Annotated in this window: 98 protein-coding genes and 1 riboswitch (1 of these 99 running past the window's edge); of the genes, 49 read left to right on the top strand and 49 right to left on the bottom strand. The window is 64.9% G+C overall.

What is annotated here, in order from left to right; genetic code table 11:
- On the bottom strand, window positions 1–54 hold the 5' end (the start) of the coding sequence (locus ACU8YE_RS12295) for an N-acetyltransferase family protein (protein WP_446928823.1). It extends 396 nt beyond the left edge of the window; only the first 54 of its 450 coding nucleotides appear in the window; it begins with the start codon at window positions 52–54; its stop codon lies off the left edge, out of view.
- Entirely contained in the window at window positions 51–548 is a 498-nt protein-coding gene (locus ACU8YE_RS12290; RefSeq protein ID WP_232040047.1) for a carboxymuconolactone decarboxylase family protein, read from the bottom strand. Before ACU8YE_RS12290 ends, ACU8YE_RS12295 begins: the two co-directional genes overlap by 4 nt.
- A 77-nt stretch (window positions 549–625) precedes the next feature.
- On the opposite strand from ACU8YE_RS12290, the gene ACU8YE_RS12285 reads away from it, so the two are divergent.
- From ACU8YE_RS12285 to ACU8YE_RS12275, 3 genes are all read left to right on the top strand, one after another.
- The gene (locus ACU8YE_RS12285) at window positions 626–1,144 is read left to right on the top strand and encodes a MarR family transcriptional regulator (RefSeq protein WP_440077481.1); all 519 of its coding nucleotides are present in this window, start codon (window positions 626–628) and stop codon (window positions 1,142–1,144) included.
- 103 nt (window positions 1,145–1,247) lie between these two features.
- Window positions 1,248–1,916 carry a PadR family transcriptional regulator gene (locus ACU8YE_RS12280; protein WP_316869517.1) on the top strand — a complete coding sequence of 223 codons (669 nt, stop codon included), beginning with the start codon at window positions 1,248–1,250 and terminating at the stop codon, window positions 1,914–1,916.
- Between the two features lie 92 nt (window positions 1,917–2,008).
- The gene (locus ACU8YE_RS12275) at window positions 2,009–2,830 is read left to right on the top strand and encodes a siderophore-interacting protein (RefSeq protein WP_446928822.1); all 822 of its coding nucleotides are present in this window, start codon (window positions 2,009–2,011) and stop codon (window positions 2,828–2,830) included.
- Between the two features lie 13 nt (window positions 2,831–2,843).
- Here the strand turns inward: ACU8YE_RS12275 and ACU8YE_RS12270 are convergent, their stop codons facing one another.
- Window positions 2,844–3,095 (bottom strand): hypothetical protein, encoded by a 252-nt coding sequence (locus ACU8YE_RS12270; RefSeq protein ID WP_232040051.1) that lies wholly within the window; start codon window positions 3,093–3,095, stop codon window positions 2,844–2,846.
- 215 nt (window positions 3,096–3,310) lie between these two features.
- Between ACU8YE_RS12270 and ACU8YE_RS12265 the strand changes: the two genes are divergently transcribed.
- Window positions 3,311–4,900: a methyl-accepting chemotaxis protein gene (locus ACU8YE_RS12265; protein ID WP_232040052.1), complete on the top strand. Its 1,590-nt coding sequence runs from the start codon at window positions 3,311–3,313 to the stop codon at window positions 4,898–4,900.
- A 21-nt stretch (window positions 4,901–4,921) separates the two neighbouring features.
- Here the strand turns inward: ACU8YE_RS12265 and ACU8YE_RS12260 are convergent, their stop codons facing one another.
- Entirely contained in the window at window positions 4,922–8,473 is a 3,552-nt protein-coding gene (locus tag ACU8YE_RS12260; protein ID WP_446928821.1) for an EAL domain-containing protein, read from the bottom strand.
- Between the two features lie 688 nt (window positions 8,474–9,161).
- Between ACU8YE_RS12260 and ACU8YE_RS12255 the strand changes: the two genes are divergently transcribed.
- The 4 genes from ACU8YE_RS12255 (at window position 9,162) to ACU8YE_RS12240 (ending at window position 12,111) form a co-directional block, all read left to right on the top strand.
- On the top strand, window positions 9,162–9,470 hold the full coding sequence (locus ACU8YE_RS12255) for a FeoA family protein (protein WP_232040054.1): 309 nt from the start codon (window positions 9,162–9,164) through the stop codon (window positions 9,468–9,470).
- A gap of 46 nt (window positions 9,471–9,516) precedes the next feature.
- The gene (gene feoB / locus ACU8YE_RS12250; RefSeq protein WP_446928820.1) at window positions 9,517–11,382 is read left to right on the top strand and encodes a ferrous iron transport protein B; all 1,866 of its coding nucleotides are present in this window, start codon (window positions 9,517–9,519) and stop codon (window positions 11,380–11,382) included.
- The gene (locus ACU8YE_RS12245; RefSeq protein WP_316898615.1) at window positions 11,379–11,699 is read left to right on the top strand and encodes a DUF6587 family protein; all 321 of its coding nucleotides are present in this window, start codon (window positions 11,379–11,381) and stop codon (window positions 11,697–11,699) included. Before feoB ends, ACU8YE_RS12245 begins: the two co-directional genes overlap by 4 nt.
- A gap of 106 nt (window positions 11,700–11,805) precedes the next feature.
- Entirely contained in the window at window positions 11,806–12,111 is a 306-nt protein-coding gene (locus tag ACU8YE_RS12240) for a hypothetical protein (RefSeq protein WP_004627974.1), read from the top strand.
- Between the two features lie 9 nt (window positions 12,112–12,120).
- On the opposite strand, the gene ACU8YE_RS12235 is transcribed toward ACU8YE_RS12240, so the two are convergent.
- The 3 genes from ACU8YE_RS12235 to ACU8YE_RS12225 all read right to left on the bottom strand — a co-directional run bounded on the left by ACU8YE_RS12235 (window position 12,121) and on the right by ACU8YE_RS12225 (window position 14,465).
- On the bottom strand, window positions 12,121–12,372 hold the full coding sequence (locus ACU8YE_RS12235; protein WP_322017875.1) for a hypothetical protein: 252 nt from the start codon (window positions 12,370–12,372) through the stop codon (window positions 12,121–12,123).
- Window positions 12,373–12,468: 96 nt separating this feature from the next.
- On the bottom strand, window positions 12,469–12,924 hold the full coding sequence (gene fur / locus ACU8YE_RS12230; RefSeq protein WP_232040058.1) for a ferric iron uptake transcriptional regulator: 456 nt from the start codon (window positions 12,922–12,924) through the stop codon (window positions 12,469–12,471).
- A gap of 662 nt (window positions 12,925–13,586) precedes the next feature.
- Complete coding sequence (locus ACU8YE_RS12225; RefSeq protein ID WP_446928819.1) at window positions 13,587–14,465, bottom strand: alpha/beta fold hydrolase; 879 nt, start codon at window positions 14,463–14,465, stop codon at window positions 13,587–13,589.
- A 123-nt stretch (window positions 14,466–14,588) separates the two neighbouring features.
- On the opposite strand from ACU8YE_RS12225, the gene ACU8YE_RS12220 reads away from it, so the two are divergent.
- The gene (locus ACU8YE_RS12220; protein ID WP_260801301.1) at window positions 14,589–15,440 is read left to right on the top strand and encodes a LysR substrate-binding domain-containing protein; all 852 of its coding nucleotides are present in this window, start codon (window positions 14,589–14,591) and stop codon (window positions 15,438–15,440) included.
- 62 nt (window positions 15,441–15,502) lie between these two features.
- Here ACU8YE_RS12220 and ACU8YE_RS12215 read toward each other — a convergent pair whose 3' ends face one another.
- Window positions 15,503–15,991, bottom strand: coding sequence for a nucleoside deaminase (locus ACU8YE_RS12215; protein ID WP_260801300.1), 489 nt, complete (start codon window positions 15,989–15,991; stop codon window positions 15,503–15,505).
- A gap of 94 nt (window positions 15,992–16,085) precedes the next feature.
- Here ACU8YE_RS12215 and ACU8YE_RS12210 point away from each other — a divergent pair, with 94 nt between their 5' ends.
- On the top strand, window positions 16,086–16,973 hold the full coding sequence (locus ACU8YE_RS12210; RefSeq protein ID WP_316869509.1) for a LysR family transcriptional regulator: 888 nt from the start codon (window positions 16,086–16,088) through the stop codon (window positions 16,971–16,973).
- Between the two features lie 77 nt (window positions 16,974–17,050).
- Here ACU8YE_RS12210 and ahpF read toward each other — a convergent pair whose 3' ends face one another.
- A complete protein-coding gene (ahpF, locus tag ACU8YE_RS12205) occupies window positions 17,051–18,625 on the bottom strand; it encodes an alkyl hydroperoxide reductase subunit F (protein WP_446928818.1) in 1,575 nt (524 codons plus the stop codon).
- Window positions 18,626–18,749: 124 nt separating this feature from the next.
- The gene (gene ahpC, locus ACU8YE_RS12200; protein WP_446928817.1) at window positions 18,750–19,313 is read right to left on the bottom strand and encodes an alkyl hydroperoxide reductase subunit C; all 564 of its coding nucleotides are present in this window, start codon (window positions 19,311–19,313) and stop codon (window positions 18,750–18,752) included.
- Window positions 19,314–19,715: 402 nt separating this feature from the next.
- Between ahpC and glgA the strand changes: the two genes are divergently transcribed.
- From glgA to ACU8YE_RS12140, 12 genes are all read left to right on the top strand, one after another.
- Window positions 19,716–21,347: a glycogen synthase GlgA gene (glgA, locus tag ACU8YE_RS12195; protein ID WP_446928816.1), complete on the top strand. Its 1,632-nt coding sequence runs from the start codon at window positions 19,716–19,718 to the stop codon at window positions 21,345–21,347.
- A 32-nt stretch (window positions 21,348–21,379) separates the two neighbouring features.
- Window positions 21,380–24,970, top strand: a complete 3,591-nt coding sequence (locus ACU8YE_RS12190; RefSeq protein WP_446928815.1) for a maltotransferase domain-containing protein — start codon at window positions 21,380–21,382, stop codon at window positions 24,968–24,970.
- The gene (gene treS, locus ACU8YE_RS12185) at window positions 24,967–28,461 is read left to right on the top strand and encodes a maltose alpha-D-glucosyltransferase (protein ID WP_446928814.1); all 3,495 of its coding nucleotides are present in this window, start codon (window positions 24,967–24,969) and stop codon (window positions 28,459–28,461) included. The genes ACU8YE_RS12190 and treS overlap by 4 nt, the downstream gene beginning before the upstream one ends.
- Window positions 28,458–30,764, top strand: coding sequence for a 1,4-alpha-glucan branching protein GlgB (glgB, locus tag ACU8YE_RS12180; RefSeq protein WP_446928813.1), 2,307 nt, complete (start codon window positions 28,458–28,460; stop codon window positions 30,762–30,764). Before treS ends, glgB begins: the two co-directional genes overlap by 4 nt.
- An 879-nt stretch (window positions 30,765–31,643) precedes the next feature.
- Window positions 31,644–33,932, top strand: a complete 2,289-nt coding sequence (gene glgX / locus ACU8YE_RS12175; RefSeq protein WP_446928812.1) for a glycogen debranching protein GlgX — start codon at window positions 31,644–31,646, stop codon at window positions 33,930–33,932.
- Window positions 33,929–35,770, top strand: coding sequence for a malto-oligosyltrehalose trehalohydrolase (treZ, locus tag ACU8YE_RS12170; RefSeq protein ID WP_446928811.1), 1,842 nt, complete (start codon window positions 33,929–33,931; stop codon window positions 35,768–35,770). The genes glgX and treZ overlap by 4 nt, the downstream gene beginning before the upstream one ends.
- Window positions 35,771–35,800: 30 nt before the next feature.
- A complete protein-coding gene (gene malQ, locus ACU8YE_RS12165) occupies window positions 35,801–38,083 on the top strand; it encodes a 4-alpha-glucanotransferase (protein ID WP_446928810.1) in 2,283 nt (760 codons plus the stop codon).
- Window positions 38,080–40,902 carry a malto-oligosyltrehalose synthase gene (gene treY / locus ACU8YE_RS12160; protein WP_446928809.1) on the top strand — a complete coding sequence of 941 codons (2,823 nt, stop codon included), beginning with the start codon at window positions 38,080–38,082 and terminating at the stop codon, window positions 40,900–40,902. The genes malQ and treY overlap by 4 nt, the downstream gene beginning before the upstream one ends.
- Before the next feature lie 133 nt (window positions 40,903–41,035).
- Window positions 41,036–42,283 carry an MFS transporter gene (locus ACU8YE_RS12155; RefSeq protein ID WP_232040071.1) on the top strand — a complete coding sequence of 416 codons (1,248 nt, stop codon included), beginning with the start codon at window positions 41,036–41,038 and terminating at the stop codon, window positions 42,281–42,283.
- A gap of 55 nt (window positions 42,284–42,338) precedes the next feature.
- Window positions 42,339–43,253, top strand: a complete 915-nt coding sequence (locus tag ACU8YE_RS12150) for an amidohydrolase family protein (protein ID WP_316869494.1) — start codon at window positions 42,339–42,341, stop codon at window positions 43,251–43,253.
- A gap of 118 nt (window positions 43,254–43,371) precedes the next feature.
- Window positions 43,372–44,124, top strand: a complete 753-nt coding sequence (locus tag ACU8YE_RS12145; RefSeq protein WP_446928808.1) for a class I SAM-dependent methyltransferase — start codon at window positions 43,372–43,374, stop codon at window positions 44,122–44,124.
- Window positions 44,125–44,357: 233 nt separating this feature from the next.
- Complete coding sequence (locus ACU8YE_RS12140) at window positions 44,358–45,743, top strand: sensor histidine kinase (RefSeq protein ID WP_414561588.1); 1,386 nt, start codon at window positions 44,358–44,360, stop codon at window positions 45,741–45,743.
- 19 nt (window positions 45,744–45,762) lie between these two features.
- Here the strand turns inward: ACU8YE_RS12140 and ACU8YE_RS12135 are convergent, their stop codons facing one another.
- Complete coding sequence (locus tag ACU8YE_RS12135; protein ID WP_232040077.1) at window positions 45,763–46,269, bottom strand: acyl-CoA thioesterase; 507 nt, start codon at window positions 46,267–46,269, stop codon at window positions 45,763–45,765.
- A 132-nt stretch (window positions 46,270–46,401) separates the two neighbouring features.
- The gene (locus ACU8YE_RS12130) at window positions 46,402–48,051 is read right to left on the bottom strand and encodes a GGDEF domain-containing protein (RefSeq protein ID WP_316869490.1); all 1,650 of its coding nucleotides are present in this window, start codon (window positions 48,049–48,051) and stop codon (window positions 46,402–46,404) included.
- A gap of 544 nt (window positions 48,052–48,595) precedes the next feature.
- Between ACU8YE_RS12130 and ACU8YE_RS12125 the strand changes: the two genes are divergently transcribed.
- Window positions 48,596–50,077, top strand: a complete 1,482-nt coding sequence (locus ACU8YE_RS12125; RefSeq protein WP_092975103.1) for an AMP nucleosidase — start codon at window positions 48,596–48,598, stop codon at window positions 50,075–50,077.
- Between the two features lie 6 nt (window positions 50,078–50,083).
- On the opposite strand, the gene ACU8YE_RS12120 is transcribed toward ACU8YE_RS12125, so the two are convergent.
- On the bottom strand, window positions 50,084–51,001 hold the full coding sequence (locus ACU8YE_RS12120; protein WP_232040083.1) for a LysR family transcriptional regulator: 918 nt from the start codon (window positions 50,999–51,001) through the stop codon (window positions 50,084–50,086).
- Window positions 51,002–51,208: 207 nt separating this feature from the next.
- Here ACU8YE_RS12120 and ACU8YE_RS12115 point away from each other — a divergent pair, with 207 nt between their 5' ends.
- On the top strand, window positions 51,209–52,702 hold the full coding sequence (locus ACU8YE_RS12115) for a M20/M25/M40 family metallo-hydrolase (protein WP_446928807.1): 1,494 nt from the start codon (window positions 51,209–51,211) through the stop codon (window positions 52,700–52,702).
- A 13-nt stretch (window positions 52,703–52,715) separates the two neighbouring features.
- On the opposite strand, the gene ACU8YE_RS12110 is transcribed toward ACU8YE_RS12115, so the two are convergent.
- From ACU8YE_RS12110 to ACU8YE_RS12060, 11 genes are all read right to left on the bottom strand, one after another.
- Window positions 52,716–54,242 carry a carotenoid oxygenase family protein gene (locus ACU8YE_RS12110; protein WP_446928806.1) on the bottom strand — a complete coding sequence of 509 codons (1,527 nt, stop codon included), beginning with the start codon at window positions 54,240–54,242 and terminating at the stop codon, window positions 52,716–52,718.
- A 19-nt stretch (window positions 54,243–54,261) separates the two neighbouring features.
- Window positions 54,262–54,702, bottom strand: coding sequence for a DUF2141 domain-containing protein (locus ACU8YE_RS12105; protein WP_446928805.1), 441 nt, complete (start codon window positions 54,700–54,702; stop codon window positions 54,262–54,264).
- 221 nt (window positions 54,703–54,923) lie between these two features.
- Window positions 54,924–55,145, bottom strand: a complete 222-nt coding sequence (locus tag ACU8YE_RS12100) for a hypothetical protein (protein WP_232040090.1) — start codon at window positions 55,143–55,145, stop codon at window positions 54,924–54,926.
- Window positions 55,146–55,243: 98 nt separating this feature from the next.
- Window positions 55,244–56,035 (bottom strand): phytanoyl-CoA dioxygenase family protein, encoded by a 792-nt coding sequence (locus ACU8YE_RS12095; protein WP_322017890.1) that lies wholly within the window; start codon window positions 56,033–56,035, stop codon window positions 55,244–55,246.
- Window positions 56,036–56,160: 125 nt separating this feature from the next.
- Window positions 56,161–57,330 carry a glycosyl transferase family 90 gene (locus ACU8YE_RS12090; RefSeq protein WP_433867724.1) on the bottom strand — a complete coding sequence of 390 codons (1,170 nt, stop codon included), beginning with the start codon at window positions 57,328–57,330 and terminating at the stop codon, window positions 56,161–56,163.
- Window positions 57,331–57,558: 228 nt separating this feature from the next.
- Window positions 57,559–57,885: a copper-binding protein gene (locus ACU8YE_RS12085; protein WP_232040093.1), complete on the bottom strand. Its 327-nt coding sequence runs from the start codon at window positions 57,883–57,885 to the stop codon at window positions 57,559–57,561.
- 38 nt (window positions 57,886–57,923) lie between these two features.
- Window positions 57,924–58,412, bottom strand: coding sequence for a cupredoxin domain-containing protein (locus tag ACU8YE_RS12080; RefSeq protein WP_232040094.1), 489 nt, complete (start codon window positions 58,410–58,412; stop codon window positions 57,924–57,926).
- 42 nt (window positions 58,413–58,454) lie between these two features.
- Window positions 58,455–59,753 carry a multicopper oxidase domain-containing protein gene (locus ACU8YE_RS12075; protein WP_433867723.1) on the bottom strand — a complete coding sequence of 433 codons (1,299 nt, stop codon included), beginning with the start codon at window positions 59,751–59,753 and terminating at the stop codon, window positions 58,455–58,457.
- 2 nt (window positions 59,754–59,755) lie between these two features.
- Complete coding sequence (locus ACU8YE_RS12070; protein WP_446928804.1) at window positions 59,756–61,165, bottom strand: TolC family protein; 1,410 nt, start codon at window positions 61,163–61,165, stop codon at window positions 59,756–59,758.
- 8 nt (window positions 61,166–61,173) lie between these two features.
- Window positions 61,174–61,515: a hypothetical protein gene (locus ACU8YE_RS12065; RefSeq protein WP_260801276.1), complete on the bottom strand. Its 342-nt coding sequence runs from the start codon at window positions 61,513–61,515 to the stop codon at window positions 61,174–61,176.
- A 96-nt stretch (window positions 61,516–61,611) separates the two neighbouring features.
- The gene (locus ACU8YE_RS12060) at window positions 61,612–62,007 is read right to left on the bottom strand and encodes a DUF2946 family protein (RefSeq protein WP_446928803.1); all 396 of its coding nucleotides are present in this window, start codon (window positions 62,005–62,007) and stop codon (window positions 61,612–61,614) included.
- Window positions 62,008–62,179: 172 nt separating this feature from the next.
- On the opposite strand from ACU8YE_RS12060, the gene ACU8YE_RS12055 reads away from it, so the two are divergent.
- Window positions 62,180–62,683, top strand: a complete 504-nt coding sequence (locus ACU8YE_RS12055; RefSeq protein WP_232040103.1) for an acyl-CoA thioesterase — start codon at window positions 62,180–62,182, stop codon at window positions 62,681–62,683.
- Between the two features lie 141 nt (window positions 62,684–62,824).
- On the opposite strand, the gene ACU8YE_RS12050 is transcribed toward ACU8YE_RS12055, so the two are convergent.
- The 3 genes from ACU8YE_RS12050 to ACU8YE_RS12040 all read right to left on the bottom strand — a co-directional run bounded on the left by ACU8YE_RS12050 (window position 62,825) and on the right by ACU8YE_RS12040 (window position 65,454).
- Window positions 62,825–63,634 carry an alpha/beta fold hydrolase gene (locus ACU8YE_RS12050; RefSeq protein WP_446928802.1) on the bottom strand — a complete coding sequence of 270 codons (810 nt, stop codon included), beginning with the start codon at window positions 63,632–63,634 and terminating at the stop codon, window positions 62,825–62,827.
- Window positions 63,635–63,785: 151 nt separating this feature from the next.
- A complete protein-coding gene (locus ACU8YE_RS12045) occupies window positions 63,786–64,568 on the bottom strand; it encodes a sulfite exporter TauE/SafE family protein (RefSeq protein ID WP_446928801.1) in 783 nt (260 codons plus the stop codon).
- Window positions 64,569–64,677: 109 nt separating this feature from the next.
- Window positions 64,678–65,454 (bottom strand): NAD(P)H-dependent oxidoreductase, encoded by a 777-nt coding sequence (locus ACU8YE_RS12040; RefSeq protein WP_232040109.1) that lies wholly within the window; start codon window positions 65,452–65,454, stop codon window positions 64,678–64,680.
- 86 nt (window positions 65,455–65,540) lie between these two features.
- Between ACU8YE_RS12040 and ACU8YE_RS12035 the strand changes: the two genes are divergently transcribed.
- Complete coding sequence (locus ACU8YE_RS12035; RefSeq protein WP_414561579.1) at window positions 65,541–66,434, top strand: LysR family transcriptional regulator; 894 nt, start codon at window positions 65,541–65,543, stop codon at window positions 66,432–66,434.
- A gap of 18 nt (window positions 66,435–66,452) precedes the next feature.
- On the opposite strand, the gene ACU8YE_RS12030 is transcribed toward ACU8YE_RS12035, so the two are convergent.
- Together ACU8YE_RS12030 and ACU8YE_RS12025 are read right to left on the bottom strand one after the other, a co-directional pair.
- A complete protein-coding gene (locus ACU8YE_RS12030; protein WP_024978243.1) occupies window positions 66,453–67,091 on the bottom strand; it encodes a LysE family translocator in 639 nt (212 codons plus the stop codon).
- A 126-nt stretch (window positions 67,092–67,217) separates the two neighbouring features.
- A complete protein-coding gene (locus ACU8YE_RS12025) occupies window positions 67,218–67,673 on the bottom strand; it encodes a hypothetical protein (RefSeq protein WP_232040114.1) in 456 nt (151 codons plus the stop codon).
- Between the two features lie 320 nt (window positions 67,674–67,993).
- Window positions 67,994–68,074, top strand: a riboswitch (cyclic di-GMP riboswitch).
- Window positions 68,075–68,136: 62 nt separating this feature from the next.
- Between ACU8YE_RS12025 and ACU8YE_RS12020 the strand changes: the two genes are divergently transcribed.
- Together ACU8YE_RS12020 and ACU8YE_RS12015 are read left to right on the top strand one after the other, a co-directional pair.
- On the top strand, window positions 68,137–68,991 hold the full coding sequence (locus tag ACU8YE_RS12020; protein ID WP_232040116.1) for a spherulation-specific family 4 protein: 855 nt from the start codon (window positions 68,137–68,139) through the stop codon (window positions 68,989–68,991).
- A gap of 120 nt (window positions 68,992–69,111) precedes the next feature.
- Complete coding sequence (locus ACU8YE_RS12015) at window positions 69,112–70,194, top strand: calcium:proton antiporter (protein ID WP_232040118.1); 1,083 nt, start codon at window positions 69,112–69,114, stop codon at window positions 70,192–70,194.
- A 78-nt stretch (window positions 70,195–70,272) separates the two neighbouring features.
- On the opposite strand, the gene ACU8YE_RS12010 is transcribed toward ACU8YE_RS12015, so the two are convergent.
- Together ACU8YE_RS12010 and ACU8YE_RS12005 are read right to left on the bottom strand one after the other, a co-directional pair.
- On the bottom strand, window positions 70,273–71,649 hold the full coding sequence (locus ACU8YE_RS12010) for an FAD-containing oxidoreductase (protein ID WP_446928800.1): 1,377 nt from the start codon (window positions 71,647–71,649) through the stop codon (window positions 70,273–70,275).
- Between the two features lie 185 nt (window positions 71,650–71,834).
- Window positions 71,835–72,269 carry a hypothetical protein gene (locus ACU8YE_RS12005; protein WP_232040120.1) on the bottom strand — a complete coding sequence of 145 codons (435 nt, stop codon included), beginning with the start codon at window positions 72,267–72,269 and terminating at the stop codon, window positions 71,835–71,837.
- 208 nt (window positions 72,270–72,477) lie between these two features.
- On the opposite strand from ACU8YE_RS12005, the gene ACU8YE_RS12000 reads away from it, so the two are divergent.
- A complete protein-coding gene (locus tag ACU8YE_RS12000) occupies window positions 72,478–72,987 on the top strand; it encodes a DUF1697 domain-containing protein (protein ID WP_260801267.1) in 510 nt (169 codons plus the stop codon).
- A 16-nt stretch (window positions 72,988–73,003) separates the two neighbouring features.
- On the opposite strand, the gene ACU8YE_RS11995 is transcribed toward ACU8YE_RS12000, so the two are convergent.
- Window positions 73,004–73,864, bottom strand: coding sequence for a c-type cytochrome (locus ACU8YE_RS11995; protein WP_414561577.1), 861 nt, complete (start codon window positions 73,862–73,864; stop codon window positions 73,004–73,006).
- A gap of 79 nt (window positions 73,865–73,943) precedes the next feature.
- The gene (locus ACU8YE_RS11990; protein ID WP_446928799.1) at window positions 73,944–75,281 is read right to left on the bottom strand and encodes an aminotransferase-like domain-containing protein; all 1,338 of its coding nucleotides are present in this window, start codon (window positions 75,279–75,281) and stop codon (window positions 73,944–73,946) included.
- 85 nt (window positions 75,282–75,366) lie between these two features.
- Between ACU8YE_RS11990 and ACU8YE_RS11985 the strand changes: the two genes are divergently transcribed.
- Together ACU8YE_RS11985 and ACU8YE_RS11980 are read left to right on the top strand one after the other, a co-directional pair.
- The gene (locus tag ACU8YE_RS11985; protein WP_446928798.1) at window positions 75,367–75,969 is read left to right on the top strand and encodes a DJ-1/PfpI family protein; all 603 of its coding nucleotides are present in this window, start codon (window positions 75,367–75,369) and stop codon (window positions 75,967–75,969) included.
- Window positions 75,970–76,043: 74 nt separating this feature from the next.
- Window positions 76,044–76,499 carry a lysozyme inhibitor LprI family protein gene (locus ACU8YE_RS11980; RefSeq protein WP_446928797.1) on the top strand — a complete coding sequence of 152 codons (456 nt, stop codon included), beginning with the start codon at window positions 76,044–76,046 and terminating at the stop codon, window positions 76,497–76,499.
- A 5-nt stretch (window positions 76,500–76,504) separates the two neighbouring features.
- Here the strand turns inward: ACU8YE_RS11980 and ACU8YE_RS11975 are convergent, their stop codons facing one another.
- The gene (locus tag ACU8YE_RS11975; protein ID WP_446928796.1) at window positions 76,505–77,296 is read right to left on the bottom strand and encodes a 5'-methylthioadenosine/adenosylhomocysteine nucleosidase; all 792 of its coding nucleotides are present in this window, start codon (window positions 77,294–77,296) and stop codon (window positions 76,505–76,507) included.
- An 85-nt stretch (window positions 77,297–77,381) separates the two neighbouring features.
- Window positions 77,382–78,068: a DJ-1/PfpI family protein gene (locus tag ACU8YE_RS11970; RefSeq protein WP_446928795.1), complete on the bottom strand. Its 687-nt coding sequence runs from the start codon at window positions 78,066–78,068 to the stop codon at window positions 77,382–77,384.
- Between the two features lie 99 nt (window positions 78,069–78,167).
- On the opposite strand from ACU8YE_RS11970, the gene ACU8YE_RS11965 reads away from it, so the two are divergent.
- The 3 genes from ACU8YE_RS11965 to ACU8YE_RS11955 all read left to right on the top strand — a co-directional run bounded on the left by ACU8YE_RS11965 (window position 78,168) and on the right by ACU8YE_RS11955 (window position 80,364).
- Window positions 78,168–79,103 carry a GlxA family transcriptional regulator gene (locus tag ACU8YE_RS11965; RefSeq protein WP_446928794.1) on the top strand — a complete coding sequence of 312 codons (936 nt, stop codon included), beginning with the start codon at window positions 78,168–78,170 and terminating at the stop codon, window positions 79,101–79,103.
- A 142-nt stretch (window positions 79,104–79,245) separates the two neighbouring features.
- The gene (locus tag ACU8YE_RS11960; RefSeq protein WP_260801259.1) at window positions 79,246–79,404 is read left to right on the top strand and encodes a hypothetical protein; all 159 of its coding nucleotides are present in this window, start codon (window positions 79,246–79,248) and stop codon (window positions 79,402–79,404) included.
- Window positions 79,405–79,491: 87 nt separating this feature from the next.
- Window positions 79,492–80,364, top strand: a complete 873-nt coding sequence (locus tag ACU8YE_RS11955) for a DUF72 domain-containing protein (protein ID WP_446928793.1) — start codon at window positions 79,492–79,494, stop codon at window positions 80,362–80,364.
- 29 nt (window positions 80,365–80,393) lie between these two features.
- Here the strand turns inward: ACU8YE_RS11955 and ACU8YE_RS11950 are convergent, their stop codons facing one another.
- Window positions 80,394–80,879 carry a winged helix-turn-helix transcriptional regulator gene (locus ACU8YE_RS11950; protein ID WP_446928792.1) on the bottom strand — a complete coding sequence of 162 codons (486 nt, stop codon included), beginning with the start codon at window positions 80,877–80,879 and terminating at the stop codon, window positions 80,394–80,396.
- Between the two features lie 117 nt (window positions 80,880–80,996).
- Between ACU8YE_RS11950 and ACU8YE_RS11945 the strand changes: the two genes are divergently transcribed.
- On the top strand, window positions 80,997–81,911 hold the full coding sequence (locus tag ACU8YE_RS11945; RefSeq protein ID WP_446928791.1) for an alpha/beta fold hydrolase: 915 nt from the start codon (window positions 80,997–80,999) through the stop codon (window positions 81,909–81,911).
- Window positions 81,912–81,989: 78 nt separating this feature from the next.
- Here the strand turns inward: ACU8YE_RS11945 and ACU8YE_RS11940 are convergent, their stop codons facing one another.
- Both ACU8YE_RS11940 and ACU8YE_RS11935 read right to left on the bottom strand, forming a co-directional pair.
- A complete protein-coding gene (locus ACU8YE_RS11940; RefSeq protein WP_446928901.1) occupies window positions 81,990–83,324 on the bottom strand; it encodes a sensor histidine kinase in 1,335 nt (444 codons plus the stop codon).
- An 8-nt stretch (window positions 83,325–83,332) separates the two neighbouring features.
- The gene (locus ACU8YE_RS11935; protein ID WP_343618749.1) at window positions 83,333–84,076 is read right to left on the bottom strand and encodes a response regulator; all 744 of its coding nucleotides are present in this window, start codon (window positions 84,074–84,076) and stop codon (window positions 83,333–83,335) included.
- Between the two features lie 208 nt (window positions 84,077–84,284).
- On the opposite strand from ACU8YE_RS11935, the gene ACU8YE_RS11930 reads away from it, so the two are divergent.
- The 3 genes from ACU8YE_RS11930 to ACU8YE_RS11920 all read left to right on the top strand — a co-directional run bounded on the left by ACU8YE_RS11930 (window position 84,285) and on the right by ACU8YE_RS11920 (window position 87,311).
- A complete protein-coding gene (locus ACU8YE_RS11930; protein ID WP_446928790.1) occupies window positions 84,285–86,054 on the top strand; it encodes a cytochrome c biogenesis protein DipZ in 1,770 nt (589 codons plus the stop codon).
- A gap of 205 nt (window positions 86,055–86,259) precedes the next feature.
- Complete coding sequence (locus ACU8YE_RS11925; protein WP_260801246.1) at window positions 86,260–86,676, top strand: organic hydroperoxide resistance protein; 417 nt, start codon at window positions 86,260–86,262, stop codon at window positions 86,674–86,676.
- A gap of 80 nt (window positions 86,677–86,756) precedes the next feature.
- Window positions 86,757–87,311: a thioredoxin family protein gene (locus ACU8YE_RS11920; RefSeq protein WP_414561548.1), complete on the top strand. Its 555-nt coding sequence runs from the start codon at window positions 86,757–86,759 to the stop codon at window positions 87,309–87,311.
- Between the two features lie 34 nt (window positions 87,312–87,345).
- Here the strand turns inward: ACU8YE_RS11920 and ACU8YE_RS11915 are convergent, their stop codons facing one another.
- Window positions 87,346–88,149, bottom strand: coding sequence for an enoyl-CoA hydratase (locus ACU8YE_RS11915; protein ID WP_446928789.1), 804 nt, complete (start codon window positions 88,147–88,149; stop codon window positions 87,346–87,348).
- Between the two features lie 323 nt (window positions 88,150–88,472).
- Between ACU8YE_RS11915 and ACU8YE_RS11910 the strand changes: the two genes are divergently transcribed.
- Entirely contained in the window at window positions 88,473–89,399 is a 927-nt protein-coding gene (locus ACU8YE_RS11910) for an MASE4 domain-containing protein (protein ID WP_322017912.1), read from the top strand.
- 56 nt (window positions 89,400–89,455) lie between these two features.
- On the opposite strand, the gene ACU8YE_RS11905 is transcribed toward ACU8YE_RS11910, so the two are convergent.
- Window positions 89,456–90,244: a hypothetical protein gene (locus ACU8YE_RS11905; protein WP_446928788.1), complete on the bottom strand. Its 789-nt coding sequence runs from the start codon at window positions 90,242–90,244 to the stop codon at window positions 89,456–89,458.
- Window positions 90,245–90,307: 63 nt separating this feature from the next.
- Complete coding sequence (locus ACU8YE_RS11900; RefSeq protein WP_446928787.1) at window positions 90,308–91,567, bottom strand: glycosyl hydrolase family 28 protein; 1,260 nt, start codon at window positions 91,565–91,567, stop codon at window positions 90,308–90,310.
- Window positions 91,568–91,928: 361 nt separating this feature from the next.
- Between ACU8YE_RS11900 and ACU8YE_RS11895 the strand changes: the two genes are divergently transcribed.
- The 5 genes from ACU8YE_RS11895 to ACU8YE_RS11875 all read left to right on the top strand — a co-directional run bounded on the left by ACU8YE_RS11895 (window position 91,929) and on the right by ACU8YE_RS11875 (window position 95,642).
- A complete protein-coding gene (locus ACU8YE_RS11895) occupies window positions 91,929–92,471 on the top strand; it encodes a hypothetical protein (RefSeq protein ID WP_446928786.1) in 543 nt (180 codons plus the stop codon).
- A gap of 138 nt (window positions 92,472–92,609) precedes the next feature.
- A complete protein-coding gene (locus ACU8YE_RS11890) occupies window positions 92,610–93,761 on the top strand; it encodes an ABC transporter substrate-binding protein (RefSeq protein ID WP_446928785.1) in 1,152 nt (383 codons plus the stop codon).
- 140 nt (window positions 93,762–93,901) lie between these two features.
- Window positions 93,902–94,366 carry a GNAT family N-acetyltransferase gene (locus ACU8YE_RS11885; RefSeq protein ID WP_232040163.1) on the top strand — a complete coding sequence of 155 codons (465 nt, stop codon included), beginning with the start codon at window positions 93,902–93,904 and terminating at the stop codon, window positions 94,364–94,366.
- A gap of 55 nt (window positions 94,367–94,421) precedes the next feature.
- Window positions 94,422–94,883: an MEKHLA domain-containing protein gene (locus ACU8YE_RS11880; protein WP_446928784.1), complete on the top strand. Its 462-nt coding sequence runs from the start codon at window positions 94,422–94,424 to the stop codon at window positions 94,881–94,883.
- A 159-nt stretch (window positions 94,884–95,042) separates the two neighbouring features.
- A complete protein-coding gene (locus tag ACU8YE_RS11875; RefSeq protein ID WP_446928783.1) occupies window positions 95,043–95,642 on the top strand; it encodes a hypothetical protein in 600 nt (199 codons plus the stop codon).
- A gap of 15 nt (window positions 95,643–95,657) precedes the next feature.
- Here ACU8YE_RS11875 and ACU8YE_RS11870 read toward each other — a convergent pair whose 3' ends face one another.
- Window positions 95,658–97,829, bottom strand: coding sequence for a PTS sugar transporter subunit IIC/EAL domain-containing protein (locus tag ACU8YE_RS11870; RefSeq protein WP_446928782.1), 2,172 nt, complete (start codon window positions 97,827–97,829; stop codon window positions 95,658–95,660).
- Between the two features lie 288 nt (window positions 97,830–98,117).
- On the opposite strand from ACU8YE_RS11870, the gene ACU8YE_RS11865 reads away from it, so the two are divergent.
- Window positions 98,118–99,188, top strand: coding sequence for an FUSC family protein (locus ACU8YE_RS11865; protein ID WP_446928781.1), 1,071 nt, complete (start codon window positions 98,118–98,120; stop codon window positions 99,186–99,188).
- A gap of 82 nt (window positions 99,189–99,270) precedes the next feature.
- On the opposite strand, the gene ACU8YE_RS11860 is transcribed toward ACU8YE_RS11865, so the two are convergent.
- From ACU8YE_RS11860 to ACU8YE_RS11850, 3 genes are read right to left on the bottom strand one after another with little or no spacing between them, the layout of a single operon-like run.
- A complete protein-coding gene (locus ACU8YE_RS11860; protein WP_446928780.1) occupies window positions 99,271–101,472 on the bottom strand; it encodes a LamG-like jellyroll fold domain-containing protein in 2,202 nt (733 codons plus the stop codon).
- Between the two features lie 55 nt (window positions 101,473–101,527).
- Window positions 101,528–101,776 carry a hypothetical protein gene (locus tag ACU8YE_RS11855; protein ID WP_446928779.1) on the bottom strand — a complete coding sequence of 83 codons (249 nt, stop codon included), beginning with the start codon at window positions 101,774–101,776 and terminating at the stop codon, window positions 101,528–101,530.
- On the bottom strand, window positions 101,773–102,318 hold the full coding sequence (locus ACU8YE_RS11850; protein ID WP_446928778.1) for a hypothetical protein: 546 nt from the start codon (window positions 102,316–102,318) through the stop codon (window positions 101,773–101,775). Before ACU8YE_RS11850 ends, ACU8YE_RS11855 begins: the two co-directional genes overlap by 4 nt.
- A 392-nt stretch (window positions 102,319–102,710) precedes the next feature.
- On the opposite strand from ACU8YE_RS11850, the gene ACU8YE_RS11845 reads away from it, so the two are divergent.
- On the top strand, window positions 102,711–104,501 hold the full coding sequence (locus ACU8YE_RS11845) for a rhamnogalacturonan lyase B N-terminal domain-containing protein (RefSeq protein ID WP_446928777.1): 1,791 nt from the start codon (window positions 102,711–102,713) through the stop codon (window positions 104,499–104,501).
- Between the two features lie 55 nt (window positions 104,502–104,556).
- Here ACU8YE_RS11845 and ACU8YE_RS11840 read toward each other — a convergent pair whose 3' ends face one another.
- Window positions 104,557–106,407, bottom strand: a complete 1,851-nt coding sequence (locus tag ACU8YE_RS11840; RefSeq protein ID WP_446928776.1) for an HrpF/NolX family T3SS translocon protein — start codon at window positions 106,405–106,407, stop codon at window positions 104,557–104,559.
- Between the two features lie 710 nt (window positions 106,408–107,117).
- On the opposite strand from ACU8YE_RS11840, the gene ACU8YE_RS11835 reads away from it, so the two are divergent.
- Window positions 107,118–108,470, top strand: coding sequence for a YopJ family acetyltransferase (locus tag ACU8YE_RS11835; RefSeq protein WP_446928775.1), 1,353 nt, complete (start codon window positions 107,118–107,120; stop codon window positions 108,468–108,470).
- 353 nt (window positions 108,471–108,823) lie between these two features.
- Here ACU8YE_RS11835 and ACU8YE_RS11830 read toward each other — a convergent pair whose 3' ends face one another.
- Together ACU8YE_RS11830 and ACU8YE_RS11825 are read right to left on the bottom strand one after the other, a co-directional pair.
- The gene (locus tag ACU8YE_RS11830; protein WP_316869432.1) at window positions 108,824–109,564 is read right to left on the bottom strand and encodes a response regulator transcription factor; all 741 of its coding nucleotides are present in this window, start codon (window positions 109,562–109,564) and stop codon (window positions 108,824–108,826) included.
- A gap of 207 nt (window positions 109,565–109,771) precedes the next feature.
- On the bottom strand, window positions 109,772–110,818 hold the full coding sequence (locus ACU8YE_RS11825) for a zinc-dependent alcohol dehydrogenase family protein (RefSeq protein WP_232040182.1): 1,047 nt from the start codon (window positions 110,816–110,818) through the stop codon (window positions 109,772–109,774).
- Between the two features lie 133 nt (window positions 110,819–110,951).
- On the opposite strand from ACU8YE_RS11825, the gene ACU8YE_RS11820 reads away from it, so the two are divergent.
- A complete protein-coding gene (locus ACU8YE_RS11820; protein WP_316881556.1) occupies window positions 110,952–111,416 on the top strand; it encodes an Lrp/AsnC family transcriptional regulator in 465 nt (154 codons plus the stop codon).
- A gap of 161 nt (window positions 111,417–111,577) precedes the next feature.
- On the opposite strand, the gene ACU8YE_RS11815 is transcribed toward ACU8YE_RS11820, so the two are convergent.
- Window positions 111,578–112,597, bottom strand: coding sequence for a response regulator transcription factor (locus tag ACU8YE_RS11815; RefSeq protein ID WP_316869726.1), 1,020 nt, complete (start codon window positions 112,595–112,597; stop codon window positions 111,578–111,580).
- A 344-nt stretch (window positions 112,598–112,941) separates the two neighbouring features.
- Here ACU8YE_RS11815 and ACU8YE_RS11810 point away from each other — a divergent pair, with 344 nt between their 5' ends.
- Window positions 112,942–113,415, top strand: coding sequence for a helix-turn-helix domain-containing protein (locus ACU8YE_RS11810; protein ID WP_260801229.1), 474 nt, complete (start codon window positions 112,942–112,944; stop codon window positions 113,413–113,415).
- Window positions 113,416–113,933: the final 518 nt, after the last annotated feature.

The following is a 113,933-nucleotide window of genomic DNA, read 5'->3' as shown; positions in this document are numbered from 1 at the left end:
GCACGCACGCAACGCGGCTTCGTCTTCGATGGGGCGGATGGTGTCCATGGTCATGCTTCCTCTGCGGCCACGGCGGCCGGCACCTGCGGCGCAAAGCGCATCGCGACGGCAATACGGTTCCACGCCTGGATGTTGGCGACGGCGGCCGTGAGGAACGCGACTTCCGTCCTGGAGAAATGCTGGAGCACGGCGTCGTATTCGTGATCTTCCACGCCGTGGTCGGCGGCGCGGGCCAGGGTGGTCAGCGCTTCCGTCCAGGCCAGCGCGGCACGCTCGCGAGGCGTGAAAACCGCCGGCGTGTCGCGCCAGACCGCCACCAGATCGAGCTTGGCCGGCGCCACGCGCAGCTTGCGCGCCAGGTTCAGGTGGAACTGCACGCAGAACGCGCATCCGTTGATTTGCGACGCACGCAGCTTGACGAGCTCGGTCAGCGGCTTTTCCAGCCCTGAGGCATCGACTGCCTTGCCAAGCGCCTGCAACGCCGGGGCCACGCCGACGGCGGTGTCGACAAATTCCGAGTAATCCATGCGAGGGGAGAGATCTTCCATGTCTGGCTCCTGTTAAAGGCCCGGGTTGGAGGAATGGTAATATCAGTGCTCGAACATCATATTCGAACTCTGACATCATGAGCAAGCGCACCCCTACCGCCGGCAAGGAAAGCGACCCGCCCCGCACCTCGCCCTCCATCCCCGAGCCCGGACAGGGCAAGCGCGGCGAAGAAGGCTATCTTGGCTATCTGCTGCGCCAGGCCAGCGCCGCGCACCGGCTCCGCATGGAGCGGGCCATGGCCGACGTGGGTGTCACGCTGCCGCAATTCCTGGTGCTCACGATGCTCCGGGCCTACCCGGGCATCTCGAATGCCGACCTCGCCCGGTTGACCATGCTCACACCCCAGACGGTGAGCGTGATCGTCACCAACCTGGAGCGCAGCGGCGCCATCACCCGCCGGCCCCACGCCGTGCACGGCCGAATCCAGCACATCGACGTCACAACGGAGGGCTCTGCCCTGCTTGCAGCGTGCCGAGAACGCTCCGGCGGCATCGAGCAGGACTTGCTGGAAGGGTTCTCGGCCAAGGAAGAAGAGATCGTGCGGCGTTGGCTTGTACACGTCGCAACACTCGGCAGCGACAAACCCGCCCCCTGATTCGCACGTCATTTTTCTCCGCTGTCCTTGACTTCTGGACGGCTGCCACTATCATCCGATGTATCTTACGATATATCTGATGATGTTCTTCAGGAGAATGACAATGCGCGGTTGGTTCGGACATCACCACAAAATGTGGATTGCAAAACACTTCATGATGGGCCGCCACGGTCACGGCGGACACGGCTTCGGGCGTGGCATGGGCGGTTTTGGCGGCCCCGGCGGCTACGGTGAAGGCGATGACGACGGTGGTAGCCCGTGGCGCGGCCGCCGGCTCAGTTCGGCCGACTTGCAGCTCGTGTTGCTGGCGCTGCTCAAGGGCACGCCCCGCCACGGCTATGAATTGATCAAGGCAGTGGAAGAGCATTCGCTCGGCTTCTACACGCCAAGCCCGGGCATGGTGTATCCGGCGCTGTCGTACCTGGAAGACCACGGCTTTGCTTCCGTTACCGCCGAGGGCAACAAGAAGCGCTACGGCATCACGCCCGAAGGCGAAACGTGGCTGGCCGAGCGCCAGCACAGTGCCGATGCCATCCTCGCGCAACTGCGCGCCATGGGCGAGCGTGTGAAGCGCATGAACGAGGCCATGGCCTTCGACCGCGAAACCGACAACGCCGCCGAGTGGACGGACACGGGGCACGACCCGCTGCGCACCGCGCGCTGGCGTCTGAAGTTCGCGCTCATGGAAAAACGCTTCGCCTCGCGCGAAGAACAGCAACGCGTGGCAGACATCCTGCTACGCGCCCTCAAGGAAATCACCGGCGAGCGGTAAGCGGCAAGCAGCAGCATCTGTTCAGCCGCCCCGGGGGATGTTTCGTCGCCCGGGCACCGCGTCGGTCCAGTCGGTTCATTTCGCAGCCATCTATGTTTGCTTTCAATCGCACACAAGGTCTCATGTCGCAGCTGCTCAGTTCTGTCAAACCCGCCACACGCCGCATGCGTGTGCGCGCTATCCATACCCTGTCGCCGCGCATGCGCCGCGTGGTGTTTACCGGCGTAGCCGCTACGGATCTCGCCGATCTGGCCAGCGCTGCGCCCGGCGCGGCCATCAAGCTGATGTTTCCGCACGATGCCGCAGGCAGCGATCGCACGCTTGGGCGCGCTTACACCATCCGCCGCTATCACCCTGCCCGCGGCGAACTGGAAATCGATTTTGTCGTGCACGACGAAACGCCCGCCACGCAGCATGGCCCGGCGGCACGCTGGCTCGAACACGCCGCCCCGGGCGATGAAGTGGAATTTGCGGGCCCTAAGCGCGGCTTCCGCGCCGACCCCGCTGCACCGTGGACGCTGCTCATCGGCGATGAAACGGCGTTGCCCGCCATCTTCGCAATTCTGGAAACATTGCCCGAGCACGCGCAGGTGCTGACCTACATCGCCATCGGGGACGCTCGCGCCAGACTGCCCCTGGAAGGCGCCTTGGCAAGCCACCCGCGCAGCCGCAACATCCATTGGGTAGAGAGCGATACGGCGCACGCCGGCGCAATGATGGTCGGCGCACTCAGCGCCCAGTCCATGCCGACCGGCACGCCGCAGGTGTTCCTGGCCGGCGAGGCGTCCTTGCTCAAACAAGTCCGCACGCTGCTCGAAGGCGCCTGGGCCGTCCCGCGCGACGCCATCGACGCCAAGGGCTACTGGACGGCAGGGCTCTCGCGCGAAGAACGCAAGGCGGCCGAGGCGCGTTGATCTTCGAGTCGCTTCAAGTGGCGACTTCGGCACTGGGCGCGCCACCCCGCACCCAATCGCGCAGCAGGCGCTGTCCGTAAAGCAGCGCCGCGTCCATCGCTTCGCGCGGCGAGCCAAACGTACATCCGGGCCGCACCGGTTGCGAGCCCGACAACGATTGCCCTTCCGCGCCGCGGAACACCACCTCGACACGCGCCTCCCAGCCCCGCCCACCGGCGGGAACCACACGCGGGACGATTTCAACGTCTCCACAGATCTTGTGCACCTTGTTCCTCCATCTGCAGCGCCTGAACGGCGCATTGCCAGCAAGGTAGCAACGGCCATGCCCATCTGGGCACCGCCTTGTGATTTGATCGAGATCAACTGCCGGCGCCCGCATCACCTTTAGCCCGTCGCGGGCGTGCCGATGCAAAGGAGGAAAGCGCGTTTCTCGCGCGCCCCTCCTTCCGTCCATCTGCGCCCACGAAGCGCGGCACAACCATGCGCAAGAATCTGCCGGTCACCCAAGCCGAAACCGCCCTCAACCCGACGGACTACCTCATCTCCCGGACCGACCTCAAAGGCCGCATCGTCTTCGCCAATCCGGCGTTCGTGCGCGTCAGCGGCTATTCGCAGGAAGAACTGGTCGGTGCGCCGCACAACCTCGTGCGCCACCCGGACATGCCCGAAGCCGCGTTCGCCGACTTGTGGGCCACGCTGCAAGCCGGCAAGCCGTGGCGCGGGTTCGTCAAGAACCGCCGCAAGGATGGCGGTTTCTATTGGGTGCTGGCCAACGTGACGCCGGTGTTTCAGAACAATGCGGTGGTCGGTTATACGTCCGTGCGTTCGATGGCCACGCCTGCGCAGATCGCGCGCGCGCAACGCGCCTACACCGCCATCAACGAGGGCGATAGGTCGTACACCGTGCGCGCCGGCCGCATTCTTCGCACAGGCTGGCGGCGCGCCGCGAATCTGTTCCAGCGCGACAGCCTGCGCTTCAAAGTGATCGGTCTGCAAACACTGATTGCGTCGGCCATCCTGATCGGTACGCTGTGGGCGCACATCGCTCTGGAAGCCGCCGATCTGCATGGCGCAGCGTGGCTCGTGTTCAGCCGCGACTGGCTGTGGCTCACCGGCGTCGGTTGCGCGGGGCTGGCGACGATGTCGGGCGTGTTGCTTGCGCGAACCCTCATCCGCCCGCTGGAAGAAGCCGCCATGCTGGCCACGCGCCTGGCAGCCGGCGATCTGACCACCGTGGTTGAAGCCCGTTCCAGCGACGAACTGGGCGAAGTCATGCGCGCCATGGCCACCATGCGCGCGAGTCTGTCGTCCATCGTGCGCGATATCCAGGACGGCGCCGCCAACGTCGCACACAGCACGCTGCAGATTTCTGCCGGCAACCATGACCTCTCTGCCCGCACCGAGCAGCAGGCTGCCGCACTGGAAGAAACCGCTTCGAGCATGGAAGAACTGACATCGATGGTCGCGCAGAATGCGGACCACGCCCGCGCCGCCAGCGCGCTTGCCGAGGAAGCCTCCACGATCGCGGCCGACGGCGGCCAGGTCGTGCAGCGCGTCGTGCACACCATGGACGCCATCCGCGCAGACAGCCAGCGCGTGACCGAGATCATCGCCACCATCGAGAGCATCGCGTTCCAGACCAACATCCTTGCGCTCAACGCGGCTGTGGAAGCCGCCCGCGCAGGTGAAGAAGGCCGCGGCTTTGCGGTCGTCGCCGGCGAGGTACGCAGCCTCGCGCAACGCAGCGCGCAGGCCGCAGCACAGAGCAAGGAGATCATCCGCGCCTCCGACCAATCCGTGCGCGACGGCGTTGACCTCGTCCACAAGGCCGGCGCCACCATGACGCAGATCGTGCAGTCGGTGCAGACCGTCACGCAGCTCATGTCGGAAATCTCGGCCAGCTCGCGCGAGCAGAGCAGCGGTATTGCGCAGATCAACGCGTCGGTGTCGCAGCTCGATGGGGTCACGCAGCAGAACGCCACGCTGGTGGAAGAGGCCGCGGCGGCCACCTCGGTGCTGGCGCGCCAATCGGAAGATCTGAAGCACGCCGTCGCGGTGTTCCGCGCCTAGCGCCGCAGCAGGAGCAGCGCCTTACAGCGTGAAGCGCGTGTCGCTTTCTAGCAGTGCCGTCACCGCCTCGGGCAACAGTGGCTCGCTGAAGTAATAGCCCTGCAGCACGTCGCATTGGTGCGACGTCAGGAAGGCAGACTGCGCGGCATCTTCCACGCCTTCTGCGCACACTTTCACGCCCAGGTTGTGGGCAAGCACCACGACGGTCGTGCAGATGGCGGCATCGTTGGAATCGCGGTCGATGTCCTTGACGAACGCGCGATCGATCTTGATGAGGTCGATTGGCAAGCGCTTCAGATAGGCCAGGCTCGAATAGCCTGTGCCGAAGTCGTCGATGGCAATGCGCACCCCAAGCTGCCGAATGGCAGTGAGGTCTTCGATGGTGCGCTCGGTGCCCTCCATCAGCATTGACTCGGTCACTTCCAGTTCAAGGAAGCCCGAGCCGAGGCCGTATTGGCGCTGGAGCTTGAGCAACGTCGGCAGCACGGTGCCGCGCTTGAACTGCAACGGCGATACGTTCACCGCCAGCGTCAGGTCATCGGCCAGGCCGCGCTTGTGCCACTCAGCGTGCTGCTGCACGGCCTCGGTCAGGACCCAATTGCCGATCTCGACAATCAGCCCGCTCTCTTCGGCCACCGGAATGAACGCGGCCGGCGGCAGCAACCCGCGCGTCGGATGAACCCAGCGGATCAGCGCTTCGAGCCCGCACACGCGGCCCGTCTTTGTGTCGATCTGGGGCTGATACAGCAAGCGGAACTGGCCTTGTTCCAGCGCTGCGCGAATCTGGTGTTCCAGGTTCAGCCGGTACGACACGCCGATATCCATCTCGGGCGCGAAGAATTCCAGGCGATTACGGCCGTTCTGCTTGGCGTAGTACATCGCCATCTCTGCATGGCGGATCAGGCTATCGGCGTCTGTACCGTGCGCCGGGTATTCGGCCACGCCAATGCTTGCCGTCACGAACACCTCGTGCCCTTCCACACGCACCGGCTCGGCAAACAGGTCGAAGCCGAAATCGACACCGCGCGAACCCGCGTGCGAGATCACCAGTGCAAATACGTCACCGCCAAAGCGCGCCACAGTGTCCACCGTATCGGCCGCATCGCGCAGGCGCTCGGCCACACGGCGCAGCACCTCGTCGCCCAGCAGGTGGCCAAGGCTATCGTTGACGACCTTGAAACGATCAATATTGACGAGCGCCACATAGAAGCGGCTGCGCTGGCGTGCGGCCATCTCCACCGACTGCTGCACACGGTCGGCCAGCAGCGTGCGGTTGGGCAGGCCCGTGAGCGAATCGATGGTGGCGTGCTGCGCCAGGCGCGTGCGCGTCATCTCCTGCTCGGTCACGTCGTCCTGAATGCCGACGTAATGCGTGACCGCGCCTTTGGCATCGCGCACGGGCGAGAGCAGGAAGTTGTTCAGGAACGCGTGGCCGTCCTTGCGGAAGTTGCGCAGCAGCACACGGATCTCGCTTTCGTCGCGCAGGGCGGCACGCACTTCATTGAGCGCTGGCTGCCCCGGCTCGGACGAGTGCAGGAAGCGCGCATTGCGGCCCAGCACTTCTTCTGCGCGATAGCCCGTCATGCGCTCAAAGCCCGGGTTCACATACACGATAGGAAGGTCGGGTTGCTGCGCGTCGGCCACGGTAATGCCGGACGGCACTGACTCGACCACGCGACGCAGCAACCGCAGTTGCTCGTCGGAATCGCGCCGCTCTGTGATGTCCTGCATGGTGCCGAACAGGGCGACAACCTCGTCGCGATCATTGCGCTCGATGTTGCCGCGCGAAAGCACCCAGCGGTGCTCGCCGTCACGGCGGATCATCTCCAGGTCCAGCGCGTACGGTTCACCTTCGGTCACGGCGCGGCTGGCGGCCTCACGCAGGCGGTTATAGCTGTCGGCGGTAAAGAACTGCGCCTGCTGCGCAAAGGCCGGAGGCGCGCCCAGCGGCATGCCCGTCAACACATACATGCCCGATGACCACGTTGTCGAGTCGCGCAGCACGTCCCAGCGCCAACTACCCAGGAGCGCAATCTGCTCGGCTACCCTCAAGTTCGCTTCGCTGCTGCGCAGCTCTTGTTCAATCGCCGAGCGCTGCGAAATGTCGGTCACCCCACCGACCACGCGCACGGCGCGGCCGTTCTGATCTCGATACAGGCTCGCGCGAATTTCCACCGTGCGCGTGGCACGGTTGGCATCGATCACGCGGCAGATGTGCTGCCAGCTGTCGCGGTCCGAATTCAGTACGGCGCGCAGTTCCTTGGCGAAGGCATCGACGTCGTCCGGGTGGACGAATTGGTGGAAGGTGAGCGTGCGCGAGGTACCCCCGCCTGCGCCGTCGTCGTCGCCGGGGCTCAGCAGCGCATCACTGCCAAGCAGCCGATGCAGGCTGGCGTTGGCCCAGGACTCGCCGGTGGCGATATCCCAGTCGAAGATCCAGTCGTTAGTGGCACGCGCCACGCGCTGAAAGCGTTCGGTCAGGCGGTGAACGGTGGCGTCGTGGCGCTGGATGGCGGCGCGCATTTCGTTGAAGGTACGTTCCAGCAGCGAGAGTTCATCGCGCGAGGTGCCGTGCTCAGGCACGCGGGCAGAAAAATCGCCCGTTGCGTAGTGGCGTGCCGCATCCACGAGCGCATCGATGCGGGGCATCACCATCCGTCGCAGGGCCATCTGGATCAGCGCCAGCAGCATCACGACCATCAGCAGGATGGCGCCGCCGCCAGCCAGCGTCACGTTGCGCTGCTGGCGAACGATATCGGTGGCATCCACACCGCGCACAATGCGCAAATGCCCGCCGGCCGCGTGCGGCACCACCATGGCGGCGTAGGCACGGCGCACGCCGTCGGTGTCGTCCACCAGCAGCGGCTCGCCCGGCTGCTCCCCTGCTGCAGCCAGCAGCGGCCCCCGAACCACCGCCGGCACTTGCGCTGCACGCAACGTGCCCTGCGTCGACAGCACGTTGCCGTCGGCATCCACCAGATAGACCGGCGCTTGCGGCATGCCGTCCACGGCTGCCGCAATCAACGCGCTCTGTCGCACGGCTGCATATGCCACGCCGCGGATCGCGCCGTCGCTGCCTGTCATCGGCCGCGCTGAAATCAACACGGCCTGGCTGGAGGCGCGCCCCGTCACGAACGTCGACAAGGAAGGCCGGCCCGTCGCCAAGATCTCGTTGAGGTACGGCCGGTCCGACAGATCGACGCCAAGCTTCGCCGTGTCGGGCGTACATACCAGCTTGCGGTGCGCATCGATGATGCCGAGGTTCGCGAGTTCGCTCTGGTTATGGAAGACGCGGTTGACGAAGCTGCTGCACTCTTGCTGCTCCATGCGCAGTGCCGAATCGTCGGCAAGCAGCACCGAGAGAAGCGTATTGGCGTTGGAGAGCACCATGCCGACCCGCGCTGCGGCGGCCTCGGTTTCGTGGGTCAGGTGCTGAGCAAGGTGATCGTTGAGCCGGTCACGGTAAAGCGCCACACCGGCAATCGCCACGACGATGGCCGGCAAGGCGGCCACCGCGGCCAGGGCAAGCAAGCGGCCGCGCAGCGTGGTGGGAAAGAAAGCGTGCTTCGGCACTTGAATGACCGGTAGAGCCTTATGTGGAGAGCGAATGCACTCTGCGGTTGCACGATGCGCGGCTCAAGGACCATCCCCTCGGCGCACGATGCAGTTGCGGCATCGTGCCGGCGGACGGCTGACGCAGTGCGCAAGCATTTTGCTTGCAATTCCTATCGCACGCAACTTGTGGATAGTCTGTAGGTGACCGTGCCGCAAATCGGCGTGGCAGGCGGCATGACAGGTGGTAGCGGTGGTGGCAAAGCGGTGCCCCAACCCCCGTTGCCGCGATGCCGCTCAACAGCAAGGCGAGCTCGCAGTCACGGTGCCGGCAGCGTCTGGCGCGGGACGTCTGTGCGCGGCAAGCGCCCATAGAAAAAGCCACCGGATAGCGGTATCCGGTGGCTTCAAGAATACGCTTTGAACGGGGAAGTTCAGCGCAGTTGAAGGATAGGCAATACCCCCCGTTCAGGCCAATACCCAGGATAGGGTAATTTGGGAAAAACCCTGCATGGCAGCGGGTTTCACCACCCTGCGCCTTTCGCGTGTGCTTTCTGCACAACGCCTGACTCCGTAACAACCCGTCCTCCGAAATATCCATCCCAGCGACCGGGTGCCGCAGCCCGTCACACGGGATGTTGCGTTATAATGAAAACGATTCGCATTTAGCCTCCCTGCTTGTACCACGCTACGTTAACGATCACGCACGATGCGGCTTTCCGAGCTTTCCCGCCGGGCGACGGCGGTGGTGGATCACGTTGAAGATCGTGAACCCGCCGATCCCATCAGCCAACGCCTGCGCGAACTCGGGTTCGTGACGGGCGAAGAGGTGCGCGTAGTGGCTGTCGGCCCGTTTGGCGGCGATCCGCTGGTCGTGCAGGTGGGCTTCACCCGCTTTGCACTGCGTCGCCAGGAGGCTGCCCGCGTGCGCCTGCGCGCCCAATCGGCAACGCAACCCGCTGCCGTCATCGCCGCTCCCGAGACGGCCCCGCCCGCCAAGGTGCGCGAGGCGGCATAGCCAGCCTCCCATTGCCGCCGCCTTCCGGCTCCGCTTATCCGGCTTCATGCAGATGCACGCTTCTTCCTCCTCCGCCTCCCCCCCCGCATTGCGCGTTGCCCTAGTCGGCAACCCCAACTGCGGCAAGACCGCGCTGTTCAACCTGTTAACAGGCAGCCGCCAGAAGGTTGCCAACTATGCGGGCGTGACGGTCGAGCGCAAGGAAGGCCGCTTTACCGCGCCGTCGGGCCGGCATGTGCAGATTCTCGACCTGCCGGGTGCCTACAGCCTGATCGCCACCAGCCCCGACGAAGCCATCACGCGCGATATCTGCCTTGGCACGTTCCGTGGCGAGTCGCGCCCCGATTTGCTGATCTGCGTGGTCGACGCCACCAACCTGCGGCTGCACCTGCGCTTCGTGCTGGAGCTGCAACGCCTGGGCTTGCCGATGGTGCTGGCGCTGAACATGGTCGACGCGGCCGAGCGGCGCGGCATCCGCATCGACCGTGCCAAGCTGGAGGCCGCCCTGGGCGTGCCGGTGGTGCAAACCGTGGCCATCAAACGCAACGGCGCGGCCGACCTTGTCGCCCATATCGATCACGAAAAGCTGCCGGCCGTGCCGGTTGGGCTGCCTGCGGACGCCGATCCGCACGTCGAAGTGAAGCGCTTGCTCGACGCCGCCGTGACCATGCCGCGCAGCACGGCCGAGCTGGACGACCGGCTCGACCGCATCGTGCTGCACCCGGTACTGGGCCTGATGCTGCTGGCCGTGCTGATGTTCTTGATGTTCCAGGCGGTGTTCTCGTGGGCGCAGCCGCTCATGGACGGCATCCAGGGCGCCGTGGAAGCCGTGGGCGTGTGGGTCGGCAACGTCATGCCCGACGGCATGCTCAAAAGCCTGTTGGTGAACGGCATCATCGCCGGCACGGGCAGCGTGCTGGTGTTCCTGCCCCAGATCCTGATCCTGTTCCTCTTCATCCTGTCGCTGGAAGAGTCAGGCTATCTGCCACGCGCAGCCTTCCTGCTCGACCGGTTGATGGCGGGCGCGGGGCTGTCAGGGCGCTCGTTCATTCCGCTGCTGTCCAGTTTTGCGTGCGCGATTCCCGGCGTGATGGCCACGCGCACGATCCAGGACCCGCGCGACCGGCTGGTGACGATTCTGGTTGCACCGCTGATGACCTGCTCGGCGCGGCTGCCCGTGTATGCGCTGCTGATCGGCGCGTTCATCCCGGTGCGGCAGGTGTGGGGCCTGTTCAATCTGCAGGGGCTGGTGCTGTTCGGGCTGTACATGGCGGGTATCGTGTCGGCGCTGGTTGTGGCGTACGTACTCAAGTACCTGAAGCGCGATCGCAACGAACACCCGCTCATTCTCGAGTTGCCTTCGTACCGCCTGCCCAGCGTGCGCAACCTGATCGTCGGCCTGATCGAACGTGCGCGCATTTTCCTGCGCCGCATCGGCACGGTCATCCTCAAGATGATGGTGCTGCTGTGGTTCCTCTCGACATTCCCGGCGCCGCCGGCCAACGCCACGCTGCCGGCCATCGATTACAGCTTTGCCGGGATGATCGGCCGTGCGCTTGAGGTCGTGTTCGCGCCGATCGGCTTCACATGGCAGATGTGTATTGCCCTGATTCCCGGCATGGCTGCACGTGAAGTCGCCGTGGGCGCGTTGGCAACGGTGTACTCGCTGTCGGCCACGCATGAAGATGCGGCTGCGCAGCTGGCGCCGATCATCTCGCAGCAATGGTCGCTGGCCACGGCATTGGCCTTCCTGGCTTGGTACGTCTACGCGCCGCAGTGCATCTCGACGCTGGCCACCATCCGCCGCGAGACCAACTCGTGGAAGGTCATGGCGGGCACCGCCGGCTACCTCTTCGCGCTGGCCTACCTGGCCGCTTTCGCTACCTACCAGATCGCACGGGTGCTGACATGAGCGTGTATCACGTTGTCGAAACCGGCGTTGTCGCCACGGTGGTGGCGCTGAGCGCGTTGTCGCTGACCGGCCGCTATGCACCCGCGATGCGCGCCCGCACGGCGGCGCGCGTGGCAGGCTGGTGTGATCGACCATCGCGGCCGGGCTGGATGCGCGCCTTCGGACAGCGCTTGCTCACGCCGGGCGAGGCGCCTTCCTGCCACTCCGATCCGCTGTCGGGCAGCGCATGCGGCAGCGGTTGCAGCGGCTGCGCCTCGGGTGAATCGTCATCCGCCGCGCCGGTTGAACAGCCGATCCACTTCGTGCGGCGCAAATAACGGCCGACGCAATGCCACAACACCGACGGGCTCGCATCACGCGGGCCCGTTTTGTTTTTGCGCAGCGCGGGCGTAGACTGGTCCAAACCTGAACGGGGGACGCGTCATGACCGAAGAGCTGCTGGTCCAGTTGATTGCGGAAGTCGAGAAGGAAGACCCGGTGGATTTCGCCAACCTGCCCTTTGACGAGCAGATGTTGCGCGACCTGGTCTGCAAGCTGGTGTCGCGCCAGCTGACGCAAATGGAAAATGCCCATTTCAGCCAGGATGAGGTGATCGTCTCGCTCACCGCGAGCATCGCCAAGCTGGTCCTCGAAAATCTTGTGCTGAATGCGCGCCTGCTGGCACAGCAGGGGCACGGCGAAAGCGCACGCGCGCTGCTGGAGCGGATCTCTCGCCAGGCGAAGGGATAGGCGGCGCGGTTACCGGGCCGGCACCACGTTGTACTGCGTGCGGGCGCGCGTCAGCAAACGCTTGGCGACGGACAGGCCGCGAATGGCAGCGGCATCGTCGTCGGCCGGAAAATCAAATTCGGCGCTCCAGTTGCAGCCGGTGTGATCGGGGCGGTGAATGCACATCGCGCGCAGTTCGCACTGTGCGCATTCCGGGTGTTGCTGGACGCAGCGGGCCAGCAATGTCTTGAGTTCATCTTCGGACTTCAGACGGCGTTGCATCGGCATCTCCTGAATAACAGGGAGTTGGAACACCGAGCGCGCAGTGAGTTTCGCCATGATTGCGCCGATACTGTTTCAGCAAGTTACCGGATCACGTCACGCGTTCAACCCAATCGCGCCCGACATACCGGCGCCTGCCTGACACGCCGGGCATACGCCGTAAAGCGCCAGCGCGTGATCGCGCAGCACAAAGCCGCGCTCGTTGGCCACACGCTCCTGCCGCGACTCGATGGCGTCGTCGTGAAACTCTTCCACGCGGCCGCACGTCAGGCAGATCAGGTGATCGTGGTGCGCGCCCTCGTTCAGCTCATACACCGCATGGCCGGCCTCGAACGCATGACGCAGCAGCACGCCGGCATCCACCAGCTGATTGAGCACGCGGTAGACCGTTGAGATGCCGATGTCGAGTTCCGACGTGAGCAATTGGCGGTACACATCTTCTGCGCTCAGGTGGCGGCCGTGTTCCGTACCGGCGGTGAGGATTTCCAGGATCTTGACGCGCGGCGAGGTGGCTTTGAGCCCCGCCCGGCGCAGGTCGGTCGAGTTTGGCATGGCGTTCGTTGGGCGAGATTTGGGTACGGCAGGCGGGGTATTGCAGCGGGCGAGAACCGGAAACGACAAGGCCGCAAGCATGCAGGCCGGGTCGACAAGTCCTAAAAAAAAACGGCATGGCTGGCAGCCCGGAAAAGTCGCAGTCGGGAAAGCGGGGTCTGAGTGCTTTCCCGACTGTCGGGCGGCTTGCTACTGCCAAACGCTCTGTGTGTCAGAGCGGTCCCCACAAAAGATCGGGTGCCGGGCGCTGCCCATGGAATAGCGAGCGCACGCAGCGAAATTCGGTTCGATGCGGCGTGCGTTTGAGGGATGTGCCCTAGGGGGCGGATCCATCGGCTGCAGCGCCGTCGATGGACACACTATAAATGCGAATGATTCGCATTACAAGAGTTTTCTTTGCGATCTATTGAAGACCCCGATCTGAGCGCGGCTTTCTCGACGCCGCAAGGGGCATCACCCCAGTGCGGTAGCGCGGGCGTAGCCGGACCCACCCTCAAGGCTGACGATCGGACGGTGTATCAAGCGTCCGCTACAGTCCTTTCACTGCCGGCGTACGCATTGATCAGGCGACGAGTCAGCAGATTGGCTTGCTGCTGATCATGTCGGTTGCGAGCAAAGGGGCTGCGTGGACGTCGTCGGTGGGTGCCTCGCACCGCCGATGGCTACGTATGGGGCGACCAGGCAGCCAATTGACTAAGCGCCCGGTTGAACGCGCCCGGGTTGGCGATGTTCATGCCGTGCGACGCGCCCGCGATGGTTTGACGCTCAGCCTGCGGAATCCACGCATGGAGTTTGTCGACGGTGTTCCGGAACATGCGCGGGCTCTTCTGCCCGTCGATCAGCAACGTGCAGCACTGGATTTCGCCGGCCGCCTCAGGCGTATAGGCCGGTAGCGGATCACGCAGCTGCTTTGGCAGCGTGAGCGCGTTGTCGAGCGCCATCCTGCGGAAGCTCTGCGTGCTCTTGACCCAGAAGCCGGGCATGGTGACCGAGTCCACAAACAGGTTCAGGCCTGCGTCAAATTCACCCTGTTCGATCAAGTTGGCAGCTTGTGCTCTCAATGCCTGGACCGCGGGCGGCAAGGCGCCGGCGGCGGCTTGCGGCGCTGCCTGCAACGGGCCGCCCGGATCGGCCAGCGTGAGCGTCTTTACCAGGTGCGGGTACTGCCGCGCCAGATGGAACGCAACGCAACCGCCGCGCGAATGGCCAACCAGGTGCACCGGGCCCAGCCCGAGCGCCTCGATGAACTCTGCCATCTCAACGACGTGCGCTTCCCAGCTGAAATCGCCGTGCCCGAATGCGTGGGTTTCCGGCCAATAGTGGCCCAGGCTCGGCGCGAAGCAGCGGAACTTTTTCGACAGCGCGGCGAGTTGCGGATCCCAATAGCGGTAATCGCACAACGACCCGTGAACAAAGACCATCGGCTCGCCGCTTCCGGCTTCTACGTAGGGCACCGAGGTGCCCGAGGCGGTGGCAGCAAAAGCGGGTTGTGGCCATACGCCGGCAAGAGCCAGCGTCGTCAGGGGCGTTCGCGCATTCATTGTTGAAACTCCGTTTTCCCGAGACTTTGCTGCACTGCGATTGAAAAGGAAATCGCATAATATTGATGGAATCTTTCAGTTTTTCTGATACATCCTCGCAAGCGAGTGCACATGAGTACCGAGATGAAAGCCCTGGACGTCGACGTTCTCACCATGATCGTCGCCGTTGCCGACACAGGCACGATCAGCCGGGCGGCAGATCTCGTGCACCGCTCGCAATCGGCTGTGAGCATGCAGATCAAGACGCTGGAATCGGCACTAGGAAAGGCGCTGTTCGTGCGCAAGCCGCGTAGCGTGATACCAACACAAGACGGCGAGGTGCTGCTGGCGTATGCGCGCCGGATCATTGCGCTGCGTGATGAAGCCTGGGCAGCGGTCGTGCGGCCGGACGTGACGGGCCGCGTGGTGATCGGTGTGCCCGACGACTATGCGTCGTCGCTATTCCCGCCGATTCTCAAGAAATTCTCGGCCAGCTATCCAAAGGTCGAGATCCAGGTCATCGGCTTGCCCAGCGTGGCGTTGGCGCCGATGTTGCGTGATGGCACGGTGGACCTCGTCTGCGCCACGCGCGTCAAAGGGTTGACCGGCGAATTTTTGCGGCACGAACCGATGGTGTGGGCCGCGGGCCCGGGGACCACGGAAATCTGGCGTGAGCGGCCATTGCCCATTGCGGTGTTTCTGCCGGGCAGCGTCGCGCGCGAGAAGGCGATCCGCAGTCTCGAGCGCGCAAAGATCGCCTACCGGACTTCGTATGAAAGCCCGAGCCTGCTGGGCTTGCTGACGATGGCCCGAGCGGGCCTCGCCATCACCCCATTGGCGCGATGTGCCGTGCCCTCCGACTTTACGTTGCTCGGATCCGCGCATGGCCTGCCGGAGATCGGTACGTTGGAGATCGTCTTGGCGCGTAGTGTCACTTCCAACCGTCAACCCTGCGATTTCCTGGCCGAGCGAATTGTGGCCGAGCTAAATGCGTGAGCCCGCTTCGCCAAGCTTCCCTTGACTGATCGGGGAATCGCTCGCCTCTGGAACAACGGCGGCTAGGTCGTTGAATCTCGCGGCGCAGGTTCAACTCCAGCGCGACGCGCCTCCCAATCTTCGTAAAGGCCCTGCTCGCCCGTTGGCCTGAACGGATGCAGTTGCAGCTCACCGCCCTCCGGCGCGCGACGCATCTCCGCATACATGGCAGCGGTCGACATACCGAAAGGCTCGCCATCTTCGTTCGAATAGGCAAAGTACGCCGCGCGAATGCCGCAGCGGTACATGGCCGCAAAGCACATCGGGCACGGATGGCCACTGGCGTACATCACTGCACCGCGCAAGTCGGATGTAGCCAGCGTCTGGCTTGCCTGGCGGATGGCCTGCATTTCGGCATGGGCTGTGGGGTCATTGGTGGCGAGCACCTCGTTCACCGCACGCGCAACGATCTTCCCGTCGCGCACAAGCACCGCCCCAAACGGCAAGCCGCCGCCGTTGACGTTACCGCGCGCAAGCGCCACCGCCTCACGCATGTACTGCTCATCGGACATCGGGTTCTCCGGAGACGAAATTGCGGGTCGATTATGGTTGCGCCCCTAAACATGTTGAAATTAAATAATGAAATGAGATTCAGTGGGTTTTCCAATGATTGATCTTGTGTTGCTGCGCAGCTTTGTCACGGTGGTCGATACGGGCAACTTCACACGCGCGGCCGAGCATTTGCACCTGACACAATCGACCGTCAGCCAGCAGATCCTGCGGCTCGAGCAGCAGTTGGACTGCCGCCTGCTCGACCGCAGCCAGCGCCAGGTGTTGCCGACGGAAGAGGGCGACCGCCTGCTCGGCTACGCCCGCCGCCTGCTACGCTTGGCCAACGAAGCGAGCGAGGCGCTCAGCCCCGAACACACCGGCGGCGTGCTGCGCCTGGGCGTACCGGAAGACCTCGGCAGCGGTGCGCTGATGCCGCTCATCGCGAGCTTTGCGCGCGAGCGCCCGCGGCTGCGGCTGGAGGTGGAAAGCGGTCTCTCACACCACCTCCTGCGTCTGTATCGCAATGGCGATCTCGACATGCTGCTCGTCAAGCAATGGGGCACCGATAGCGATTGCCATGCGCGCTGGGCTGAACCGGTTTGCTGGATCGACAGCGCCGAGAGGCCGCACGCGTTGCCGCTCGGGCCATCGCAACCTGCGTTGCCGCTGGTGGTGTTTCCGGTGGGCGCACTGTATCGGCAGGAGATGCTGCACGCGCTGGAATCGATCGGCCAGCCGTGGCGCATCACGTATTCAAGCCCGAGCCTGGCGAGCCTGTGTGCGGCTGTCAGCGCGGGGCTGGGCGTGAGCCTGCTGCCCGCCAGCACCGTGCAGGCCGGACATCGCGTGGTCGGCGCTGCCGATGGTTTTCCGGAGATCGGCGGGCTGGAGCTGGCGCTGTTTGCGCGACCCGACCTCGACAGCGCGGGGCGCGCGTTGCGCGATCGCCTTGTCGACATGTGCTCCGCGCGTGCGCAGGCGCTGCAGTCCGCCGCTGGCTGAGCACCGAGGCATCAAAGAAAAAGCCGGACCCGCAGATTGCGGAGTCCGGCTTGGTACGGGTACGGCTTCGTTCAGCTTCAGGCAGCTTCGGCCAGCGGCACGCGGATCAGATGATCGAACGCCGACAGCGCGGCCTTCGCACCATCGCCGGTGGCGATGATGATCTGCTTGTACGGCGTCGTGGTCGCATCGCCTGCGGCGAACACGCCTTCCGCGCTGGTCTGGCCACGCGCATCGACGACGATCTCGCCAAAGCGATTGCGCTCAAGCGCGCCGTCCAGCCATTCGGTGTTGGGCACCAGGCCGATCTGCACAAACACGCCTTCGAGCGCGACAGTGTGCTCGACGCCATCGACGCGGCTCTTGTAGCGCAGGCCATTGACCTTCTGGCCGTCACCGGTGATCTCGGTGGTCTGCGCGTTGGTGACGATGGTCGCGTTCGGCAGGCTTTGCAGCTTGCGCACCAGCACGGCATCGGCCTTCAGCTCACTGGCGAATTCCAGCAGCGTGACGTGGCTCACGAGGCCGGCCAGGTCGATGGCCGCTTCCACACCCGAGTTGCCGCCGCCGATGACCGCCACGCGCTTGCCCTTGAACAGCGGGCCATCGCAGTGCGGGCAGTACGCCACGCCCTTGTTCTTGTATTCCTGCTCGCCTGGCACGTTGACGTTGCGCCAGCGGGCACCCGTCGACAGGATGACCGAGCGGCCCTTGAGCACCGCGCCGTTGGCCAGCGTCACCTCGGCAAAGCCACCCGGCTTGTCTGCCGGCGTGAGCTTGACCGCGCGCTGCGTGTTCATGATGTCGACGTCGTACTGGCGCACGTGCTGCTCAAGCGCGGCGGCAAACTTCGGCCCTTCGGTCTCCTGCACGGAGATGAAGTTTTCGATGCCCAGCGTGTCGAGCACCTGGCCGCCAAAACGCTCGGCCACCACGCCGGTACGCACGCCCTTGCGTGCCGCGTACACGGCAGCCGCCGCGCCGGCCGGGCCACCACCCACGATCAGCACATCGAACGCCTCCTTGGCGGCGAGCTTTTCAGCATCACGCGCAGCGGCGCCGGTGTCGATCTTGGCGACGATCTCTTCCACGCCCATGCGGCCGGTGCCGAAGGTCTCGCCGTTCAGGAACACGGTCGGCACGGCCATGATCTGGCGCGCCTCGATTTCGCCCTGATACAGCGCGCCGTCGATGGCGACGTGCTGGATGCGCGGGTTGATCACGGACATCACGTTCAGCGCCTGGACCACGTCCGGGCAGTTCTGGCACGTGAGCGACATGTAGGTCTCGAAGCGGAAATCCCCTTCGATATTGCGAATCTGTTCGATGACGTCGGCTTCGAGCTTGGGCGCATAGCCGCCCACCTGCAGCAGCGCCAGCACGAGCGAGGTGAACTCGTGACCGGTCGGGATGGCGGCAAAACGCACGCTCACATCGGTGCCGGTGCGGCGGATCAGGAACGACGGTGCGCGCTCGGCGGCATCGCGTTGTTCGGTCAGCACGATCATGCTGGACTGCTCGGCCACGTCGCGCAGCAGGTCCATCATGTCGCGGGAGCCCTCGCTGTCATCGACGTTGGCGACCAGCTCAATGGGCTGCACGAGGCGTTCGAGGTAGGCCTTCAGTTGGGCCTTGACATCAGCATCCAGCATGACGACTTCCTTTATTCGTTTTGATTCAGTGACAGGGCGCGGCACATGCCTGCGCCCTTAAGCAAACGGCCGGCAGAGCCGGCCGTTTTTCACGCTGCATGTCTGCAGCAACAGCCTTTACAACTTAGATCTTGCCGACCAAGTCCAGCGACGGCTTGATCGTCTTGGCGCCTTCGTTCCACTTGGCCGGGCACACGTTGCCCGGGTTGTTGGCGACGAACTGGGCAGCCTTGAGCTTGCGCAGGGTTTCCTTCACGTCACGAGCGATGGCGTTGTCGTGCACTTCCATCGTCTTGATCACGCCTTGCGGGTCGATCACGAACGTGCCGCGCAGGGCCAGGCCTTCTTCCGGAATGTGCACGCCGAATGCGTTGGTCAGTTGGTGCGTCGGGTCACCCACCAGCGGGAACTGTGCCTTGCCCACGGCCGGCGACGTTTCGTGCCACACCTTGTGCGAGAAGTGCGTGTCGGTCGTGACGATGTAGACCTCGGCGCCAGCCTTCTGGAAATCTGCGTAGTTGTCCGCTGCGTCTTCCACTTCGGTCGGGCAGTTGAAGGTGAATGCGGCCGGCATGAAGATCAGCACGGACCACTTGCCCTTGAGCGACTCATCCGTGACTTCGATGAACTTGCCGTTGTGGAACGCTTGGGCCTTGAACGGTTGGACTTGAGTATTGATCAGCGACATAGTGGTTTTCGGTTGGGTTGCTTGGTTGACAACGGAGTGGATCGTATCGTCGATCAGTGCATTGCACAAGTTGATTGATATGATTTTGTCGATTGTTTTTTTCTATTGCACTAGCAACCGAGCGCTTGCCGACTGAAGCGCCACATATCCAAAAGGTGCGCCTGCGTGCATAGACGAAATTACATGGCACACCCGCAGGTTGCACACCCCGCACGTGTTCTCGCAGTGCGCACATCACGTAGAGCCAAGGCGGCGCGCGCCAAGACTACAGCCTTGTCAGCGTCTGTCTGACTGGCATAGGTCTTGCGCGAAGAGGTCGATCGCAAACCTCCGCCGCGCATCGGCGCCGTCCACTGCTCATGCAGTTGACTGACGGCCCGGCAGGCAAATTCCTCCGGGAGCATGACCTTGTCGCTGAACGTTCTCTTTGTCGCTTCTGAAGCTGTGCCGCTGGCCAAGACCGGCGGGCTTGGAGATATGGTCGGGGCCTGCGCGAACGCATTGCGGCGCGCCGGCATGAAAGTGACGGTGATGCTGCCGGGCTATCCCGACGCCATCACGCAGTTGCAGTACACGCGCACCGTGTGCGAATGGACCGACCTGCCGGGCGGCCGCGCCCGCCTGCTGAACGGCCGCATGGGCGCACAGGGCATCCCGGTGCTGCTCTTCGACGCCCCGGCGCTGTTCGCGCGGCCCGGCAATCCTTACCTCGACGACCACGGCCAGCCATATGACGACAACGCGCTGCGCTTTGCAGCGTTCAGCCAGGCCGCTGCGCGCGTTGCCGGCGGCGTGCCCGGGGTGCATCGCTTTGACATCGTACAGGCGCATGACTGGCATGCGGGGCTGGTGCCGCTGTTCGTCAAGCGTGCGCAGGCGCCGGTGAAGACTGTCTTCACGATCCATAACCTCGCGTTCCAGGGCAATTTCCCGATGCACGTGGTGCCGGACATTGGCGTGCCGCCCGATGCGGCGCACGAAGCCGAGTTCTGGGGTCAGTTCAGCTTCCTGAAGGCCGGCCTGCTTTGGGCCGATCGCATCACCACGGTGAGCCACGCGTATGCGCGCGAAATCCTGACCGAGACAGCAGGCTGCGGCATGCAGGATCTGCTGCGCGCACGCCAGCAAGACCTCGTCGCCATCCTCAACGGCATCGATAACGACGTGTGGAACCCGTCGAAAGACCCGCTGCTGCCGCAGCCGTTTGTTGCTTCCAACCTGAGCGGCAAGCAAACCGCCAAGCGCGTCCTGCAGCAACGCTTCGGCCTGCCGGAAGACCCGAAGGCGCCGCTGCTGGCCGTCGGCAGCCGCCTGACGCATCAGAAGATGGCCGACGTGGCGTTGCAGGCGCTGCCCCAACTGCTGGAATCCAACCCGCAATTGCAGGTGGCCGTGCTCGGCTGCGGTGAACACGCCTATGAGACCGGCATGGCTGAGCTGGCGGCGCGCTATCCCCGCCAAGTGGCCGCGAAGATCGGCTACACCGAGGCCTATGCCCACCTGCTGCATGCCGGCGCCGACATCCTCCTGCACGGTAGCCGCTTCGAGCCGTGCGGCCTGACGCCGCTCTATTCGATGCGCTACGGCACGGTGCCTGTTGCGTCGCGCGTGGGCGGGCTGATGGACACCATCACCGACCACGGCTCGCCGGAAGCGGCGTTGCACGGCGCGACGGGCTTCCTGTTCGACGGCGACACCGCCGACGCCATGGTGGCCGCGGTGGAACGCGCCCTGCGCGTCTTCGCCCAGCCGCAGGCGTGGCGCATCCTGCAATACAACGGCATGACGACCGACTTTGGCTGGTCGCAGCCGGCCCGCGAATACATCGCGCTGTACCGCAACCTCGTGCCGGCCGCCACACCGATGCCCGCCGTGGCGCTTGCGCAGACGCCCGTCGCACCCGACGCGCTGCACACGGCCCGCCCCGATCAACCTGTGCGTACGCCGGCGCGGCGACGCTCGACGGCGCTGTCCGACGAGATCCGAGCGCACGCGGTGGCGCGCGCCGCCAGTGCCGAGAAGATCCGTGCCTGACCGCGCCTGACGCTCTGCCCCCGCTTTCACGCATGCCCGAGACCAAGTCGCCCAAGCCCGCCACTCCACGTAAAAACACGGCCGCACTCAACGCGGCCAAGCCACCCGGCAGCAAAGCCAAATCGGTGACCAAGCCGGCAGCAATGCCGAGCCCAGTCGCGCCCACCGCGGCAGAGCCTCCATACGCCCCAGCCATCTGCTACGTGCACCCGCTCCAACTGGGCAGGCTCGACCGCTGGGACGGCGTGCTCGATCGCATCGCCTCATTGGGTTTCGATCATGTATTGATGGCGCCGCCGTTTGCGGTGAGTGCGGCCGGCAACGTCTTCGTCACCCGCGACCATGCGCAACTGCATGCGGCGCTGGGCGGCGGGCCGGCCGACGCAGCCCTCGCCAAGCTGGCTGAAGGCAGCCGCTCGCGTGGGCTTACGTTGCTGCTCGACCTGGTAATCGACCGCGTGGCGGTGGATGCGCCACTGCGTGCCGACCACCCCGACTGGTTCGCCAGCCACGCCGAAGACGGCGACGCGCTGGACCCACGCCTGCCGCCTTCGCACCTTGAGGTGGCCTCGTTCCGCCACGACGACCCGCGCAACGCAGATGCCATCCTCACGTGGTGGGCTCAGCAACTGCGCAACTGGGCCGCATTGGGCATCGGCGGGTTCCGCTGCGAAGCGCCTGCCCGCCTGCCAGCCGAACGTTGGCGCACGTTGATTGCCGACGTGCGCAAAGACGCCGGCGCCGTCCGCTTCCTGGCGTGGACGCCCGGCATGGACGGCGCCGCAATCGACGCACTGGCAGGCGCCGGCTTTGACGCCACGTTTTCATCGTTGCGCTGGTGGGATTTCCGCGCGGGCTGGATGGTGGAAGAGCACGCGCGCCTGGCTGCCGTGGCCCCGCCCATCGCCACCGTGGAAGCACCGTTCGGCACGCGCTACGGCCAGGCGTTTGGCGACGCAATGGTCCGTGAACGCGCATACCGCCGCCTCCTGCACGTGGCCGACACGCTCGATGCCGGCTGGCTGATGCCGCTGGGCTTCGAGCGCGGCGCGCTGCTGCCGATGCTGGCCGAGCGCGGTGACCCATCCGACCAGCAATGGATCGACGCCCATGCCGCGTTCGACCTGAGCGACGCCGTGCGCGATGTGAATGCGACCATCCGCGCCGCACGCGAGACGAACACCGTCGCGCCGCACGCCGAACTGCGCATGCTGACCGGCCCCGACGCGCCCGCCACCGCCCTGCTGCGCGCCGACGGCCCAGACCTGCGCGCAGACGATGCCGCCACGCTGACGGTCATCAATCCCGATCTGCACATGGGCGTGTCGGTGCATGCCGACCACTTCCTGCCCGGCGTGGCGGGCGGCTTTACGCGCGGCGTGGCACTCGACCTGCTGACCGAACCGGTGGGCAGTTGCGACGACACGCTGCGTGCCAATGCACGGCCCTTGGCCGAGATTGACTTGCTGCCCGGCGACGTGCAGGTCTGGCGCGTGTTCCGGAATGCCCCGGTGCGCATGCCGGCCGCGGCCAAACCCGCCAAGACCCAGCGTACCAAGGCCGGCGAAACGAAAGAGCCGGTCAACGCTGCGATTGCCTCGCCGCGCATCGGCATCGAGCAGGTGCAGCCCTCCGTTGAAGACGGCCGCTTTGCCGTCAAGCGTCTGGTGGGCGACGACATCATCGTCGAGGCCGATGTGCTGATGGACGGGCACGACAAGCTGGCGGTGCACCTGCTGTGGCGCGCGCAAGACGAAGACGCCTGGCAGCACGTGCCGATGGTGCCGCTTGGCAACGACCGCTGGCGCAGTGCATTCCGGCCTGAAAGACTGGGGCGGCACGCCTATGCCGTGGCCGCGTGGCGCGATGCGTTCGGCACCTACCGGTCTGAACTGGAGAAGAAGCACACCGCCGGCGTGGACGTGACGCTGGAGCTGGAAGAAGGCGCGCGGCTCGTCGCCCAGGCCGCCGAGCATGCGCCCAAGGACGCACCGGTGGACGCATTGCACAAGCTGGCCCACCTGTTGGCCGAGGCAGACCACGCGCACCGCCTCAAGCTGCTGTTGGACCCCGTGACCGCCCACGTGATGACGCAGGCTTCGCACTACCGGCCGTTCTATGTGGAAAGCGTGGCGTACCCGCTGGACGTGGAGCGCGCTGGCGCGGCATTCGCGAGCTGGTACGAGTTGTTCCCCCGCTCGGCATCGGATGACGAACAGCGGCACGGCACCTTTGATGACGTGATCCGCCGGCTGGGCGCCATTCGCGGCATGGGCTTCGACGTGCTGTATTTCCCGCCCATCCACCCGATCGGCCGCACCAACCGCAAGGGCCGCAACAACAGCCTGCGCGCGGAGCCCGACGACCCCGGCAGCCCGTACGCCATTGGCGCTGCCGAAGGCGGGCACGACGCCATCCACCCGCAGCTCGGCACGCTGGAAGATTTCCGCCGCCTGGTGCGCGCCGCGCGTGAAAAAGGCTTGGAACTGGCGCTGGACTTCGCCATTCAATGCTCGCCCGACCACCCCTGGCTGCGCGAGCACCCCGGCTGGTTTGCATGGCGCCCGGACGGCAGCATCAAATACGCCGAGAACCCGCCTAAGAAGTACGAAGACATCGTCAACGTCGACTTCTATGCCGACGATGCCAAGCCCGGCCTGTGGACCGCACTGCGCGACGTGGTGATGTTCTGGGCGGACGAAGGCGTGCGCCTGTTCCGCGTCGACAATCCGCACACCAAGCCGCTGCCGTTCTGGGAATGGATGATCGGCGAGGTGCGTGCGCGCTATCCGGATACGGTGTTCCTGTCGGAAGCCTTTACGCGGCCCAAGGTGATGTACCGGCTGGCGAAGGTGGGGTTCTCGCAGTCGTACACGTACTTCACGTGGCGGCATACCAAGCAGGAATTCATCGATTACCTGACCGAGCTGACGCGCACGCCGGTGCGTGAATATTTCCGCCCGCACTTCTTCGTCAACACGCCGGACATCAACCCGGTGTTCCTGCAGTCGTCGGGCCGGCCGGGCTTTTTGATTCGTGCCGCGCTGGCGGCCACGCTGTCTGGCCTGTGGGGCGTCTATAACGGGTTCGAACTGTGCGAAGGCGCTGGGGTACCCGGCAAGGAGGAGTACCTCGATTCCGAAAAGTACCAACTGCGCGCGTGGGACCACAACCGCCCCGGCAACATCGTCAAAGAGATCGCGCTGCTCAACCGCATCCGGCGGGCCAACCCCGCGCTGCATTCGCATCTGGGCGTGACGTTCCAGCCGGCATCGGGCGACCAGATCCTGTTCTTCAGCAAATCGACGCCGCCCGTGCTACCGGCGCAGTTGGGGGCCACCCCGTCCGAACTGGCCAACGCCCTGCCGCCAGACCGCTTTGGCGACAACACGGTGTTCGTGGCCATCAACCTCGACCCGCACCACGCGCACGAGTCCGACATCGAACTGCCACTGTGGCAATGGGGCCTGCCCGACCACGGCGCACTGATGGCCGAGAACCTCGTCAACGGCCAGCGCACGGTGTGGCGCGGCAAGTGGCAGCACATCCGTCTTGAACCCGAGCAGCCGTTTGCCATCTGGCGCGTGCGCCCGGCCCTGCCTTCGGAGGAAAACCCGTCATGACGCGCAATCCGACCGCGCTGCTGGTGGACGACGCGCTCTGGTACAAGGACGCCGTCATCTATCAGCTGCATGTCAAATCGTTCTGCGATTCCGACAACGACGGTGTCGGAGACTTCCCCGGTTTGATCTCCAAGCTCGACTACATCGCCGAGCTGGGGGTGGACGTCATCTGGCTGCTGCCGTTCTACCCATCGCCGCGCCGCGACGACGGCTACGACATCGCCGAATACCGCGGCGTCCACCCCGATTACGGCAGCATGGCCGACGTGCGCCGCTTCATTGCCGAAGCGCATGCGCGGGGCCTGCGCGTGATCACCGAACTGGTCATCAACCACACGTCGGATCAGCACCCGTGGTTCCAGCGGGCGCGGCGCGCCAAGCCGGGTTCTGCGCTGCGCGACTTCTACGTGTGGTCCGACAACGACAAGAAGTACGCCGGCACGCGCATCATCTTCATCGACACCGAGCCTTCCAACTGGACGTGGGACCCGGTGGCCAACGCGTACTACTGGCACCGCTTCTATTCGCACCAGCCCGATCTCAACTTCGACAACCCACGCGTGCTGAAGGCCGTGATCGGCGTGATGAAGTACTGGCTGAACCTGGGCGTGGACGGCCTGCGGCTCGATGCCGTGCCCTACCTCGTGGAACGCGAAGGCACGTCGAACGAGAACCTGCCCGAGACGCATGACGTGCTGCGCAAGATCCGCGCGGCCATGGACGGGGAATTCAAGAACCGCCTGCTGCTGGCGGAAGCCAACCAGTGGCCGGAAGACACGCAGGAATACTTCGGTGCCGGCGACGAATGCCACATGGCGTTCCACTTCCCGCTGATGCCGCGCATGTACATGGCGATCGCGCGTGAAGACCGTTTTCCGATCACCGACATCATGCGCCAGACGCCCGAGGTGCCGCCCGGCTGCCAATGGGCCATCTTCCTGCGCAATCACGACGAGTTGACGCTCGAAATGGTGACCGACGCCGAGCGCGACTACCTCTGGGAGGTCTACGCCAGCGACCGCCGTGCGCGCCTGAACCTCGGCATCCGCCGCCGGCTGGCGCCGCTGCTCGAACGCGACCGCCGCCGCGTCGAGCTGATGAACAGCCTGCTGTTCTCCATGCCCGGCACGCCCGTCATGTACTACGGCGACGAAATCGGCATGGGCGACAACATCCACCTGGGCGACCGCGACGGCGTGCGCACGCCCATGCAGTGGTCCCCCGACCGCAACGGCGGCTTCTCGCGCGCCGACCCGGAACAGCTCGTACTGCCGGCCATCATGGGCTCGCTGTACGGCTATGAATCGGTGAATGTGGAAGCGCAGAGCCGCGACGCGCATTCGCTGCTGAACTGGACGCGCCGGCTGCTTGCCACGCGCAAGCGGCATCGCGTGTTCGGCCGTGGTTCCATCCAGTTCCTGCAGCCGTCCAACCGCAAGGTGCTGGCGTATATCCGCGCGCTGGAAGGCGAGGCGCCGATCCTCTGCGTGGCCAATCTCTCCCGCGCCTCACAGGCCGTGGAGCTGGACCTGTCCGCCTTTGCGCAGCGGGTGCCGGTGGAGCTGATCGGCGGGACGGCGTTTCCGCCCATCGGGCAGTTGTCGTATCTGCTCACGCTGCCGCCCTACGCCTTCTATTGGCTGGAGCTGCGCGAGAACGAGCCCGGCCCCACCTGGGCGCAACCGGCCGCCGAGCAGTTGCCCGAGTTCACGACGCTGGTGCTGCGCGCGGGGCTCGATGCCCTGGCCGACACGCGGCAGCGCGAGGCACACCGCCAGTTGATCGAACGCGAAATCCTGCCGACGTATCTGCCCAAGCGCCGCTGGTTTGCCGCCAAGGACAGCGTGCTGCGTAGCGCAAAGTTTGCCTGGGGCGCCCCCGTGCCGGTGGATGCCGCATCCACCAACCGCCCGCTGGCTGGCGCGACGCGGCCCGAGGTGTTCCTCAACGAAGTGGCTGTCACGCTGGGCAGCCCGGACGGCAGCGAGCGCGTCGAGCGCTACCTGCTGCCGCTTTCCATCGCTTGGGAATCGGCCACGCTGCCGGCACTGCCCATTCAACTTGCGCTGGCGCGCGTGCGGCGCGGCCGCCATGTCGGCTACCTGACCGACGCCTTCACCACCGAGACCTTCGCGCGTGCGTTGCTCACCAACCTTGTACGCGGCACCACACTGGAGGCCAACGACGGCACCGTGCGGTTCGAGCCCGAACCGAACATTGCAGAGCTGGCCGAACCTGTCGAGACATCGGATGCCGGCAGCACACGGCCCGCACCGCTGCCGCTGGCGCCCGACACGCCCATCCAGTGGCTGGCGGCCGAACAGTCGAACAGTTCGCTGGTGATCGGCGAGTCGGTCATCGTCAAGCTCATCCGCCGTATCGCCACGGGTATCCACCCCGAGGTGGAGATGACGCGCCACCTCACGCGCGTGGGCTATGCCAACACGGCGGCGCTGATCGGCGAGGTCTCTCACCACGCTGCCGACGGCGAACGCTCAACGCTGGCCGTCATGCAGAGCTTTGTGCCCAACCAGGGCGATGCGTGGACGTGGGCACTGGACTACCTGCGGCGCACCATCGACGAACTGGCCGTGCAGATGGAAGGCGTGACCTCTGGCGATGGTGAATCGTCCCCAGTGGCCGTCTCGGAAGCGCGCGTGGATACCGACGAGGCATTGGCCGGCTATGTCAACTTCATCGGCGTGATCGGCACGCGGCTGGGCGAATTGCATGCCGCACTGGCGGCGCCCACCGAAGACCCGAACTTCGGCGCGCGCATTGCCGATACCGACGATGCCGCCTACTGGATCGCCCGCGTGAGCGAACAGCTCACCCGCGCGCATGACAACCTGTCGACATGGCAACGGCAAAACCCCGACAGCCCGCGGCAAGCCGACGTGCAGTGGTTGCTGTCGCAACACCAGGCGCTGCTCGACGCTGCCCGCACGCATGCCGAAGACGGCCTGGGCGCCACGCTCTCGCGCATCCATGGTGATTTCCACCTCGGCCAGGTGCTGGTGGCGCAGGGCGATGCCTTCCTGATCGACTTTGAAGGCGAGCCCTCGCGCCCTGTGGAAGAGCGCCGGCGCAAGACCAGCCCGCTGCGCGACGTCGCGGGGCTGATGCGCTCGCTCGACTACGTGGTGGGCGCCATGCGGCAAGGCCCGGAACATGTGGCCGGCCCGGCCCAGGAGCGTCGCAATGTCCTGCTGGAGCGGTTCCGCGCTGCGTCCACCGAGCGCTTCCTGGAGGCGTATGCCGCGGCCATTCGCGGGCCCGATCTGAACGCGCTGGATCAGCCCGTGGTCGACTTTCACCTGCTCGATCTTTTCCTGCTGGAAAAGGCCGCGTACGAGGTCAACTACGAAGCGTCCAACCGTCCGACCTGGCTGCCGATTCCGCTGGAAGGCTTCACGCGCGTGGCACGCCGCCTGCTGCATGCAGAGCCACCGTCACCCGCTGCAGAAGACTCGACCGGAGGCCCACCGTGACCGCGCTCGACTTTGCCACCCCAACCAAAACCGCTACCGAACCGGAGGCGCCGATCGTGCTGCCGCCGGGCGTCGACCAGATGCGCGTGGATGCGCTCACGCACGGCCGCATGGGCGATCCGTTTGCCGTGCTGGGGCCGCATCGCGTGGACACCGAAGACGGCGCGCGCTGGGTCGTGCGCGCTTTCTACCCCGGCGCGCGCCGCGTGCAGGCCATCGACTCGCGCGGCCAGATCATCACGGAGATGACGCCGGTCGGCCGCACAGGACTGTTCCACGGGCCGCTGCGTGCCGATGCACAGGACGTGTATGGCCACCCGGAGCTGTATCGCCTGCGCATCATCTGGCCTGCGGGCACCGGCCATGAAGCCGTGCAGGAAACCGAAGACCCATACGCCTTCGGGCTGCTGCTCGGAGATCTGGACCTGCACCTGCTCAACGAGGGCACGCACTGGGCGCTGGCAAGCTGCCTGGGCGCGCAGGCGATGCGCATCGACGGCATCAGCGGCGTGCGCTTTGCGGTGTGGGCACCGAATGCGCAACGCGTGTCGGTGGTGGGCGAGTTCAACCAGTGGGACGGCCGCCGCCACCCGATGCGCCTGCGCCATCAGGCCGGCGTGTGGGAATTGTTCCTGCCCAGCGGCCTGGGCGTGGGCCCCGGCGCACGCTACAAGTTCGAACTCATCGGCGCCGATGGAAGGCTGATGGTCAAGGCCGACCCCGCCGCCCGCCAGACCGAACCGCCGCCCGCCACCGCCTCGGTGGTGGCCGACCCGGCCCCGCTGCGCTGGAACGATGACGACTGGATGCAAACGCGCGCCGAACGCCAGCAGCCCGACGCGCCCATCAGCATCTATGAAGTGCATGCCGGTTCGTGGCTGCGCGATCTGGAAGACGGCGGCCGCAACCTGCAATGGGATGAACTGGCCGACCGGCTGATCCCCTACGTGACGGCGCTCGGCTTCACGCACATAGAACTGCTGCCGGTGGCGGAACATCCGTTTGGCGGCAGTTGGGGTTATCAACCGCTGGGGTTGTTTGCGCCGTCTGCGCGCTTTGGGGCGCCCGAGGCGTTTGCGCGCTTTGTCGACCGCTGCCATCAGGCTGGCCTGGGCGTCATCATCGACTGGGTGCCCGCGCACTTCCCGACGGACGCGCACGGACTGGCGCAGTTTGACGGCACGGCGCTGTACGAACACCAAGACCCGCGCGAAGGCTTCCATCAGGACTGGAACACGCTCATCTACAACTTCGGCCGCAACGAAGTGCGCGGCTTCCTGATCGCCAGCGGGCTGGAGTGGCTGGAGCGCTTCCATATCGACGGCCTGCGCGTGGATGCCGTGGCGTCGATGCTGTATCGCGACTACTCGCGCCGCGCCGGCGAATGGGTACCGAACCGCTACGGCGGCCGCGAAAACCTGGAGGCCGTCGCGTTCCTGCAGCAGATGAACACGGTCGTGCACGAACGCTGCCCCGGCGCCATCACCATCGCCGAAGAATCGACCGCGTGGCCTGGTGTGACCGCGCCCGTGGAGTTCAACGGCCTGGGCTTCGACTACAAGTGGAACATGGGCTGGATGCACGACACGCTGCACTACATGCAGCGCGACCCGGTGTACCGCCAGCACCATCACGACGGCATGACGTTCGGGCTGGTGTACGCGTTCTCCGAGCACTTCATCCTGCCGATCTCGCACGACGAAGTGGTGCACGGCAAGGGCTCGCTGCTGGGTAAGATGCCCGGCGATGAATGGCAACGGCTGGCGAACCTGCGCGCGTACCTCGCGTTTATGTGGACGCATCCGGGCAAGAAGCTGCTGTTCATGGGCTGCGAGTTCGGGCAAGTGGGCGAATGGAACCACGATGCATCGCCCGAATGGCACCTGCTGGATGACCCACGCCACCGTGGCGTGCAGCGGCTGGTGCACGACCTGAACGCGCTGTACCGGAACGAACCGTCATTGCATGCCCGGGACACCGCGCCGGAAGGGTTCAACTGGGTGATTGGCGACGACCGCACCAACAGCGTGTTTGCGTTCCTGCGGCTGGATGGCGAAGGACGGCCGATGCTGGTGGTCGCGAATATGACACCGGTGCCGCGCGAGGGGTATCGCATTGGCGTGCCGCCAGCGGACGGGGCCACGCAGTGGCACGAGGTGCTGAACACGGATGCTGCCGTGTATGGCGGCAGCGATCTGGGGAATGGCGGGGCGGTGGATGTGGACCAGGTGGCGGCGCATGGGCAGGGGCAGTCGTTGGTGTTGAGGCTGCCGCCGTTGGGGGTTGTGGTTTTGAAGGTTTGATTTTTGTGTTGGTGGTTTGCCTTCATTTCATCCCCTGCCGGGGCTGACTCACTTTCTTTGTCTTGCCAAAGAAAGTAAGCAAAGAAAGGCGCGCCCGAGATGGCGAAAGATTCCTTGAATTTATGTCGCAGAGAGGGAGGGGAGGCAAACTCGCTTCGCTCAAACAGCCTCCCCTCTTTTTCCTCTCTGCAACAGAAATTCAAGGCGCCACCTAGGGCAGGGTACGGCCACACCGTCGTGGCACTGGCGTTGGCGTGGGAGCACACCGCTTCGTGCGCCGTGCTCTTTCTGCGACTTGGGGTCCGCGCTTCAACTTCGAGGGTCAGAACCCCGAGTTTGCGGTTCTGAACGCTTGCTTTGGAGTTCTGGGACTTCGACGTTGAAGTTCTGAACTCGGACTTTGAGGTTCTGGACTTCAGCTTTGCGGTTCTGAACCCGGACATGGAGGTTCTGAACGCCAGCTTTGAGGTTCCGAACGGCGACTGTGAAGTACTCGAACGCCAACGTTGAGGTTCCGAGCTTCAGCGTTGAGGTTCAGAACGCCAACGTTGGCGTTCAGAACCCCAATCTCGGGGCCGTGAGCCTCCACAGAAGAAGGCACACCGCGCCACGAGAGGTGCCCAGCCGGTTTGGCCGTACCGGCCCTAGATGGCGCCTTGAATTTTCGTAAGCGGGCGGAAAAAAGAACGGGAACTGTCTGAGCGAAGCGAGTTTTCCCGTTCTCCGCCCGGTTACGAAAATTCAAGGAGGGGTCGCCATCTCGGGCGCGCCTTTCTTTGCTTACTTTCTTTGGCAAGACAAAGAAAGTGAGTCGGCCCCGGCAGGGGACGAAAGCGAGGCAAACCACCAAGGCAAAGACAATACTGAAACCAACCGCTAATGCTCCGCTTCCCCAAAACCCTCGCCCCCGGCAAACCCTTCCCCCTAGGTGCCCAATGGGACGGCCTGGGCATCAATTTCGCCGTCTTCTCGGCCAACGCCAGCAAGATCGAACTCTGCATCTTCGATCCCACCGGCCGCAAGGAACTGACGCGCTTCGCCCTGCCCGAATGCACCGATGAGGTCTGGCACGGCTACCTGCCCGGTGTGGAAGCCGGCCTGGTCTACGGCTATCGCGCCTATGGCCCGTGGGAGCCGCAGCACGGCCACCGTTTCAACCCGCACAAGCTGCTGCTCGACCCCTACGCCCGCCGGCTGGTGGGCGCGCTGCGCTGGTCCGATGCGCTGTTCGGCTACCGGCTGAACTCCAACCGTGGCGATCTTTCGTTCGACCGGCGCGACAGTGCACCCGCTATGCCCAAGGCTGTCGTCACCGACGAGTCATTCAACTGGGGCAACGATATCCGCCCCAACACGCCGTGGTCGCGCACGGTGATCTATGAAGGGCACGTTCGCGGGTTCTCGATGCTGCGCGAAGATTTGTTGCCGCCTGAACGCGGCACCTTCAGCGCGCTCGGCGACAGCGTCTTCATCGAGCGCCTGCAGCGGCTTGGCATCACCGCTATCGAACTGTTGCCCATTCACGCCTTCCTGCAGGACCAGTTCCTGGTGGAGCGCGGCCTGCGCAACTATTGGGGTTACAACACGCTGTGCTTCTTTGCGCCGGAGCCGTCGTACCTGTCGGCGCCATCGCTGCATGAGCTGAAGGTGGCGATCCGGCGGCTGCATGCGGCGGGCATCGAGGTGTTGCTCGATGTGGTCTACAACCACACCTGCGAAGGCAGCGAGCTGGGGCCGACGCTGTCGTTCCGGGGGCTCGACAACGCGAGCTACTACCGCCTCGTGCCGGGCCAGGAGCGTTACTACATCAACGACACGGGCTGCGGCAACACGCTCAACCTGTCGCACCCGCGCGTGCTGCAGATGGTGATGGATTCGCTGCGCTACTGGGTCAACGCGTTCCATGTGGATGGCTTCCGCTTTGACCTGGGCGTCACGCTCGGGCGCGAGGGCAACGGCTTCGATCCGGGCTCCGGCTTCTTCGATGCCATACGCCAGGACCCGGTGCTCTCCACCGTCAAGCTCATCGTCGAGCCTTGGGACGTGGGCCCCGACGGCTACCAAGTGGGCAACCACCCGCCGGGCTTTGCCGAGTGGAACGACCGCTTTCGCGATGGCATCCGCCGCTTCTGGCGTGGCGATTCGGGCCAGCGGCCGGACCTTGCCGCTCGCCTAACGGGCAGTGGCGACCTGTTCGACCGCCGGCACCGCCGGCCGTGGGCGTCGATCAACTACGTGGCCTCGCACGACGGCTTCACGCTGCACGACCTGGTCAGTTACGCCGACAAGCACAACGATGCCAACGGCGAAGACAACCGCGACGGCCACAACGACAACTGCAGCGCCAACTGGGGCACGGAAGGCCCGACCGACGACACCGCCATCCAGGCCCTGCGTGAACGCGTGACACGCGCGCTACTGGCGACGGTGTTCTTCTCCAACGGCACGCCGATGCTGCTGGCGGGTGACGAGTTTGGCCGCACGCAGGACGGCAACAACAACGCCTATTGCCAGGACAACGCCCTGTCGTGGCTCGACTGGTCAATGCTGGAGAAAGACCCTGGGCAGGCACTTGCGCGCTATACGGCGCGGCTCATCGCGTTGCGCAAGGAAAGCCCCGCATTGCGCTGGCCGCATTACGTGCACGGCAACACCGAGATCCTGCCCGGCGTGCAGGACATCGCCTGGTTCGATGAGCGCGGCCAGGTGCTCTCGCCCGAGGCGTGGAACGACAGCGAGGCGCGGGCGTTGGCGCTTCGTCGCGCATGTGTCGAGACTATCGACGGAGAAGCGCGCCCGCATGTGGCGCTGCTGCTCATCAACGGCGCGGCGACGGACCTCACGTTCACGCTGCCCGAGCCTGCCATGGATTGGCAAATCGCCATCGACAGCGCAGCACCGGAGCAGGACACCCGTCCGCACGGCAGCGGCACGCTCAAGGTTGGGGGGCGCAGCGTCGTGCTGCTGCTCGCCACGCAACTCGCCACGATCGCCCACATTGCCGGGCAGCCCGATGCGGACGTCAGCGGTGAAACCCTGGGCCAGGTTCCCGAAACGCACCACGCACTGCAGGACGACACGCCCGGGCAACCCGCCACCGACGACGAGCGCACCGCCCCAACCGCAGGCCAAGCCGCCAACGACGACACTGGAGACGCCACGCAATGACCGCACCTGCCCCCCGGTTTGCGCACGACATGCCATTCGGCGCCACTGTCCTGGCGGATGGCAACACCCGCTTCCGCCTGTGGGCGCCGGACGCGACCGCCGCGTGGGTCGAGATCGATGACGCGCGGGGCGACGTGGCCATCCGCATGGATGCCGAGCCCGAGGGTTGCTACGCAGCGGTCGCCCCCGTGAGTGCCGGCACGTGCTATCGGTACCGCATCACCAACCGGGACGGCGTGACGCTGTCCGTGCCCGACCCGGCCGCTCGCGCACAGTGGCAGGACATTCCCGGCCCAAGCCTCGTCGTCGATCCGCAGCGCTACCGCTGGCAGCACGCTGGCTGGCAGGGCCGGCCCTGGCACGAGACCGTGCTGTATGAACTGCACGTCGGCACGCTGGGCGGCTTCAAGGGCGTGCGCGGGCGGCTGCCCGAACTGGCGCGGCTGGGCATCACGGCCATCGAGCTGATGCCGGTGGCGGAGTTTCCGGGCGCGCGCAACTGGGGCTACGACGGCGTACTGCCCTTTGCGCCCGACGCCAGCTACGGCACGCCGGACGACCTCAAGGCCTTGATCGACACCGCGCACGGGCTGGGCATGATGGTGTTTCTCGATGTGGTCTACAACCACTTCGGGCCCGACGGCAACTACCTGCACCACTACGCGCGCAGCTTCTTCCGCGACGATGTGCATACGCCCTGGGGCGCCGCCATCGATTTCCGCATGCCGCAGGTGCGTGAGTTCTTCATCCAGAACGCGTTGATGTGGCTGATGGAATACCGCTTCGACGGCCTGCGGCTCGACGCCGTGCACGCCATCACCGAGCGCGACTGGCTGGGCGAACTCGCCGCGCGCGTACGGCTGTCGGTGGAGCCCGGCCGGCATGTGCATCTGGTGCTGGAGAACGAGCACAACGCCGCGTCGCTGCTGCGCGATGGCGATACCCATGGCGACTTCGACGCGCAGTGGAACGACGACGGCCACAACGTGCTTCACGTGCTGCTGACGGGTGAGCGCGAGGCCTACTACGCCGCTTATGCCGATGCGCCTGCGCAGCGCTTGGCGCGCGTGCTGCAAGACGGCTTCTGCTACCAGGGTGAGCCATCACCCATCCATGAAAACGCACCACGTGGCGAACCGAGCGCACATCTGCCGCCCACCGCGTTCGTGCTGTTCCTGCAGAACCACGATCAGATCGGCAACCGCGCCTTTGGCGAACGGCTGACGCAGCTCGCCCACCCCGATGCATTGCACGCCGCGCAGGTGCTATTGCTGCTGGGCCCACAGATTCCGATGCTGTTCATGGGCGAGGAATGGGGCAGCACATGCCCCTTCCTGTACTTCACCAGCCACCACGGCATGCTGGCCGAAGCCGTGCGGGAAGGCCGGCGCCGCGAGTTTGCCAAGTTCGAGGCATTTGCCGATCCGCACCAGCGCGAACGCATTCCCGACCCGAACGACGAGCGCACCTACCTCACCTCCTGCCCCGGCGAGGCGAACCTCGCCGACCCGGGACAGCTCAACACACTGAACCGCACACACCGCCTGCTGGCACTGCGCCACGCAGAGATCATTCCGCGCCTGCCCAATGCGCGCGCGCTCGATGCGGTGGCACTGGGCCATGCCGGGGCCCTTGCGCGCTGGCGCATGGGCGATGGCAGCGTGCTCACGCTGATGGTGAATCTGTCGGATCAACCCGTGGCGGTGCCCACGGTGCTGGCGGGCAGCCCCGCCGATCTGCTGCACGAATCGCGCGAGGGCGCGGCCGCTGCGCTCATCGCGCATCGCCTGCCGGAGCGTGCGTGCGTGGCATTGCTGCACACCCCATCGCCCACCTGACGTCTGACAACACCAACGGGCCAACGCACCATGGACCGCACGACCCCCTCCTCAGGCACGCAGCGCACGCCGCTCCAGCAACTGGCCACGGATGCCGGGCTACTGGTCGACTGGGAAGACGCTGCCAGCCGCCCCATGCGCGTAGCCGACGAAGTGCTGCGCGCGGTGCTCTTTACGCTGGGGCTGCCGGCCGGCACGCCGACCCAGGTATCGGAAAGCCAGGCCCGCCTGCGCGCAGAAGCCGAAGCGGTGGCCATACCGCCGCTTGTAACCGGCGTGGTCGGACAGCCGATCGTGCTGCAGACCTCGGCGCCGCAAGCCGCGTTGCTGGGCGGCCAAATCTATCGTGTCGACTTTGAATTCGACGGCAGCACGGAGGGCAAGATCAGCGTCAGCGCAAGCGAGCACCATGCAACGCTGCGCCTGGCGCCGGTGCAGGCCGTGGGCTACCACCGCCTGACCATCGACGCGGGGCCGGGCACCGTGATCGAAGCCACGCTCGCAATTGCGCCTGCGCGTTGCTATGGCGTGGCCGACGCGCTGCGCCAGCACGATCGCCCGGCCGACACCCGCCTGTGGGGCGCCTCCGCACAGCTCTACGGCTTGCGATGCGATCCCGCACGCGCCGCCAGCAGCGCGGGCCTTGGCGACTACACCGCTGCGGGCACGCTGGCGCGGCATCTCGCGCAGCGCGGTGCGGATGCATTGGCGCTCAGCCCCGTGCATGCCATGTTCACGGCCGACGCGCGTCGCTATTCACCGTACTCGCCATCGAGCCGCCTGTTCCTGAACGCGTGGATGATCGACCCGGCCGCGCTCTTTGGGGACGAAGCCGTGCGACAGGCCGTCGTCGACTGCGATCTTGTCGCGGACTACGCTCGCCTGGAAGCCGCACAGCTCATCGACTGGCCGGCCAGCGGCAACGCCCGCATGACGGTGCTGCGCGCGCTGCATCGCCGCTTGCTGCAGGCGCCGCTTGGAGACACCGTCGCCCAGATGCTGCTGGACGATTTTCGCGCGTACTGCATTGATGGCGGCACGAGCCTGCGCGATCACGCGCACTTTGAGGCACTGAATGCGCACCTTGGGCCCGCGCATTGGAAGCAGTGGCCCGAGCAGTATCAACATCCGAGCTATCTTGGCGTGCAGGCCTTCGCACGCGAGCATGAAGATGCAGTGAATTTCCACCTCTTCCTGCAATGGGCTGCGGCACGCCAGTGGGCCCTTGCGCAACGCACCGCGCAGAACGCCGGCATGGCCATCGGCCTCATCGCCGACCTCGCTGTGGGCACCGACAGCGCGGGCAGCCATGCATGGGCCCGGCAGCGCGACTTGCTGATCGGCGTGACGGTGGGGGCGCCACCCGATGTGTTCAACGCGCAGGGCCAGGGCTGGGGGCTGACGACATTCAGCCCGCGCGCCATGCGCACGCAAGGCTTCTCGGCGTTTATCGAGATGCTGCGCGCAGTGATGGCCGTGCCCGGCGGCGTGCGCATCGACCACGTGCTCGGGCTGATGCGGCTGTGGGTGATTCCCGATGGCGCCCGTCCGCTCGACGGCGTGTACCTGCGCTACCCGATGCAGGATCTGCTGCGGCTGGTGGCGCTGGAATCGTGGCGCAACCGCTGCATCGTCATTGGGGAAGACCTCGGCACCGTACCGCCTGGCCTGCGCGACAAGCTTGCCGACGAGGGCCTGCTTGGCATGCGCATCCTCTGGTTCGAGCGCGAGTACACGCGCGACGATGCCCCCTTCAAGGCGCCGCGCACATGGGCCCCGGCATCGGTGGCGATGACGAGCACGCACGATCTGCCCACGCTCGTCGGCTGGTGGATCGGCAACGATCTGCGCTGGCAAGCCCAGCTCGGCCTGCTGCCCGCCGGCATGACCGAGGGCGAAGCGCACGCACGCCGCATGGACGATCGCGCCGCGCTGGTGGCGGCCTTTGCAGAGCACAACCGGCTGGTGCTGGCCGATGGCGGTGTGCCGATGATCGGCGTGGCGCCGCTGCAGGCTGCGTTGGAACAGGCGCGCGCGGCCACTGCAGCACAAGCCGAAGTCATCCTGCAAGCCAGCGCGCAGGACTTTGCCACGGCGGCCACCGTTTTCACGGGCGCTGCCAACACGCCGCTTGCGCTGGTGCCGCTGGAAGACCTGCTGGGCCTTGTCGAACAGCCGAACCTGCCAAGCACGATCGACACCCACCCGAACTGGCGGCGTCGCCTGCCTGGGCCGTCCGGCACGCTGCTCGACACGCCCACGGTGCAAGCGCGCCTGTACGCGCTGGCCAACGCGCGCAACAGCACGTCATGAGCGAACAGACCACCCTCCTCGCCCCCGTCACCCTCCAACGTGTGCCCCGCGCTACGGTGCGGCTGCAATTGCACCGCGACTTCACGTTCGACCATGCGCGCGCGTTAGTGGATGACTTCGCCGCGCTCGGCATCTCGCATCTCTACACGTCGCCCATCACCACGGCGCAGCCAGGCTCCACACATGGCTATGACGTAGTCGACCCTACACACGTGAACCCCGAGCTGGGGGGTGAACGCGCGCTAGAACAGTTGGTGGATGCGCTGCATGCGCGTGGCATGGGCCTCATCGTCGATATCGTGCCGAACCACATGGGCGTGGGCGGCGCACACAACGCGTGGTGGCTGGACGTGCTCGAATCCGGGCCCGACAGCGCCTACGCCAACTTCTTCGATATCGACTGGCAGCCGCCCAACCCGGCGCTGCGCAACAAGGTGCTCGCGCCTTTCCTGGGCGAGAACTACGCCGACGCACTGGCCGGCGGCCGACTGCAACTCGCCTACGACGACACAGCCGCCCGGCTGGCCATTGCGTACTACGACCACCGGTTCCCGATTGCGCTGGCCGACTACGCGACGCTGCTTCGTGCCGGCAACGCCGACACCGCCACACACGCGGTGGCCGACCGCTTTGCCGCGCTCGGCACGATCCGCTCACTGCGCACGCGCCGCGAGCGTGCCGATGAAGCACGCGACGCGCTGCGCAACCTCGCCAGTACGGAAGCCGGCGCTGCACACATTGCCGGGGCCCTGCGCACGATCAACGCGCAACCCGATCAACTTGAAGCCCTGATGGCGCGCCAGCATTGGCGCCTTGCCCACTGGCGCACCGCTAACGACGAGATCAACTGGCGCCGCTTCTTCGACATCGGCTCACTGGCCGGCCTGCGCATGGAGCGCGCCGAGGTGTTTGAAGCGACGCACGCGCTGCTCTTCCGGCTTTATCGCCTGGGCTGGATTGACGGTGTGCGCATCGACCACGTGGATGGTCTGGCCGACCCAGCCGCGTACTGCCGCCAGCTACGCCGCCGCCTGCAAGCCGAACACGCGGCACGCCCTGCTGACCGGCTCACGAGTCGCCCGTGGATCGTTGTCGAAAAGATCCTCGCCCCCGATGAAGCCATGCGCACCGACTGGGGCGTCGACGGCACCAGTGGCTACGACTTCATGAATCAGGTGGGCGCGCTGTTGCACGACGCGCACGGCGAGACCGCGCTCACGCAGGGCTGGCTGGAATGGATCGGGGCGCCGGCGGCTGAAGCCCCGTTTTCGGCCACAGCAGTACCGGCACGCCGCCAGATCCTGCATGCGCACTTTGCGGCAGAACTCGATGCAGCCACGTCAGCACTGCACGCGGTGGCACAGCAGAACCGCAGCAGCCACGACATGACGTGGCACGCCATCCGTCGTGCGCTTGCTGAGGTGATCGTCCACTTTCCCGTGTATCGCACCTATGCGAATGCGCAACAGCGCGATGCGCAGGATTCGGCCATCGTGCAAACCGCCATGTCGGGGGCGGCAACCTGCCTGCGGCGCATTGATCAACCGGTGCTCGGCTGGCTCGATGCCTGGCTGGGCAGGCAACCTGCCGGGCAGGACAAGCTGCGCCAACTCGCATTGCGGCGGTGCCAGCAGTTGTCGTCGCCGGTGGCGGCCAAGGCGGTGGAAGACACGGCGTGCTACCGCTACGGGCGCCTGCTGTCGCGCAACGAGGTCGGCGCGGATCCGGGCGAGTTCTCGATGAGCGCCAACGCGTTCCATCACGCCATGCAAGCGCGCGCCCACACCTGGCCGCACGCGATGCTCGCCACCGCCACGCACGACCACAAGCGCGGCGAAGACGTGCGCGCCCGGTTGGCCGTGCTGTCGGAACGTCCCACGCAGTGGTTGGCCGCCGCACACCAATGGCGCACAGAACACGCTGCATGGGTGCGCCAATTGCCGACCGGCCCAGCCCCCTCACCCGCCGCTCAGTGGATGCTGTATCAGACACTGGTGGGGATCTGGCCTGCGGATCTGGACTGGCATGACGCCGATGCCGTGCGCGAGCTGGCCGAGCGTGTCGCGCAGTGGCAGGAAAAGGCGCAACGCGAAGCCAAGCTGCGCACCGACTGGTTCGCGCCCGATGCAGAGTACGAAGCCGCCAGCCGCGATTTCGTCTTGACGCTGCTGACGGGCGAGGCCGCCCCGACCTTCCTGCCTTCCCTCTCGGCCTTCGTGCAAAGCGTGGCCCCGGCCGCGGCCATCAACAGCCTCGCCCAGACCTTGCTGCGCACCACGTTGCCCGGCGTGCCCGACCTATATCAGGGCGCTGATTTCTGGGACACCAGCCTCGTTGATCCCGACAACCGCCGGCCCGTCGACTATGCCGCGCGGCATCGCGCATTGCGGGCATTGCACGTGCATGCCGGACACAGCCTCGCATCGCTGCTGACGCATTGGACCGATGGCCGCATCAAGCAAGCCGTGCTGGCACGTGCTCTTGCCCTGCGTGCCGCGCTGCCAGCGGTGTTCGAATCCGGCGACTACCAACCGCTGGCCGTAACCGGCAGCGGCGCACACCACGTGCTGGCGTTTGCGCGTGTGCATGGCGCCCAGGCGGTCGTCGCGATCGTGCCGCTGCATGCCTCCGCCTTGCTGGGCCATACCGCCGCACCAACCTTTGCGGACGGCGCGTGGCGGGACACCACGGTCTGCCTGCCGGCCGCGCTTTCGCACACGCCGCTGCATAGCGCTTTTGACGGCCAGACCCTGCACAGCCCCCGCCTTGCGTTGGGGCAGGTGCTCGCCCACCTGCCAGTCGCCCTGCTGCACACCTGACCGCCGTTTCACCTCCGCTCGGGTTAACACCGACTGCACCGTCTCCTGCTGCGCCCTAGAATTCCTCTATTCATATAGATGACTAGAGTAATGCGTGATGAACGCGACGCTCACGTCACCCGGAGGAGACCGCATGTTCGGCTGGTTCAAAGAGATTTCGAAAGGGGAAAAGCGCACGTTCTGGGCCTGCTTTGGCGGCTGGGCGCTCGACGCGCTGGACGTGCAGATGTTCAGCCTCGTCATCCCGACCATCATCGCGGCCTGGCACATCGGCAAGACTGAGGCCGGGCTGGTGTCGGGCGTCACGCTGGTGGCGTCCGCGCTGGGCGGCTGGATTGCCGGGGCGTTGACCGACCGCTTCGGCCGTGTGCGCACGCTGCAAATCACGGTGCTGTGGTTTTCGCTGGCCACATTCGCCTCGGCCTTCGCGCAGAACTTCGAGCAGTTCCTGGTGCTGAAGGCCATTCAGGGCTTTGGCTTTGGCGGCGAATGGGCGGCGGGCGCCGTGCTGATGGCCGAGAGCATTCGCGCCAGCCACCGCGGCAAAGCCATGGGCACCGTGCAGAGCGCGTGGGCCGTGGGCTGGGGCGCGGCGGTGCTGCTGTATGCGCTCACCTATTCCTTCATCGAGCCGGACCTCGCCTGGCGCGTCATGTTTGCTGCGGGGTTGCTGCCGGCGCTGCTCATCATCTACATCCGCCGTGGCGTGAAGGAACCCGTGCCGGCCGCCAAGCCGGATGCGAACGCCAATGCGATGCCGATCTCGCGCTTTCCGCTGCTCGACATCTTCCGCCCGCAGGTGCTGCGCATGACGCTGATCGGCGGCCTGCTTGGCGTGGGCGCACACGGCGGCTACTACGCGCTGATGACGTGGCTGCCGACGTATCTCAAGACGGAGCGCCACCTGTCGGTGCTGGGCACGGGCGGCTACCTGGCCGTGATCATCTTCGCCTTCTGGTGCGGCTGCGTGGCCAGCGCGTGGCTGCTGGATGTGCTCGGCCGCCGCGGCAACATCCTGCTGTTCTCGTGCTGCTGCGTGGTGACGGTGCTCGTGTATCTGCTGGTGCCGCTGTCGGATGGCGCGATGCTGGTGCTGGGCTTTCCGCTGGGCTTCTTTGCGGCGGGCATTCCAGCCAGCATGGGCGCGCTGTTCAACGAGCTGTATCCGCAGGGCGTGCGCGGTACGGGCGTGGGCTTTTGCTACAACTTCGGCCGCGTGGTGTCTGCCGCCTTCCCGGTGCTGGTCGGCAAGATGAGTGCATCGATGTCGCTGGGCACGGCCATCGGCATCGACGCGGCCATCGCCTATTCGATCGTCGCGGTGGCGGTGCTGATGCTGCCCGAGACGAAGGGCCGCGACCTCGCCGCCGTGACCGTCTGAACACCCATCACAAAACCATGACGACGCACTCGATCCGTCGCCGCCAGGAGACCCCATGCCCACTCGCCGCGCCTTCAACACTGGGTTGCTTGCCATGCTAGGTTCCACCGCCCTTGCCGGCTGCGCCACCACCAGCAACATCTCGCGCGGAGGCCCCGCTCGCATCACCGCCATCGACACGCACGCGCATGTATTCGAGCGCGGCTTGCCGCTGGCCGGTGCGCGCCGCTATGCGCCCACCTATGACGCACCGCTGTCGGCCTACCTCGCGCAGCTCGACGCGCATGGCGTGTCGCACGGCGTGCTGATCCAGCCAAGCTTCCTGGGGGTCGACAACAGCTATCTGTTGGCCGCGCTCAAGCAAGCGCCCCAGCGCCTGCGCGGTGTGGCCGTGATCGACCCGGCCGCGCCCGAGACCTTGCTCACGCAGATGAACGCCGAGGGCATCGTCGGCATTCGCCTGAACCTGATCGGTGCGGCAGACCCGCAATTGAAATCGCCCGTGTGGCAAGCCGCGCTGGCACGCCTGCATGCGCTCGGCTGGCATGTGGAATTGCATGTCGAGGCACGCCGCCTGCCCGCGCTGCTGCAGCCGCTGCTGGATGCGCAGGTGAACGTGGTGGTTGATCACTTCGGCCGCCCCGATCCGGCGCTCGGTGTGGACGACCCCGGCTTTGCCGCATTGCTCGCCGCTGGCCGCTCGCGCCGCGTGTGGGTGAAGATTTCCGGCGCTTACCGGAACGGCGCCAACGGCCGCGGCGAAGCCATCGCCCAGGCCGCCATGCCGCGCCTGAAGGATGCACTCGGCCTGGACCGCCTCGTCTGGGGCAGCGACTGGCCGCACACGCAGTTCGAATCGCAAATCAACTACGACAAGATGTGGGCCTTCGCCGGTGTGCTGCTGCCCAACGCAGCAGACCGCAAGCAGGTGCTGATCGACACGCCCGCGCAGTTGTTCCGCTTCGTCTGAACGCGCAACTGCTGCTGCCGCCCGCGCGATACCCCATTTCGCGAATCACGAATTTCGCCGCGCGGGCCGCGCTCCTACACTGGCCGCTCCTCATCCCAACAAGCCACAAGGAGCAGCCATGCAGCAGCATCGACTCGTCGACCAGCAATTCGGCCAGGTCGCCCAGGCCTACCTGACCAGCGCAGTGCATGCGCAGGGCGCCGATCTGGACGCGCTGGCGGCGCTGGCGCAATCGGTGCCGCATGCCAAGGTGCTTGATCTTGGCTGCGGCGGCGGGCACGTGAGCTTTGCGATGGCGCCGCACGTGGCGGCCATGGTGGCGTATGACCTGTCGGAAGACATGCTCAGCGTGGTGGCCGCCGAAGCAGCGCGCCGCGGCCTTGTGCAATTGCACACGCAAGCCGGCCGCGCCGAGAGCCTGCCCTTTGACGATGCCGCGTTCGATATCGTTGCCACGCGTTTTTCTGCTCACCACTGGTACGACGTGCGCAAGGGCCTGGCTGAAGCGCGCCGCGTGCTCAAACCCCGCGGCAAGCTCGTCATCGTGGATATCGTCGCGCCGGAAGCACCGCTGCTCGACACGCTGCTGCAAACCGCCGAGGTGCTGCGCGACGCGTCGCACGTACGCGACTACCGTGTGTCCGAATGGCAGGCCATGCTGGCCGAGGCCGGTTTCCAGCCTGGCACCCCGCGCACGTGGAAGCTGACGATGGCCTTCGACAGCTGGATCGCCCGCATCCGCACCCCGCAGGTGCGCGCAGATGCCATCCGCGACCTGTTCGACCGCGCGGCCGATGAAGCACGCACGTACTTTGCCGTGGCGCCCGACCATTCATTTGCCATCGACGCGATGCTGATCGAGGCCACCTGAGCCATGTGAGCCGCTTGAACTCCTCGGGCGCCTCCATCCTTCTCATCCTTTTTGTCACACCCGTTGGAGGGATGCCGCGATACGGCGCCGTTTTCAGGGTTTCGCTTAATCCAGAATGAAAAAAATGTGATATCGGAACACGTGTACGAACGCGGGGTTGCCGGTAGCCTTCCGGGTTACCGTCGATCCTGGTCGGCATTGGCGCGCGGCCACTGCGCCGACTTCCGATTTCCATGTACGCCCTGTTCCCCGCCTTCGTCTCGTCGCTCTTCCTGTTCTACGGCGTCTACGTCGTGACCACGCGCGGCCGCACGCGCGCGAGCCTGGCGTTTCTCGGCATGACAACGCTCACGTGCCTGTGGCAAGGCATCTGGGCGTTTCTCTTCCAGACGCAAGACGTGGGCGCAGCCCAGGTGCTCGCCAAGCTCGGCTGGATCGCCATCCTCGTCATGCCGACCATGCTCTATCACTTTGCCGTGGAGGTGGCCGAGGCACCGGGTGAGCGGCGCTGGCTCGTGGCTGCCTATGCGCTGGACGCTATGCTGATCGCGCTGCTGCTGACCACCAATCTCGTCATCGACGGTGTGTATCAGTTCCACTTCGGGTTCTATCCGAAGGCAGGCGTGCTGGAGGCCGTGCATATCGTCCAGACAGCCGCGCTGGTCACGCGCGGCATGTGGGTGCTCTACCGCGAGCAGCAGCATGCCACGGCCGAGAAGCGCAAACGACTGCTGACGTGCCTCGTCGGCGTGGGACTGATTTCGTTGGCGGCAGCCGACTACGCAGTCAACTACGGCATGGCGTTCTACCCGCCGGGGGTGCTACCCCTGGCCATTGCGCTCGGGATCATCGCCGTGGGCGTGGTCAAGTTCGACTTGATGCGCCCTTACGCACTGGCTGCCACCGTGGCACACGAGGTGCGCACGCCGCTGACGACCATCCGCTTGCAGGCAGCAGAAATCGCCCGCGCCTGGCCAGACGTCTATCGCGGCTATCAGCTCGCCATCGACAACGGCCTTTGCCAACCGCCGCAGCATCCGGCCATGCTGGACCGCCTGTCCAAACTGGCGGGAGCCATCACGTCGGAAGTCGCGTCCGCACACAGCGTGATCGAGATGGCCCTGGCCTCCGTCACGCTGGAGCGCCTGGACCGTCGCACCTTCGCGGCCCATTCGCTGCACGAATGCGTCCAGACGGCCGTGGCGCAGTACCCGTTCCAGGCTGGTGAGCGCGAACGCGTGCAGGTGCAGGCGTTCAACGCCGACTGGCGTTTCGTGGGCTCCGACACGCTGCTGGTGTATGTGCTCTTCAACCTGCTCAAGAATGCGCTGCATGCCATCCAGATTGCGCGCAAGGGGCACATCGAAATCTCCGCCCGCCAGGATGGAGACGCCTATGTGCTCGTGGTGCGCGACAGCGCCACCGGCATTCCGCCCAGCGTGCAGCGCCGCATGTTCGACCCGTTCTTCTCCACCAAGCATGTCGGCAAGGGCTCGGGCGTGGGCCTGACGTTCTGCCGCCGCGTCATGCAGGCATTTGGCGGGCGCATCCAGTGCGAATCTGTGGTTGGGGAATACACGCTGTTCTCCATGCGGTTTCCCCAACCTCCTGCTATCTGACGTTCACACCTTCAGAACGTCAGGACACGTGCGCCAGCTCCGGCAGCGTGTCCAGCTCATACGACTTCACACGCGTGCGCACGTGGTCGGGCAAGCGCTGAATCACGCGCTCGGCGTTGGCGCACACCACCTGCTGATACCCTAGCGACACCAGCCGCCCGCCTGAAACAAACCGGAACACCATGTAGAACGAGCACGGCTGCACCCGGAAGGTGTTCAGGTGGCATTCCACGCGCTGAAACGGGAATGTCTCTTCAACGAATTCCTGATGCGCGAGCTTGGTCACGAAGATCACGCGCCCGCTCATGAGCAGGTCCGCGTCGATGCATTCGTGAAACCACCGCTCGCGCACCACACCCTGCCACTCGAAATACCGGGCGAAATACGTGTTGGCGTAGGCGTTGGAATCCTTCAGATAGACATCGAAGGCGTGCTGGAACGTCTGCTGCGCGGAAATAGCTTCGGGCAGCTCGGCATTGCGCAGATAGTGGTTGACGACTGTGGCAATGGATTGGCCTGTCGGCATCGCATACTCCAAGAATGGAATTGGCTGCTGGCGGCAGCCGCGCATGCGCGGTGATCCCGCGCATGTGTCCATTCTTCCGAGGCACTTGCCGTTGCGTAACAAGCCAATGCCGTAGCCCTACGAACGGGCGGCCTACTCCCCGCCCGCAACACTCCGCAGCCCCGGCGGACTCTGATGAAAGCGGAACGTATTGCGCCCGCTGCGCTTGGCATCGTAGAGCGCCGCATCGGCCCATTCCAACAATACGTCCAGGTGTTCGTCGGCGGGCGTAAGGGTGACAGCGCCCGCCGACAGCGTGACGTACGGCGCGGCAACGGACGCCGCGTGCGGTTCGGCCCGTTCTGCCACCATGGCCACCGCACGCGCCACGGCCAGCCGGGCCTCGTCGCGATCCAGGTCAAACAGCATGGCGACGAATTCTTCTCCGCCCACACGCGCGATGAAGTCATCGGGGTGGCGGCACGCCGTGCCCAGCGTGTCGGCCACCATGCGCAGGCAATCGTCGCCACGCAGGTGGCCGTAGGTGTCGTTGTATTGCTTGAAGCAGTCGATGTCGAACAGCGCCAGCGTGACAGGGCGCTTGTCACGGCGGGCGTGGTCGAACAGGCGCGGGGCCTGTGTCTCAAAAAAGCGCCGGTTGAACAGGTGCGTAAGTGCGTCACGGTTGACGTCTTTCTCCAGCACGCTGAGCTTGGCTTGCGTGCGCTGCAACTCGCCGCGCAGTGCATCCTGGGCGCTGGCCATGCCGGCACGCTGCAACTGCTCGACCGTCACGTCGCGCAGCAGCAGGAATACGCCGGCATGCCGGCCGCGCGCGTCGCTCAAGCCTTCGAGCGTGACTTCCAGCGTGCGACCCGTGTCGGGCAACCAGACTTGATGGCGGTTCGGCAGGCGCGTACGCTCAAACTCGCGCAGGATGCCGGCCACGTTCAGCACGCCTGGCGGCATTGCATGCACCTTGGCAGTCGGCAGCAGGTGGCGCGCGGCGGCGTTGATGCTGGCGATGGAGCCATCGCGGGCGAGCACGATGCAACCATCACGCATGGATTCGATGATCTTGCCGCGAGCATAAGCGGCGGTATCGCGCAGGCGCGGCCGCAAGACGATCCAGCCGAGCAATGCTGTGCTGACGGCAAACGTGGCGGGTGTGAGATCGCCGCCGAGCGCCGTCGTCCAACGCTGCAGATAGGCAAGATGCGCCACCAGCGGCAGCAGTTGCCCGATGACAAGCGCCAGCCGCACCTGCGTGCGCGACGACACATAGAGCCCGGAGGCAACCTCGTCGATGGGCAACACCAACAGCACTAGGCTGATAGCCAGCAGCACGTAGTTGTAGGCGGTGGCCACCCAGAACATGCGCCCGTGCTCGAACACCGCGCCCCGTATGCCGTCGATGACGACGAAACGCGCATCAAGCCATACCAGGTGATGCAGTTCATTGGTAGCGACCAGCCCGACGAATCCGGCGCCCACGAGCAGCGTCAACACCCAACCCACGCGCACCAGCAGCAATGCATTGAGCTCTGGCCGTATGAGGCCAACGACCATGCGCAGCCACGCGGCCGGCACCATCATGATCCCGAGATAGGCAACTTTGGCCCAGCCCACGCGCACGGGCATCTCGAAGCTGACGACTTCCATGAGGCGCGCGCCGCTCCAGAGTGCGGTACCGAGCGCCAGCAGCATGAAGGCGGAGACTTCCGTGTCATCGCGACGCGGCCATGAGAGGCCAATCAGCGCGATCGAAACGAGTGCAGCGCAAGCCAGTGCAGCGATCAGCATGATCGGCACGCCCAGTGCGCATAGGGATGCCGGCGAATGACGACGCCAGCGGGTTGGTCCACGTGTATTCCCCGTTCGTTCGTTGTTTCTTGCAGTGTATCGACCACTGTTGCCGGGTGATTGACTGCGTGGTGCGCACTTGATCACCTTCCAGCGCTATCGGCATGAAATGTAAAAACTGAAGGCCCGTGCGGCTTTGCGGCGCATGGCGGGGCCTGCGCGCGTTGAGAGCGGCATATCGGGTTGCCGAAGAATTCGTTTGCGCGGCGTAGGAATCACCTGCACGCTGGACTACCGAAAAGCTCGGAGCTGTCATGCGCTCCTGTTTTTTGGGTATTTGGGGGCGGTGTCCGTGCTGCGCTGTCCCGCTATGCAGCGGGGGATGGAGCACCGCCCAAATGGGTGGCGCCCGCCCCTCCGGACGCCCCCTGCCACAGGCCGACCGGGCAACGCTTTTGCGCACGGGCGAACGTCCCGTTTCGGATGCCGTGACTTGAGCGACACCGCTATCTTGGCTTCACAAAACGTCGGTATCATCGAACACATGACCGATACCCGCGCCACAGCCCATCTCTATCCCGCGCACGACCTGGCGATCTGCACTGACGCCAACACCGCCGTCGAGCGCATCACCGCCATTTACGAGCGCTCTGCGCAGGCCATCCGCGATCGTTTCCACGCGTTTGCGCGGGGCGAAGATTGCAGCGAAGACCTGTCCGCCTGCTACCCCTACCTCGGCATCACCGTCGACCCGAAAACGCTGGTGAGCGACGCGCGGCCGGCGTGGGGCACGGTGGCGTATCCGGGCGTGTACGGCACGACGCTCACGCGGCCGGATCTCTTCCGTGATTACTACCGCGTGCAGATCGAACGGCTGCTGCACTATCACAACAGCCCTGTCGTGGTGGGCGTGAGCAACCGGCCGATCCCGCTGCCGTTCGTGGTGGAAGCGTCCACCGTGGATATCACGCCGGAACAGGCGCGCGCGTTGGGTGGCGCCTTCACGCTGCCCGACCTCGCTCAGATCGATGATTCCATCGCCAACGGCACCTACCGCCCCATCGGCGACGAACCGCAGCCGCTGTCGATGTTCACGGCCGAGCGGGTCGACCTCGCCCTGCAGCGCCTGTATCACTACACCGCGACGCACCCGAAGCACTTCCAGCGCTTCGTGCTGTTCACCAACTACCAGCGCTACGTCGATGAGTTTGCCGCCCTTGGGCGCAAGCTCATGGAAGACGGCAACGACGAAGGCTACATCCGCTTTGTCGAGCCCGGCGACACCGAACACGAACTCGGCACGCCCGCACCGGACGACTCCCACCGCATCAAGGGCCTGCCGCAAATGCCCGCCTACCACCTGGTGCGCGAAGACCGCCTGGGCGTGACGCTGGTGAACATCGGCGTGGGCCCGTCCAACGCCAAGACCATCACCGACCATCTGGCCGTGCTGCGTCCGCATTGCTGGATGATGATCGGCCACTGCGGCGGCTTGCGCCGTTCGCAGCAGCTGGGCGATTACGTGCTCGCGCACGCCTATGTGCGCGACGACCACGTGCTCGACCAGGACCTGCCGCCGTGGGTGCCCGTGCCGCCCATCGCCGAGATCCAGGTGGCGCTGCAGGAGGCTGTGGCGCGCATCACGGGGCTCTCGGGCGCCGACATGAAATCGCGCATGCGCACCGGCACGGTGGTCTCCACCGACGACCGCAACTGGGAGCTGAAGTACCAGGCGCTGTACAGCCGCTTCAACCAGTCGCGCGCCATTGCCATCGACATGGAAAGCGCGACCATTGCCGCCAACGGCTTCCGGCTGCGTGTGCCCTACGGGACCCTGCTGTGCGTATCGGACAAGCCGCTGCACGGCGAGCTGAAGCTGCGCGGCATGGCCAACCTGTTCTATCGCCAACGTGTGAGCCAGCACTTGGACATTGGCATGGAGGCCGTGCGCCTATTGCGCGAAAGCGGCGTTGAAGCGCTGCACTCGCGCAAGCTGCGCAGCTTTGACGAACCCGCGTTCCGGTAGCGCGGGTTAGCGCGGGGGCTGCTCCGGCAGCGCCTCGCGCAGGAAGTCCAGAAACACCCGCACCACTTCGGGCAAGGTGCGGCCCGCCAGGGTCTGCAGTTCCACCGTCCGCCCACGCATGCCGCGCTCGCGGATCTCCGCGGCATGCAGCTCACCGCGCTGCACGCGCTCGCGCACGGTGATCTCCCCGGCAATGCCCAGGCCGCCGCCTTGCAGCACGAAACTCAAGAGCCCATCGAAGCGGTTGCTGACCAGCACCGGCTCGAACACGAGCCCGCGTTGGCTGCAGCCCATGTCGAACAACTGGCGCACCGTGTTGTCCGGCCCGGAAAGCGCTATCGGAAATGGGTGCATCTGCGCGAGCGTCACGCTGTTGAACTTCGCCAGCGGGTGGTCGGGCCGCATGATGGCGAACACCGAGCCGCGCTGTTGATACGCCACGCGAATGCCCTGCACGGCGGCGCGGCTGTACGTCAGGCCGATGTCCACATCGCCACGCAAGACGGCCTCGGTCACGCGCATGGGCTCTTCAGCGCGCAGGTCGAACTGGATGCCAGGATGCCGCTCCCGAAACGCCACGATGGCGCGTGGCACAAACTCGATCGCAAAGCCATCGGAGCACGCAATGCGCACGCGGCCGCGCTGCAGCCCTTGCAGGCCCTGAATATCCGAGACCACGCGCTCCGCCTCCAGCGCCCCGCGCAGGGCATGCGCGGCAAGCAGTTCGCCGGCGGCGCTGGGCCGCATACCGCGCGGCTGACGCTCGAACAGCGGCACGCCCAGCAGCTCTTCAAGCATCGCAACTTGCCGGCTGATGGCCGATGCGCTGACGTGCAGGCGCGCGGCCGCCTCCGTCAACGAACCGCTGCGCACAACCTCCAGAAAATAGCGGAGGGACGTCTCCTGCAGGCGATGGGATGACATGAGCGACGTAGGCGCCGGAGCCCTTTTGCTTTGCATAAAACGCAAAGATATCCCAAGAAAATTCTAATGGTCAAAAAGGTGTGGCATACGCAGACTCATCCGGAACTGTTCGATCAGCGGAGTGCCCAGATGCCCCTTCAGCCCGCAGCCCGTCAAACTGCCTCGCCCCGCGCATCCCATCGCCTTCGGGCGTTGGTGGCGGCCCTCATGCTGGGTGCCGCTGGCTTGGCCGGCGCCACCGAACTCTCTGCGGCAGACGCCGAACGCCATGCGCAGGCAACGTACCGCGAATACTTTCAACTGCTCTCCCTGCCCAATGACGCCATCGCGCCGGAAGATGTCCGCAAGAATGTCGACTGGCTGGAGCAGGCATTCCGTAAGCGTGGCTTCACGACAAGGCAGTTGGCAAACAACGGCAAGCCGATGCTCTATGCCGAAATGCCGAACCCGGATGCTGCCCGTAAAACCGTGCTGTTCTACATGCACCTCGACGGCCAGCCGGTGATTCCCGCACAGTGGGCACAGAAAAGCCCGTGGACACCCGTGCTCAAGCACAAGACCGCACAAGGCAACTGGGAAGAGATCGACTCGGCGCAGCTGTTCAGCGGCCCACTCGTTCCGGAATGGCGGGTATTCGGCCGTTCGTCCGCCGACGACAAGGGCCCGATCATGATGATGCTGGCCGCCATCGACGCACTGAAGGCGAGCGGCGCCCAGCCTGCCGTCAACATCAAGCTCATTCTCGACAGCGAAGAAGAGAAAGGCTCGCCGTCGATCAGCAAGGTGATGCAGGCAAACCGCGACCTGCTGCGCTGCGACGCCATCGTCATCCACGACGGACCCATGCACGCGAGCAACCTGCCAACCCTCGTCTTTGGCAACCGCGGGGCGGCCGAAGCCCGCCTCACCGTCTATGGCGGCAAGGTGCCATTGCACAGCGGGCACTACGGAAACTACGCCCGCGACCCGGCCCAGCAGTTGGCCAACCTGCTGGCATCGATGAAGAACGACGAGGGCCGGGTGACGGTGCCGGGCTACTACGACCACGTGAAGATCAGCGAGGCCGACCGCAAGATCATGGCGGCCGTGCCCGACGACCAGGCAGCGCTCAACAAACGCCTGGGCATTGCGCATGCCGACAAGGTCGGCGCCAATTATCAGGAGGCGATGCAGTACCCGTCATTGAACGTGCGCGGCATGGCCTCTGCGGCCGTGGGCGACAAGGTGGCGAACATCGTGCCAGACAAGGCAGTCGCCGAACTCGACCTGCGAACCACGCCAGACTCCAGCGCAGCCTACCTCGGCAAGCTGATCGAGCAGCACATCGAGCGCCAGGGCTACCACCTCGTCAAGAACGCCCCGACGGATGAAGAGCGCAGCCGTTACGACAAACTGGCCACCTTCACCTATCAAAGCGAAGGTGCAGACGCTGCCGGCTCACCGATCGACTCGGCAGTGGGCACATGGGCCTACACATCGCTGACCGACACGTTTGGTGCCAACCCGGCGCCGGTTCGCATCCGCATGATGGGCGGGACGGTGCCCACCGCAGAAATCGTTGGTGTGCTGCAGGTGCCCTTCGCGATCATTCCGCTGGTCAATGCCGATAACAATCAGCACGCTGCCAACGAGAACCTCCGGATGGGCAACTACGTCAGCGGCGTGCGCACCATCTACGGCCTGCTGACGCACCCGCTGTGACGGTGCTCTGCGCCTAGGCCGGGCGAAACAGCCCATGCAGGCCGAGCGGCGCCACACCGTTCAGGCTTGCCATGGCCACAGGGCCCGCGGCGACCTGTTGTGCATCGAAGGCCGTCAGCCTCGTGCAACCGGCATCCACATCGAACACCGTGCCGATCAGCCAGCCCTCGCCTTCACGGGCGCTGGCCGAGGCCGGCACGAACACGTGTTCCTCCACCAGCGTGCGGTGCCCAAAGCGGTACTGCTCCACCTGCCCGGAATCCGTATCCACACGCATGACGGTGTCGAACCCGTTGAGCGACTGCGGTGTGCCGCTGGACGACGGCGCCGTGTGGGCCACCATGAACAACGCGTGATGACGCTGCGCGGTGCGGCGTGGGTCGATCTTCGGGAATTCGGCCACGTGCCCGGTGCTGAACTGCTTGGCACGGCCGGTGCGCAGGTTCAACTGCACTTGCGTGAAGCGTGCGCCCGGCGACGGGCGGATCTGACCGCGCATCAGTTCACGCAGCGACGTGGTGACGACCGTGGCATCGTCCGAGCGGATGTAGTCGAGATGGACCTCCTGCCCATCCGGCGACGACCACGCGTTGCCCAGATGGAAGACAAAGCCCGCCGGCAACTGCAGCCAACGCATGCGCGTGAGGTCGTCCTTGTCGAGCACGAGCACACGCATGCCCAGCTCCGGCCGCCAGACGTGGGAATCCAGAAACGCCATGCCTGCGCGCGAGCGTTCCACGTCGTACACGAACGGCGGCAGCAGAAACACCAGGTGACGCTGCGTCACGGCAAAGTCGTGCACCATCGCCACGTCCGGCACCTTGAGTGTTTCCACACGCTTGAGCGCACCGTCCGGGCCCATACAGTAGACGGTCAGCAGACCGGCCGCGCTGCTCACGCCAAAGTTCCACAGCGTGCCGTCGGGTTCGACCTTGGGGTGGGCGGAAAACGGCATGCCCTTGTAGTCGTCGCGCCAGGTCTGCACGCCCAGCGTGCGCAGTGAATCCGGATCGACGCGCGTGGCCGAGCCGCCTTCCCACAGCGCAAGCATCTCGTCGCCGTGCATCACCAGGCTGGTGTTGGCCACATTGATGCTGTCGGGCGAAGCGACCGGCTCCATGTCGGGGTTGGCGGTGCCGAATGTCGCGCGCAACGGCCGGCCGGCGGCGGTGTCGGCGATGAACTTGTCCGTGCGCACGAACACGCCGCGGTGCGTCACGCCCTGCTCGCTGATGTCGTAACGCTGGATCATGCCGTCGCCATCAAACAGGTGGTGGTAGCGCACGCCGCCGATCTCATGCCGCGCCGGGCCGTTTCGATAGAGCGCGCCGTGCAACGCGGGCGGGAACCTGCCTTCCACCTTCAGCGCGCGAGTCGGCATGTCGGCGCTCACGCCCTGGTATCCCGCCAGCCACGGGTACTGCACGCGCGCCGCTGCAAACCCGGCAGCCCAAGCGTCCGGGGTGGCGGCCATTACATCGGTCAGGGTCAAACCAAACGGTGCGGCGCCCAAGGCCGCAATGAAGGATCGGCGTTGCATGACGGGACCTCGCTCAAGATCAATGCAAGTGAATCGTCACGCGCTGGTCGCCCTGCACGTCGATGGCAGCATCGTCAAATGCGGGTGGTCCGAAGCGGCCGCGTGCATCGCGGCTAAAACCGTATGGCTCGATGGGAATGCCGGCCGGGTTGGTGCCGAGCTTGGCATCGTTGTTGGCGTCATGGAAGACCGACAACGCGTAGCGCCCCGCCGGCAAATCCGGGTACACGAAGGTGACGCTTGCGCCGGACACGCTATCGACCGCTGCAGTGTCAGCACGGATGGCCGCATCGGGCTTGAGCCAACCAGCGGCGTCGCGGAACATCGCGGCACGCACCGCCCCCTGGCGCCCTTGCGCGCCCTCCACCACCACAGTCAGTGTGGCGGCGGAGGCACTTGCGGCAAGTGCTGTCAGCGTCAGGGCCAGCGCAAGGCGCGGCAGAGAAAACATGGCAGTCATGAACGTCTCCTGAGTGGCCGGCGATGCGTTGGCAGGCCAGCGGTCAGGAGGCAATGTAGGCAGACATTTCGCAGCAGTCAGCGGCAATGCGACGAAGTGCGAGCGCCGGGGCGCAAACGGTCGCTTGCGGGCGATGAGCGAATCACAGGAGCTTGAGGAGACCACGCCAGGAGGCTTCACTAAAACGCCCGCGGATCGGCGGGCGCTTTGTGATGTTGGCGCTAATGCGGCAAGCTCGACAAGCGGTGGTCGGCCAGCAACACACTCGCGCTCAGGGCAAGCTGGGCGGAGATAAAGCCTTCCGGCATCTCAACGTCTTCCCAGTCACACACGATATGGCCGGCACGGCAAATCTGGAAACGGGCCGTCCACCGATGATCGTCGCGTTGCAGCGGGTCAACGAAGATGACATGCGAGCCGTGCGTCACTTCCTGAATCGCCATTGTGGTTCCCCCGTTCGTGATCGTTGGGAATTCACCTTAACAAAGGCCCGTGACACAAATCTGTCCGCCGCTCACCTACAAATGGGGGAGGGCGCACCTCAACCGACCAGCGGATCGGGCCGCGCAGAGGAGCGCGTGCCCGGCAGCGGATGATTACCGGGGCCGTAGTACGTAAAGACCGCCGAGAACTTGACGGCGCCGGTCTGGTTGGCGCGGGCTGCGTGGAAGGTGTTGCAATGGAAGAGCAGCACGTCGCCGGGCAGCAGCGGCACAGGGCGCGCGGTGTCGATCAATGCGCGGTTTTCTGGCAGCTCCTGGCGCAGGAACAGCTTGGCGTCGAACCGGTCGGCGGGCAGGTCAAGCGTGTGGCTGCCGGGGATCACCCACAGGCAGCCGTTGTCTACGGTCTCCTCCACCAGGGCCAGCCACGACGACACCAGCTCGTTGCGAGCGAACGACCAGTAGCGGCTGTCGCGGTGCCAATGCGTGGCGGTGCCAAACGCGGGGTGCTTGGTCATCACGCAGTTGTGGTGCGCGAGAGAAAGATGCACAGGGCTGCCAATCAGTTGCGCAATCGCGCCGGCCACGCGTGGGTCGCGCGCCCATTCCGTATAAGGTGTGCCGCGTGAATCGGCGTCGAGCAGGCGGCGCACCGTCTGGCCGCCCTCGGCTTCGCGCGAGAGCGGTGCCCCGGCATAGCCGACGTCGGTTTCCAGCTCCACCGGCGCCGCCGCACGGGCCAACCCCTCCTGCGCGGCCGCAAGCAACGCGGCGCTCACCTGCTGGCTCACGAAGCCGCGCAACACAACGTAGCCATGCTCCTTGAAGAAAGCTTGCTGCTCGTCGGAAAGCGGGTGTGCGTGGGTGGCAATGGGGGCAGACGCGGACATGGTGGAAAGAGCGTACGGAGACGGCGAAAGACAACGAGTGTAACGCGCCGCCGTGTGCATTGCAGACCCGCTCCCCGGCTGACCTGCCCAGGATCAAACGCAGTGCGCGTCGTCCTGATCGGGCTTTACCAAAACGCCTGTTGGCCTGACAACCGAAAGTATTTCGCGATCACCATCAAGCCGAGCAGCCGTTCCTGATCTCGGTTCATGAATTGCGCTACCCAACGATTGGCGTTGCGCACGATCGCCAGTGCATCGCCAGGGTGCTTCCGGTAATGCTCCATTTTCTCCTGGAGGTCCGAATAATCGTCCTTCAGCAAGACATAATGCACATCCGGAATCAACCTGCCCTCCATGAACCATGTCTCATATCGAGGCCGCCGCATGAAGCAAAGCGAGTTGGAGGACATGATCCATTTGAGATTGGTGGCAACGTCGTTCCCCTCGACGCTCACGATGAATTTATATTGCAGTTGCTCGGCAATCGTCATCGGTGACTTGTAAGTCGCCTTCCCAATTTCCGATTTTCGAGTATCGCCAATGTCAACGTTTGCCAAGTCGTGACAGCGATCGACAAACGCTTTCCGATGTTCCTGATGGCACGGCCCCCGAAAAACCGCCATGGGCTTCTTGTCGTGGAAATCGATCTTGTCGCGTGCCAGCGAAAAATGCCGGATGGCGTCCAGCTTCAACAAGATCCCATTATGTGAGCTGCTCTTGATGGGACGGCTTTTCACGAATGCCGGATGGGCCGGCTCGGCAGTGACGTCGCCGCAGTCGTAGTCGAAGCTGTAGCCGGGGCCAAAATAGTCCATCAGATCAACGAGATCATAGAAATAGGTGCTGCCTATTTCACGCCCCTTGTTCACGATGGTGCTGGTTGAAGACTTCAGAAAGAACCGTGAATACTCGACGGCATTGCGGCTCGGGTCAAATGACTCCGACACCGAGTTGTAATAACTCAGTCGATCGATGACGTCCTGCATGCCACTGTGGGCGCCTTTTCTTTTCAGAAGAGCCTCGGCTCTTCCATTCTTTGTGGCGCCCGCCAGAAAATGGCTCGAGGCATTGGAAAAGTAATACCAGAATTTTTTTGCAGAGACTCTGCTCAAGCGGTATTTGAATTGACGCATGAACCAAAAGATGCCGCGGAAATTTAAACCCGGGGTGTCGCCTCTCGAGCGAAATGTCCAGCCCCCTACACGCAGATTCAAGTGGCATACGATCCACTTCTGCTCGCCGCTGACACACGTTGCGGCCGATCGCGCATCTCCGATCACTTCAGGACAGCGCATCGACCCCGTCTGCCTCTCGCATTCGCGGCGGCCCTCACTTTACCGTAAGTATCTTGCCGCTCATTGCGTTTCTTGGCGTCGCGCCCGCCGCTTCGGTGGTCGTCCCGTTTGCCGCAGCTTGGCTGTTGTCATGACGTAACACTTTGCCGTCGTCCGAGGCCGACGAACCATGTCAGCCTCGTCCACTGCATTGACGGCACGGGCAGCCAGCAGCCCCCGGCCCTCGCGTTACTGCACGTCCAACGCCGTCACGGTCAATGCGCCGTTCACCTTCTCGGCGACAAAGCGCACTTTGCTGCCAACGTGCACTTTGGTGAGCATGGCCGGATCCTGGACTCGGAACACCATCGTCATGGGTTCCATACCGAGGTTCTCAAGCGGGCCGTGCTTGATGGTCAGTTTGCCGGCAGCGGTATCGATCTTCTTGATCTCACCTTCTGACATCGGGGCGGCAGCGGCAGCGGTAGCCGCAGGGGCGGAAGCGGCATCCTCAGCCGCGTGGACAAACGGTGCACCGGCCAGCAGCACGGTCAGCATCAGGGCGTAGCGAAACATGTTGGACTCCTTGTTCAAAGACGGGGTTGGGGAGGAAATCAGGATCTGTTGCCGCGCACCTGCACGGCGCCGCGCATGCCGGCTTCGAAATGTCCGGGCTGCAGACAGGCAAATTCCACCGAGCCGGTGCGCGTGAAGTGCCAGACGATCTCGCCATGCTGGCCTGGGTCAACGGTCACGGCGTTGCCGTCGGCGTGCTCCATCTCGGGGTGCTTGCGCATCTGCTCAGCGTGGGCCGCGAGGTCGGCTGGTGTGCCCAGCGTCATCTCGTGCCGCACGTGGCCGCTGTTGACGACCTCGAAGCGGATCGTCTCGCCGCGCTGCACGGTGATCTGCGCGGGCGTAAAGCGCATGGTGTCGGCCATGTCGACGCGCACGGTGCGTGTGATGCGGGCGGCGTCGCCGGGTTCGCCGATGGCGGCATCGCCATGGTCATGCCCGCCGGCGTGGTTGCCGGATGCGTGGGCGATGGCGGCCATCGACATCAGCGCGGCCAGGAAGGTGGAACGGATCAGATTGCGTTGCATATTCGGTCTCGGTTTCGTATGGGATGTGGATTCGGGCATCGATCAGTCGTCGATGCCGGTGCCGGTGTACTCGTAGGCGACGGTGCCCTTGGGGTGCTTGTACCAGCCGGGGTCTGCGTAGCTGTTGCGCGGCAGATCGCGACGCACCTTCATCACCGTGAACATGCCGCCCATTTCAATGGCACCGAATGGGCCCTGCCCCGTCATCATCGGCAGCGTGTTGTCGGGCAGCGGCATTTCCATCTCGCCCATGTCGGCCATGCCGGCCTGGCCCATGCCCATGTAGTCGGGCACCAGCGCGTTCATCTTCTTGGCAAGATCTTTCTGCTGCACGCCGATCATGGTCGGCACGTTGTGCCCCATGGCGTTCATCGTGTGGTGGGACTTGTGGCAGTGGAAAGCCCAGTCGCCCGGGTTGTCCGCGATAAACTCGATGGCGCGCATCTGGCCCACAGCTATGTCCGTCGTCACCTCCGGCCAGCGCGCGCTGGGCTGGACCCAGCCGCCGTCGGTGCCGGCCACTTCGAAGGTGTGGCCATGCAAGTGCATCGGGTGGTTCGTCATCGTGAGGTTGCCCATGCGGATGCGCACGCGATCGCCAAGGCGCACGGGCAACGGGTCGATGCCTGGGAATACGCGGCTGTTCCACGTCCACATGTTGAAGTCGGTCATCTGTGCCACGCGCGGCGTGTAGGAACCGGGGTCAATGTCGTATGCGGCGAGCAGGAAGACAAAGTCGCGGTCCACACGGTGCTGCGCCGGATCTTTCGGATGCACGACGATGAAGCCCATCATGCCCATCGCCATCTGCACCATCTCGTCCGAATGCGGGTGGTACATGAAGGTGCCGGACTTCTTCATCTCGAACTCGTAAACGAACGTCTTGCCGGGCGGAATGTGGGGCTGCGACAGGCCGCCCACACCGTCCATGCCGGCCGGCAGGATCATGCCGTGCCAGTGCACCGTGGTGTGCTCGGGCAGCTTGTTGGTAACGAAGATGCGCACGCGATCGCCTTCCACGCATTCGATTGTCGGGCCCGGGCTCTGGCCGTTGTAGCCCCAGAGGTGTCCCGTCATGCCTGGCGCGAATTCGCGCTCGACCGGTTCGGCCACGAGGTGGAATTCCTTCCAGCCACCACGCATGCGCCACGGCAGCGTCCAGCCATTGAGCGTCACGACGGGGTTGTAGGGCCGGCCGTTGGGTGGCGCGAGCGGCGGCTGTGTGGCCGGCTTCGTTTGCAGCGGTGCTTCGGGCAGCGAGGCCGCACCGGCGCGCGACACCATCGCCGCGCCCAGCATGGCCGCGCCCGTGCCGCCGAGAAATTGACGTCGGGAAACCATGTTCAATGTCCTTGAGGAGGGTTCGGCGCAGGGGCTGCAGCATTCGCTTCGACCGGCGGCAACTTGCCGCCCAGCGCCATCTGCAGATCGGTCTGCGCAATCCAGTAGCCGCGCAGCGCGTCGATGTAGCCATTGACCGCATTCACCTGCTCGCGCGCATCGGCCAGCAACTCGAACACGCTCACGAGCATGCCGTTGTAGCGCAGCAGCATCTCGTCGGAGATGGTCTTGCGCAGCGGCACCACCTCGTCGCGGTAGTGGCGGCTGAGGTCATATGCGGTCTGATAGCGCACGTACGATTCGCGCACTTCGGAACGCGCACGCACCGCCGTGTCGGCAAGCTGATCGGCGGCCTGCATGTAGATCGACTGCGCACGCGCTACGCGGGCACCGCCCCAGTCGAACAGCGGGATCTCGATGCCGATCTCGTAGCCCGTTTCGCGTGGCTCGTTCGATTTGCTGTTGCGCACGTAGCCGAGGTCGAGCACGTTGATGAAGCGCGTTGCCTGTGTAAGCCCCAGCGACGATGCCAAGCCCTCGACCTGCAACTTGCCCGCCTGGATATCGAGCCGGTTGCGTAGCGCGTAGGCTTCAATCTGCTGCAGCTCGGGGCGATCCTTCGGCAGGTCGGGCAGCCGCTCCGGCAACTTGAAACCGGTATCTGCGCCCCACACACCAAGCATGCGCGTCAACGCCTCCCGATCCGCCTGCGCCTGCTGACGCGTGCGCGCCAGGGTGGCAGTGGCCTCCGCATAGAAGGCCTGTTCGCGAGCACGATCCAGCTTGCTGAAGTTGCCGGCCGAAGCCAGGCGCTTGGCGAACTCGGCACCGGCTTCGGCGGCCTGCTGGACCTGCTGCGCATAGCGCGCCGATTGCTCCGCCGCCACGGCATTCACGTATGCGCGGCGCGTATCGGCTGCCACCTGCAGCATCTGGTTGGCGACCAGCAGCTTGGTCTGCTCGAAGTATCGGCTTTCGATGCGAGTGGCCATCGGCAGCGTCAGCAGGTTCAGGAACGACAGCGAGAACGTGCGCTCGATCGACAGGTCATCACCGCTGCGTGTGCGTTTGAAACTGAAGCCGGGATTCGGCAAGCGGCTGGCCTGCACGAGCGCGGCTTCGGACAAGCCCAGCTCCGCATACGAAGCCTGCAGGCCACGATTGTTCAGCAGCGCGATCTGCACGGCGCTGTCCATCGTCAGCGGCTGGGCGAGCAGCTCGCGCGTGCGCTGCGCGGCGCTGTCGCGTGCTTCCGGTGAGCGCTGCCACGTCGCGTCCTTGCCGAGTCGATCGCGCGCCACGTCGGCAACGGTCTTGAAGCCGCTGTCTTGCGTGATGGTGGCGCAGCCGCCCAGCAGCAGCGTAGCGGCCAGCGCGCACACGGCGAGCCGGCGTGTGGATGGTGTGAGCACGGCGCCTCCTAGTGGTGGTGCATGCCGGGCATGGACTCGCCGGCAGGCTTGTTGGGGGAGGCGGCGGGCGCGCTCGCAGGCATGGCGTGCCCCGCGTGGCCACCCTGCTCAGTGGCGCCCGGCTTGGGGCTCACGGCCGCGTTGGTCTCGCGCCAGGGAGCGGGGCCGGTATCGCGATACGCGTGGTAGCTGTCGAACGTACGTGGCGCGGCCACAGCCGGCACAGCCGCGTCCGCATTCAACGGGTCAGGCGCAGAGGCCGCCGGCGCAGACGCAGCGCCTTGCGCCAACACCCATGGCGGCGCCAGCGCCAATAGCGCAGCGGCCACGAACCATCGTGAGAAAAGCATGAGAAACCTCGATCAAGCGTGATGACGTACGGCCGCATGCGGTGCACGGAGCCGTCAAACCAGAGGCCAGCCCGTTCTATGGACGGACTGGTGGCGTCAAACGCGAATCGAGGGTGGACGTTGCAGCGCTTCGGGAATGAAGCTGCGGAAGGAAACAGCAAGGCCACGCGGCGCAGCGGCCGGCAGCTTGATCAGTGGCACGCCAAGGCTGGCGGCCAGGGGAACGACCGAACCGAGCGAACAGGCCGCGCAGATCGGACAAGTCTTGCAGTGTGACTGCGCCGGCGCTTTGGGATCGCTGTCGGCAGCCATGGCGTCTTCATGCTCATGGCACGCGTCGGACATGACGGCGCCGTCATCCGGCATTGCCATGGCAACCATTGAATCGTCCATTGCACCGCCGCGCGCCATCATGGCCGTCGCGGCAAACCCTTGCAGGGGCAGTGCCAGGACAACCAACCAGAGCAGGAGGCGGGTCAGCAATCGGTGCATGGAAAACAGGACGGGCTGAAAATCGTTTGCCAGTGAAGCCGCTAGTGTAGCGCGATGCCATCAAATTTCACGCAATGCAGCACAAGATGAGTCGAGCGCGGCACAATGTCGGCCTGCTGCGTACCCATTTCTGCGCGCACGGCTTTCCCATCATTCCCGCTTCAACGCCCCCATGAATACGCAATCCCACCAGCTCAGCATGACCGTGCTGATGACGCCCGACATGGCCAATTTTTCCGGCAACGTGCACGGCGGCCATATCCTCAAGCTGCTCGATCAGGTCGCGTATGCGTGCGCGAGCCGCTACGCCGGCCGCTATGTCGTGACGCTGTCGGTGGACCAGGTGGTGTTCCGCCAGCCGATTCACGTGGGTGAACTGGTGACGTTCCTCGCGTCGGTCAACTACACCGGCCGCACGTCGATGGAAATCGGTATCAAGGTCGTGACCGAGAACATCCGCAACCAGGTCGTGCGCCATACCAACAGCTGCTATTTCACGATGGTGGCCGTGGACGACGAAGGAAAACCGGCCGACGTGCCGCCGCTGGCACCTGCCAACACCGAAGAAAAGGAACGCTTCGAAGCCGCGCAACAGCGCCGCGCGCTACGTCAGGAAATGGAAGCTCGGCACAAGGCGATCAAGGCGACCTACAGCACGGCAGCTCCAGCAAACTGAGCTGTCTGCCTACGCAGTCAGCAAAGCACTGCAGACCGCGTGGTATCGCGGTCGGGCATCGTTATCCACAGGCTTACCCACTGTTTCTGTGGATAACGCGCGGCGCCAGTGTTGCGCAAACGCACTCGGCCTCCACGCTACCTAGGGCGGAGGAAGCCCGTGCAGAAACGCCAGCACGGCGTCGTTGAACAATGCCGGTCGCTGCAATGGCGCGAAATGGCTCACGCCCCGCAGCAACACAAACTGCGCGTCAGGAATGGTCCGCGCGAGATACTGCGCGTGCTCGGGCCGGATGAATTCGTCGTGCTCGCTCTGCACGATGGTCACAGGCACACGGGTGGCGGCAAGCTCTTCGGCTGTGGCATTCGGCTGCGTCTGCATCATTTCGGTGACAGCCGCGACGAATGCATCAAAGTCGTGGGGTGTGGATGACAGCGCGGTGTAATCCTTTCGGTGGCGCGCAAGACAGCGATCGATGACGGGCGTGGGCTCAAAGGGCTTGGCACCGCTTGGGTCCATGTTGCAGCCAAAGAAGAACACACCCGCCGCGCGTTCCGGCGTCTGCATGGCCAGGGTGAGCGCAACACAAGCACCGTCGCTCCAGCCGACGAACGGCGCACGGTCGATGCGCAGCACATCCATGACGGACCGCACATCAGAAGCCATGCGCGTGTAGGCGTAAGGCTGTGCGTCGCGTGTGCTTCTGCCGTGCCCACGGCTATCAATGACGATGGGCCGGTAGCCCTCCGTCATGAGTGCCGGAACCTGATACCCCCAATTGCCGCTATGGCCGAGCCCGCCATGCAGCAGGATCACAGGCCTGCCGACGCCGAAGGTCGCATACCAGATGCGGGCGCCGTCGTGCTCGACATGACCTTGCGCAACGGCGGCCGGCAGCGGTCCAGTACCGTGGGCGGCAAAGCGTGTCAGATCGTCGTCGAAGGCGTCCATGTCGATCAGGTATCAGCTGGCAGAGCCAAGAGGCGTGAGGCGCCGGCGTTCGGCATCACGGTAGGCCAACTTGGCGCCGCCCAACAGAAACACATGGGGGAATTCTTGTTCCGACACGATGCCCTCCTCCGTTCTGAAAAAATCATGTCGATCAGGCTGGCTTGACCACCAACATCATCAGCGCCGTACCCAGCAGCACGGCGCAGAACGCCAACCGCAAACGCCGCGCTGAAAACCGATAGGCCAGGCCCACACCCCACGACACACTCACCACACCACCGGCCGCCAGCGGAATGCCCGTTCCCCAATCCACATGGCCGGCATGTGCATACGTTGCGAGTGCGATGAGCGAGCCGGGCACCACCAGCGCGAGCGCCATGCCCTGGGCGCGTGTCTGCGGCATACCGAAGAACGTCACCAGCGCCGGCACCACCACCAGCCCGCCGCCGACCGTGAAGATGCCCGACATTGCTCCGCTGGCGAGGCCCATCAACGGCAGAGCGGCGGCCGGCATGGCATGTGGGGCAGCGTGCGCCGCACCAGCGGCGTTCGGCTTCTCTTTGAGCTGCGAGGCAAAGTACACCGCCAGCACGATCAGGAACACGGCAAACGCCGTATGAAGCAGATGAGCGTCCAGCCCGGCAGCAAAGCGCGCAGCAACGTAGGTCGCCGCCATCGAGAACACGCAGATCATCGCAACGGAGCGCAGATGCACCGGATGCCGCTGGTGATACCGCCAGAAGCCGATCAGCACATTGGGGGCAATCATCACCAGCGCCGTGCCTTGCGCCAGGTGCTGGTCCATTCCGTACAGGTAGCCGAGCACAGGAATGGCAATCAGCCCGCCGCCAATGCCGAGCAAACCGCCTGCCACGCCAAGGCCCATGCCGAGCAGCAAATTGACCAGACCCGTGAAAACCGCGTGAGACGCCATGCCGACAAGAAGGGAGGGAGGAAAAACAAACGCGGCGGCGCGCTGTATTTGCTACAGCGCGCCGCCGGAAGTGAGGCTGGAATTGTAGCGCTCGCCGCCCCGGCCGGGCCTAGGCAAGGTGCGCGGCAAAGCCTGTTTTTTCGGGTGCGATCTCGGCCCGCAGCGTGAGCGCCGGGATCTCGTATTCACCGGCATTCTGCTGGCGGAACGGGATCGGCGCTGCGGTGAACAAGGTGTCGAGCCGCTCGCCCAGTGCCTGGGTGGTCTGCGCAAAGCGTGCCTCGTCCATGCGGCCGGTGCGGTAGCTCACGAATGGGGGCACCACATCAAAACCGGGGTAATACAGGATGCCGTGCTGGATCGGGAACAAGATGTCGTCGATCGGGCCGTTGATGCCGCGCGGGCTGTAGTGCGACTCCCACCCGCCCGTCGTGACGATGAGCATGGCGCGTTTTCCTGCGAGCGTACCTTCGCCGTAGCGGTCACCCCAGTGGGTGTCGGAGTGCTCGCCAACGCCATAGGCGAAGCCATACGCATAGACACGCTCGACCCAGCCCTTGAGGATGGCCGGCATCGAAAACCACCACAGCGGAAACTGCAAGATCACGGCGTCGGCCCATTGCAGCTTGGCTTGTTCGGCAGCAATGTCGGCGGCTTGCAGGCCGTTCTCGAATGCGTGCCTGGAATCCAACGACGGGTGGAAATGCGGACCGACCGGCGCGACGGTACTGTCGCTCGCATCGAGCGCGGCCTTCCACTGCATGGCGTACAAGTCCGATACCTGCACGGTGTGGCCGGCCGCCTCCAGGCGCCGGACGGCAAAGTCCTTGAGGGCGCCGTTGAGCGATTTGGGTTCGGGATGGGCGTAGACGATCAGGACATTCATGGTGGCACCTCCAAATTAGGAATGGCTCCAGAATGCGGCGTGCCCAGGTATATTGGAAATGAATTATCAATATTCCAGGCATAGCCATGAATAATCTCAGGCGGTTGGACCTGAACCTGCTGGTGACGCTCGATGTGCTGCTGACCGAGCACAACGTCACGCGTGCGGCGCAGCGGCTGAACTTCTCGCAACCTTCCGTGAGCGTGCATCTGGCCAAGTTGCGCGACATCTTTGGTGATCCGCTGCTGCTGCCGGGCCCGCGCGGCATGCGCCCAACCGCCCGCGCTGAAAGCTTGCGCGAACCGCTGCGGCTGGCGCTCGAAGCGCTGGAGCAGGCCGTCGCGCCCGCCAGCCCGTTCGACCCGGCCCAAGCCACCAACACCTGGCGCGTGGCCGCCACGGATTACGGCGAATCCACCATCGCATTGCCGGCGCTGAACACCCTGCGCACAAGCGCGCCGGGCACGCGGCTCGCCATGCTGGAGCTGGTGCCCACGCGTATCGAAAAGCAAGCCGAGCAAGGAGAGATTGATCTCGCGTTCCACACCACCGACGGCGCACCACCCGGCCTGCGCCGCCGCGCGCTATTCACTGAGCGCTATGTGCTGATCGGCCGCGCTGGACACCCGCGACTGAAACGCAAGCCGACGCTGGCGCAGTTCTGCACGCTGGATCATGTGATCGTATCGCCCGATGGCGGTGGCTTCTTCGGCGTGACAGACGAAGCTCTGAAGGCCGCCGGTGCCACGCGACGCGTCGTGCTGTCAGTGCCGCACTTCCTCTTTGTGATGACGGCGGTCGCCAGCACTGACATGGTCGCCATGCTGCCCGAGCGGCTGGTGCGCGGGGCCAGCGCACTACAGGTGGTTGAACCGCCAGTGGAGGTGCCAGGCTATGAGATGTCGATGCTGTGGCATGAGCGCGTGCACCGAGACCCCGGGCATCGGTGGTTGCGGGACGTCATTGCAGGCGCAGTCTGAAAAACCGCCCCACAGGCATCAAAGCCCGACCTTGGGCGCCGTAAAGATCAGGCGCAGCCCGAGCGCACCGATCGCCACGGCGGCGACGCGATCGACCCAGGTCTTGGCACGCAGGTACATCTCACGCGGCACCCGGCTAGAGAAGCACAGCGCGACGATGGTGTACCACCCGAACTCGACCAGGAACACCAGCGGCGGCAGCACGAAGTAGCACCACACCGGCGGATGTTGCGGCAGCAGCGCGGCAAAGATACTGCCGTACCAGATGGCCGTCTTGGGATTGCTCATCTGCGTGGTGATGCCGGTCCAGAACGACTTGCGTGCGCTGCCGGCTTGCTGTGTCAGGCGATCGTCCATCACCATGGGCAGCTTGGCGCCGCGCCAGATCTTCCACGCCATGTAGGTCAGATATGCGCCACCAGCAATCTTGAGGCCGATGTAGAGCCACTCGACGGCTTGCAGCAACGTATACAGCCCCGCCAGGGCCAGGCCACCGAAGAACAGGGCGCCCGCGCCCATGCCAAGTGCGGTGGCCAGACCGTCGCGGCGCGACAACCCAATGGCATTGCGCGCCACCAGAACAAAACTCGGCCCGGGAATCATGGCGCCCAGCAACAGCGCAACGAGAATGGCAAATACGGCGGCAGATGCAGTCATCGGGAGTCTCCTTTTGTGGGCGCAGACGTTCACGGATGCAGACCGCGATTCTGCCACGCCGACGGGGCCAGCGTCGGCCTGGGTGGCAAGGCAGCGGCGGCACCTCTGCCGCCACCCGCCCTGCCCCTACTTGCACTGCTGCTTGTTGATCGACACGTCATTCAAGTCGGCGGCGGTGTAAACCGGCGGCACGTTCGGGTCGCCAGCAACCGTCATTGCCACATTCAGGTTCGCCAGCGCCTGGAGATGGCCAGCCTCGCCGCTTGAAAAGCGCTGCTGCGCCGATTTCGATGCGCCGTACATGCCGTTGCACAGGAGCGCCTTGTGGAAAATCTCCAAAACCGCGATCCGCGCAAAGTACGTCTCGCGCCGTTCGGCCGCGGTGGCCGGCGCATGGTTGATCTTGGCGTAGTGGTTGGCACACTGCGTGCCGAGAATCGGGTACGCATCCTTGATGCCGTCGCATGTTGCGACGGTCGCGGGCGGCGCGGCCAACGCGGCCGTGGCCGCCAATGAGGCAATCAGGGACACCACCGCCAACAGCACGATGCGGATGACAGGCACATTCGAGCGGATGTTCATTGCAGGTTCTCCTCAGTCAGATACGTGGACAAAAAACGCGGCGGCAACCATTGGCGCTGCGTGGACTGACGATACGGGCGGGCTCTGCGGCTGCGGAATGCACCAGAGGTTCTGGCGCGAGTCAGGGGAAACGCGGCAGGGGAGGAATGGCGACCAGGCCGAGGCCGTCCATGCTTCATTGGCGCCCATGGTTGATTGCCGTGGCAGCGCGCAACGTGGGGTCCAGACAACGCTTCACGCGGCAGCCGCGCCGTTTGCGCAATCTCAGTTTGCCGGGCTGGCGCGGCCCCGGTAGAGTCTTTCCCCAATGGGTTCACACCCAGAGGTCTGGGCAAAACCGGAGTGATCCGGCGACGCAAAGCTACAGGGACTTCTCTAAATGAAGTCAGCCAGTTGCCCGCCAACCCGCAAACGGGGCGGGCCTGATGACACACGCAACGAACTGCGCGGTCGGGGGCACATAATGAAAACGATTCAAACGGGGGGGCGTTCGCCCGCATCCGCCACGCTGGCCGTGGCATCGCAACTGGGCAACGCAAAGCGCAGGTTCGCGCGCGCTGCATGTGCGGCATTCGCACTGGTGTCGGGCGCGCTGATGGGCGCACCGCATGCCAGCGCTGAAGGGCTGCTGGTGCCGTCCTACATCTATCCGTCAGGCACCGGCGCAACGCAATGGAATACGTTGGCGACAACCGCGACGTCGGTACCGACCACGGTCATCCTGAACCCGAACAGCGGCCCAGGCACGACGCAGGACCCCAACTACGTTGCCGCCGTCGCCAAGGTGCATGCCGCTGGCGGCAAGGTGATCGGGTATGTGTCCAGCTCGTACACAAATCGGTCGTTGTCGGCGGTGGTGCAAGACATCAATACCTACCAAGCGCTGTATCAGGTCGACGGCTTCTTCATCGACGAGATGACCGCCGACAGCACAACCGCGCACATCCAGTTCTACCAATCGGTCTACAACTACATCAAGGGGCTGTCGCCCAACTACACGGTCACGGGCAACCCGGGCACCAATGTGCCGGAGATCTATGCCAGCCTGCCGGTGGCGGACCAGCTCGTCGTATTTGAAGACAACGCCAAGCACTACGCCAACTATGCCCCGCTGGCGTGGCAGGCCAACTACCCGACTTCGCGGTTTGCGCACATCGTCTACGCCGCGTCGGCCACGCAGATGCAAACCTTCGTTCGCAACGCATCGAGCAAGCGCGCTGCCGCCGTGTTCATCACCAACAAGACGCTGCCGAATCCGTACGGCACGCTGCCGACTTACTGGAGCCAGGAGGTGTCTGCCGTAGCCGTTGCCCCGTGACGGCATTGGCGTGACGCACGGCGCATGTGCGGGCTGATGCTCCGCACATGCTTTATATTCGGGCCACACTGAATCCCCTTCGCCGCATGCCGGCGATGAGGCAACAACAAGGAGAACTCCGTGGCCCTGTCTTCCAACAAGCTGCCCCCGTGGACAATCGCTGCTCCGCTGCTGGCGTGGGCGGTGTTGGTTGGTGGCGCGTTCATGACGCCCCCAGGCTGGCTGATCGCGCTGATGGCACTTGCGCTGGCCGGCGCCGTCTTTGCCGCCGTCCACCATGCAGAAGTCGTCGCACACAAGGTTGGCGAGCCTTTCGGCACGCTCGTCCTGGCGATTGCCGTGACGGTGATCGAAGTCGCGCTGATCGTCTCGGTGATGCTCTCTTCCGGTCCAGAGAAAGCGGGATTGGCCCGCGACACCGTGTTTGCGGCGGTCATGCTTATCTGCAACGGAATCGTGGGCGCTTGCCTCTTCGTGGGGGGCCTGCGTCACCGCGAGCAGGCGTTTCAGGCGCCAGGCGCCACCGCCGCGCTGGCCGTGCTGGCAGCGCTGGTCACACTGACCATGGTGCTGCCCAACTACACCAGCTCCACGCCGGGGCCTGTCATGACGTCATCGCAACTGGCCTTTGCCGGCGTGACATCGCTGGTGCTGTACGGCTGCTTCGTCATCGTGCAAACCATCCGCCACCGCGATTACTTCCTCGTCGACAGTGCCAACGAAGACGTGCATGCGCCGCCGCCGCCCGCGCGCGTGGCGGCGCTCAGCGGGGTCTTGCTGATGGTGTCGCTGGTGGCCGTCGTCGGGCTGGCCAAGGTGCTCTCTCCTTCGGTGGAAGCCGCCATCCTGAATGCCGGCGCGCCGCCCGCGACGGTCGGCATCGTCATCGCCGCGCTGGTGCTGTTGCCGGAATGCCTGGCCGCCCTGCGCGCCGCCAATGCAGACCGCATCCAGACGAGCCTGAACCTCGCGCTGGGCTCGGCACTGGCGAGCATCGGCCTGACCATCCCGACCGTGGCTGCCGTGTTCATCTGGATCGGCCGCCCGCTCGAACTGGGCCTGGGCCCGAAGGAAATGGTCCTGCTGTTCCTGACGCTGATCGTGTCGACGCTCACGCTCGGCAAGGGCCGCACGACCATCCTGCAAGGGGTCGTGCACCTGGCGATCTTTGCGGCGTACCTGTTTCTTTCGATCGTGCCCTGAGCGGCACGCACGGCAGCGGGTTGATATCGGGGGCGCCGCAGGGCGCCCTTCGTTTTTCTGGCGCCATGCCCGGCGTTATTACACCGGCTCCATGCTTTGCAGCAACGTGGGAATCAGCTCCGACACCGTCGGGTGAATGTGCATGGCGCGGCTGATGGTCGAGTAAGGCGCCTTGGCATACATCACGTCGAGGATCGAATGCACGGCCTCGTCGCCGCCCACACCGAGGATCGACGCGCCCAGGATTTCGTGCGTCTGCGCATCGACCACCACGCGCATGAACCCCTGGCTCTCGCCCTTCTCCACCGCGCGGCCGACGCGCGTCATCGGCCGGTTGCCGACCAGCAACTTGCGGCCGGATTGCTTCGCCTCCGTGAGCGACATGCCGACGCGCGCAAGCGGCGGGTCGATGTACATGGCGTACGCCTGGATGCGGTCCGACACCGTGCGCGGGTCGTCGTCGAGCAGATTGGCCGCCACGATTTCGTAGTCGTTGTAAGCCGTGTGCGTGAAGGCGCCCTGGCCGTTGCAATCGCCCATGGCCCAGATGCCGGGCACGTTGGTTCGCAACTGCTCGTCAACGCGGATATTGCCGCGCTTGTCGGTTTGCACGCCGGCCTTGTCGAGGCCGAGATCGTCGGTATTGGGCACGCGCCCCACGGCCATCAGCAGATGCGAGCCCGACACCTCACGCGCACCGCTGCCGCACTCCAGGCCGACCACGACATTGCGGCCCTCGCGTCGCACGCGCAGGCAATCGGCGTTGACCTGCACGTCGACGCCCTCGGCCTCGAGAATCTCGCGCACCGCCTGCGATACGTCTTCGTCTTCGCGGGCGATCAGGCGCGGGCCCTTCTCGACAATCGTCACGCGCGATCCAAAGCGGCGAAACATCTGGCCGAACTCCAGCCCGACGTAACTTCCCCCAATCACGACAAGGTGCTCGGGCAGAAAATCCACGTCCATCATGGTGGAGTTGGTGAGAAACGGCACTTGATCGAGCCCGGGCATGGGCGGCACCAACGCCCGGCCGCCGACGTTGATGAAGATGCGCTCGGCTTCGAGCAGCTCGTCGCCAACGCGCACCGTGCGCGCGCTTTCGAAGCGGGCATGGCCCTGGAAGACGGTGCAATGCTCCAGGCCGCGCACCCATTGCTCCACGCCATGGCTGGAGCGGCCGGAAATTTCATCCTTGCGGGCCTTGACGCGTTGCATGTCGACGGTGACACCGCCGTTGATCACCACGCCGTATTCAGCCGCACGCTGCGCCATGCGCGCCGCATAGGCGCTGGCCACCATGGCTTTCGTGGGAATGCAGCCGGTGTTGACGCACGTGCCGCCAAAGCGGCCGCGCTCGACGATGGCGACCTTCATGCCGGCGCCAGACAGGCGCGCAGCCAGCGGCGGGCCCGCCTGGCCGGTGCCGATGATGATGGCGTCGAAGCGTTGCGTCATGGCGCTCTCCTCCGTGTGGTTGCCGATCGCGGCCGTCTCGGTATGGTAGGCGGCGCGCGTGGCAACGGCGAGTCGCGGCGACAGGTTTTGCCGGCGCCTGGCAACGCACGCGGACAGCGCGGTCGCCGGAAGGAAAGCAAGAAAGCGGCCGGTGCGCTCAGTGGCGAGCGCCCCGGCGCATCAGATCAATGGTGGTGATGGTGCTTGCCGTGGCGACGGTAGCCGCGGCCGCGGTCGTCGCGGTCGGAATACGAATTGCGCTGCACGTTGCCGCCCAGTGCCGCACCGGCGCCGCCACCCAGGCCCGCTCCAACGATGCCGCCCGTGCGGCCCCCCATAGCATTGCCTGCAGCCGCACCCACGCCGCCGCCCACTGCGCCACCCACGATGGCGCCCTTGCGCTCGCGGCCGTTGGCCGTCAAAGCGCCGCCCGCGCCGCCGCCGATCGCCCCGCCGATGACCGAGCCGGTCTGCCCGCCGAGCGCGCCGCCAACGGCCGCGCCGCCAGCGCCACCCAGCGCGCCGCCCAGGGCATTGCGCAGGTCATCCGCCGCTGCGGGCAAGGCCGTCAGGCCGGCGAGCGTTGCCACAATCAGGGCAGGTGCAATCTTCTTCAACATGGTGTTCTCCTTATGCGCAAATGCAGGATGCGGCACTCAAACCAGTACTGAGGGGGCCGATCCGGGCTCGATGTGTTCGGGGCGCAGAATACAAGTCACGCAACGGGGCGGGTTAAACACATTCGTCAATCTCGTAACAGAATGTTGCCAGTTCGAGGGCGCCCGTAAGCCGTTGATAAGACAGAGGAACAAGAACACAGGAGAACCCATGCCCAGCTATATCGCCTTCCTGCGCGCCGTGAACGTAGGCGGCACCGGCAAACTACCCATGGCCGAACTGCGCGCGATGTGCGAATCGATCGGCCTGAGCGGCGTACGCACCTACATTGCGAGCGGCAACGTGGTCTTTCAGAGCCGGCTGGCAGAGGCGACCATCAAGGCGAAGCTGGAACGCTGCCTGGAGGATTACGCCGGCAAACCCGTGGGCGTGCTCGTGCGCACAGGTGCCGAGCTGGCGGCGGTGCTGGAAGGCAATCCGTTCAAGACGGCGGCGCCCAACCGAACGGTCGCGATCTTCCTGGACATGCCGCCACCCGCCGATGCGCTCGCCGCTGCCACGGGCCACAGGGCGGAAGAGATGGCCCTGGGCACCCGCGAAATCTACGTGCACTACGGCGACGGCATGGCCGATTCCAAACTGAAGATCCCCGCCGCCAAGACGGGGACGGCGCGCAACATGAACACCATCGCCACGCTGGTCGACTGGGCGACCGAATAGCGGCGCTAAGCGCCCGTCATTGCGCTGCCGCTTTGCGCTTGGTCATGTGGTGAAAGTACGCCAGCAGATCGTTGAGCTGCGCATCGGACAGCGTCTTCTCGTCGATGGCGGACATGCGTGCGTTAGGCCACCAGCGCAGCGATTGCGGATCGCGGATCAGGTGGCGCAGCTTCTCGTCGCCGAGGTATTCCACGGGGCTGTACGGCACGTTAAGGTCGGGGCCAAGGTTGGCGTCGCCGGCACGATTGAGCGTGTGGCACGAGAAGCAGACGCGCTGGAACGTGGCGAAACCGCGCATGACGGCCCCATCTGCGGGCAGCCCCGCGGCGGGCCGGATGGCCGCGAAGCGCTCGCCCGGCAGCGCCGCCACATCGATGCGCACGATGCTGTAAGTCCACAGGCTTTCGTTCACGACCGACGCCTTGGCCGCGGGCGCCGTCCAGATCAGCCGGAACGGGCCGATGTCCTGTCCCTTGAGCGTCGGCCACGGTGCGGCAGGGTCTTCGACGGCCAGCCAGGCGCGGGGCCCGTCGGCGCGATCGCCCAGCAGCAGGCGCATCGGCAGGTGCGAAACGTAGCCGTCGCTGGCAGCGGTAGTGGCGCTGGCATCCGGGCTGACCGTCTGCCCGCGGAACAGCGCCGTCACCGGGATCGCCTTGAAGGTCAGACGGGCCTTCAGGTTCTGGTCTTCCACGGTCACGCTGGTCAGGTGCGGATCGTGCAGCAATGCATCGCGCGACAGCGTGCGGTGCTCCGTGCCGATGTTGACGGTCAGCGTCGCCCCATCAGCAGGGGCATCGGCTGCATGGGCGGTGCTGCTGAACGCCACGCATGCGCAGAGCGTCCATCCTGCGATCGTCGCAAGCCAGTTCTTCATGAGGTCTCCTGTGGGCAAATCGGGCTGTTTCGTTGCGACGAGAGTGTAGGCAAGCGCACGAGGTTTGGCACGGTTTTCGTTATCGATCCATCTCCGCTTCCACGCGCCGCCTCACGGTCTGCAATGCGGCATCAAGCCGGTCGAGCGCGACGGAGCCCAGCGCCAGACGCAGCGCATGCGGTACCTGCTTCGATGTCGCAAACGGCTCTGCGGTCGACACGGAGATGCCGTCCTGCTGTAGCGCCACGGCGACGCGGTCGGCGCGCACCTCAGGCGGCAGTGCAAGCCAGACAAAGTACGACACCGGATGTGTGACCAGCGTCAGCCCGGCCAGCGCCTTGCGGGCAATCGCCTGACGCGCTGCGGCATCGCACCGTTTCTCGGCCTCCAGGCGCTCGACCGTGCCGTCGTCCAGCCATGCGCATGCGAGGCTGGTGACAATGGCCGGGGTGTTCCACGTCGTGGCGCGGATGGCACGTTCCAGTTGCGGCACCCACACCGCCGGCGCGGCAACGAAGCCGAAACGCAGGCCGGTGGCAACGCTCTTCGATAGACCCGAGATGTAGATGGTTGATTCCGGCGCCAGCGCAGCCAGCGGCACCGGCGGGTTGTCTTCCAGAAAGGCATAGGCCGCGTCCTCCACGGCGAGCAGGCCGTGGCGGCGCACGATGGCTGCCAGTTGGCGCCGCCAGCCGATGCCGCTCACCCAGCCGAGCGGGTTGTGCAGCGTCGGCATGACGTAGACGGCGCGTACACGGCGGCGTGCGCACAGCCGCTCCAATGCATCCGGGTCCAACCCTTGCCCGGCGGCCGGCAGCGGCGCCAGTTCCAGATGCAGCATCTCGGCGATGACCTTGAACCCGGGATACGTCAGCGCGTCCACCGCCACCACATCGCCAGGCTTGAGCAGCGCCATCGCAGTCACGGCCAGACCGTGCTGCGCACCGTCGACCACGAGTACGTTGTCCGGCGCGACAGGCAAACCGCGCCGTGCTAGGTGGCGCGCAACGCAGGCGCGTTCATGCGTGCGGCCGCCATGCGGTGCATAGCGCAACAACGCATCCAGATCGCCCCCGGCGGCCAGTTTGCGCAACGCGCGGCTCAACAGCCGGGCCTGTCCGGGCAGCGACGGATAGTTGAAGTTCAGATCCACCACGCCGGCGGCCACGGCCTGCTGGTCGATACCGAGGCCGCGCGGCAGCGTGTTCTCGCGCACGAAGGTGCCGCGCCCCACTTCGCCGCTCACCAGGCCCATCGCTTCAAGCTCGACATACACGCGCGTGGCCGTGACCAGCGCAACGCCGTGCCGCTGCGCCAGTTGCCGGTGCGTGGGCAGGCGTGTGCCAGGGGGCAAACGGCCGCTGCGGATCTGCGTAGCCAGCTCGTCGACGAGCGGCTGATAGCGAGCCTGGGTCATCTCTGGTGTACTAAGGACAATTTTTTGATTGTATTGCCCCATGCCCCTAGCATGCGATCTATCCCAACGCGGCAGCACACCGATCATGCACATCGCCATCCTGACCTTCGACGGGTTCAACGAGCTGGATTCGCTCATCGCTTTTGGCGTGCTTCATCGCATCAAGAAACCGGACTGGCGGGTGAGCCTGTGTTGCCCGCACACCGAAGTCACATCAATGAACGGCGTGACAATGCACGCACAATCGATGCTGGAAGAGGCCCGCTCCGCAGATGCCGTGCTCGTCGGCAGCGGCATCCGCACGCGCGATGTGGTGGCTGATCCAGCGTTGATGGCGCGGCTGGCGCTCGATCCGTCACGCCAGTTGATCGGCGCACAGTGCTCGGGCACGTTGGTGCTGGCCGAGCTGGGGCTGCTCGGCGGCGTGCCGGCCTGCACTGACTTGACCACCAAGCCCTGGGTGCAGGAAGCCGGCGTGCAAGTGCTGAACCAGCCGTTCTACGCCAACGGCAATGTGGCGACGGCCGGCGGCTGCTTTGCTTCGCCGTACCTGGCGGCGTGGGTGATTGCACGCACGGAAGGCGTGGAGGCCGCAGCAGAGGCGTTGCACTACGTGGCGCCCGTCGGCGAGAAAGCGGCCTACGTGGAAAACGCCCTGCGCAACCTGCGGCCTCACCTGCCTGGCTGATCGCGGGTGCGTTGGACAGCCGATAGACTGGACGGCCCTTCACGCATCGCAGACACGCGATCAGGAGTCACTTCTTGAACACGCTGACGACACTGAAGACGCTGGCCATTCCCGTTACCGTTGCGCTGCTGGCCCACAGCGCTGGCGCGTTTGCAGCCGAAAGCCTGGCCAACGGCATCAAGCGCCGTGCGCCACAGGGCATTTCCACCAGGCTCTATGCCTGCGTCGACAAGGCTCCGGACAATCCGGACGCAATCGGCGCATGCCTCGCTGCAGAAAGGGCCGCGCAGGATGAGCGCCTAGACCGTACGTACAAGACGCTGCTCGGCACATTGAACGGCAAGGCGAAAGACACTCTGGTGAGTTCCGAACAGGCGTGGCAGGACTTCCACACCAAAACTGCGGCCCTTGAGACCGCCATCTACGACAAGGACAAGCGCGACGATCTGCAGCGTCTCGAGAACGAAGTCTTCCGCCTGAGCGAGCGCGCCAACGCACTCGACAAGTATCTGGCCACGAAGGGGCAATAAACCGTTCAGGCCGCGGCGGTGGTCGACAGCCATTTACGCAGGATGGCCACGCTGTAGCGTGAATCCACCTGTGCGATGAACTGCGCGAAGTCGACGCTGGCGGCGTCATCGGCGCGGTCTGAAATCGTCCGGATCGCGGCAAACGGCACGCCCCACTCGTGGCACACCTGCGCCACGGCGGCGCCTTCCATCTCGACGGCCAGGGCATCCGGCAATGCCGTACGCAGCACCGCGCTTTCTGCCGAGGTGCAGACAAAGCGGTCTCCGCTGACGATGAGGCCGCGATGCACCTGCGGCGCCGCAATCCCGAACGCGCGCATGACATCGGGGCCGAGCAACGCATGCGGATCCGCCAGCACCGCGCCGGCGCTTTCCAGCAATCCGTTGGCGAGCGACGTGTCAGCGGGGAAACGCGCCATGCCGGTCAGCGGAATCTCCCAGCGCGGGAACAGCGGCGACGCATCAACATCGTGCTGCAGCAGTTCTTCTGACACCACGACGTCGCCCACGGCCACGCCCGGCGCCAATGCGCCGGCCACGCCGGCAAAAACCACCGCGCGTACGTTGAACTGCGTGATCAGCACCGCCGTGGTTGACGCCGCCGCGACCTTGCCGACGCGCGACAGCACCACAACCACCGCGTGGCCGTCGAGCCAGCCCGTCCAGAAATCGCGGCTGCCGATGTGGACGCACTGTGCATCTGTCAGCCACGTCAGCAGCTCGTTGATCTCTTCATGCAGGGCAGCAACGATGCCGATCGGGCCACGGGCGTTGGGCTGGGAAGACGGAATGTTCATGCAGGAGGCGGCGCCCCGCTTGGGGCGTGGATACGTCGAAAGACGCCATTGTCGCCGTAATCCGGCCGCCCGCCGGCGCCGACGCTCAGAGGCGCTGCGCCGCCCGCTGCACGGCGTCGTGGCGATCGGCCCGCAAACGATCGAGCCGCGAGGTCACCGCTTCGAGAATCTCCGGTGCTGCGCGCTCGGGGCGGCCGCAATCGAACGGCGGCGCCGGGGCGTATTCGATACCGAGCTGCACGGCCTGCGCATGCTCGGCGCCGGCAATGTCGGCCATGACGGTCAGCGCCATGTCGATGCCGGCCGTCACGCCGCCGCCGGTGATGAGATTGCCGTCGCGCACCACACGGACTTCATCTACGGTGGCGCCAAACGCCGGCAGCAGGTTGCGCCAGGCCCAGTGGCAGGCCGCGCGCTTGCCCTGCAGCAACCCTGCCGCACCCAGCACCAGCGAGCCAGTGCAGACGGAGGTGACATAGCGCGCGCCGTCGGCCAGTCGCCGCACCTGGCGCACGAACTCGGCATCTTCCATGGCTTCGATCACGCCAAAACCGCCGGGCACGCAGATCAAGTCGGCATGCGGAATATCCGCCAGCCGCTGCACGTTCGAGATCGTGAGACCGCCATCGGCATGGATCTCGCCACCGGCAGCGGAAGCCACCACGCATTGCGCGCCCGGCAGCCGCCAGAACACTTCATGCGGGCCGGTGAAATCCAGCTGCGTGACGCGGTTGTACAGCGCAAAGACAACGATGAACGGGGAATTCGTCATGGTTCGGCTCTCCTGAGCGTGATGCGGTGGTGGTTGACGCTTCACAGGATCGCGCTCTATCGTGTTGGCAGCAATGACCAGTCTCCCACTTTTTCTGCCATGGCCCACCGCATCGCTGTGCTGATCTTTCCGGACTTCCAACTGCTCGACGCCGCCGGGCCGGTGGCGGCATTTGAAGTCGCCAGCCGGTATCGTGACGACCACTACGCGCTGCACACGATTGCCGCGCAGGCCGGCCTTGTTCGTAGTTCGTCCGGTGCCCGCTGGGATGCCGACGCCCTGCCCCCGGCCAGCCAGGTCGACACGCTGCTCATTGCCGGCGGCGACGGCGTGGATGCAGCCATGGCCGATGCGCGCACGCGCCGCTTTGTGCAGCGCTGCGCAGCCCGCGGCGCGCGCGTCGCCAGCGTGTGTTCGGGCAGCCTGTTGCTGGCCGCCACGGGCTTGCTGAACGGCCGTCGCGCCACGACCCACTGGAGCCGCAGCGAGCAGTTCGCGCGCACGTTTCCGCAGGTGCAGCTCGAGCCCGACCACATCTACGTGAACGACGGCCCGATCTGGACCAGCGCCGGCATCAGCGCGGGCATCGACCTGGCGCTTGCCCTCATCGCCGAAGACCTTGGCGAGCGCCTGGCACGCGCGGTGGCGCGGCAGTTGGTCGTGTACTACCGCCGGCCCGGCGGGCAGTCGCAGTTTTCAGCGCTGAATGAGATGGATTCGGCTCGCGGCCGCTTCAAGCCGCTGCTCGACCACGTGCGGCGCAACCTGGGCGCACCGCATCGCGTGGGCGATCTGGCCGAGCACGCCTGCATGAGCCCGCGCCATTTCGCACGCGCGTTTCAGGTTGAAACCGGTCTCACGCCTGCAAAGGCCGTGGAAAAATTGCGCGTGGAGGCTGCACGCGCCGCGCTGGAAAGCGGTGCCGTCTCCATGCAGCGCGTGGCCACCGAATGCGGTTTTGGCGATACCGAGCGCATGCGGCGCAGTTTCCAGCGCCTGTTGGGTGTGCCTCCGTCTTCATTGCGCGCACGCTAACTTCACTTAAACCCGCACCGCTGCGCCATTCGCCTTCCTCAGGCCCAAACTTTGCGTCCAAGCTGCAGCGCCGCCCAACCTCGACAAGAAAGGGCGAGCAAAACGGACACCGGGAACGCAACGAGCGAAGGAGGAGACGCGTATGAACACTCGGGAAATGCTGGCCATCGTGGGCGTTACGCTGGCCGTGATCACAGCCTATTCGCTTGCCCGCGATCTGACCGACGAGCCGCTGGGCCTGCGGGCGCCGCAGACCGGTCTCGTGTACGTGCAAGCGCAGGTGAATGCGCCGCATCAGTGACGCGCATGGCGCGCAAAGGCCGCCGCACCTCCCTGACCGAATGACCGCCGCGGCTGGTGAAAGACATCGCCCGCGCGGGGCACAGCAATGACCGTGCACATCGGCATTTCAGGGTGGCGCTACGCAGGGTGGCGCGGCGTGTTCTACCCGGAAGACCTGGCACAGCGCCACGAGCTGGAATATGCATCGCGCCAGTTCGACACCATCGAGATCAACGGCTCGCACTACTCGCTGCAATCGATCACAAGCTGGCAGGCCTGGCACGACACCGCGCCCGACAGCTTTGTTTTTGCCGTCAAGGGGCCGCGCTACCTGACCCACATGCTGCGCTTCCGTGACGAGACGGCGGTGCCGGCGCTGGCCAATTTCTTCGCGTCTGGAGTGCTGGCGCTGCGGCGCAAGCTCGGACCGTTCCTGTGGCAGTTTCCGCCCAGCTACCGGTTCGATCCGGACCGGTTCGAGCGCTTCCTGTCACTGTTGCCGCGCGACACGGCAGCCGCCCGCGCGCTGGCCCGACAGCACGATGGGCGCGTCAAGGCACCCTGGTTTGCCACGCGCGGGCAGCAGCGCCTGCGCCATGCGGTGGAAGTGCGCCACGACAGCTTCTGCACACCGGAGTTTGCCGCGCTCCTGCGCAGGCATCACGCTGCGCTGGTGGTCTCACATGCCATTGCGGACTGGCCGTACCTTGAAGACGTGACGAGCGATTTCGTCTACCTGCGCCTGCACGGCGCCGATGCGCTCTACAGCGGCGCCTATGCCGATGCGGCGCTGGACCGTTGGGCCGACCGCATCCGCCAATGGGCTGCGGGGAGCGAGCCGGTCGACGCACATCGCGTTGGCGCGCCCGCCAAACTGCGGCGCAGCGGCCGCGACGTCTATTGCTACTTCGATAACGATAAAAAAGTCGAAGCGCCGTCCGATGCGCGACGCTTGCTCGAACGGCTGCGTGCCGAATGAGATGGCGGCTCGCCTCTGAGCGCTAGCGCTCAGCCCGTCTTCACCCGCTGGCGCCTCGCCTGCTTGACGGCTGCGGGGTGGACGACCGCCGTATCGTCCGGTGCCAGCGCGCGCCCGTCCTGCGCACGGAGTTCAAGACGGGGCACCGGCTTCCCCGTTGCCTTGTCGACCAGGACAACGTGCGCCTCATCCGGCGCAAAGCAGAACGCTTCACCCCACTGCCGCAGCGCCACGAGCAATGGAAACAGCGCGCGTCCTTTCTCGGTGAGCACGTAGTCCTGATACGCGCTGCCGTCGGACGCAGGCACAGTTTCGAGAATGTCGTGCGCCACGAGGTTGCGCAGACGCACCGCCAGGATGTTCTTCGACAGCCCCAGGCTGCGCTGAAACTCGCCAAAACGGCGCAGGCCATCGAACGCATCCCGAACGATCAGCAGCGACCACCAGTCGCCAATGGCATCCAGCGGCCTGGCGACGCCGCAAAGAGACTCCGCGTGGCTCGTACGTTTGACCATCTGTATCGCGCTTGCTGTGCGCGTCCTCATATTCAATGTGGTTGCAATATAAAACCTCGACTGCTATAACGCAACGGTTTCATATTGCACCCACTTAAGGCAAGGAGGAAGCACGACATGCGCGTTGATACGTTCGATGGGATGTACCCCTATACCCCCCGCTTTACCGATGCACCGGGCTTCTCGATGCATTTCGTGGACGAGGGCCCCGCCGATGGCGAAGTCGTGCTGTGTCTGCATGGCGAGCCCACATGGGGTTTCCTCTTCCGGCACCTGATCGCGGCACTGCGCGGCGCCCACCGCGTGGTGGCGCTCGACCACATGGGCTTTGGCAGGAGCGAAACACCGCCATCTCGCAGCTACTGGTTGCAAGACCACATCGACAACCTTGAGCGCTTCGTGCTCGCGCTGGACTTGCGCGGCATCACGCTCGTCATGCACGACTTTGGCGGGCCAGTCGGGATGGGGCTCGCGTCACGGCATCCGGATCGCATTCGGCGCATCGTCAGCGTCAACGGGCCAACGCCGTTCGGGCAGGCGACGTTGGGTGAACGCCTGGCCGCCAACGCGGCAGTGTCGCCATGGTTTCAGTGGATCATGCGGGCCGAATCGGAGGAGCGTCTTGAAGCCGTACTGGGTGAACTCGGCTTCAACATCCTCAGCACCTTGAAGCTCAACGGCTTTGAAGACCACGGGCTCATCAACGATGCGTGGTTGCAGGCGTACGGCGCGCGCTTTGCAACGCCGGCGGACTGCGCTGGCGCCATCGGTTGGGCCAAAGGCTTTGCGACCGGCGCCCATCGCTTTGAAGTGCCGGACGCTGCAGCGCGCCGTGCCATCGCCACGAAACCCGCCATGGCGATTTGGGGCATGGCAGATCGCACGTTGCATGCAGAGCATTTCCTGCCGCTGTTCAGTGAACTGTTTCCGGACGCGCCGGTGCATCGGTTGCCCGGCGTTGGGCATTACAGCTTTGAAGATGCGCCCGGTGCGATTGCCGATCACATCGCGACGTTTCTCGCGCAAACGTGAGGGCGTAGCATCCGCCGACTACCACGCCGCATACATGCACAGAACACAGCGAACGCGAAGCCGGCGCCCAAGCGCAGGCTACGCTTGCTCGCGCTGCCCTGGCGCGGCCGCCTGGCCGAGCCTGACTTCCGCCACCAGACCACCGCCTTCGCGATTGCGCAACGTGAGCCCGCCGCCTGCAGCCACAGCCAACTGCTGCGCGATCGCCAGGCCCAGCCCCGTGCCGCCCGTCTCGCGGCTGCGCGAATTCTCCAGCCGCACAAACGGCTGCAGCACCGCATCGAGCTTGTCTTCCGGAATACCGGGCCCGCGGTCGCGCACTTCGATCATCACGGCATCGCCGTCGCGGCGCACACTCACTTCGGCCGCGCCACCAAACTTGATCGCGTTGTCGGTCAGGTTGATCAACACGCGGCGCAATGCGTGCGGGCGCGTGACGATCGCACCGGTAGCGTGCTGCTCCAGCGTGACGGGCTTGCCGGTGTCCTGGTAGTCGTACACCAGGCTTTCGACAAACGATCCGACGTCGATGCGCGAGGGCTTTTCACCATCGCCATGCGCGCTGCGCGCATAGGCCAGGCCCTCGCGCACGAGCGTTTCAATCTCGGCCAGATCGTTCAAAAGCTTGCGCTTTTCTTCGGAGTCTTCGGCCAGTTCGGCGCGCAGCTTCATGCGCGTGATGGGCGTCTGCAAGTCATGCGAAATGGCGGCCAGAATCTGCACGCGCTCTTCGACAAAGCGGGCAATGCGCTGGCGCATGGCGTTGAACGCGTGCGCGGCGCGGGCCAGTTCGGTCGGGCCGTTCTCGTCCAGCGGGGGCGTCTGGGCGTTGGGGTTGAGTGCGTCGGCGGCGTCGGCCAATGCCACCAGCGGGCGGATCGACAGGCGCACCGCAAACCAGCAGCACACGATCAACAACAGCAATTGCACCACCAGCACATACGGCAGCCACTGCGCAATGGGCGTCATGCGTGGATGCACGTCAATGGTGAGCGTGCTGCCGTCGCTGAGCGTGAGGTGTGCCTGCAGTTGCTTGCCGTCGCCCGGTATCGACTCCACCGTCACGGGAAAGCGGCCGCCGCTGGCCTCGCTGATGCGCGCGGCGATGTCCTTGCCACGCTGCGTCATCTCTGGAACACCGGGCAGGCCGGGGCCGAGGATGTACTGATAGTTGCCGCGGTTCAGGCGCGGCAGCCACTGCGGGCGCTCTTCCGCGGGCAGGCGATCGAGGATGGCGATTGCTGTGGACACATCGGTTTCCAATGTGCCGAGCATCACCTCGCGCGCGCTCATGTAGCGCTCGGAAAACAGCACGGCAAACGACAGCACATACGCCACCACCAAACCCGCCAGCAGGATCACAAAGAGGCGCGAGCCCAGCGTGCGCGGCCATGCCCAGGCACGCGCGCTCATGGTTGCGGTCATTGGCGGGCCTCCTTGATCTCCACCGGCTTGGCAAAGACATAGCCCTCGCTGCGCACGGTCTTGATGTACGCCGGATCGCGCGCGTCGTCGTTCAGGCGCTGGCGCAGGCGGCTGACCAGCAGGTCGACGGATCGCTCGAACATCTCGGCCTCGCGGCCCTGCGTGAGGTTGAGCAGTTGATCGCGGTTGAACACGCGCATCGGGTGGTCGACAAACACGCGCAGCAGCCGGTATTCCGCGCCGCTCAGCGCAACGATGGTGCCGTCGGCGTCGATCAGGTGGCGCGCGGTCGTATCGAGGTGCCAATCGCCAAAGGCCAACATCTGCCCAGCTTCGGAGATCTGCAGGTTGGGCGGCAGCATGCGCGTGCGGCGCAGCACGGCCTTGATGCGGGCGAGCAACTCGCGCGCGGCAAACGGCTTGGCCAGGTAATCGTCGGCGCCCATTTCCAGGCCGATGATGCGATCGGTCTCGTCGTCGCGCGCGGTCAGCATCAGCACGGGCGTGGCCTTGTGCTTGCCGGCGCGCAGTTCGCGGCACAGCACCAGGCCGTCGTCGCCGGGCAGCATCAGGTCGAGCACGATCAGGTCGACGGTGTTGGCTTCCAGGAACGCACGCATGTGGCGCCCGTCGGGGGAGGCGGTCACCCGCAGGCCGTTCTTGGTGAGATAGGTCGAAACGAGTTCGCGAATCTCGCGGTCATCATCGACGATCAGGATGTGGTCGACGTGGGCGTCCATGGGGGTGACCTCGGCACGATGGAAGGTGGAAGGAAGGCGCCATTTTGCGCCTCTCCGAGTGACGTCGCGAGCCCGTGTTGTATCGCAATGCATCTGGCGGATGCGTTTGTACAGTCCGATACAAAGTCGCCCCTGCGGCGATACAAGCCAGCTACGCGCGCGGTGTCTGATGGAGGCCATCCCGATCCCTTGCCAAGGAATGTCGACCATGAGCCTGCTGATACTCGCCTACCTGGGCGGCGCGCTGACCATCCTGAGCCCGTGCATCCTGCCCGTTCTGCCGTTTGTGCTGAGCCGTACCAACCAGCCGTTTGTGCGCGGCAAACTGCCGATGCTCGCCGGCATGGCCCTCACCTTTGCCGGCTTTGCGACGCTGCTCTCGGCCGGCGGCGCGTGGGCGGTGCGGGCCAATGAAGTCGGCCGCTTTGCGGCGCTCGCGCTGCTGGCCGTGTTCGGGCTGTCGCTGCTGTGGCCCAGGCTGGCCGATCTGATCGCCCGGCCGGCGGTGGCGCTGGGCAACCGGCTGGCGGGGCAAGCATCCACGGGCGGGGCATCAGCAGAACCTTCGGTGGCGGGCTCGCTGCTGCTGGGCGTCGCCACGGGGATGCTGTGGGCGCCGTGCGCGGGCCCGATCCTCGGTTTGGTGTTGACCGGCGTGGCGCTCAATGGCGCGAGCGTGTCCAGCGCGCTGGCGCTGGCGGCCTATGCCGCGGGTGCGGCCACGTCGTTGGCAGCAGCATTGGGGCTGGGCGGCCGCGTGTTCACGGCCATGAAGCGCTCCATGGGCCTGGGCGAGTGGGCGCGTCGCATCATGGGCACAGGCGTGCTGGGCGGCGTGGCCCTCATCGGGCTGGGCGCCGCTACGGGCCTGCTGGCGCGCCTGTCTTCCGGCGGCACCACGCAGCTTGAACAGGCACTGGTCAACGGGTTGGGCGTGACTCGGCCGACACCGCAGGCCAGCCTCAACGTGGTGTCCGAAGCCAACGCCGCGCCAGTGGCGAAACCCAGCGGCTTGCCCATGGAAGGCCGCCTGGCCTCGTTCGACGGCGCGGTGCAGTGGCTCAACTCCGCGCCGCTCACGGCCGACCAACTGCGCGGCAAGGTCACGCTGGTCTATTTCTGGACGTACTCGTGCATCAACTGCATCCGCACGCTGCCATACCTGCGCGCGTGGGCCGACAAGTACAAGGACCAGGGCCTGACCGTGGTCGGCGTGCACGCGCCGGAGTTCGCGTTCGAGAAGTCGCCCGAGAACGTCGCCCGCGCCGTCAGCGGCTTCCGCGTCAATTTTCCGGTCGCCATCGACAGCAACTACCGCATCTGGAATGCCTTCCACAACAGCTACTGGCCCGCCGCGTACTTTGTCGATGCCCAGGGCAACATCCGGCACCACCAGTTTGGCGAGGGTGATTACGCCGCCTCTGAGCGCGTCATCCAGGCGCTGCTGGCCGAGGCAGGCAACCAGCAGGTGGCGGGCGGCGTTGTCGTGCCCGATGCGCCCGGCGCGCAAGCCGCACCAGACCTGGACAACATCCGCTCACCGGAAACGTATGTCGGCTACGCGCAAGCCGCGCGTTTTGCATCGCCCGGCGGCGCGCAGGTCGGCACGTCGCACGCATACCGCGTCGGCAAGCTCGGCCTGAACGATTGGGGCTTGTCGGGGCAATGGACCATCGACGCCGAGCAGGCCACGCTGGACCGCGCTGGCGGCAGCATCGTCTACCGATTCCACGCGCGGGACCTGCACCTCGTGCTCGGGCCCGCCGCCGATGGCCGTGCGGTGCGCTTCACCGTCACGATCGACGGCAAGCCCCCCGGCGCCAGTCACGGTGCCGACACCGATGCAAACGGCAATGGCGCCGTCACGCAAACGCGCCTCTACCAGGTCGTCCGGCAAGCCGGCACGGTGGGCGAGCACACGTTCGAGATCCGCTTTCTCGATGCCGGGGCGCATGCCTACGCCTTCACCTTCGGCTGACCGCGCGCCGCCGTTTTGTACGCGTTTGTATCCAGCCGCGACGCAGATACGTACCCAGACAAAACGGCCCTTCCGCGCTACGTCAGGGATACGTCGGCCTTCTTTAATACGTCTCGTGGCCCCGGCAACCAGCGAACACCAAGCCGCTGACGCAGGGACGCAAATGCAACCCTCGTCTTCCCCCTTCACGAAAAAGGAGATCACCATGACCCGCATCGAAAACGTTCTGTACACCGCCAAGGTCAACGTCACTGGCGGCCGCGACGGCCAGGCGCACAGCGATGACGACCGCCTGAACCTGAAGCTCTCGCCCCCGGGCAGCAACGGCCGCGGCACGAACCCCGAGCAACTGTTTGCCGCAGGCTGGTCGGCATGCTTTATCGGCGCGATGGGCCGTGCGGCCAGCCAGATGAAGATCAAGCTGCCGGCCGATCTGGCCTTGAACACCGAAGTCGACCTGGGCACCACCGACGACGCCTTCTTCCTGCAGGCACGGCTGAACGTAAGCCTGCCGGGCCTGGACCGCGAAGTCGCCCAAGCCGTGGTGGAAGCGGCCCACCAACTCTGCCCGTATTCGAAGGCCACGCGCGGCAACATCCACGTCGAGCTGAACCTGGTCTGACGCACCGCATGGCCCGCCGCACGCCGCATGCCACCAATGGCCGCGGGCCTTCGCTCTCAACCATTCACGGATTCCACATCATGCGCACAACGTTCCGCGCCGCCCTCGCGGCACTCGCCATCGGCGCCGTCTACTTTGTCGGGACTGGCGCGCCCGCCTTCAGCCAGACCGCGGCCACCGGCGCCGCCGCCCCCGAATTCACGGGCATCAACCAGTGGCTGAATTCACAACCGCTGTCCATGAAAGACCTGCGCGGCAAGGTCGTGCTGGTGGATTTCTGGACGTACTCCTGCATCAACTGCCTCAACACGCTGCCGCACGTGAAGCAGTGGTATGACAAATACAAGGATCAGGGCCTGGTCGTGGTGGGCGTGCACACACCGGAATACGCGTTCGAAAAATCGACCGCCAACGTGCAGGAAGCGCTCAAGCGCCTGGACGTGCGCTACCCCGTCGCGCAAGACAACAGCTACGCCACGTGGTCGGCCTTCCACAACCAGTTCTGGCCCGCGCTGTACCTGATCGATGCCGACGGTCGCATCGTCTACCAGCACTTTGGCGAAGGCCGCTACGCTGAAACGGAAGCCGCCATCCAGAAGCTGCTGGCAAATCAAAAGCCGCAGAAGCCGGCGTGACGGCGCGGCGGGAGACAACCCGCCCGCACGGCGCTTACGAGCGCCAACGGGCGGGGCGTTTTTCCAGGAAGGCGTCGATGCCCTCGCCGGCGTCTTCTTCCATCATGTTGCGGGCCATGACATCGCCTGCGTAAGCGTAGGCATCGGCAAGCGGTATCTGGCGTTGCCGGTAGAACATCGCCTTGCCGTAGCGGATGGCGGTGGGGCTCTTCGAAACGATGTCCGCCACCTTGCGAGCCACGGCAGCATCCAGCTCCTCAGCCGGCACGGCCTCGTTGATGAGGCCCCAGTCGGCGGCCGTGGCGGCATCGATAAAGCGGCCCGTCACGAGCATGTCGAATGCGCGCTTCGCAAGCACGTTGCGCGACAACGCCACCGCAGGCGTCGAGCAGAACAGGCCGACGTTGATGCCCGACACCGCAAACCGCGCCGCATCGGAGGCAATGGCCAAGTCACAACTGCCAACCAACTGGCAGCCCGCCGCAGTCGCCACGCCATGCACGCGGGCGATGACCGGCACCGGCAGCGCCTGAATCGCCTGCATCACCACGCTGCATCGCGCAAACAACGCCTGGTAGTACGCGAGCTCGGCCGTGCCGCGCATTTCCCGCAAGTCGTGTCCGGCGCAGAAGGCCTTGCCTTCGCCGCCGAGCACCACGCAGCGCACCGTCGCGTCTTGCGCAATGTCGTCCAACACGCGCTGCAGCGCATCCAGCATGGCTTCGGATAACGCATTGAACTGCAGGGGTCGATTCAGCCGCAGGGTGACGACACCGTCGCGGTCATCGCGCAGGACGGGTGCGTCGGCGTCGGCGTTGGTGGTGGGGTGAGGTTGCATGCGCGCTCCTTTGCAGGCAGGTGCCCTGGGGTGGGCACCAGTCTATCCCTGCAGCGCCCGCGTCGCACTCAGGCGTTGCCAGTAGGGGCCGGCTGGCCCTCGGCGACGCCAGACCTGAAAGGCCTACCCCTTCGCCGCTTTGACATTGGGCGGGCGGCTGACTATCACGCGTCTATAAGAGGTCGGGCGCCGCCGCCCCCCCAAAAATGCGCGGGGGCGCACCATTGAAGACGGCCGCCTGGCAACAATCACATCGCACTCGCACCGCAAGTCACACCACAAGCGAACGAGTGACACAGTCAGCGAAAAAGGGGGCCAACGTGATGTCGGAAACGCTGGACATGCAGCGGGGCTTGTTGCTGAGCCTCTCTCCAGGACGCCGGACGTACTGGATGGCGCAGGCGGTGGCGTTGCTGTCGCTGGTGGTTTTGGTGTCGGCCGTGCCGTTCGCCAAGGTGCAACTGGCGCATCTTCCCTCGTTCGTGCCGCTTTACGAATCGGCCCTCATCCTCAATGACCTGATTACCGCCGCGCTGCTCTTTGGGCAGTTCGCCATCACGCGGTCGCGCGCCATGCTGGCCCTCGCCAGTGGCTACCTGTTCACAGCGGCCACTGCGGTGGGGCACTTGCTATCGTTTCCGGGGCTGTTCGCGTCCGGCGGCCTGCTCGGCGCGGGGCCGCAGAGCACCGCGTGGATCTACATGTTCTGGCACGCGGGCTTTCCACTGTTTGTCATCGCTTACGCCGTGCTGAAGGCGCGCGAAGAGCAGGAGCCCGACCGCTTCCCGGCTCATACGCTCACGCGACAGACGGCGCTGGGCACGATGGCGGCCGTGCTGGGCGCAGCGGCCGCCTGCGTGGCGCTGGCCACCGCCGGCGAACACCTGCTGCCCACCATCATGGCCGCCAACCGCTACACGCCGACCATGTGGATCGTGGCCGGCGGCACATGGTGCTTTTGCGTGGTCGCGCTGGTCGTGCTCTGGCGCAGCCGCCCGCACCTGACGCTCGATATCTGGCTGATGGTGGTGCTGTGCGTGTGGATCTGCGATGTCGCGCTCAGCGCCGTATTCAACGGCGGGCGCTATGACCTCGGCTTCTATGCCGGCCGCGTGTTCGGGCTATTGGGCGCGAGCTTTGTGCTGTTGCTGTTGCTGATCGAGAACACGGTGCTGCACTCCCGATTGGCAGCGGCACGGGCAGAACTCAGGCGGCTGGCGGCGAGCAATATGGGGGATCGGCAAGGCTGACAGCCGCGCCGGACCGAGTTGGCGTGGAGCGAAGTGCGAGTGACCAGCGGAGGTGCTTACTTCTGCAACGTCCTCTTTGCTTCCTGGCCGCCCCACCGCATCGCATAACGCGTCACCATCCCACGCAACACCCCCACCATGTACTCCTGGTGCCTCGCCTCCTGCGTAGGATCGCTCCAATGCGGCACCGGGTACCGCTCACCCTGCAAGTTGACGCCCTGCGCATCGGCCATCCGCTGCCGCCACTCCTGCAGCACCTGGTCGAGTTGCGCGTCGTCGTTCTGATACCAGGCCTGCACCACCCGATCGCCCAGCAGGCGTTGCCGCAGGCGGTCGCGCTGTTCGCGCCAGACGGCGATACGTTCGATATCTACAGTGGCGGCCTGCATGTCGCTGCTCAGGTGCTGGGCTGTCAGCAGCTCGTCATGCGCGTGCATGTACGCCTGATAGCGTTCGGCCAACCGGACGGCCTCTGCCGACGCAGTGGGTGGAAGTTTGCTGCTGAGATAGGCCTTCAACTGTTCAGCGCGATCATCGTCGTGCTTGAGAAGGAACGTGTTGAACACGTTCAGCAAAGCGGTGTCCACGACCAGTGTCTGCTGCGCTGTGATGGTGAGCGCAGGAGCATCGCCCCCTCTGGCTGACGTTGTGATCGGCATGCGGTTAGGCGCGGGCGATATGAGATCGGCGCCAGATGCGTGCGGCTCAACCGCTGCGGCATTTTCCGATTCAGGCAGCCGCGTCGTCATTACGCCAATCGACAAGCCGACGACGGCCGCACCGACCGCAACGGCGCTCAGATGCCAGGCGCGCCGGTCGCGCAGGGGTTCAGTCTGGATTCGCATTGAAGGCGCCCGCGCCATGCAGGACCGTAAGACGCCACTGCATGGCAAGGTACGTGCGGCCGATCAGAACGAACAGCTCGGCACGCTGCCCGACATCGTGAAGCTCGACGTAGTCACGCCGGTGCCCGACGGCACATCGTTCGACTTGTACAGGCCGACATTGGCGTACTGGTCACCGCTTTGCGCCGTGGCATCCAGGCTGACGTTGGCCAGGTACGCGTTGACCGGGAAGCTCGCGTTGCGGCCGTCGATCTTCGTGTACGCACCCGACACCGATTGCGTGGAGTACGCACCGTTGACCACGATGTTCGACAGCGACGGGCTGCCGCCGGTCGTGCACGCGTTGTAGTTCGTGTCCATCACGATCAGATGCTTCACGCCGGTCATGCAGGTGTTGACATAGCTCACCTGCTTGACCGTGAGGGAGCACGGCCCCGTCTTCACGTTGATGCCGTTGTTGTTGGTGGACTGCGTGCCGCTCAGGTCATTGCCGTACACGTAGTTGTTCGTGAACAGGATGTTCGACACGGTGTTCTGGTCGATGCTGCCCACCGACAGGCCATGCGTGCCGTGCAGCCGCGTGTTCGACACCGTCACGTTGGAAATGTCGCCCGAGTTGGTCTTGACGGCAATGCCATCGTCTCCGGCCTCGATATCGGATCGCGTGACGGTGGCGTTGGTCAGGCTGTCGATGTCGATGCCGTCTGCGTTCTTGCGCGTGGCCGGCGTGCGGATGGACACACCCCACGCGGTAAAGCCGTTGCCGGCTTCCACATACAGGTTCGGGTGCGCGGCCTGTGCCAGCGTGACGTTGTAGACGGTGAAGTTCGTGATGTTGCTCGCCTGCACCAGGCGCGGCGTGCCGGTGATGATGTCGCCACGGCCATCCACCGTGCCAGGACCCATGAGCGATGCGTTGGTGCCCGTAAACGACAGCAGGTTGGCGTTGCCGCTGTAGCTGTCGTTGCCGAACAGCGTCACGCCGGAATTGATGACGAGCCCCGCTCCGCTGATAGACAGGCTGCCCGTGTAAAACGCGTCATTCGAGCCGGAAGCGGCCAGCACCACGCTCTTGCCGGTGCCTTTGCAGTTGGTCAGTGCCTGCTGAATGACGCTGGTGTCGTCAGCCGAAGACGATGGCGGCGACGTGCGCAGCGCGCTTGAATACCGCGCGTTGATCGTCGTGCAGATACCCGGATACGTCGGCTGCGTGACAGTGCGGCTGTCTCCCGTGGCCAACGTCTGCGCACCGGCGGAGCCCACAGCGCCGGCAGCCAACAAGGATGCGGCCAGGATCAACCCGACCTTGGTTTGCATGTTCATCGATGTCTCACTCCTGTCTTGGTGTTCGGCACCGGAAGGGCAGCGTGTCGGTGCCACCTGGGCAAACCGCACCCTCGATTCACGATATATCAATGCATATTCATTGGTATATCAGTGAGGAAAATTGAGGATTCAACCGGAACCCGGCTCGATTGGCGTTTTGCCGCCGAAGACCTGTTCACAAATACGAAAGCTCACCGCCGTATCGCCCGGCTGAAGGGTGACGCCACAGGGCCAGTTACCTAAGATGCTGCGCTCCCGACGGGTTGCTACAAGCGGCCATGCCGGGTCCGACGGTCATGCGCAACACTACGTGCATGGCCGTCAACCTCTGGCCACCACTCAGTGCAACCCACTCCCGATGTCGAAGATCAGCAGCGCGAACGGTATCCCAAAGCGGCATGACAGCCCGCATGACGGGCCGCACGCAGGGCGCCCGACGCGCGTTGCACCTTCGCCCGCCTGCATCCCCCGGGCGCCGGGCCCTGGCCTCACGCAATTGCCCAAACCCGCCGCTGCACGCCAACCCGCCGCGCCAGCCCGCGTCAAAGCCTTGCGGACACTCGAAACGCGGCAGCGCCTGCACCGCTTGCGCAAAGAACTCGGCAAGATCGACCCACCACCCGGCTGCGCCCAAGACGCCCATGCCGACATCCTCGCGGCCATGGCACGCGCGGGCTTGGGCGGCTGGTCATTGCCCGCCCTCACCGACCCCGCCAATGCGCGCCATGCAGATGGATCGGTGACGGTGTCGCTGGTGTCGCACACCATCGTCTTCAACGCCGGGGGCGCGTTCCGCATCATCGACCTGCTGCCGCCTGGCAGCGTGTACTTCGAGTTGGCCGGGCGCGACGGCGCAGCGTTTGTGCTGCCGTGCGGCCGTGCCCCCGTCGCGGCCCATTAACGCACGGCACCACTGCGTTTAGAGGCTCGTCCCGATATCTCAACAATTCTCGCCTCAGGGTTATCCGCCATTTCGGCCGGCCCTCACCTTTTCGACACTCCTGCCACACCACCAATAAAACAAGGGGCGGAGACAGGTATGGACCGGAGGCAATTCGTACGGAGTTCAGTAGCACTGGGCGGCGCAATGATGCTGTCGCCCATGGCACGCGCGGCGGAGGCCGGCGTGTTTGCAGACAAGATCGTCTTTGGGCAGACGGTGGGGTTCGACAGCGTGTGGGGCGGGCTGTACAAGAACTACACCAATGGCCTGCTGGCCGGCTTCGAGCAAGTCAACGCCCAGGGCGGCGTGGCCGGCCGCAAGCTGGTCGTCAAGCGGCTCGAAGACAACTACCTGCCCGACAAGGCCGTGGCCAACGTCAAGACGCTCATGCAGGACGGCGTGTTCGGGCTGGTGTGCATGGGCGGCACCGGCAACACCATCGCCGCATTGCCGCTGCTGGAGCAATACCGCCTGCCTATGGTGGGCGCCATGACAGGCGCCACCGCCGCGCGCAAAGCCAGCGCACCGCTGTTCCACACGCGCGCCAGCTACGCCGACGAAGTCACGAAGATGGTGCAGCACGCCACCACCATCGGGCTCAAGCGCGTGGCCGTGGTCTACCAGGACAACCCCTTCGGCTCCGGCAATGCCGACGCTGCCAAAGCCGCCGCCAGCAAGTTCGGTGCGCAGATCGTTGCGCTCATTCCGCACAACGCCAAGGGCGACGACATCGACATGGTGGTCGACAAGATTGCCGCCGCCAACCCGCAGACCACGCTGCTGTTTACGTCGCCCGCCTCCGTGGCCGACATGCTGATGCGCTATCAGGCCAAGCACGGCCCCGTGCCATTGCCGCAGCCGTGGATCCTGTCTGTTACCACGCCCAAGACCGTGTTCGAGAAGGCAGGCACGCTGGCCCATGGCGTGGCTGTCACGCAGGTCATGCCGGGCCCCAACGTGCGGACCCAGCCGCTGGTGCGCGCGTTTCGCGAGGCCAATGACAAGTTCGGCGACCACAACAACCAGACCTACGAAGCGGTAGAGGGCTTTCTCACCGCCCGCGTCATCGTGGAGGGCCTGCGCGCCTGCGGCAGCAACCCCACGCGCGAAGGCTTAATTCAGGCGCTGGAAGGCTTCGGCACACGCGACTTTGGCGGCGTGCGGGTCCATTACGACCGCAACAACCACGCCGGGCTGGATTACGTGGACGTAACCATGATCGGAAGTAACGGCCACCTGGTCGGCTGAATCACGCGCGGCTTGTGCCGCTGCGCACACCGATGGCAACATGGCGCCATGCACCGCGTGGCCGGCCAGCCAACAGAACCCGCCCCAGAGGCGGGTTTTTTATTGCTGGCCGCTCACACAACCAGAAGGACGTGAAGCCCATGACAGAGATCCGCCCCGCGCAGTTTCCTGACGACATGGCCGCCGTGCAGGCCATCTTCCGTGAATACGTTGCCAGCCCGAGCGTCAGCCTGGATTTCCAGGACTACAAAGCCGAGTTTGCCGACCTGCCCGGCAAATACGCCGCACCGCGCGGTCAATTGCTGCTGGCATGGAAAGCCGACGCCGTGGTCGGCTGCGCCGCGTTCCGGGAGGTGGATGCAACCACGTGCGAGATGAAGCGCGTGTACGTCCGCCCCGCCGCACGCGGCGAACAGCTCGGCCGCCGCCTCGTCCAGCATCTACTACAAGACGCCCGCGCCGCTGGCTATGCCCGCATGTGCCTGGACGTGCTGCCCGAGTTCAAGGCCGCCCAGCAGCTCTACCTGTCGCTGGGCTTCACGCCCGCACCACCGGCCACGTTCAACCCGGTGCCAGGCACGCTGTTCCTGGGTCGGGCGCTGTAGCGCGCGGTTGCTAGAATCCTGGGCCGCCCTTTTTGAAGACGACCAATACAACGCGATGACGGTATCCCTAAGCCTGGACCCGCAGTTCTTCAACCTGCTGGCCGACAGCCACCAACGGCTGGTTGGCGCGCCGCTGTTCGACAGCACCATCGCGCGCGCTGATGCGGCCCGGTGGCTTTACAAAGACGCGCCGTTCTGCGTGCTGGCACACAACACCGATGCCGACCCGCGCTTCATCTATGCAAACCGCGCCGCGCAGCGCTGCTTTGAATACGATTGGAACGGCATCACAGCGTTGCGCTCGCGTTTTTCGGCCGAGCAGCCGAACCGCGAAGAACGCGCGCAGTTGCTCGAAGCGGTCCGCACCCGTGGGTTCGCCACGGGGTATCGCGGCGTGCGCATCTCGCGCTCCGGCAGGCGGTTCTGGATCGAGGGCGGCACCGTGTGGAATCTCGTCGACAGCGACGGTGTGTACCACGGGCAAGCTGCCACCTTCCATCAATGGCATGACGTGTGATTTGCGGGGCGAAAGCGCACGCGCAGATCGGCTTAGCATTCACCACGCCACACAACAACAACGTACGTTTCAAAGGGGTAGGAGTTGTCGAAAAAGATCCTCTCGCTGGTCTTGGCCTGCGCTTGCAGCATGAGCCAGGCGGCCTTCGGACAAATCTCAATGGCAGCGCCCCTGACGGACGCGCCGCAAAGCGAAGCGCTCCAGGCTGAAGTCATTCAAGCGGGCACACCTCAAGCGGAAGCGCCCATGCCGGAAGCCCCGCAAGCCGAAGCGCCCGCCCCGGAGCCCACCCCAAAAGCCGAGCCCATCGCCAAGGTCGAACAAAGCTATTGGGAAGCGGAAGGCCTGAGCGCGCGGATGCGTAAGGCGCGTGCGATCACGCTGTATATGCTGGACCCGGCCGTGGCATCGCTCAAGGCCGTGGACGAGGCGCAACTGAAAGACACCGGCTGCGAATACAGCACCGAAGACGCCACGCTCATCGCCAACTTTGTTGATTCCATCGAGCGCAACAGCGTGCGCAGTAATTCGTTCGCACTGCAGTTCGAGCCTCGCGAAGCCGTCTACCTGGCACTCGGCGGCGGCAGCGAGATGAAGCTGCTGTTTGAGAAGCCCTACCAGAACCAATCGGAAGTGCTCGGGCAGATCAACGGTCAGCCGGTCACGGTCGGCAAGAGCCTGGTGGAAGGCTTGTACCGATGGGCCGCGAGGGTTGACCGCGTCCGTCGCTGCGAAAGCTTTGTCGGCAAGTACCGCTAAGCCACACACGCGCCCTCAAAGCACAGGCGCCAACGCCCGCAGATTGGCATCCAGCACAAACTGCTGACACACGCTCGGCGCCAGCGGTCGGCTGAAGAAATACCCCTGAAACCGATCGCACCCGAGGGCTGACAGGCGCTTGAGCTGCTGTTCAGTCTCCACACCTTCCACCACCGTCGACAGGTTCAGCGTACGGCTCAGGCTGGCAATGCTGCGCACGATGTGCTCGTTGACGCTGCCCGCGCTCACGTCGGCCAGAGAGCGGTCGATCTTCACGGTGTCCAGCGGCAGTTCGCGCAGGTAGTGCAGCGACGTATGGCCCATCCCGAAATCATCGAGCGCGACTTTCACACCGGCCTCGCGCAGCTGCTTCAGGTTGCCGATGGCGTTGATGTCCGGCAGCAGCATCGTCGATTCGGTGATCTCCAGTTCAAGCTGCGTGGCCGACAACCCTTCGCGCTGCAGGATGTCGAGCACGTTCCGGTACAACCTGCAGTTCAGCAACTGCCGTGGCGACAGATTCACGGCGACCACGAAATCGTCCGGCAAGATATCGCGCCAGGCAGCGCGCTGGCGGCATGCGAGCGACAGGATGCGTAGGCCGAGTTGGTCGATCTGGCCGATGTCATCGGCCAGCGCCACGACGATCGGCGGGGCCACGCGCCCCAGCACCGGATGCTGCCACCGCAGCAGCGCCTCGGCCCCAAACACGCGCCCGGTGGTGCAATCCACCTGCGGCTGAAACTCCAGAAAGATCTGGCCTTCCTTCTTGATGGCGGCTTCCAGGTCGCTGGCCAGCGCCACCGCCATGCGGCCTTCGTCGCCGGGCAGGTCCAGACAGCGCCGGCACTTCAGGCTCACTTCGGGCGACTCGACAATCCGCAGCAAAGACGCAAGCACATCCTGACTGCGCCGTGCGGACAGCACATCCGCCATGCGCACAAACGGCAGGTAAATGACCGCGCCCACCGCCAGGCCGATGAGCTGCACCACCGCGCCCCACACCGAGCCGGTGGCCGCGTAGCCGCTGAACAGCGCCGGGGTGGTCCACGCCACGGGGTAGCCGGTCTTGGGCATCAGGTCCGCAATGGTGGCCGCATAGGCAATCAGGATCTGCACCAGCGGCGTGAGCAGAAACGGAATCGCATAGACCGGGTTGAGCACAAGCGGCAACCCGAACAGCAAGGGTTCGTTCACGTTGAACAGCGCCGGCAGCATGACGACCATCGCCATCTTGCGGCCGCGCAGCGTGCGCCTGGACATCAGCAGTGCCAGGATCAGGCTGAGCGTGCCGCCCGAGCCCCCCATGCGCGCGAACACCGCGAAGAAGTGATAGGTAAAGATGAACTGCGGCTGGCCTCCACTGGCAACCGCCACGGCATTGGCCTGCGTGGCCGGCTCCAGGATGTGCTGGTGCACCGCATACAGCGCGTTCGGCCCATGAATGCCGAACAGCCAGAGGATCTGCGCCACGGTTTCGTAGCCCAAGCCAAACAGCAGGCTGTTGGCCACTTCCGAATACGGCGTCGCCAGCAGCGCGCCCAATGCCGCCGTGAGCTGCGGCCAGCCCGCCCAGGCCATGCCGGCTTTGAGCAGGGCAAACGTCAGGATCGTCAGCATGCCGGCCGGCATGACCGACAGCACATCGCCCACCAGCAGATCGTTGCTCAAATGGTGAGACGGAATGCGCAAACGGCGGATGCCGCACAGCTTCAGAAACAGGCTGCCGCCCAACGACGCAACCAGCAATGCGCCAAACAGCCCCTGCCCCAGCGAGAGCGATGCCATCAAAGACGCATCCGCATCCGGCGCAATGAGCGTAAAGAAGCACGACACCACCACCACGGCCGCCACCGTCGGGTTGACCACGCGATGCCCACCGCGCTGGTTGTACAACTGCGCCAACACATCGGCAAACCCGAACAACGCAACCAACGAACCGATGCCGACCGTGCCCGCCAGCACGCTGTCGCAAAACGCATCCAGCCGCGCGCCAAAGGCCTCCATCAACACCTGCCGCATGCCGGCGGTGGGCGGATTGCGCAACAGCAGCGCCAGCGCGCCCACCATGATGAGCGGCAAAGAGAGCGCCAGCCCGCGCCGAATGGCAATGAAATACGGCCCACGGTCGAAGCGCTCGGCAGCGCTCAACAACCTCAGCCAGGGCGATAGCGCCTGCGTCGTCATAGGACTGGATTTTGTTCGAGGTGAGTCGGCAACATCCCCGGTCGCCCGGAGCGTTGCCTATCGGGCTATGCATCGTAATCGACACGAAGCGGCGTGCGCTGAAGCGAAACCCCTTACGCAATACGCAAAAATGCTCACCCGCCCATGGCAAGCTTTGTGCAATACCTAGGGGAAACCCGAAGCCATGACGCGCCACTTGCACCAGGCGCGCACCACATCAAGGCATCGGCACCAACATGGCGCCCGCCCTATGTACGGCGCGCCCCAGAATCTGCAACGATCTTGCTTATGTCGATTTCCCTTCGTGCGCCCCGCACCGTGAAACTCCCTGCCCCCTTGCTTTCCCTGCTCCGCCTTGTGCGCGACCCGCACCGGCGCTATCGGCATGCCCGGTACATCCACGCAACGCGCGTCGGCCTCGGCGTGCTGCTCTCCATTGCTGTCACGTCGGGCTTTGGCTGGCCGCATGGCGAGTGGGCCACCATCTCGCTGCTGATCGTCATTGCCGGCCTGCAACACCACGGCAACATCCGCAAGCGCGCGGCAGAGCGTGCGTGGGGCACCCTCATCGGCGCCGTGGCGGGCCTACTGATCATCGTTCAGCAGACGTGGCTCGGGCACCTGCCGCTTACGTACGCGCTCACGGCCATCGCGTGCGGCATCTGCGCGTATCACGCCATCGGCAAGGGCGGCTATATCGCGCTGCTCGCCGCCATCACGCTCGTCATCGTGGTGGGGCATGGCGACAACAACCTGCTCGACGGCGCCTGGCGCACGCTCAACGTGCTGGTGGGGATTGCGATTGCGCTGCTGTTCTCGTTTGCGCTGCCGCTGTATGCCACGTATTCGTGGCGCTACCGGCTGGCCGATGCGCTACGCGAATGCGCCGGGGCGTATGCCAACCTCGGCCACACCAGTGAAGCCCCGGGCGAGCGCAGCGAGCAGCTCGGCAAGCTCAACACGCTGCTCGTGCAACTGCGCTCGCTCATGCCGTCGGTGTCCAAAGAGATTGACGTGCCCGTCGAGCGCCTGGAGAACATCCAGCGCAGCCTGCGCATCTGCATCAGCACGCTCGAACTGCTCAACGCGACCCACGGGACGATGGGCCAACCCAGCGGCGGCGCACTGCCCGGCGTGGGTGCGCGGCGCATCCGCGACACGCTGATCGGCATGTCGCGGGCACTGCGGTTCGGCACGGTGGCGCGCTTGGCTCGGCCACGCGCGGCCGACCGCGCCGAGGTAAGCCCCGCACCCGGCACGCCCACTGTGGAAAGCGCGCTGGCCGAAGGCTTTGCCAACGAGATCGAGAACCTCCGACGGCAACTGCTGGCGATTGCGCCGCAGTGGAATATCGGGTGAAGCGGGGGCACCTGCCTAGGCGCTCCCCCTGCGACTTACCTCGGCGGTGTTCGCCACCGGCGTCGAGCAATGTCGCGTCACCTCACTTGGCCAGCGCCGCAACCTCCGCGGCACTCAATGCGCCCGCCTGCACGCGCAAGCCCTGAATGCGCCCGTTGAACGATGGATGCGCCCAGTTCCGCCCCAGGAAGGTGACCTGATCGCCCACCTGCCGCGGCGACAGCAGCATGTCGTCGGTCTTGCCCACCTCGGTACCGTCAACGTAGAGGCGGCAGGTGTTGCCCTGCAGCGTGACGGCCACATGGACCCAGCGCCGAATCGGCATGGCCCACGGCGCTGCCACAACCTGCGCGTCGTTGGCTCCTGCGCCGAAGATCCCGAAGCGCAGCACGCCGCTACTGCCAGACTGTGGGGCGATGAACATGGAGCTGAATCCATCCTGCCCTGAGAAAAACATGCAGGTGTCCCAGTGCAACCCGTTCGCGTAGGCCCAGAAAGACAGGCTGAAGTCGTCGAGGTCACTGAACACCCCGGACGGCAATTGCAGGCCGGCCTTCTGGCCATCGAACGCGATGGCCTTGTCGCTGACACGCCCGTCACCCCAGGTCGCGCCGTCCAGCAGCGTGCCCTGCACCAAGGTCGTGGTGCCAGCGGGGGTGAGTAGCGCGCCGACCGTGCCGGTGCCGTTCGGATCGTTCAGCGGCAGCGACAGGCGGAGCTCGCCAGGAACGGCGATGCGGGCCACGTTGGAGCCGGCGCCCGAGGCACCGGCGCCCTGGGCGGTGATCTGGTAGAACCAGACGCCGTTGGGCGGGATATCGGTGTAGGTAAGCAGCTCGCTCGCCGAAACGGTGCCTAACAGGTTGAAGGGGCCGTTGGCCTGGCTTGCGCGCTTGACCGCATACGCGGTTGCCCCGACGCTGCCCCACCACGACAGCACGACGCGGTTGCCGCGCAGGTTGGCCGTGAGGCCAGACGGCGGCTTCATCGGGCCCGCATAGTCCACGCGACGATGGATCAGCGTCGGCCACATGACGTCGTCGCTGCTGCCGCCGTACTTCGGCTCGACCAACTTCACGATGCGCGAGACGTTGGGCGCCGCCAGCCCCATGCGGTTCACGTAGTGGTTGTAGATCGGCTCCCAGGCGTTGCGGCCGTGCTGGAACGACTGGTTCACCTGCGTCCACAGGTTCGTGTGCGGCTGCGACGGATCCTGTTCACGCGCATAGGGCATGGGATAGGTCTTGCCGTTCTCGTCCAGCAGGTTGGAGCGCGCCACGTATTCGGCTGCTGCGAGGAAGCGATTGTTGTGCATCCCGTAGAGATCGTCGCCCTGGTTCCACGCCATCTCCAGCAGGTCGCCGCCCAGCGACATGCCCAGTGTCGAGTGCCCCTGGTCGCGGCCGCTCTCCTCCCATTGCCCGAAATGGCCGGGGTGCATGAAATACACGCTATGCACGATGGAGCCATTGCCAAACATCTTCAGCGTGCCGCGGTTGTTGCCGGCGTAGTAGTCAACGGCCAGGCGATAGAGGTCGGGCCGGTCGCAGAACACGCCGATCGACAGCGCACCGCACAGCGATGCCATGTCCCAGTTGGCGTGAGACCCCAGCGCTGCGTTGTTGAGACGGTTTTGCGAGATGCCCGCAAAGACGTTGAGCAGCATGTCCTGAAAGCGCTTCAGGCTCGCCGGCGCCCAGCCGGAGTAGGTACGCAGGATCTCGCCGATCTGCGCCAACTGGTGGCCTTGGATGCCGGCCAGGATGATGAAGGTGTGGTCATCATGGGCGGTCGAGCCGGGCGGCACCGTTCCAACCTCCTTAAGCGTGTTCGCCCAGGCATCCAGGAACTCCACGGCCTTGTCGGCATAGCGGTTGTCCTGCGGGTCGGACAGCTTCCAGCGCAGTACCAGGGTCCAGGCGTGCCAGATGTCGCCGTACAAAGCGTACTTGGTACTGTCGGCCCGGTAGACCGCGGGCTGCGGATTCGGCTTGGCGGTCAAGGAGGCGTTGGGCTCGGCGCACAGCTTGTTCCACCAGCCCGTCCACGGCTCCTGGCCAGCCTTGATGAGCGCGCGGATGCGGGTGGCATCGTCTTCGGTGACCAGCAGCCCCGGGTGGCGGAAGACGCCGCTCTCTGAAGCCGGCACAGCCTCAGGCGCGGGCGTCGCAGGTGCCGGGGCGGTCGTGGCCTGGCCTCCTCCGGTCTTTTCCTGCGTCGGACCCAGCCCCTGCGCAGAGGCGTCATCGACACCGCCGCCGCACCCCGGCAGCAGCGGCAGCATGGGGAACAACCCCAGCCCCAGTGTCAACGCGCGACGTACAGGATTGGGTAACTCGCTAACGTTTGCGTACTCCACCGACTTTTTGGACATATTGATTGACCCGACTGTTTTTTGTAGTGGCGCAACCGTAGGTCAGTGTGCGAATGCGCGTCAACGCAATCTCCAAAACGATGAGGATTTTTGAGTGTTCGGGCGCAATGCTTTGCGCTCTTAGCGGGCCGCCATCACACGACGCGCCCTCCAGCGCCATGAAGCCATCGAGGCCCACCCATCGAAAGGAGGTGGGCGCGGGCATGCGGGTCATTCCACGAGTTCTGCAATTTCGTCGACTTCGAGCGTCTTGCCGAACTTGTTTTTCAAGCCGTGCCCCCACGCATGAACATGCGCGCCGGGTGTGAGGTAGGAAGCCAGTTCCGTCGCAGCATGGGGCGGCATACGCAACGAGGTGCCGTCATCGAGCAACGCGCCGCGCAGCTCACCCTTCGGCCCGAACAGAGAGAGCTTGACCTCGCCCGCGGCCTCCATCGGCCGATGCGCACCGGCGCGTTTGGGGGGCTTGTCCCCCTTGGCGGGCGGACCTTCATCGAGGATGACCTTGCCGCTCTCAGTGGTGAGCGAGATCGCCGCGATCATGTCGGCGCCTCTGGGCTTCACCCCGCGTATGCGGATCTTGTCGCCCAGCGCAACATACCGGGCAAGGTGTCGCGACAGATGGGGCGGCACGTGAACTTGCCGAGGAGTGCGACCACCCAGCACAAAGCCATCGACGTCCCCTTCCGGGTTCAGAAGGAAGTTGCGTACCGTGCCGCGGACTTCCGGAAGACTCTCAGGATCGATCCAATGCATTGCATGTCCTCGCTGTGGGTTGGGTTGGAGAAAGGAAATGGGCGCGATACCGGCGTGGCATTTGGCCAACCGCGCCCTTCTGCGGCGGCGCAACGATCATGCCCATGGGCTATCACTGGCCGATGTCGGAGTCGCATTCACTGCCACCGGCGGCAGTGCACCGCTTCCTCAATAATTCTCAGCAACGCGTGCTGGTCCAGGGCCACGTGAGTAGACTTGCCCGTAGCCATAGTTCACGCGCCTACGTGACGAAAGTGGTCGGGAAGCCCCGGGGATTGACCACCTCGGGGCTTTTTTCTTTTCAGGGAGTCAATATCCCTCCTCTCTTCCCGCCGCTCCGCCTGTGCCCGAACGCCGTCGTTGCGCAAAGGCCGTAGCTGCCCGATATGCCCATGCCCACAACACGATCTGTGCTCGATACCCACTGGGCCAAACGCCGTGGCCTGAAACAGCTCCGCGCGCTCGCCCTTGCGCTGCCGCTGGTCTGTCTGCAGATTGCCGGCGCCGAGCCTCTGCACAATCGCGCGGCCCCCTGCCGGGTCGGCAATGACGCAGCCATCGACGCGGATCACGGTGCACGCACTGGCTGGCACCCCGTGCCGGCCGGCCAATTCGGCGTCAGCGCCGATGCCAACGCCTACACCGTCGACACGGGCGCCGGACTGGTATTCAAGATCCGAACGCGAGGCGCCAACGGCGGTGACCGGGGCAAGGGCGACATCGTCTCAATGCTCTGGCATGGCGTGCAGTATCAAGACCCGCGCAAGGGCAGCCAGGTGAACTCCGGTTTTTCTGGCCTGTATGACGGGGATGAGCGCGTCAATGTAGACGCGGCGCGCGTGGGCAATGACGCCATCAAGATCACCGTCAGCGCGGGGGCATTGACCCACGTCTACATGGCGCGCCGTGGGCAACCCAACATCTACATGGCGACGTATTTCACCGCCGAGCCCAAGCCCAATCTCGTGCGCTTTGTCGTTCGGGTGCCGCACGCGCGCCTGCCCGATGGGCCGCCATGCGCAGACATCACCACCGCCGTGCGCGGTGTGGAAGCCCATGACGTCTTTGGGTTGGCCGACGGCCAAACGCGCTCCAAGCATTACTCCAACATGCGCCTGAAAGACTGGCAGTACTTTGGCGCCACGGGCCCAGGCGCGGGCATGTGGATGGTGCGCGACAACAACGAGGGCGGGTCGGGCGGGCCGTTCTACCGCAGCCTCCTCGACCAGGGTGCTGAAGACCAGGAGCTGACCTATATCGTCAACTACGGTGAGAACCAGACCGAGCCCTACCGCATGGGTATTCTCAACAGCTACGTTCTGGCCTTTACCGATGGCGAACCGCCCAGTGAAGTCGACACCCACTGGTTCAAAGACATGGGCCTGCCCGGCTACGTGCCCGAGAACGATCGCGGCGCACTCGAAGGCCGCTTTACCGGATTGACTGAAGACGCGCCGTACACCCTGGCGCTCAGCAACGCGCATGCGCAGTACTGGGGCGATGTCGCTGCAAAAGACGGCCACTTCCATGTGCGCGGCATGCTGCCAGGCCAGTATCAGGCGACGCTGTACCGCAACGAGCTGGAAGTGAAACGCTTCAACGTCGATGTGCAGCCCGCCCGCACGACGCCTTGTGCATGCGGCGGTGTCGACCACGACCCGCAACACGATGCCGCGCTGTGGCGCATCGGCACCTGGGACGGCACCCCGCGCGAGTTCCGCAACGGCGACAAGGTCACGGTGATGCATCCCTCCGACGTGCGGATGCAACCGTGGACCGGCCCCGAATACATCGTCGGCCGCTCCACCCCCGCCAACGATTTCCCCGCCTACCAGTGGAAAGCCGTCAACGGCACGCTGGTTGTGCGCTTCAACCTCAGCCAGCGCGACATTGCCGATCACCGGCTGCGCATCGGCATCACCACGGCCTTTGCCCACGCCCGCCCCAGCATCACGGTCAACCAGTGGAGCGCGCCCGCGCCGCAACCCGCAGTGGAACCGGCCACGCGCAGCCTTACAGCCGGCTCCTATCGCGGCAACAACGCCACCTTTGCGTTCGACATTCCAGCGTCGGCCTTTGTGGCGGGCCTGAATGAACTCAAGATCAACGTCGTCAGCGGGAATGCCGGAGAAGGCTTTCTCAGCCCCGGTTACGCGTTCGACGCCGTCGATTTGCTGAAGTAACAGCACACACGGGGGCCGCCAACAAACCGCGGCGGCCCCCCGGCTGCACGCAGGCTTACACGACGCTGTCTTCTTCGGCCTCGTCTTCGGGCTGCTTGGGTTGCACTGGTGGCTGCATAGTCGGCTGTGAAGCGGACGCATCCACCGTCGCGCCGTCCTCGACAACCTCTTGCGAATCATCCTGCCCAGCCGGCGACTGCGACGGATCTTCCAGGCGCGCCTTCAGGCCGGCCAGATAGTTCTCGGCGTGGTCCTGCGCTTCTGAAACGCCCATATTGATACCCGCGTTGATGGCCTTCTCGGCAACGATCTTGGTGATGCCTTCCTTCATTGCCAGCCGAACTTCCGGGCCGCCGATGTTGCCGATGGCGGCGGCCGCCAGGTTGAGGCCCGCCTCTTCCAGCGCCTTCTTCACGTTGCCGCCGCTGACCATTGCATGCAGGACGTTGCAGCCTTGGGACTCGGCTTCCAGCGCCGTGGATGCAGCGTCCGCAAGCTCACCAATGCCGGGAATGAAGCTCAGCGCGCCCACCGCCATGGATGCCCAGTCAAGCAGCTTGCCTTCCACCTTGAGCGCGGTATCGATGGCGTGCATCAGGAAACCGCCGTTGTGCTTGGGCGACTTGATCTCGGGCTGGTCGGCCGTGCCCATCAACATGCAGGCCACGGCGTTCTTGTCTGCGTCGGTCTTGGGCGTGTGGGTCTGCGGCTTCTGCACGGTCTGGTTGGCCTGCGACAGGTTGCCGTAGAACTTCTGGAAATCGCGGCCGGCGATATTTCCGGAATCCACCGTATGGCCGCCGCCGAAATCGAAGAAGCCGTGGTGCGTCTTGTAACCCGTGATGGCGTTGTTCATCAGGCTGAACAGCACCGGGTCTTGCAGCAGATTCTTCGCTCCCTGCCGGACATTCGGGTCGAGCTGCTTGTCGTTCGCCATGCTCGACAGCTTGTCTCGCGTGAGATCGCCGTCGCCAAAGAACGCTGCCTGGTTGCCGTTCATCGTCTTGAGCGTGTTCAGCTCGGCTTGCGTCAGGCTCATGGATGAGGACGCAGCTTGCAGGAAGTCTGCCTTCTTGACCTCGCCCCCGCCCGTCAGCCGGTTCCAGGCGTCTTGATGGTCGAGGAAGTACTGCGCCGCTGCAATGACCTGCGGCGGCGTCTTGCCGGTCTTGGCGTCGCCATCAACGATCTGCTGGAACTCGTCTTTGCCCAGATTCTTCGTGAGGTTGTCGGAATACTTGTAAAGCTCGCGCAGCGCATCGCTTTCCGACATGACGGAAGGCTGACCATTCGCATTGCCGTCCGACGGGATGTAGTTCTGCTCGAAGCTCTTGGCCTGTTGCTCGTTGAACGCGCTCACCTGCGCGTGTTCCGCAGTAAAGGCATCCAGGTCATTGGCCTTGATCTTGCCGCCGCAACGTCCGTCACCTTGCGAGCCGATGGCGGTGAACAGGCGCTGGTCTTGTGCCAAGCCCTGCAGCGCCGCTTTCAGGTCAGGCGGCGTCGCGGGGTCGTTGATCTTGTCCTGCAGGCCATCCCAGCTGATCGGGCATTGGTCTTTGTGCCGATCCAGCACCGACACGATCTGCACTTCCGATTGGCTAAGCGTGCCGCCGTTCCACGTCACGGTGGACTGCGGCGACCCGGCCTGCTGTGAAGACGCTGCATTGCCCTGCTGGGGCGCCGCATTGGGCTGCGTCACTGCATGCCGGTTGCCGCTGTTCTGCGTGACGTCGTCGTCATCGTCGTCATCGTCATCGTTGTTTTGAGAAGCGAGCGACGCAGTCAGCTTAGCGCTGATGCCTTGGTAAAGGCTCAACTGCGTCTGGTCGGATGGGCCTTGCTGGCCCGGCAAACCGCCCATGCCCGCGATGGTCGTTGCGGTATCCACGGCCGCGTCGGCCATATCGCTCCGGCTTGCGTGCTTCGCCTCGCGGCTGGCAGTGTTGGATGAAGACATATGAACGGACATACCTGCTCCCACTTGAACACTTGAACGTGTCGTTGCGACCTGTGGCAAAGCCGGTATTTCGCGATCAAGTACGGATCACGCATGCCGTCATGCCTCGTATGGATCGCGTTTCCCTTCAACAGCCCGCCGACTCAGCACAACAAGGCTGGCCGAGCGGGCACGAATTGGCGCCCCGTATTGCAAGCGGAGGCCTGTGAACCCAGCGTAAGAGTGGAAAACGTCAGGAGCGGCTGCCTGGCCGAAAACATGGCTCGGCATGCGAAGTGGTTGGAACTCAAACTGCAGCGGGTGCGGCGGGTGCAGCGGGATCAGCGCCGATCTCGGCGTCCTATGGTCGTGTTCAAAGTGGTGACGTGCGTCACTGTCTGCGTTCTTTCGGCTCAAGCACCACGCGTTCGGGCGCGCGTGCACGGCGTTGCTGCGCAGCCCTATGCTGAAGCGGCAGCGACATTCCTCGCGTTGCCTCTCACGTCAATCTTTTGCGGTGCGGTCAACCCCACAACGCCTCAGCCAGCATGAACGTCAATAACGTCACTTCCTCCCGCAGTACGACGGTGCCAACCAGCAGTGCGCCCAGCACCTCTGGAGCACCCACGACCGGTTCACCGGATCGTGTGCGGAGAGCGCCTGCTGATGCCCCCGATATGCCACCGCCGCGCAGGCAACGGCTCAATACCGCAGAAGCCTCCGGCAGGCCGGCATTTCGGCACGTTCAACTCGGCAGCGTTGCGGCACCGGGCCGCCATGACGCGGGCGCTTCGACTTCAACCGAGCCCAACGCGCCCCTGCTCGACAATCGTCCGACCCTCGAAAGAATGGGCATCGAGCACCCCTTGCTGGGGCACTCTTGGTACGGCGAGACCGCAGGCGAGGTTCGCGCGGCCGGCAAGCAGCCTGCCGTCGACCGGCACGGCATGGGACAAACGCTTCAGACCGCAAGCGGCCCCAACCTGACGCCGCATCAACAGGCTGCCCTTGAGCACGCTAGGGCGAAGATCCGCAGCACTCTGCAAAGGCCACTGACCATGCTGCAGCAGGCGCTGGACAGAAATCTCGATCTGGAAGTCTCCAAGTTCCCGATCAAGAAGGTGGAATGGGCACTGGCACCGCTGCTGATGGCGGCAGAGAACGCGCGCAATCCGGGGCTGAACCTGGTTGCCCTACATATGGAAACAGCTGAAATCGGGGTAGATGACGACCACGAAGACGACCTGCCGCCGCTAACGAATTCACACAACTTCGGCGCGTTTATCGAATCTGCACCACACGGGCGATACAGGGCCATCGTCAACGACGGCCCGCACACCAGGGCGGCTGATATCCGAAAGGATGCGCAAGGAACGACCGTGATCGTGGTCGATCCCTTACGCAAGGAAAAGGACGAAACCGAGTACGACCAGTACGCTGACAACATCAGCACGGAAGCCGGTGAGCACGCAAAGTGTGCGTTCATCCCTGTGGACTTGCAGAAATCCGCTTTTGACTGCCGAATCTTCTCAATGTCGCTTGCATTGAAGATGCACGCGCGAGAAGGCGATTTTTCGGCGCTGCATGACGCGTTACGAGACGGCACAGACCCGGTACCGTTGGTGTCGCGCGCTAAGACCACAGAAGAGCTGGGTGCGTTGCTCGTGTTGGACGGGGCACCGCTGATCGACGCCCGCATGATGAAGCACAGCCATGCCGGCAGTTCGGTCAAACGCTACTTGGCAAGCCATCCGGATCAGTCGACCACACCCGTGAACAAGCGCGACGAGACACTACAAGACAGAACGAACCGACACCTCAAAGAACGCGTCATCTTGGCTCGCGCGGACCCGAATGCGACCGTGCCCTCGGCGCCGACAAAGACAGCGCGATTGAGCACGTCGATTGAGCACAAGCGCGTCTCCATGATCCAGCGCACGATGGCTTATCTGGATACGGCACCACCACAAGCCGTGGCACAGATGGCGCACCTTGTGTCGCGTGCCAGCCAGGAACTGTCGAAGCAATAGGGCCGTTGGCCGCTGCTGAGCTTGGGTTAGGCAAGCGATCGCCTATCGGTCGGGACGCCTCACATAGAGCTCGAGACCGGCCTCCACACGCCTGAGCGTGTGCTCCAACAGGATTTGCGCAACCTCCATCACCAGTAAAGCGATCTGCATCGTGACCGGCATGACGACGTCACCTGGTTTCCGACACATAACGCCGCAATAGAGTACGAGCTAGCCGGTCGTGGCCAACGGCTTGCCCGCTAACTGGGTCAACGACACCCAGTCAGCTCGCTTCAACGCCATTGCTGTGCTGGGGGGGTAAAGGGCACAACCGAAGACCATCAGAGGGCCCCGTAAGAACCGGCACACACACATCAAGCTGCCAGCTTCGCGTTCGGGTCGATGCCCTCCGACTGCTCGGCTGCGGGCTGCACGGCCAACTGATAGCCGCGCGAATACACCGTCTTGAGCTCAACGCCAGTCGCCTGGCCGAAGCCGAGCTTCTTGCGCAGCTTGTAGATGTGCTGCTCGATCGAGCGCTCTGCAATGCTGGCGTCTGTGCCCCATACGGCAGAGGCGATCTGCTGGCGTGACAAAAACGACCCGGACGAAGAGAACAACAGCCACGCCGTGGCAAATTCACGTGCGGTCAGGCGGATCGGTACGCCGTGCAATGTGGCGGTGCGGGTCAGCCGGCATAGACGGTAGGGCCCGGCCGCCAGTTGTGTATCGATGGCGACCTGCGTCGACTTGCCGGCCCCGCGCAGGATGCGCTGCACGCGCGCGCACAACTCCTCGGCAGTGAAGTGGCCGGAAATGACATCGTCGATGCCGGCATCGAAAGCGTCGAGTATTTCGTGGCGGCTCGCAAAGTCGCCAAACACCAAGGTGGGCCGGCACAGATTGGCATTGCGCCCGCGCCCGGAGAGCAACAGCCGGGCGGCAGAGCCGAACTGCTGCGCATCAATCATCACCACCTGAAACGCCTCGGTATGTCCGATGCGCATCAGGGCCAATGCGTCGTCGAACCGCACGCAGGTTACGCCCTGCGAAGACAGGCATGCTGCTATGTAGGTGAAACTGGATGGGTTGGTGGTGAGTACGGCAAATTTCATGGCAAGCCCCGACGGTGCGGGGTCGATCAACACGCCTACCCCGCTGTTGTGTTTCGCCACAGGATAGCGATCACAGTGTGTTCATCCATCCCTATGACTAGCGATGCGGCGGCGGTGGCGGCCGACCCTCGACCATTGAGCGGCAGCCCATGTGATCCGCTCGGCACCGCCCAGGGGCAGCAGTGACAGGCGCCAAGGGTCAAAGGATCAGGATGAGAAATCCGTGATCACCGTCACCCCGGCGGCTTCAAACCTGTTCATGTTGGTCAATGCCTCGATCGATGCGCTGAGGCTGATCTCCCTGCGCACCATTCGCCCAGGCTGCAGCTTGCCCGTGCGGATCATGTCGAGCATGGGGCCATAGCGATGGGCCTGCATGCCGTGGCTGCCCAGAATCTCCAGCTCATGCGCGATGACCTTGCTCATGGGCACAGCGGGTGTCGTGTGATCGCCCAGCATCAGGCCAACCTGCACATGCTTGCCGCGCCGGCGCAGATTGCTGATCGAGTTGAAGCAGGTGGCGGGGTGGCCCAGCGCATCGAGCGACACATGCGCGCCGCCTTGCGTGATGCCGCGCACGGCCTCAACCACGTCAGACTCACGCGATGCATTGACCGTGGCGACGGCACCGAGCGCGCGCGCCAACTCCAACGCGCTGTCAGAAATGTCGATGGCCACGACATTTGCGCCGATGGCGTTGGCGATCATGATGGCCGACAGGCCCACGCCGCCGCACCCGTGCACCGCAACCCATTGGCCGGCCGAGGTCTTGCCCTGGTCGACAACCGCACGAAACGCCGTCACGAAGCGGCAACCGAGGCTGGCCGCCGTGGTGAAGTCCAGGTCATCAGGCAAGCGCACGAGGTTCAGGTCGGCATAGCCAATGCCGACGTATTCAGCAAACGAGCCCCAGTGCGTAAAGCCAGGCTGAAACTGTTGTTCGCACACCTGTTGATGCCCCGCGTGGCATTCGGGGCAGTGACCACAGCCGGCCACGAACGGCACCGTTACACGGTCACCGACCTTCCAGCGCGTTACATCCGCGCCCACCGCCGCAACCACGCCGGCCAGCTCGTGACCCGGCACGTGCGGCAGCTCGATATCCGTGTCGTGGCCCATCCAGCCGTGCCAGTCGCTGCGGCAGACGCCGCTGGCCATGACCTGCACGACCACGCCATCCGATGCCGGAGTCGGGTCGGGAACGTTCATGTGCTTCGGCACGGCGCCGAAGGCTTCGTAGACAATGGCTTTCATGATTGCAACGCTTGGCGGATAAGCGTTGCAATATAAGCCCCAGCAGCCGAAAGTACCTTTCTAATTTGAGGGCGTTTCTGGAGTCTTTCGAAGCGCCCTTTCCAATTCCGACACGCCGTGGAAAGGAGATTTCATGGAAGCACTCGACACCATCGATCTGGGCCTTTTGGATCAGCTCCAGCAGGACGGACGCGTCTCCAATGCCAAGCTGGCGGAGCGCTTTTCGTTGAGTGAAGCGTCATGCTGGCGGCGGCTCAAGCGCCTGGATGATGCGGGCCTGATCGAGGGCTATCACGCGGCGCTCGACCGTCGCAAGCTTGGGATGGGCGTGATGGCCTACGTGCAGATCATGTGCACCCAACACACCGAAGAGGTGACGGCGGAGTTTGAACGGCTCATCCTGGCCAGCCCCAACATCCTGGCCTGCGACAACACCACGGGCGAAGCCGACTACCTGCTCCAGGTGGTCGCCACCGATCTGGACGACTACAGCCGCTTCGTTGAAAAGGTCTTGAGAAAACTGCCGGGTGTGTTTGGCATCCGCTCGAACATCTCGCTTCGTCAGGTGAAATCGACCAAGCGGTTGCCCATTGTCTGAGGCTTTGATGCTCTGCTGCTCTGCTGCTCTGCTGCTCTGCTGCTCTGCTGCGGCGCAGCGTCACCAAACCAACGTCTTTTTAAAAAACAGATTTGAGGATGTTTGAATTTCCGGCAACCAAACCGTTGCCCGCGCAGCACACATGTGCACGCGCACATACATTATTTCGGTAGTCCGCCGACTGTGATGGCGGCAAGGCCGATGGCACTGCGTGAATCCACGCCCACCTTTCTCATGATGTGCCCGACGTGGGTGCGCACCGTCCAGTAACTGATGTTCAGGGCCAGGGCGATCTGCTTGTCTGACATGCCCTTGAGCATCAGGTGGCAGACCTCGCCTTCGCGCGCAGTCACGCCAAACCGCTGCTGGAACCACGCAGACGACCCCACCACCCGCGCGATCAGGTGAACCCGATACACCGGCGCGGCGCAGCTGTCCTCACCCGGCCGCTCCACGCAAAACTCGAAGCCGTTCCACTGCGCGTCGCGCGATCCGTTGGCGACTGCAGCCAATTCGACATAGAGCGCATCACGCTCCTCACTGCTGACGCCGGCCAGGATGGCGCGGGCCTTTGCGTTCGGCTGGGGTGGCGACGTGCCGTTCAGCTCAAACGTGGGCGTGTGCATCTCGGTATCGGCGCCGACTTCCTCCGACTCCTGAATCACGCGAAGCTGCTGGGCATTCAGCAGATGCGGCTTCAGGAGGCTGAGCAGCAAGATCTCTCGCTCGCCGAAACGCTTTTTTGGGTCACTGGTGCTGAATCGATAGTCCAGCAACATCCCGTTGGCGTAGGGCAGGCGCAGGCTGACGCCCGGATACGCCTGATGCCGACAGAGATAGTCGGTGAAGTACTCCGAGCGGCCCCATTCCGCGCGGGAAATCTTCCGCTCGATCACCACGGGTTCAAAGCTGTCTTGGAGCAGCTCCGCGATCGGATCGAGCGCATGGAAATAGTGTCGGTACTCCGCGCGCATGCCCTGGTCCCGGCCCCACAAGGCGCTGGAATGTGGGTGATGCGCACCGCCCGGCCACCAGAACAACTGCGCCATGAGATCGACATGCAGCAGCGACCCGAGCTTTTGGATCAGCTCGGGGCGTTCGACAAGGCTGCCGCTCGCGGGCTCATGAAGACGCCCCGTGATATCGAGCAGGGCGCGCAATTCTGCAGTGGAAAGATCCATCAATGGCTTGGCCGGCCTACTACCGGGTGCTGAGTCTGGGAATTCGGTGTGGTGATCTGGTCACGCGTGTCAGCACCAATACAAATAGGACTATCGGCATAACGGCGCTGGGCTATAGCCCGTGCACTTCAGTGGTGCCAAGCGCTGCTGATTTCTGGTCAAAGCAGGATTTGGCCCACCCCGCGTAACGCACCCGCCCCGCACTGACCATCGCTATCCATAGCTATGGTTGCCGGCCGCCCGATTTTGCGATATTGCGCCTGCGGAGGACTGTCTGTCGGCTTTGAACCGGCACCCCCGCGGCCTTAACCGAAGTTGCATCGTGCTTTTCTGAGGGAACCCGCATGCCAGCGCCACTACTATCGTCGACCAGCCTGCCGGACTTATACCGCACCAGCCTTCCATCGACCGCCATGGTTGCGCGTTGGGACGCGGCGCCCGCACCGCTGGCCGTCATATTTCTGGACAGCTCGCTACTGAACGACTCCACCTGGCTGCCATCGCAGACCACGTTGCAGCCGATGGCGCTGAAAGACGTGCAGCAGATGCTGAGCGGCGCATTGCAACCACCCGTGCCGGCCGGCGGCGTGGGCGCCGACACATTGCTCGCCCATGCGGAGCCCAGGCCCCTTACGCGCCGCCAACACGACATTCTTCAAGAGGTGGTTTGCGGCCGCTCGAACTCTGAGATTGCGGAACGACTGCATATCAGCGTCGAAACCGTCAAAACCCACATGCGCCAACTGCTCGCGCGGCTGGGTGCGCGAAACCGCACGGAGCTGGCGACGATTTATCAACGCAGCCAACAGGTGAGCTAAGCGGGGCATCTAACGGCGCACCGGGTTCTGAACTCCACGTTCCGAGCTCCGAGCTCGGCGTGTCGAGTTCTGAACTCCATCTTCCGAGCTCTGAGCTCGGCGTGTCGAGCTCTGAACTCCATCTTCCGAGCTCTGAGCTCGGCGCGTCGAGTTCTGAACTCCATCTTCCGAGCTCCGAGCTCGGCGTGTCGAGTTCTGAACTCCATCTTCCGAGCTCCGAGCTCGGCGTGTCGAGCTCTGAACCCCATCTTCCGAGCTCCGAGCTCGGCGCTCGCCTCTCAAAGCTCCGATGTATCGGACCTTGGACAGCGGCGCTCCGCCCTCTGAGGGCGGCATTCGACAGTTTTAGCTCGGCAGTCGACCCTCTAACCTCGGCACGCGAGTGTTTGAGCTGAATCGCCCCGCTGCCAGTAGACACCTGTGAGCCTCAAACTAGAGGTTAGACAGGAGTTGCGATGAGTGCGCAGAGATACACCGAAGAATTCAAGGTCGAGGCGGTCAATCAGGTCTTGGACAGA

The organism is Ralstonia sp. VS2407 (assembly GCF_052950655.1).
Note: the sequence above shows the minus strand (reverse complement) of the source record. Positions and strands in the feature narration are given on the sequence as shown.

Excerpts from the sequence above, each read along its gene's own strand:
- ACU8YE_RS12085 (WP_232040093.1), bottom strand. The coding sequence starts at position 57,885 with ATGTTTCGCTACGCCCTGATGCTGACCGTGCTGCTGGCCGGTGCACCG.
- ACU8YE_RS12075 (WP_433867723.1), bottom strand. The coding sequence starts at position 59,753 with ATGGTTTCCCGACGTCAATTTCTCGGCGGCACGGGCGCGGCCATGCTG.
- ACU8YE_RS12245 (WP_316898615.1), top strand. The coding sequence starts at position 11,379 with ATGAGCGTGTATCACGTTGTCGAAACCGGCGTTGTCGCCACGGTGGTG.
- ACU8YE_RS11840 (WP_446928776.1), bottom strand. The coding sequence starts at position 106,407 with ATGGCCGACGCGGCCGTGGATACCGCAACGACCATCGCGGGCATGGGC.
- ACU8YE_RS12140 (WP_414561588.1), top strand. The coding sequence starts at position 44,358 with ATGTACGCCCTGTTCCCCGCCTTCGTCTCGTCGCTCTTCCTGTTCTAC.
- ACU8YE_RS11895 (WP_446928786.1), top strand. The coding sequence starts at position 91,929 with ATGTCGAAGATCAGCAGCGCGAACGGTATCCCAAAGCGGCATGACAGC.
- treS (WP_446928814.1), top strand. The coding sequence starts at position 24,967 with ATGACGCGCAATCCGACCGCGCTGCTGGTGGACGACGCGCTCTGGTAC.
- ACU8YE_RS11950 (WP_446928792.1), bottom strand. The coding sequence starts at position 80,879 with ATGGTCAAACGTACGAGCCACGCGGAGTCTCTTTGCGGCGTCGCCAGG.
- ACU8YE_RS12125 (WP_092975103.1), top strand. The coding sequence starts at position 48,596 with ATGACCGATACCCGCGCCACAGCCCATCTCTATCCCGCGCACGACCTG.
- ACU8YE_RS12215 (WP_260801300.1), bottom strand. The coding sequence starts at position 15,991 with ATGTCCGATGAGCAGTACATGCGTGAGGCGGTGGCGCTTGCGCGCGGT.
- ACU8YE_RS12155 (WP_232040071.1), top strand. The coding sequence starts at position 41,036 with ATGTTCGGCTGGTTCAAAGAGATTTCGAAAGGGGAAAAGCGCACGTTC.
- ACU8YE_RS11855 (WP_446928779.1), bottom strand. The coding sequence starts at position 101,776 with ATGACCCGCATGCCCGCGCCCACCTCCTTTCGATGGGTGGGCCTCGAT.
- ACU8YE_RS12225 (WP_446928819.1), bottom strand. The coding sequence starts at position 14,465 with ATGAATGCGCGAACGCCCCTGACGACGCTGGCTCTTGCCGGCGTATGG.
- ACU8YE_RS12065 (WP_260801276.1), bottom strand. The coding sequence starts at position 61,515 with ATGCTTTTCTCACGATGGTTCGTGGCCGCTGCGCTATTGGCGCTGGCG.
- ACU8YE_RS11865 (WP_446928781.1), top strand. The coding sequence starts at position 98,118 with ATGTCGATTTCCCTTCGTGCGCCCCGCACCGTGAAACTCCCTGCCCCC.
- ACU8YE_RS11810 (WP_260801229.1), top strand. The coding sequence starts at position 112,942 with ATGCCAGCGCCACTACTATCGTCGACCAGCCTGCCGGACTTATACCGC.
- ACU8YE_RS11825 (WP_232040182.1), bottom strand. The coding sequence starts at position 110,818 with ATGAAAGCCATTGTCTACGAAGCCTTCGGCGCCGTGCCGAAGCACATG.
- ACU8YE_RS11925 (WP_260801246.1), top strand. The coding sequence starts at position 86,260 with ATGACCCGCATCGAAAACGTTCTGTACACCGCCAAGGTCAACGTCACT.
- ACU8YE_RS11880 (WP_446928784.1), top strand. The coding sequence starts at position 94,422 with ATGACGGTATCCCTAAGCCTGGACCCGCAGTTCTTCAACCTGCTGGCC.
- ACU8YE_RS12090 (WP_433867724.1), bottom strand. The coding sequence starts at position 57,330 with ATGCGCTGTCCTGAAGTGATCGGAGATGCGCGATCGGCCGCAACGTGT.
- ACU8YE_RS12035 (WP_414561579.1), top strand. The coding sequence starts at position 65,541 with ATGAATAATCTCAGGCGGTTGGACCTGAACCTGCTGGTGACGCTCGAT.
- ACU8YE_RS11835 (WP_446928775.1), top strand. The coding sequence starts at position 107,118 with ATGCCACCGCCGCGCAGGCAACGGCTCAATACCGCAGAAGCCTCCGGC.
- ACU8YE_RS11975 (WP_446928796.1), bottom strand. The coding sequence starts at position 77,296 with ATGAACATTCCGTCTTCCCAGCCCAACGCCCGTGGCCCGATCGGCATC.
- treY (WP_446928809.1), top strand. The coding sequence starts at position 38,080 with ATGAGCGAACAGACCACCCTCCTCGCCCCCGTCACCCTCCAACGTGTG.
- ACU8YE_RS11830 (WP_316869432.1), bottom strand. The coding sequence starts at position 109,564 with ATGAAATTTGCCGTACTCACCACCAACCCATCCAGTTTCACCTACATA.
- ACU8YE_RS12130 (WP_316869490.1), bottom strand. The coding sequence starts at position 48,051 with ATGCTGATCGCTGCACTGGCTTGCGCTGCACTCGTTTCGATCGCGCTG.
- ACU8YE_RS11885 (WP_232040163.1), top strand. The coding sequence starts at position 93,902 with ATGACAGAGATCCGCCCCGCGCAGTTTCCTGACGACATGGCCGCCGTG.
- ACU8YE_RS11820 (WP_316881556.1), top strand. The coding sequence starts at position 110,952 with ATGGAAGCACTCGACACCATCGATCTGGGCCTTTTGGATCAGCTCCAG.
- ACU8YE_RS12145 (WP_446928808.1), top strand. The coding sequence starts at position 43,372 with ATGCAGCAGCATCGACTCGTCGACCAGCAATTCGGCCAGGTCGCCCAG.
- ACU8YE_RS12120 (WP_232040083.1), bottom strand. The coding sequence starts at position 51,001 with ATGTCATCCCATCGCCTGCAGGAGACGTCCCTCCGCTATTTTCTGGAG.
- ACU8YE_RS12005 (WP_232040120.1), bottom strand. The coding sequence starts at position 72,269 with ATGTTGAAGAAGATTGCACCTGCCCTGATTGTGGCAACGCTCGCCGGC.
- ACU8YE_RS12290 (WP_232040047.1), bottom strand. The coding sequence starts at position 548 with ATGGAAGATCTCTCCCCTCGCATGGATTACTCGGAATTTGTCGACACC.
- ACU8YE_RS12100 (WP_232040090.1), bottom strand. The coding sequence starts at position 55,145 with ATGGCGATTCAGGAAGTGACGCACGGCTCGCATGTCATCTTCGTTGAC.
- ACU8YE_RS11955 (WP_446928793.1), top strand. The coding sequence starts at position 79,492 with ATGACCGTGCACATCGGCATTTCAGGGTGGCGCTACGCAGGGTGGCGC.
- ACU8YE_RS12115 (WP_446928807.1), top strand. The coding sequence starts at position 51,209 with ATGCTGGGTGCCGCTGGCTTGGCCGGCGCCACCGAACTCTCTGCGGCA.
- ACU8YE_RS12000 (WP_260801267.1), top strand. The coding sequence starts at position 72,478 with ATGCCCAGCTATATCGCCTTCCTGCGCGCCGTGAACGTAGGCGGCACC.
- malQ (WP_446928810.1), top strand. The coding sequence starts at position 35,801 with ATGGACCGCACGACCCCCTCCTCAGGCACGCAGCGCACGCCGCTCCAG.
- ACU8YE_RS12050 (WP_446928802.1), bottom strand. The coding sequence starts at position 63,634 with ATGGACGCCTTCGACGACGATCTGACACGCTTTGCCGCCCACGGTACT.
- ACU8YE_RS12105 (WP_446928805.1), bottom strand. The coding sequence starts at position 54,702 with ATGACTGCCATGTTTTCTCTGCCGCGCCTTGCGCTGGCCCTGACGCTG.
- ACU8YE_RS12030 (WP_024978243.1), bottom strand. The coding sequence starts at position 67,091 with ATGACTGCATCTGCCGCCGTATTTGCCATTCTCGTTGCGCTGTTGCTG.
- ACU8YE_RS11875 (WP_446928783.1), top strand. The coding sequence starts at position 95,043 with ATGGCAGCGCCCCTGACGGACGCGCCGCAAAGCGAAGCGCTCCAGGCT.
- ACU8YE_RS12190 (WP_446928815.1), top strand. The coding sequence starts at position 21,380 with ATGCCCGAGACCAAGTCGCCCAAGCCCGCCACTCCACGTAAAAACACG.
- ACU8YE_RS11995 (WP_414561577.1), bottom strand. The coding sequence starts at position 73,864 with ATGAAGAACTGGCTTGCGACGATCGCAGGATGGACGCTCTGCGCATGC.
- ACU8YE_RS11850 (WP_446928778.1), bottom strand. The coding sequence starts at position 102,318 with ATGCATTGGATCGATCCTGAGAGTCTTCCGGAAGTCCGCGGCACGGTA.
- ACU8YE_RS11945 (WP_446928791.1), top strand. The coding sequence starts at position 80,997 with ATGCGCGTTGATACGTTCGATGGGATGTACCCCTATACCCCCCGCTTT.
- ACU8YE_RS11960 (WP_260801259.1), top strand. The coding sequence starts at position 79,246 with ATGAACACTCGGGAAATGCTGGCCATCGTGGGCGTTACGCTGGCCGTG.
- ACU8YE_RS11915 (WP_446928789.1), bottom strand. The coding sequence starts at position 88,149 with ATGCAACCTCACCCCACCACCAACGCCGACGCCGACGCACCCGTCCTG.
- ahpC (WP_446928817.1), bottom strand. The coding sequence starts at position 19,313 with ATGTCGCTGATCAATACTCAAGTCCAACCGTTCAAGGCCCAAGCGTTC.
- ACU8YE_RS12255 (WP_232040054.1), top strand. The coding sequence starts at position 9,162 with ATGCGGCTTTCCGAGCTTTCCCGCCGGGCGACGGCGGTGGTGGATCAC.
- ACU8YE_RS11930 (WP_446928790.1), top strand. The coding sequence starts at position 84,285 with ATGAGCCTGCTGATACTCGCCTACCTGGGCGGCGCGCTGACCATCCTG.
- ACU8YE_RS12060 (WP_446928803.1), bottom strand. The coding sequence starts at position 62,007 with ATGCACCGATTGCTGACCCGCCTCCTGCTCTGGTTGGTTGTCCTGGCA.
- ACU8YE_RS12240 (WP_004627974.1), top strand. The coding sequence starts at position 11,806 with ATGACCGAAGAGCTGCTGGTCCAGTTGATTGCGGAAGTCGAGAAGGAA.
- ACU8YE_RS12150 (WP_316869494.1), top strand. The coding sequence starts at position 42,339 with ATGCCCACTCGCCGCGCCTTCAACACTGGGTTGCTTGCCATGCTAGGT.
- ACU8YE_RS11890 (WP_446928785.1), top strand. The coding sequence starts at position 92,610 with ATGGACCGGAGGCAATTCGTACGGAGTTCAGTAGCACTGGGCGGCGCA.
- ACU8YE_RS12135 (WP_232040077.1), bottom strand. The coding sequence starts at position 46,269 with ATGCCGACAGGCCAATCCATTGCCACAGTCGTCAACCACTATCTGCGC.
- ACU8YE_RS12020 (WP_232040116.1), top strand. The coding sequence starts at position 68,137 with ATGAAAACGATTCAAACGGGGGGGCGTTCGCCCGCATCCGCCACGCTG.
- ACU8YE_RS12275 (WP_446928822.1), top strand. The coding sequence starts at position 2,009 with ATGTTTGCTTTCAATCGCACACAAGGTCTCATGTCGCAGCTGCTCAGT.
- ACU8YE_RS12040 (WP_232040109.1), bottom strand. The coding sequence starts at position 65,454 with ATGAATGTCCTGATCGTCTACGCCCATCCCGAACCCAAATCGCTCAAC.
- ACU8YE_RS12220 (WP_260801301.1), top strand. The coding sequence starts at position 14,589 with ATGAAAGCCCTGGACGTCGACGTTCTCACCATGATCGTCGCCGTTGCC.
- ACU8YE_RS11985 (WP_446928798.1), top strand. The coding sequence starts at position 75,367 with ATGCACATCGCCATCCTGACCTTCGACGGGTTCAACGAGCTGGATTCG.
- feoB (WP_446928820.1), top strand. The coding sequence starts at position 9,517 with ATGCAGATGCACGCTTCTTCCTCCTCCGCCTCCCCCCCCGCATTGCGC.
- ACU8YE_RS11935 (WP_343618749.1), bottom strand. The coding sequence starts at position 84,076 with ATGGACGCCCACGTCGACCACATCCTGATCGTCGATGATGACCGCGAG.
- ACU8YE_RS11920 (WP_414561548.1), top strand. The coding sequence starts at position 86,757 with ATGCGCACAACGTTCCGCGCCGCCCTCGCGGCACTCGCCATCGGCGCC.
- ACU8YE_RS12055 (WP_232040103.1), top strand. The coding sequence starts at position 62,180 with ATGAATACGCAATCCCACCAGCTCAGCATGACCGTGCTGATGACGCCC.
- ACU8YE_RS11905 (WP_446928788.1), bottom strand. The coding sequence starts at position 90,244 with ATGCGAATCCAGACTGAACCCCTGCGCGACCGGCGCGCCTGGCATCTG.
- ACU8YE_RS11860 (WP_446928780.1), bottom strand. The coding sequence starts at position 101,472 with ATGCTGCCGCTGCTGCCGGGGTGCGGCGGCGGTGTCGATGACGCCTCT.
- ACU8YE_RS11990 (WP_446928799.1), bottom strand. The coding sequence starts at position 75,281 with ATGACCCAGGCTCGCTATCAGCCGCTCGTCGACGAGCTGGCTACGCAG.
- glgX (WP_446928812.1), top strand. The coding sequence starts at position 31,644 with ATGCTCCGCTTCCCCAAAACCCTCGCCCCCGGCAAACCCTTCCCCCTA.
- ACU8YE_RS12080 (WP_232040094.1), bottom strand. The coding sequence starts at position 58,412 with ATGCAACGCAATCTGATCCGTTCCACCTTCCTGGCCGCGCTGATGTCG.
- ACU8YE_RS12045 (WP_446928801.1), bottom strand. The coding sequence starts at position 64,568 with ATGGCGTCTCACGCGGTTTTCACGGGTCTGGTCAATTTGCTGCTCGGC.
- ACU8YE_RS12025 (WP_232040114.1), bottom strand. The coding sequence starts at position 67,673 with ATGAACATCCGCTCGAATGTGCCTGTCATCCGCATCGTGCTGTTGGCG.
- ACU8YE_RS12235 (WP_322017875.1), bottom strand. The coding sequence starts at position 12,372 with ATGCAACGCCGTCTGAAGTCCGAAGATGAACTCAAGACATTGCTGGCC.
- ACU8YE_RS12110 (WP_446928806.1), bottom strand. The coding sequence starts at position 54,242 with ATGCAACGCCGATCCTTCATTGCGGCCTTGGGCGCCGCACCGTTTGGT.
- ACU8YE_RS11870 (WP_446928782.1), bottom strand. The coding sequence starts at position 97,829 with ATGACGACGCAGGCGCTATCGCCCTGGCTGAGGTTGTTGAGCGCTGCC.
- ACU8YE_RS11965 (WP_446928794.1), top strand. The coding sequence starts at position 78,168 with ATGGCCCACCGCATCGCTGTGCTGATCTTTCCGGACTTCCAACTGCTC.
- ahpF (WP_446928818.1), bottom strand. The coding sequence starts at position 18,625 with ATGCTGGATGCTGATGTCAAGGCCCAACTGAAGGCCTACCTCGAACGC.
- glgA (WP_446928816.1), top strand. The coding sequence starts at position 19,716 with ATGACCTTGTCGCTGAACGTTCTCTTTGTCGCTTCTGAAGCTGTGCCG.
- ACU8YE_RS12210 (WP_316869509.1), top strand. The coding sequence starts at position 16,086 with ATGATTGATCTTGTGTTGCTGCGCAGCTTTGTCACGGTGGTCGATACG.
- ACU8YE_RS12265 (WP_232040052.1), top strand. The coding sequence starts at position 3,311 with ATGCGCAAGAATCTGCCGGTCACCCAAGCCGAAACCGCCCTCAACCCG.
- ACU8YE_RS11940 (WP_446928901.1), bottom strand. The coding sequence starts at position 83,324 with ATGAGCGCGCGTGCCTGGGCATGGCCGCGCACGCTGGGCTCGCGCCTC.
- ACU8YE_RS12280 (WP_316869517.1), top strand. The coding sequence starts at position 1,248 with ATGCGCGGTTGGTTCGGACATCACCACAAAATGTGGATTGCAAAACAC.
- ACU8YE_RS11910 (WP_322017912.1), top strand. The coding sequence starts at position 88,473 with ATGTCGGAAACGCTGGACATGCAGCGGGGCTTGTTGCTGAGCCTCTCT.
- ACU8YE_RS11815 (WP_316869726.1), bottom strand. The coding sequence starts at position 112,597 with ATGGATCTTTCCACTGCAGAATTGCGCGCCCTGCTCGATATCACGGGG.
- ACU8YE_RS12095 (WP_322017890.1), bottom strand. The coding sequence starts at position 56,035 with ATGTCCGCGTCTGCCCCCATTGCCACCCACGCACACCCGCTTTCCGAC.
- ACU8YE_RS12285 (WP_440077481.1), top strand. The coding sequence starts at position 626 with ATGAGCAAGCGCACCCCTACCGCCGGCAAGGAAAGCGACCCGCCCCGC.
- treZ (WP_446928811.1), top strand. The coding sequence starts at position 33,929 with ATGACCGCACCTGCCCCCCGGTTTGCGCACGACATGCCATTCGGCGCC.
- ACU8YE_RS11900 (WP_446928787.1), bottom strand. The coding sequence starts at position 91,567 with ATGAACATGCAAACCAAGGTCGGGTTGATCCTGGCCGCATCCTTGTTG.
- fur (WP_232040058.1), bottom strand. The coding sequence starts at position 12,924 with ATGCCAAACTCGACCGACCTGCGCCGGGCGGGGCTCAAAGCCACCTCG.
- ACU8YE_RS11845 (WP_446928777.1), top strand. The coding sequence starts at position 102,711 with ATGCCCACAACACGATCTGTGCTCGATACCCACTGGGCCAAACGCCGT.
- ACU8YE_RS11970 (WP_446928795.1), bottom strand. The coding sequence starts at position 78,068 with ATGACGAATTCCCCGTTCATCGTTGTCTTTGCGCTGTACAACCGCGTC.
- ACU8YE_RS12010 (WP_446928800.1), bottom strand. The coding sequence starts at position 71,649 with ATGACGCAACGCTTCGACGCCATCATCATCGGCACCGGCCAGGCGGGC.